General features: G+C 41.4%; 73 protein-coding genes (1 of these 73 cut by a window edge). 57 read left to right on the top strand and 16 right to left on the bottom strand.

The features are described 5' to 3' along the window. Window positions 1-3: 3 nt before the first annotated feature. Window positions 4-2,772: a hybrid sensor histidine kinase/response regulator transcription factor gene (locus BLS35_RS15155; protein ID WP_254778897.1), complete on the bottom strand. Its 2,769-nt coding sequence runs from the start codon at window positions 2,770-2,772 to the stop codon at window positions 4-6. A gap of 320 nt (window positions 2,773-3,092) precedes the next feature. On the opposite strand from BLS35_RS15155, the gene BLS35_RS15160 reads away from it, so the two are divergent. From BLS35_RS15160 to BLS35_RS15295, 28 genes are all read left to right on the top strand, one after another. Next, window positions 3,093-4,427, top strand: a complete 1,335-nt coding sequence (locus BLS35_RS15160) for a sugar porter family MFS transporter (RefSeq protein WP_090782496.1) — start codon at window positions 3,093-3,095, stop codon at window positions 4,425-4,427. 10 nt (window positions 4,428-4,437) lie between these two features. Continuing rightward, on the top strand, window positions 4,438-5,358 hold the full coding sequence (locus tag BLS35_RS15165; RefSeq protein WP_090782498.1) for a carbohydrate kinase family protein: 921 nt from the start codon (window positions 4,438-4,440) through the stop codon (window positions 5,356-5,358). A gap of 40 nt (window positions 5,359-5,398) precedes the next feature. Beyond that, the gene (locus BLS35_RS15170) at window positions 5,399-8,476 is read left to right on the top strand and encodes a SusC/RagA family TonB-linked outer membrane protein (protein ID WP_165973316.1); all 3,078 of its coding nucleotides are present in this window, start codon (window positions 5,399-5,401) and stop codon (window positions 8,474-8,476) included. A gap of 13 nt (window positions 8,477-8,489) precedes the next feature. Then, entirely contained in the window at window positions 8,490-10,190 is a 1,701-nt protein-coding gene (locus tag BLS35_RS15175) for a RagB/SusD family nutrient uptake outer membrane protein (protein WP_090782660.1), read from the top strand. 23 nt (window positions 10,191-10,213) lie between these two features. Beyond that, window positions 10,214-11,596, top strand: a complete 1,383-nt coding sequence (locus BLS35_RS15180; RefSeq protein WP_090782502.1) for a DUF4960 domain-containing protein — start codon at window positions 10,214-10,216, stop codon at window positions 11,594-11,596. A gap of 31 nt (window positions 11,597-11,627) precedes the next feature. Next, window positions 11,628-13,187, top strand: a complete 1,560-nt coding sequence (locus tag BLS35_RS15185) for a glycoside hydrolase family 32 protein (RefSeq protein ID WP_090782504.1) — start codon at window positions 11,628-11,630, stop codon at window positions 13,185-13,187. 29 nt (window positions 13,188-13,216) lie between these two features. Continuing rightward, the gene (locus tag BLS35_RS15190) at window positions 13,217-14,743 is read left to right on the top strand and encodes a glycoside hydrolase family 32 protein (RefSeq protein ID WP_254778899.1); all 1,527 of its coding nucleotides are present in this window, start codon (window positions 13,217-13,219) and stop codon (window positions 14,741-14,743) included. A 145-nt stretch (window positions 14,744-14,888) separates the two neighbouring features. Further along, entirely contained in the window at window positions 14,889-16,319 is a 1,431-nt protein-coding gene (locus BLS35_RS15195) for a prealbumin-like fold domain-containing protein (protein WP_090782508.1), read from the top strand. Window positions 16,320-16,390: 71 nt separating this feature from the next. Beyond that, window positions 16,391-16,735 carry a hypothetical protein gene (locus BLS35_RS15200; protein WP_090782510.1) on the top strand — a complete coding sequence of 115 codons (345 nt, stop codon included), beginning with the start codon at window positions 16,391-16,393 and terminating at the stop codon, window positions 16,733-16,735. Between the two features lie 233 nt (window positions 16,736-16,968). Further along, complete coding sequence (locus BLS35_RS15205) at window positions 16,969-17,568, top strand: RNA polymerase sigma factor (protein ID WP_254778901.1); 600 nt, start codon at window positions 16,969-16,971, stop codon at window positions 17,566-17,568. A 95-nt stretch (window positions 17,569-17,663) separates the two neighbouring features. Then, complete coding sequence (locus BLS35_RS15210) at window positions 17,664-18,845, top strand: FecR family protein (RefSeq protein WP_090782512.1); 1,182 nt, start codon at window positions 17,664-17,666, stop codon at window positions 18,843-18,845. A gap of 9 nt (window positions 18,846-18,854) precedes the next feature. Next, entirely contained in the window at window positions 18,855-19,376 is a 522-nt protein-coding gene (locus tag BLS35_RS15215) for a protein-disulfide reductase DsbD domain-containing protein (protein WP_090782514.1), read from the top strand. 118 nt (window positions 19,377-19,494) lie between these two features. Continuing rightward, window positions 19,495-23,121 (top strand): SusC/RagA family TonB-linked outer membrane protein, encoded by a 3,627-nt coding sequence (locus tag BLS35_RS15220; protein ID WP_090782516.1) that lies wholly within the window; start codon window positions 19,495-19,497, stop codon window positions 23,119-23,121. A gap of 21 nt (window positions 23,122-23,142) precedes the next feature. Next, window positions 23,143-24,630 carry a RagB/SusD family nutrient uptake outer membrane protein gene (locus BLS35_RS15225; protein WP_090782518.1) on the top strand — a complete coding sequence of 496 codons (1,488 nt, stop codon included), beginning with the start codon at window positions 23,143-23,145 and terminating at the stop codon, window positions 24,628-24,630. 65 nt (window positions 24,631-24,695) lie between these two features. Continuing rightward, window positions 24,696-25,781, top strand: coding sequence for a TlpA disulfide reductase family protein (locus tag BLS35_RS15230; protein ID WP_090782520.1), 1,086 nt, complete (start codon window positions 24,696-24,698; stop codon window positions 25,779-25,781). 25 nt (window positions 25,782-25,806) lie between these two features. Beyond that, a complete protein-coding gene (locus tag BLS35_RS15235; RefSeq protein ID WP_090782522.1) occupies window positions 25,807-27,105 on the top strand; it encodes a TlpA disulfide reductase family protein in 1,299 nt (432 codons plus the stop codon). Between the two features lie 26 nt (window positions 27,106-27,131). Beyond that, window positions 27,132-28,535 (top strand): TlpA disulfide reductase family protein, encoded by a 1,404-nt coding sequence (locus BLS35_RS15240; protein WP_090782524.1) that lies wholly within the window; start codon window positions 27,132-27,134, stop codon window positions 28,533-28,535. A gap of 10 nt (window positions 28,536-28,545) precedes the next feature. Further along, window positions 28,546-28,995 carry a protein-disulfide reductase DsbD domain-containing protein gene (locus BLS35_RS15245; protein WP_175459605.1) on the top strand — a complete coding sequence of 150 codons (450 nt, stop codon included), beginning with the start codon at window positions 28,546-28,548 and terminating at the stop codon, window positions 28,993-28,995. A gap of 47 nt (window positions 28,996-29,042) precedes the next feature. After that, the gene (locus BLS35_RS15250) at window positions 29,043-29,585 is read left to right on the top strand and encodes a TlpA family protein disulfide reductase (RefSeq protein WP_090782528.1); all 543 of its coding nucleotides are present in this window, start codon (window positions 29,043-29,045) and stop codon (window positions 29,583-29,585) included. A gap of 23 nt (window positions 29,586-29,608) precedes the next feature. Next, window positions 29,609-30,307: a DUF4369 domain-containing protein gene (locus BLS35_RS15255; RefSeq protein WP_090782529.1), complete on the top strand. Its 699-nt coding sequence runs from the start codon at window positions 29,609-29,611 to the stop codon at window positions 30,305-30,307. 29 nt (window positions 30,308-30,336) lie between these two features. Beyond that, window positions 30,337-32,019, top strand: a complete 1,683-nt coding sequence (locus tag BLS35_RS15260) for a trypsin-like peptidase domain-containing protein (RefSeq protein WP_090782531.1) — start codon at window positions 30,337-30,339, stop codon at window positions 32,017-32,019. 158 nt (window positions 32,020-32,177) lie between these two features. Beyond that, complete coding sequence (locus BLS35_RS15265) at window positions 32,178-32,777, top strand: RNA polymerase sigma-70 factor (protein ID WP_090782533.1); 600 nt, start codon at window positions 32,178-32,180, stop codon at window positions 32,775-32,777. 64 nt (window positions 32,778-32,841) lie between these two features. Further along, window positions 32,842-34,020 (top strand): FecR family protein, encoded by a 1,179-nt coding sequence (locus BLS35_RS15270; protein ID WP_165973315.1) that lies wholly within the window; start codon window positions 32,842-32,844, stop codon window positions 34,018-34,020. Window positions 34,021-34,333: 313 nt separating this feature from the next. Next, a complete protein-coding gene (locus BLS35_RS15275) occupies window positions 34,334-37,735 on the top strand; it encodes a TonB-dependent receptor (RefSeq protein WP_165973314.1) in 3,402 nt (1,133 codons plus the stop codon). A gap of 19 nt (window positions 37,736-37,754) precedes the next feature. Continuing rightward, window positions 37,755-39,131, top strand: coding sequence for a RagB/SusD family nutrient uptake outer membrane protein (locus BLS35_RS15280; protein WP_165973313.1), 1,377 nt, complete (start codon window positions 37,755-37,757; stop codon window positions 39,129-39,131). 54 nt (window positions 39,132-39,185) lie between these two features. Further along, window positions 39,186-40,379 (top strand): thioredoxin family protein, encoded by a 1,194-nt coding sequence (locus tag BLS35_RS15285; RefSeq protein ID WP_090782541.1) that lies wholly within the window; start codon window positions 39,186-39,188, stop codon window positions 40,377-40,379. Between the two features lie 128 nt (window positions 40,380-40,507). After that, a complete protein-coding gene (locus BLS35_RS15290) occupies window positions 40,508-43,237 on the top strand; it encodes a sensor histidine kinase (protein ID WP_165973312.1) in 2,730 nt (909 codons plus the stop codon). Then, window positions 43,237-43,998, top strand: a complete 762-nt coding sequence (locus BLS35_RS15295; protein ID WP_090782545.1) for a LytR/AlgR family response regulator transcription factor — start codon at window positions 43,237-43,239, stop codon at window positions 43,996-43,998. The genes BLS35_RS15290 and BLS35_RS15295 overlap by 1 nt, the downstream gene beginning before the upstream one ends. Before the next feature lie 29 nt (window positions 43,999-44,027). Here BLS35_RS15295 and BLS35_RS15300 read toward each other — a convergent pair whose 3' ends face one another. After that, window positions 44,028-45,836 (bottom strand): sensor histidine kinase, encoded by a 1,809-nt coding sequence (locus BLS35_RS15300; RefSeq protein ID WP_090782547.1) that lies wholly within the window; start codon window positions 45,834-45,836, stop codon window positions 44,028-44,030. Window positions 45,837-46,134: 298 nt separating this feature from the next. Between BLS35_RS15300 and BLS35_RS28385 the strand changes: the two genes are divergently transcribed. Beyond that, window positions 46,135-46,377, top strand: a complete 243-nt coding sequence (locus BLS35_RS28385) for a SusD/RagB family nutrient-binding outer membrane lipoprotein (RefSeq protein WP_090782549.1) — start codon at window positions 46,135-46,137, stop codon at window positions 46,375-46,377. 100 nt (window positions 46,378-46,477) lie between these two features. Here BLS35_RS28385 and BLS35_RS15310 read toward each other — a convergent pair whose 3' ends face one another. Continuing rightward, window positions 46,478-47,494, bottom strand: coding sequence for a winged helix-turn-helix domain-containing protein (locus BLS35_RS15310; RefSeq protein ID WP_207909115.1), 1,017 nt, complete (start codon window positions 47,492-47,494; stop codon window positions 46,478-46,480). A gap of 332 nt (window positions 47,495-47,826) precedes the next feature. Here BLS35_RS15310 and BLS35_RS15315 point away from each other — a divergent pair, with 332 nt between their 5' ends. The 24 genes from BLS35_RS15315 (at window position 47,827) to BLS35_RS15430 (ending at window position 92,536) form a co-directional block, all read left to right on the top strand. Beyond that, on the top strand, window positions 47,827-51,003 hold the full coding sequence (locus BLS35_RS15315; RefSeq protein ID WP_090782551.1) for a SusC/RagA family TonB-linked outer membrane protein: 3,177 nt from the start codon (window positions 47,827-47,829) through the stop codon (window positions 51,001-51,003). An 18-nt stretch (window positions 51,004-51,021) separates the two neighbouring features. Next, complete coding sequence (locus BLS35_RS15320; RefSeq protein WP_254778903.1) at window positions 51,022-52,596, top strand: RagB/SusD family nutrient uptake outer membrane protein; 1,575 nt, start codon at window positions 51,022-51,024, stop codon at window positions 52,594-52,596. A gap of 17 nt (window positions 52,597-52,613) precedes the next feature. Continuing rightward, complete coding sequence (locus tag BLS35_RS15325; protein WP_254778905.1) at window positions 52,614-53,510, top strand: DUF5017 domain-containing protein; 897 nt, start codon at window positions 52,614-52,616, stop codon at window positions 53,508-53,510. Next, on the top strand, window positions 53,507-56,095 hold the full coding sequence (locus BLS35_RS15330; RefSeq protein ID WP_090782556.1) for a prenyltransferase/squalene oxidase repeat-containing protein: 2,589 nt from the start codon (window positions 53,507-53,509) through the stop codon (window positions 56,093-56,095). Before BLS35_RS15325 ends, BLS35_RS15330 begins: the two co-directional genes overlap by 4 nt. A gap of 8 nt (window positions 56,096-56,103) precedes the next feature. Next, window positions 56,104-59,514 carry a hypothetical protein gene (locus BLS35_RS15335; RefSeq protein WP_090782558.1) on the top strand — a complete coding sequence of 1,137 codons (3,411 nt, stop codon included), beginning with the start codon at window positions 56,104-56,106 and terminating at the stop codon, window positions 59,512-59,514. Continuing rightward, window positions 59,501-60,916: an SGNH/GDSL hydrolase family protein gene (locus tag BLS35_RS15340; protein ID WP_254778907.1), complete on the top strand. Its 1,416-nt coding sequence runs from the start codon at window positions 59,501-59,503 to the stop codon at window positions 60,914-60,916. The genes BLS35_RS15335 and BLS35_RS15340 overlap by 14 nt, the downstream gene beginning before the upstream one ends. Further along, window positions 60,913-62,817, top strand: a complete 1,905-nt coding sequence (locus tag BLS35_RS15345; RefSeq protein ID WP_090782560.1) for a glycoside hydrolase family 97 protein — start codon at window positions 60,913-60,915, stop codon at window positions 62,815-62,817. Before BLS35_RS15340 ends, BLS35_RS15345 begins: the two co-directional genes overlap by 4 nt. A gap of 6 nt (window positions 62,818-62,823) precedes the next feature. Next, the gene (locus tag BLS35_RS15350; RefSeq protein ID WP_254778909.1) at window positions 62,824-65,670 is read left to right on the top strand and encodes a hypothetical protein; all 2,847 of its coding nucleotides are present in this window, start codon (window positions 62,824-62,826) and stop codon (window positions 65,668-65,670) included. Between the two features lie 48 nt (window positions 65,671-65,718). Continuing rightward, window positions 65,719-66,348 (top strand): LysE family translocator, encoded by a 630-nt coding sequence (locus BLS35_RS15355; protein WP_090782562.1) that lies wholly within the window; start codon window positions 65,719-65,721, stop codon window positions 66,346-66,348. Between the two features lie 155 nt (window positions 66,349-66,503). Beyond that, window positions 66,504-67,553 (top strand): aldo/keto reductase, encoded by a 1,050-nt coding sequence (locus tag BLS35_RS15360; protein WP_090782564.1) that lies wholly within the window; start codon window positions 66,504-66,506, stop codon window positions 67,551-67,553. A 157-nt stretch (window positions 67,554-67,710) separates the two neighbouring features. Beyond that, window positions 67,711-68,301, top strand: a complete 591-nt coding sequence (locus tag BLS35_RS15365) for an RNA polymerase sigma factor (RefSeq protein ID WP_090782567.1) — start codon at window positions 67,711-67,713, stop codon at window positions 68,299-68,301. A 91-nt stretch (window positions 68,302-68,392) separates the two neighbouring features. Then, the gene (locus BLS35_RS15370; RefSeq protein WP_090782569.1) at window positions 68,393-69,427 is read left to right on the top strand and encodes a FecR family protein; all 1,035 of its coding nucleotides are present in this window, start codon (window positions 68,393-68,395) and stop codon (window positions 69,425-69,427) included. 55 nt (window positions 69,428-69,482) lie between these two features. Then, the gene (locus tag BLS35_RS15375) at window positions 69,483-73,049 is read left to right on the top strand and encodes a SusC/RagA family TonB-linked outer membrane protein (protein WP_090782571.1); all 3,567 of its coding nucleotides are present in this window, start codon (window positions 69,483-69,485) and stop codon (window positions 73,047-73,049) included. A 26-nt stretch (window positions 73,050-73,075) separates the two neighbouring features. Beyond that, window positions 73,076-74,425: a RagB/SusD family nutrient uptake outer membrane protein gene (locus BLS35_RS15380; protein WP_090782573.1), complete on the top strand. Its 1,350-nt coding sequence runs from the start codon at window positions 73,076-73,078 to the stop codon at window positions 74,423-74,425. After that, window positions 74,426-76,306 (top strand): TlpA family protein disulfide reductase, encoded by a 1,881-nt coding sequence (locus BLS35_RS15385; RefSeq protein ID WP_090782575.1) that lies wholly within the window; start codon window positions 74,426-74,428, stop codon window positions 76,304-76,306. Window positions 76,307-76,310: 4 nt separating this feature from the next. Next, window positions 76,311-77,933, top strand: a complete 1,623-nt coding sequence (locus BLS35_RS15390; RefSeq protein ID WP_090782578.1) for a S41 family peptidase — start codon at window positions 76,311-76,313, stop codon at window positions 77,931-77,933. A 24-nt stretch (window positions 77,934-77,957) separates the two neighbouring features. Next, a complete protein-coding gene (locus BLS35_RS15395; RefSeq protein WP_165973311.1) occupies window positions 77,958-79,103 on the top strand; it encodes a TlpA disulfide reductase family protein in 1,146 nt (381 codons plus the stop codon). A 263-nt stretch (window positions 79,104-79,366) separates the two neighbouring features. Then, window positions 79,367-79,927 carry an RNA polymerase sigma-70 factor gene (locus tag BLS35_RS15400; RefSeq protein WP_090782582.1) on the top strand — a complete coding sequence of 187 codons (561 nt, stop codon included), beginning with the start codon at window positions 79,367-79,369 and terminating at the stop codon, window positions 79,925-79,927. A gap of 68 nt (window positions 79,928-79,995) precedes the next feature. Next, window positions 79,996-81,189, top strand: coding sequence for a FecR family protein (locus BLS35_RS15405; RefSeq protein WP_090782584.1), 1,194 nt, complete (start codon window positions 79,996-79,998; stop codon window positions 81,187-81,189). 218 nt (window positions 81,190-81,407) lie between these two features. Further along, complete coding sequence (locus BLS35_RS15410) at window positions 81,408-84,782, top strand: TonB-dependent receptor (protein WP_165973310.1); 3,375 nt, start codon at window positions 81,408-81,410, stop codon at window positions 84,780-84,782. A 12-nt stretch (window positions 84,783-84,794) separates the two neighbouring features. Next, complete coding sequence (locus BLS35_RS15415) at window positions 84,795-86,357, top strand: RagB/SusD family nutrient uptake outer membrane protein (protein ID WP_090782588.1); 1,563 nt, start codon at window positions 84,795-84,797, stop codon at window positions 86,355-86,357. Then, window positions 86,338-87,420, top strand: a complete 1,083-nt coding sequence (locus BLS35_RS15420; protein WP_090782590.1) for a DUF6528 family protein — start codon at window positions 86,338-86,340, stop codon at window positions 87,418-87,420. The genes BLS35_RS15415 and BLS35_RS15420 overlap by 20 nt, the downstream gene beginning before the upstream one ends. 54 nt (window positions 87,421-87,474) lie before the next feature. Further along, the gene (locus BLS35_RS15425) at window positions 87,475-89,361 is read left to right on the top strand and encodes a beta-N-acetylhexosaminidase (protein ID WP_090782592.1); all 1,887 of its coding nucleotides are present in this window, start codon (window positions 87,475-87,477) and stop codon (window positions 89,359-89,361) included. 13 nt (window positions 89,362-89,374) lie between these two features. Beyond that, window positions 89,375-92,536, top strand: coding sequence for a glycosyl hydrolase (locus BLS35_RS15430; protein WP_090782594.1), 3,162 nt, complete (start codon window positions 89,375-89,377; stop codon window positions 92,534-92,536). A 49-nt stretch (window positions 92,537-92,585) separates the two neighbouring features. Here BLS35_RS15430 and BLS35_RS15435 read toward each other — a convergent pair whose 3' ends face one another. From BLS35_RS15435 to BLS35_RS15465, 7 genes are all read right to left on the bottom strand, one after another. Next, complete coding sequence (locus BLS35_RS15435; RefSeq protein ID WP_090782596.1) at window positions 92,586-94,214, bottom strand: sodium/sugar symporter; 1,629 nt, start codon at window positions 94,212-94,214, stop codon at window positions 92,586-92,588. Window positions 94,215-94,237: 23 nt separating this feature from the next. Further along, a complete protein-coding gene (locus BLS35_RS15440; RefSeq protein ID WP_090782598.1) occupies window positions 94,238-96,445 on the bottom strand; it encodes an alpha-N-acetylglucosaminidase in 2,208 nt (735 codons plus the stop codon). A gap of 10 nt (window positions 96,446-96,455) precedes the next feature. Next, window positions 96,456-97,655, bottom strand: coding sequence for an acyltransferase family protein (locus BLS35_RS15445; protein ID WP_090782600.1), 1,200 nt, complete (start codon window positions 97,653-97,655; stop codon window positions 96,456-96,458). Then, a complete protein-coding gene (locus BLS35_RS15450) occupies window positions 97,656-98,645 on the bottom strand; it encodes a purple acid phosphatase family protein (RefSeq protein ID WP_090782602.1) in 990 nt (329 codons plus the stop codon). 102 nt (window positions 98,646-98,747) lie between these two features. Then, window positions 98,748-100,424 carry a RagB/SusD family nutrient uptake outer membrane protein gene (locus BLS35_RS15455; protein ID WP_090782603.1) on the bottom strand — a complete coding sequence of 559 codons (1,677 nt, stop codon included), beginning with the start codon at window positions 100,422-100,424 and terminating at the stop codon, window positions 98,748-98,750. A gap of 17 nt (window positions 100,425-100,441) precedes the next feature. Continuing rightward, the gene (locus tag BLS35_RS15460) at window positions 100,442-103,480 is read right to left on the bottom strand and encodes a SusC/RagA family TonB-linked outer membrane protein (RefSeq protein ID WP_090782604.1); all 3,039 of its coding nucleotides are present in this window, start codon (window positions 103,478-103,480) and stop codon (window positions 100,442-100,444) included. A 91-nt stretch (window positions 103,481-103,571) separates the two neighbouring features. Continuing rightward, window positions 103,572-104,462, bottom strand: a complete 891-nt coding sequence (locus BLS35_RS15465) for an inositol oxygenase family protein (protein ID WP_090782670.1) — start codon at window positions 104,460-104,462, stop codon at window positions 103,572-103,574. 150 nt (window positions 104,463-104,612) lie between these two features. Here BLS35_RS15465 and BLS35_RS15470 point away from each other — a divergent pair, with 150 nt between their 5' ends. The 3 genes from BLS35_RS15470 to BLS35_RS15480 all read left to right on the top strand — a co-directional run bounded on the left by BLS35_RS15470 (window position 104,613) and on the right by BLS35_RS15480 (window position 109,591). Further along, window positions 104,613-105,629, top strand: a complete 1,017-nt coding sequence (locus BLS35_RS15470; protein ID WP_090782606.1) for a LacI family DNA-binding transcriptional regulator — start codon at window positions 104,613-104,615, stop codon at window positions 105,627-105,629. A 118-nt stretch (window positions 105,630-105,747) separates the two neighbouring features. Continuing rightward, the gene (locus BLS35_RS15475; protein ID WP_090782608.1) at window positions 105,748-108,066 is read left to right on the top strand and encodes a GH92 family glycosyl hydrolase; all 2,319 of its coding nucleotides are present in this window, start codon (window positions 105,748-105,750) and stop codon (window positions 108,064-108,066) included. Window positions 108,067-108,112: 46 nt separating this feature from the next. Continuing rightward, window positions 108,113-109,591, top strand: a complete 1,479-nt coding sequence (locus BLS35_RS15480) for a glycoside hydrolase family 28 protein (protein WP_090782610.1) — start codon at window positions 108,113-108,115, stop codon at window positions 109,589-109,591. A gap of 25 nt (window positions 109,592-109,616) precedes the next feature. Here the strand turns inward: BLS35_RS15480 and BLS35_RS15485 are convergent, their stop codons facing one another. Then, window positions 109,617-110,033, bottom strand: coding sequence for a hypothetical protein (locus BLS35_RS15485; protein ID WP_090782612.1), 417 nt, complete (start codon window positions 110,031-110,033; stop codon window positions 109,617-109,619). Between the two features lie 138 nt (window positions 110,034-110,171). Here BLS35_RS15485 and BLS35_RS15490 point away from each other — a divergent pair, with 138 nt between their 5' ends. Continuing rightward, window positions 110,172-110,468 (top strand): hypothetical protein, encoded by a 297-nt coding sequence (locus BLS35_RS15490; RefSeq protein ID WP_132225998.1) that lies wholly within the window; start codon window positions 110,172-110,174, stop codon window positions 110,466-110,468. Window positions 110,469-110,533: 65 nt separating this feature from the next. On the opposite strand, the gene BLS35_RS15495 is transcribed toward BLS35_RS15490, so the two are convergent. From BLS35_RS15495 to BLS35_RS15515, 5 genes are all read right to left on the bottom strand, one after another. Further along, entirely contained in the window at window positions 110,534-110,662 is a 129-nt protein-coding gene (locus tag BLS35_RS15495) for a Dyp-type peroxidase domain-containing protein (RefSeq protein WP_132225997.1), read from the bottom strand. Window positions 110,663-110,734: 72 nt separating this feature from the next. Further along, window positions 110,735-111,448, bottom strand: a complete 714-nt coding sequence (locus BLS35_RS15500; protein ID WP_090782616.1) for a hypothetical protein — start codon at window positions 111,446-111,448, stop codon at window positions 110,735-110,737. A 99-nt stretch (window positions 111,449-111,547) separates the two neighbouring features. Then, window positions 111,548-113,491 (bottom strand): DUF2207 domain-containing protein, encoded by a 1,944-nt coding sequence (locus BLS35_RS15505; protein WP_090782618.1) that lies wholly within the window; start codon window positions 113,489-113,491, stop codon window positions 111,548-111,550. Between the two features lie 10 nt (window positions 113,492-113,501). Next, window positions 113,502-113,981 (bottom strand): LemA family protein, encoded by a 480-nt coding sequence (locus tag BLS35_RS15510; protein ID WP_254778911.1) that lies wholly within the window; start codon window positions 113,979-113,981, stop codon window positions 113,502-113,504. Window positions 113,982-114,083: 102 nt separating this feature from the next. Beyond that, a protein-coding gene (locus tag BLS35_RS15515) for an arabinose isomerase (RefSeq protein ID WP_090782623.1) crosses the window boundary here: on the bottom strand, window positions 114,084-115,343 show its 3' portion. Its footprint extends 219 nt past the window's final position; the window shows 1,260 of its 1,479 coding nt (coding positions 220-1,479); the start codon falls outside the window, past its right edge; its stop codon occupies window positions 114,084-114,086.

Below are 115,343 nucleotides of genomic sequence, written 5' to 3' on the forward strand. Positions count from 1 at the left end.
TTTTTATACTGATTTATTTTTTTTGAATTCGGTAGGGCTGAGGCCATATTTGCCTTTAAATACAGTGGAAAAGTAGTTGGGTGTTGAAAAGCCAACCATATAGGTGATCTCAGAAATGGAATAGCTTTCGTTGATCAAGAGGTAACTTGCTTTTTTTAGCCTTCTGCTAAGGATATAATCGGTGATGCTGCACCCGAGTAATGCTTTAACTTTACGGTATAGCTGTACACGGGAGATGCCTATTGATTTGGCAATGTCATCCACGTTGAAATTTTCATTTCCCAAATTTTCCTCTACAATTCCGGCAAAATCATTTAAAAACTTTTTGTCAAGGTTTCTTGATACTTGGGGCTTTCCGGCTGAGCTGATATCACTCGTATAGTGTGCTTTTAGCATTTCTCTGATTTTTAGTAAATTATTTACGTTTGCGATCAGGTAGTCATAATTAAAGGGTTTCACGATGTAAGTGTCTGCCATACTTTCCAGTCCGGAAATTTGCTGCTCGGTACTGCCTTGAGCGGTGAGTAAAATAACCGGAATGTGCGAAGTCCGTAAATCGGATTTCAGTTTTATAGTCAGTTCCCGGCCTGAGATGCCAGGTAAGACAATATCTGATATGATCAGATCGGGAACTTCTCTGAAGGCAGCAATGAGGCCTTGTTCTGCGTCGCTGGCTGTAAATACTTCATAGTGGCTACTCAGTTTTTGGCTAAGGTAATTCAACAAATCTGGGTTGTCCTCAACAACGAGTATGGATTGCTCTCTCAAGGAATTCGATAGGTTTTGTTGCTGTTCAGTGGGCTCATCCAGATCTGTTGTATAGATCCGTGCCTGTTCATACAATTCAGATTTATCTAATTGTTGCTGTTGCCGTTCCGTTTCACTGAAGTGGGTATTCCCGGTAGGCAAACTTACCACAAAGCTGGTACTTTTGTTTTTGATACTTTCTACCTTAATATCTCCATGGTGTAGCCGCATCAGTTCTTTAGATAGGGATAGTCCAAGTCCCGAACCTTTGGTTGAGGAGCCTTCTGCCTGATAAAAATGTTCAAATACATGGAGTGCGTCATCCGAACTCATTCCTATACCATTGTCTTGCACAGATACGTAAATGAAATCGGATTCCTCCCATATATCTACGGTTATCGCGCCCTGATCCCGACTAAACTTTAAGGCATTGGATAGCAAATTAAAAATTACCTTATCTAACATATTGGCGTCAAACCAAGCTGTTATCTCCGTTTTTTTTGCAATCAGTCTGAGGTCTATATTTCTTTTCTGCGCATTGTGCTGAAAGCTCTCCGTAATCTCCTTGATAAACTCCACCAGGTTGTTTGGGGACGCCTTGATTTTCATTTGCTCGTATTCAATTTTACGGTACTCAATGAGTTGATTGATGAGCCGTAGTAATCGGTATACATTTTTGTGTATCAGCTTCAAGTTATGCCCTGCAATGGATTTGATCTTATCCAGGTTCAACAGATCCTCCAATGGGGAGAGAATCAGTGTCAGTGGTGTACGAAACTCATGGGACATATTGGTGAAAAAGTCCAGCTTAGCCTCTGTTGCCAATTTTGCTTTTTCGGACATTTCAATCAGTTGGTTTCGCTGCCTGAGTATTTCCTGATGATTGGCTTCGAGATTTTTATTGATCTTTCTGTTCTCTAGCAATGCATAAAAGGCTAGTCCCCCTAATACGATAGCCAGCACAAGGGTAATTATGGTGACATTTAACACCAATTGTTGATCTTTGAAAAGTACTTTTTGCTCGTCCAGTAAAGTTTGCTGGCGTTCAATGTCTTTTTGCTGACTACGAATTTTATTCCATTGCAGTTTCATTAATTCCACATTGGAGGGGTCAATCACAAGGGAGGTCAAGGTATTTTCTTTCAAGAAAGGCTCTTTATTCAATATCTTAAAAGCGGTGTTAATGGCCTCTTTACCGCCTGTTGGATATAAGATGCTGGCATCAATAACTCCACTACTCACCATTTCCAGTCCGGCTCCTTTGCCGGGCAGGGCATCTACGCCAATAATTTTAATGTCGGGATTGAGGTTGAGCTTTTTTACAATCTCCCGGGCACCGGATGCCATCACATCATTGTGTGCAAAGATAACCGCTGCCGAATGCAGTTCCGGTTGTATTTTTATTAACTCTGCTGCTGCGTTGGGTTGTAGCCAGTCGCCATATATTTCTTTACTGATCTTTAATTCTTTAAAAGGCTTTAGTCCATCTGCAAAGCCTCTTTGTCTTTCAATGGTAGGCGAGGAGCCCGGAAGACCCATCACTTCGATCACATTTCCCTTTTCTTTCCATGCGGCACCGATGTATGCTGCGGCCATTTTACCAATCTGGTAATTGTCTGCCCCGACATAGGCGGTGTATAAACTGGATGCCGTTTTCCGGTCAATTACGATCACAGGAATTCCCTTTTTATAGGCTTCTTCTACTACCTGGGTTAAGGGTTGGGCCTCATTGGGAGAAATGATCAGCAGGTCAAGATGTTGTTCCAGCATCTTTTTAACCTGGCTCACCTGTTTTTGGCTATTGCCATCGGCATCGGCATAAATGAAGTTTGCATCGGGATGCAGTGACAGCTCCATGCGCATTTCTTCCAGCATACCCTTACGCCATAAATCAGATCCTATACACTGGGAAAATCCAATCGTAAACTCCTGATGTTTCTTTTTTTCAGTACAGCCAGTCGATAGCATGGCCAGTAGTAGGAAAAATACCAGGTAGCGAAGAAAGAGAAGTCTGGGCTTAATCACGAATATGATAGTATTTATATTGGCTTGATGCAGCACCTATTGCCGCTTGGAAAGTAAATGTAAAGAAAAATGTACGCTAAGTCAAAACTGCACCATAGGTGTAGGGTTAAGGTGTATACTAAGGAGGTATCAAAACTGTAAGTCTGGTGTTCAAATATTGAAGTTTTCTGGTTTTTAATGTTGTTTGTTTTATTTAATGTACTGATTTTTAGTTAATTAAATAATGTTTTAAAATTGTACGCTTTTGAAACGATATTGATTATCAGTAACTGACAATTCGGCTAATTTGCGTTTCGTTAACCATAATATAACATAAACGTATGAGCAAACATTCCGTCCTGGCCTGGTCCACGGTCGTAGCCCTTGGCGGCTTTTTATTCGGATTCGACACCGCAGTAATTTCCGGAGCTGAAAAATCAATCCAACAATACTGGAATCTTTCTGTATTTGAGCATGGGCTAACCATATCTATTGCCTTAATAGGAACTGTTATCGGATCGCTGATCGGATCGCAGCCTTCAGATCGCTTCGGACGTAAAAATACGCTGTACTTTGTAGCTATCGCTTACTTGTTATCTTCCTTAGGAACCGCACTTGCTGACAATTGGTATGTGTTTTTGATGTTTCGTTTGTTAGGTGGATTGGGAGTTGGCATATCGTCTGTAGTTGCGCCGATTTATATTTCAGAAGTATCTCCAGCCAACAGACGTGGTCGTTTGGTTGGTTTGTTCCAGTTCAATGTGGTATTGGGCATCCTGATTTCTTACCTTTCCAATTACCTGATCAGTCAGGGTGGCGAGGCGTCCTGGCGTTGGATGCTGGGGGTACAGGCTTTTCCGTCCCTGATATTTTTAATCTTGATTTATTTCATTCCTGAAAGTCCACGCTGGCTTATTCTTAAACAAGCTGCATATGATAAGGCCTTGGAAATCCTCCGGATCATTAATCCTCTGAATTGCGAAGAGGAATTAGCTGCTATCAAAAACTCGGCATTAAAAATGGATGAGCATAAAGAAAAAAGTGAAAGTCTGTTTTCGGCACAATATAAAAAACCAGTCATGCTGGCCATGCTGTTTGCCTTTTTTAACCAGGTATCCGGGATCAATGCCATCATTTATTATGCGCCGCGTATTTTTGAGATGGCGGGTTTAGGGGCACATTCCTCTCTTTTGTCTACAGTGGGTATTGGTTTGATCAATTTCATCTTTACGTTGATTGCTATTAATTTCATTGATAAGATTGGACGACGGGTGTTGATGCTGGTCGGTTCATTTGGTTTAATCGCAGCGTTGTTTTTGGTAGCTTATACGTTTTATAGCGAAAATTATAGCGGTTTTGCCATTCCTGCCTACATGATGATGTTTATCGCATTCTTTGCCTTTTCGCAAGGCGCGGTCATCTGGGTATTCATCTCAGAAATATTTCCCAATTCAGTTCGGGCTAAAGGTCAAACCCTGGGTAGCTCTACACATTGGGTGATGGCGGCTATTATTGCTTTTTGCTTTCCCTATCTGGCAGAAACCTTTGGAGGTGCCGTTACTTTTTCTTTTTTTGGAAGTATGATGGTCTTGCAGCTGCTATTTGTATGGCGTTTTATGCCCGAAACAAAAGGTCAGTCCCTGGAACAAATTGGAACTCATTTAACCATGCATTAACAGTAAGAATATGAAGAGTCAATCGAATAAATCAGTCGTGTGTTTCGGTGAAGTACTTTGGGATTTACTCCCTGGCGGTAAGAAACCCGGAGGCGCGCCTATGAATGTAGCATACCATTTGCATAAACTTGGTCTAAAAAGCCACATGATCAGTAGTGTAGGTCAAGATGAAGCTGGGTTGGAATTGTTAGATTTTCTGAAATCCATAGAACTGCCCTTGACTTATATCCAACAAGATGCTTTGCATCAAACCAGTGCCGTTCAGGCTACTGTGGGTGACAACCACGAGGTCAGTTATGATATTCTTTTTCCGGTAGCCTGGGATTTCATTCGCTGGGAACCGGCGCATGAGCAATTGATCAGCAATGCTGATGCCTTCATTTTTGGAAGTCTAGGTTCAAGAAATGAGACTTCAAGAGAGGCTTTGTTAAAAATGCTCGATTATGCAAAGTATAGGGTGTTTGATGTGAATATTCGCGAGCCGCATTATACGCAGGATTTTGTAATCCAATTGTTGGATAAATGCGACCTGGTTAAATTGAACCTTGCGGAGCTGGAAATGATTGCGGGCTGGTTCAATCCGGCCTGCATCAATGAGCTGGAAAGGATTGAACTCCTTTTTGAGCGGTTTAATTTCCAGGAAGTCATCATTACCAAGGGAGGAAAGGGTGCTACTTATTATACAGAAACTATACGTTATGATTACCCGGCTTATCCGGTTGATGTACAGGATACAGTCGGTAGCGGTGATTCTTTTTTAGCGGCTTTTTTGGCCATGAAGTTAAGTGATGAGCCTTTAGAAGAGGTGTTGAATTATGCAGTAGCGATGGGGGCATTTGTGACAGCTCAGTCTGGAGCTTGTCCTGAATATTCTAAGTTTGATTTCGACAGATTTATCTGGAAAAGAAGTCTGACTAATCTTCATTTTTAATTAGTAACAAACCAATATAAACCAATATAAACTTAAGCGTATGAGCAAATATGTTCTACTAATTCTTGCTATGTCCTGTTGTTTTCAGTTCAGCAGGGCGCAGCAAAAAAGCACCGTCAGCGGTAAAGTTACCGATGGAAAGGGCGAAACCTTAATTGGTGTGAATGTACTCCTTAAAGGAACACGAATAGGAACTGCGACAGATGCAAATGGGAAGTATAGCCTTGATGTGTCTGGAAACGAGCCAGTTTTAGTGATTTCTTATATGGGCTTTCTAACCCGGGAAGTGCCAGTTGCTAACCGTAAAAACTTGGATGTAATTTTGGAAACTGATGCCAAAGCACTGACTGAGGTTGTGGTAACAGGTTATCAAAGTGAACGCAAAAAAGATTTGACCGGTTCGGTTGCGGTGGTCGACGTGGATGAAATGAAAAAGCAGTCCGTAGCCAATCCCATCAAAGCCTTGCAGGGACAAGTGGCGGGTATGTACATTACAGGGAATGGTGCGCCAAGTGCCCCGGCCACTGTCCGCATTCGTGGAATTGGAACGTTAAATAACAACGATCCATTGTACATCATTGATGGTGTACCCACCAAAGCTGGAATGCATGAATTGAATTCGGCCGATATCGAATCCATCCAGGTGCTTAAAGATGCTTCTTCAGCTAGTATTTATGGCTCCAGAGCAGCAAATGGGGTAATCATCGTGACCACGAAGCATGGTAAAACCGGGGGTACACAAGCCAGTCTGAATGCTTATACCTCCTTGTCGACCTATGTAAATAAACTCAAAATGCTGGATGCAGAAGGTTATGGCCGTGTACTTTGGCAGGCCAGTGTAAACAGTGGCTTTGATCCAAACAGCAATGGAATACAGTATCAGTACGACTGGAAGGTTGATCCCTCAACCAATTTGCCCGTATTAAATAAAGTGATGGTACCTGAATATTTAAATGTGTCGCAGACTTTGAAATCGGCCAATACAGACTGGTTTGGCGAAATTTCCCAATTGGGAGTCATTCAAAACTATGATGCGCAATTGTCAAATGGTACAGAAAACGGTAGTTATTTATTGTCATTGGGGTATTTTGATAATAAAGGCATTGTGAAGACTACCGATTTCAACAGGATCTCTGCCCGCATGAATTCCGATTATAAATTGTGGAATGGCGCAGTCACAATCGGACAAAACCTGAGCCTGACCAAGACCAAAGAAGTGGCCGCAGATATCATCAACTCTGCGCTGCAGGCATTACCTATTATTCCGGTGCATACGGTAGACGGCAAAGGTTGGGGCGGACCTGTAGCTGGCATGAACGACCGCCAAAACCCGGTAAGGGTATTGGAAGACAATAAACAAAACGGTTACGATTACATGCGGTTATTTGGTAATTTCTTTGCAGATGTGAAGCTGATGCCAGGACTGGTATTTCGTTCCAACTTTGGTATAGACTATGGAAATTACAGTTCAAGAAACTGGCAAAAGAAATACCAGAGTGGTTACCTCGTCAATGATGTGAACAAAGTCATCAATAACCAGACCCACAATACTAAAACTACCTGGACAAACACATTGAACTATAAGCTTGAGCAAGATAAACACCGTTTGGATGTCATTGCTGGTACCGAGTATTACCGAGAAAAAAACACTTCTTTCATGGCCTCCAGAGAAGGTTTTGTTTTGGAAGATCCAGATTATATGTACCTGGATGCAGGAACTGGTGCCAAAGACAATAGTGGCAGCGGAGCAGAAAGTGTGTTGTTCTCCTATCTGGCTAAAGCCAATTATTCCTATATGGACCGGTATCTATTGAGCGCCACCATACGTTATGACGGCTCTTCCCGCTTTGGTAAAAATAACCGCTTCGGAACTTTTCCGGCATTTTCAGCAGGCTGGCGCTTGAGTGAAGAGTCTTTTATTAAAAACAATACGACTATTTTCGACGACTTAAAACTGCGTTTTGGCTGGGGTAAAACCGGTAATCAGGAAATCAACAACAATGCGATTTACAACATTTACCTGACCAACTATAATACGACAGCATACGACATCAATGGCAATAAAAGTGGGGTATTGCCATCCGGCTTTTACCTTTCGCAAAATGCCAACCCGGACCTGAAATGGGAAGCTACTCAAATGACAGATATGGGACTTGATTTCTCTATGTTCAATCAAAAGATTTATGGAAGTATCGGTTATTACATCAAAAAAACTTCAGATATTTTGTTGCTTCCGCCCTATATAGGGGTATTGGGAGAAGGGGGGAATACCTGGGTTAACGGCGCATCTATGCAGAATAAAGGTTTTGAACTGAGCCTGGGACACCGAAGTCAGATTGGCCGCGATTTAAAGCTAGACCTTAGCGGCAATTTTGATGTGGTTAGAAATCAAGTTACCCACTTGCCTGCTGAAGTGATCAATGCCTATGGTGGAGATGGCAGGGGGCAGAATATCCTGGGCAGGGCTTACGGTTCCCACTTTGGTTACATTGCTGATGGGCTTTTCAAAACACAGGCCGACCTGGATGCGCATGCAGCACAACCAGGTAAAGGTTTGGGCAGGATTCGTTACCGCGATTTGAATGGAGACGGTGTTATTAATGATTACGACCGCAGCTGGATTGGGGTGCCCTTACCCAAATTCACTTATGGCTTCAATGTGGCCATCAATTATAAAAACTTTGACCTTTCGTTTTTGCTGCAGGGTATCGGATCTATTGATGTAAAGAATGATGCCAAATACTTCACTGATTTCTGGAGTGCGGTAGAATCTTCTTCTAACAAAGGTGCCCGTTTATTAAATGCATGGACACCAACCAATTCCAATTCGCAGATTCCTGCTGCGGCCTTAACGGATGACAATTTTGAAGCTCGTTTCTCTACTTATTTTATTGAAAACGGTTCTTACCTGAAATTGAGAAATGCCCAGATTGGTTACACTTTCAACACCAGGCATATCAGTAAGTTGAAGATGAAATCGCTCAGATTGTATGTTGGAGGGGACAATCTATTGATATTACTAAAATCAAAATCATTTTCGGGTCTTGATCCAGAGAATCCAGGCTTTGGATACCCCAATCCAATGGTGATTACCGGTGGTATCAATATTAAACTTTAAAATCAGAATCATTATGAAAAGATATTTATATATAACTCTGTTGGCTGTTCTGGGACTTAGCTCCTGTAAAAAAGCGCTTGATGTGGGGCCTAAGGGTTCGTTAAATGAAGATCAGGTAGCTACGCCCGAACAAGCTGAAGGATTTGTGACTGCTGCTTATTCTCAACTGGGTAATGATGAGATCAACCGAGCTTTCAGCATGTATCAATATGGCAATATACGTGCCGATGATGCTTATAAAGGTGGAGGCGGGATCAGTGACGGCGATGTTTTTCATGCCATGGAAACCTTTGTAACTTCACGTCCAGATCAATGGAACTATGATGTGATGTGGTACAATATCTACGTGGGCATTAGAAGAGCCAATGAGGGGCTTCGCGTGATCAGTAAGTTTACTGCTGATGAATACCCCCTGGTAAAAGAACGCAGTGCAGAATTGCGCTTTCTGCGCGGTTATTGGTATCTCATGTTGGAAAATTTGTTTAAGAACATTCCCTACATTGACGAGAAACTGCCTTCGCAGGATTATAAAAATGTAAAAAACAACGAGTTTACCCGCGATCAGATTTTAGAGAAGATTGCTGCTGATTTCCAGTTTGCCGCAGAAAACCTGCCCGCTAAACAAACGCAGGTTGGTCGGGCCAATAAGTACGCTGGTTATGCTTTTCTGGCCAAAACCAGATTGTTTCAGGCCTATCAACAAAATGAAACACACGCTGTAATCAATATTGATCCTGCTAAATTACAACAAGTGGTACAGGCAGCAGATATGGTAGCTGCTTCCAGTTATCAGCTCCAGCCAGATTTTGCCAATAATTTTTTATCTGGTAGTTTCGAGAACGGTGTAGAAGCCATTATGTCGGTTCAGTTTTCAACAGATGATGGTGCGGGACGAGGTAGGGTGAATTTTGGCGACATGTTAACTGTGCCACAAGGCATCGGCTGCTGCGATTTTCAAAAACCTTCCCAAACACTGATGAATGCTTTTAAAACGGATGCCGCCGGTTTACCACTGCTGGATACTTATAACCAGCAAAATGTCGATTTCTCAGTAAATACTGTAGACCCAAGGGTGGACCATACCATTTCCAGACCAGGAGCGCCATGGAAATATGATCCAAACCGTTTGGTAACCACTGCCTGGAGTAGAAATATACCAATCTATGGTACCTACAATTCTATGAAAGAGAACGTTTCCCCGGACTGCGACTGCTTTATTAATATTGCTCCATTTTTCGGGAATACCAAGGCCAGAATTATGATCAGATATGCCGACGTCCTGTTGTTTAAAGCAGAAGCATTGATCGAGCTGGGCCGTCAAAATGAGGCCTTACCTTTGATCAATGAAATACGCGATCGGGCTGCTAAAAGTACGGCCCGTTTGGTGATGGCCAATGGGCAACCTACTTCCAGATACGCTGTCAAACCTTATATGCCTGGTGTAAACATCATCTGGAACCAGGAAAATGCACGTAAAGCTTTGCGTTTTGAAAGACGCCTGGAAATGGCATTGGAGGGTGAGCGTTTTTTCGATCTGATGCGCTGGGGCATTGCCGATCAGGAAATGAATGCATTTTTCAATGCAGAAAAGTCCACCAGAAGTATTTATCAGAATGCCCGGTTTACCAAGGGAAGGGACGAGTATCTACCTATTCCGCAAAATCAGATCTTCTGGAGCGAGAACCGCTATGTGCAAAACCCAGGCTATAATTAATCCGACAGCTAAATCAGAAAAAAATGACCAGCAATTTCAAACCAATAACCATTCTTTGCCTGTTGATCGCAGCAGCATTGCTCTGGGGCAGTTGTAAAAAAGATAAAAATACAGGCTTCAATGTTGATGCCCGGGTTCAGTTTACCGCATTTAACATCAATAATGTTGCCGCCGAGATCAACCAGCAAACCGGGCAGATTCTGGTAAACCTGCCTTTTGGAACTGATCTTACAGGCCTGACACCCGTATTTAATTTACCAGAACAGGCCAGTGTAACACCTGTAGCCGGGCAAAAGCTAAACATGACCGGCGCTGTAACTTACCGTATTACCAATGGTAACCTGTATAAGGATTATACGGTACTGGCTAAAATTGTTCCACCATTGGTTTCATTTAGTATCAATGGCGTGGCGGGAACAATAGATCAGGAAAGTAAAAGCATTTCGCTGATACTTCCGGATGGTACAGATCTCAGCAACCTTAAACCTGTAATTGAATTGCAAGGTGGTGTTCAGCTTGCCCCGGTAGCAAGCCTTGCTCAGGATTTTTCCAAACCGGTAGCCTATACTGTAACTAAAGGTGATTTAAGTGTGGTTTATCAAGTTAACGTGATCAGTAATTCCATTAGCGAATATGCTTTCCTTGGGTTGGCTACATCCAGGGCAGCGATCAGCAATCCCGATGAGAAAGCGGCGGCCGATTGGTTCTTTACGAATTATCCAACAGCTGATTATGTGTCTTTTCAAAGTATTGAAGGCGGTAGGCGTTTGTCTAACTACCGTGTAATTTGGTGGCATTTTGATTCGGCGCAAGATTTACCAGCTGCTGCATTAAGTACAAGCGTTGTCACTGCGCTTAAAGCTTATCGTGCGGGTGGTGGTGCTTTATTGTTAACGACCTATGCCGCACGTTATGTGGAAGCCCTCGGGATAGTTCCGGCAGGAAAAGGCCCTAATAATGTATTTGGTGATTTTGGCGATACCGCTGGCTTTGTTGAGGCCAACAGCAATTGGGGGATTTCATTCCGTACGCAGGAGCAACATCCCATTTTTCAAGGTCTGGAAACGTACGAAGCCGGAAAAGCCTGGCTATTGCAAAAAGGGACGTTTAGGAAAAACCATACCGCATGGTGGTATGTCAATGAATGGGGCGGTTATGGTGATGGGGCAGGCTGGCGTGCACAAACAGGGGGTGTCAACCTGGCTTCAGAGAATTGGGATGATGCCCTGAACGGAAGGGTAGGTATTGCAGAATGGCCATCTACCACTGGAGGCAATGTGGTTATTGTAGCCTTTGGCGCTTACGATTGGTATTCTGAGCCGCTTGGTGGTGGCAGTACAACCAACCTTTACCTGGGTAACATTAAAAAGATCACTAAAAATGCCATTGACTATTTAAAAAAATAAGCGGCCTTTAACGACATCAAAGATTTGAAATATGATTTTTAGAAAAATTATTTTAACAGGCACGCTTGCGGTAGCATTGCTGGCTTGTAGTAAAGAAAAAGGAATTGGACAGGCAGAACCTTTTAAAGAAGAAGCATTTCATATATTCCCTAAGCCGGTTATTAGTCCGGCTGCTTCAAATGGCCAGCAAACAGGTTGGGTGGGAGATGTAATGCCTTATTTTATCAATGGGCAGTTTGAAATCTTTTTTCTGCATGATGCGCCCGATCAGGTTAAACAAAGCAGCGCGGGACAGCATCCCATTCATAAATTCAGTTCTAAAAACCTGCTGGATTTTAGTTACGATGGTGAGGTGATCTCCTATGGAAATAAAAATACGCAGGATCATCTGATTGGAACCGGATCCATGGTTAAAGCCGGTGACCTGAACTATTTTTACTATACCGGCCACAACAATAATAGCAGTTGGTTGCAGAACAATAATCCCGGATGGGCGGATGTTAATTCCCGTGAAGCGATATTGTACGCAACCAGTAAGGATATGGGCAGCTGGACAAAAAAGAATGGTTTTGCGTTGAAAGCACCTGATGGATACTCCCGGAACGATTTCAGGGATCCTTATGTTTTTTACAATTCCGAATTTTCGCAATATTGGATGCTGGTGAGTACGCAAAGTGCAGGCAAAGGCGTTATCCTGGTGTATACCAGCTCAGATCCGGCAACGGACCAATGGACTTTAAAAGGGCCTTTGAATGTCGAGGGCGATTACCTGATGCTGGAATGTGCCGATATCTTTAAATTGGAGGATAAGTATTATATGTTGTTTGCTGAGGATTGGAGCAATACCCCAGGAACGCATTACCGTGTAGCCAATTCAACGGCGGGCCCATGGTTAAAGTCTGCAGATGGCAATGATATGTTTGATGGGTACCAGTTTTATGCAGGCCGTTCGGCATCAAATGGTACACAACGATTTGCCTTTGGCTGGGCACATCGTAGGAATCCTGAAAATGATGGCGGCAGTAAAACCTGGGGTGGGAATCTGATCAGTCATCAGATTTTTAAGTCTGGTGCAGACAAATTAGGTGTTAAAAGTCCGGATGCAGTCGGTGCTTATTTTACCAAATCAACTGATCCGATAGTCAGCAATACATCCGGTACAGTAAGTCAGGCTGCAGGTGTATATGTACTGACCGGCAGTTCAGCTAAAGCGCAATATACATTTGGCAGCATCAATGGTACAACCCAGATTAAAGGTAGCCTGAGTTTAGTCAATCTGACGGGTACCGCAGGTTTTGGTTTCAATACTCAGAAAGATAGCAACAGCAGCTACTTCATTAAATTTGAACCCGCAGCCAAACGAATTGCGGCCTACAATAATGGCGTTGAAATTACCCGTGTTCCTTTCAATTGGGAAGCAGGGAAGCAATATGCTTTTAATTTGGTAATTGATGGTTCTGTGGCTGTGCTTTACCTGAATGATCAGGTGGCTTTGAGTAACAGGGTCTATAGCATGCAGTCAAAACCCTGGAGCTTATTTGCCGAAAATAATACCATAACCATCAGTAGTTTAAAAGTCGTAACCCATTAATTTATATTTACTTGTAATACAATCATAATATGATGAAACTAACTAGAATATTTTATACGGTAGGTGTATTGATCTGTTCAACTCTGTTCCAGGCCAATCTATCGAAAGCTCAGCATAATGTGGTAGAAATTTACCGCCCCCAATTTCACTTTTCGCCCAAAAAGGGCTGGATGAACGATCCCAATGGTATGGTCTATTTCAATGGTCAATACCACCTATTTTATCAGCATAGTCCAAACACGACCATATGGGGGCCTATGCATTGGGGGCATGCCATTAGCAAAGACCTGATGCACTGGGAGGAGCAAGCCATTGCACTGTATCCGGATAGCCTGGGAACCATATTTTCAGGAAGCGCCGTGGTGGACCGCGACAATACTGCTGGTTTTGGTAAAAATGCCCTGGTAGCGATATTTACCCATCATAACCACAAAATAGAAGAAGCTAAAACAGGTCTGCACCAATATCAGAGTCTGGCTTACAGTTTAGATGAGGGGAAAACCTGGACTAAGTATAAAGGTAATCCGGTATTGCCGAATCCGGGTATCTGGGATTTCAGGGATCCGAAAGTGATGTGGCACGAGGCCACGAAACAATGGGTCATGACTTTGGCTACCAAACAATCCATCACCTTTTATGGATCTAAAGATTTAAAGTCCTGGAATCGTTTGAGCGAATTTGGCGAAGGCGTTGGTGCACATGGTGGTGTTTGGGAATGCCCAGATCTGTTTAAGCTAAGCGTAAATGGAATCACCAAATGGGTTTTGCTGGTGAGCATCAATCCGGGTTCACCGAGTGGTGGATCTGGGACGCAGTATTTTATCGGGCAGTTTGACGGTCAATCTTTTGTCGCCGATCATACCGATACGCGCTGGGTAGATTATGGAGCTGATGATTATGCGGGAATTACCTGGTCAAACACTGGCGACCGGAAGATTTTTCTAGGCTGGATGAACAATTGGAACTATGCCAATCTGGTGCCTACACAAACCTGGCGGGGTGCCATGACCATTCCAAGAGAATTGACACTTAAGCCGGTCGGGAAAGCGTTTTATCTGAGTTCAGCGCCCGTAAAGGAATTTGCTGCGATTACAAGCAAAGCTGGTGTATTGGGCAATGTAAAAGTAAAGGGCAAGTATAATTTAGCAGGTAAAATTGCGGCCTTTAAAGGAAAGTACAAACTGGATTTAACGACCACCAGCGATGCCGATTTTGCCTTGCAGTTCGGTAATGCTAAAGGTGATGAATTGATCGTTGGTTATGATCAGGCCAGTCGTTCGTTTTATGTTGACCGTACCAAATCCGGACTGGTTAATTTTGAAAAAAGCTTTCCACGTAGGACAATCGCGCCACGCATTTCAAAAAATGGAAACATTGCTTTAACCGTGATTTTAGATGTTGCTTCAGTTGAGGTATTTGCAGATGGTGGTTTAAGTGTTTTAACCGATACTTTTTTCAGTAATGGGGTTTTAGACCAACTTCAAATTCAGACCTCTGGGGCGGTAACATTCCAAAAAATACAAATTGCTAATATCCAATCTACTATACGCCGATGAGTATTTGGGATCGAGCCTCGTCAAAATACTGACTTCAATTACAAGTAAACTGGTACAGGATTCCAAAAAACTTGCTAGAGAAATAGAAGGGGGGTAACATTTTTATTGGAATGTTGATATACTATTAAACTAAGCAACATTCAACATGAAAAAGTTATTCACACTCTTCTTTTCCACTATCTGTTTTTGCGCTACCGCACAAACACCTGGTCAGCCGATTAAAGGTGTAATAGTAAAAGGTGGTAAAAATCCAGGCGGGAATACACAATTGTCTGTAAGTGGAGGAATAAATAACCCGGGCAGTTCAATCAAAACAAAAACAAACCTTGTTAAAGGCTATACTTTAGGTGCAAATGTATATGTACCCTTGTTTGCCAAAGAAGGAAATGGAAATTTGGCTGGCCATACAGAGCACTTCTTTACTATTGGTCTTAATGCCGGGGGCGAGTACTTTGCTAGTGCTGGAGATTATAAGCTGGCTGCGCTTCCGTCTTACAATATTTCGGGACAGTCTGTTGGACCTGATATAAGGGTAAACAATGATGGAAATAAACAAAATGGCTTTAAAGCTGAGGCTGGTGTACAGGCTAATTTTTCGTTTGGGAAGGTTACCTTGTCACCTGTTTTAAACGCAGCTTATATGAGTTTAAAGCAAAATGCGATTAGTGTAGTGCAAGATGGTACGGTGAACGGTGTAAGCTATAGTAAAGAAATCTATGCGCAACAAGCTGCTAAAACTACAGGGATTGCTTTTATTCCTAAACTGCGTATCGCTTTCTTTCCGGGAAAAATTGGTCTTTATGTAGAAGGTAATTACACCAGTGGCCCGGAAATTATAAGTCAGACTGAGTTATTTAAGCCTCAGGGCAAAGCCAACGATATGGGGTTTTATAGCCAGGATCAAATGGCTATGGGTAGCAGTAAGGCTATCAGTCAAAGTGTTAAGTATAATGCTTTTGGTTTAAATTTTGGTATCAGTGTTCCACTGGGAAAAAGTGTGAGCAACAGGCGTTTAAAAGGTAAAGTGATCAAAACAGGTGATAACGGTGTAAATCTGGTGAATCCTTTATTCCAGCAGGATGGTAATGCTTCAGAAAATCCAATGCAAAATTCATCCGCTTTTGCAAAACCGGGTAATCCTATTGGTGGTATCATCGTAAAAGGGGGTAAAAATCCTGGTCCGCGGGATATGATTGCCGTTACCAACGAAAATGGGGAAGTAACGCTCACCCTGACAGCAATAGGAGAATATACATTGCAATTAACCACGCCCGAGACCCCTGGAAAAAGCATCAGTGAGAAAGGCCTAAGCGGTACGCCATCTGAGAACCATAAAAGAAAGGGAAGGACTTACACTGGAGGACGTAAAAATGAAATTTCAGACGAAAATAGGATGGCCCGTCCTGGTCAGCCGATTAAAGGTGTAATCGTAAAAGGCGGAAAAAATCCTGGGGGAAATTCAATAAATTTGATCACAAATGAAAATGGTGAATTGACTTTTACTGTGCAGGAACCAGGTGAATATAAATTACAGATAGCTACTCTTCAGGCCACAGGAAAAAGCATCAGTGAGTAGCGTAAATAATGAAAAATAAATAATGGCGAAGCATGTACAACATGAGGGGTTTTTAGAAAAATACCCAGTTTTTGGAATTTATTCCAGCTTTGGTGGGGGGCGCTACGAAAGACAATGAAGTCCATGTTTCAGATGTTGAATTTCAGCCGATTGCAGCTGAAGATGTTGCTTCATTTGTTACTGAACTGGCACTTTCTTCGCCGGCTAATGGTATTGTGGAGATCGCCGGACCTGAGCGTCATTCACTGAGTGAATTTTTTGCGGTATATCTAAGGGAAAAGGATGGCAGTAAGCAGGTGATCACCAATAAAAAGAGTGAATACTTTGGTGGACCTGTTCCGCATGATGGTCTGGTACCTCAGGGTGAAGCAAAGCTAGGGGGTACTGATTTGAAGCAATGGCTATCTGCACAGTAAATCAGCAATAAATTTTTTTGAGCTCAGATCGAAAGCGGGCGCCACGGAAAAAGGGAATTTCAGAAATGAGATTCCCTCTTTTTTACATGAATATTGCTGATGTTTAGTTTCTTGTTTTTTTCTGATTTAGCTGATTTTTGGAGTTGATCCTTATAAATCATTATATTCTTGAGATAAACGAATTTCAACATCCAGATTTTTTAATGATATTGCCTGCGGGAATAAAACCGCCAATGGCATTTAAGCAGGAACAAACAGAACAGTATTGGATGGAAGCATTTCAGAATGGCGACGAGAAAGCGCTTGCCCATTTCTTTAAGCTTCATAGCAAGTCTCTTGCTTATTTTACCAACCGGATGGTGAGTGATCAGGCGGAGGCTGATGATATTGTGTCTGCATGTTTTCTTAAACTCTGGCAGAAGCATGAAAACTTCAAAACCGCGGAGAATATCAAAGCTTTTCTCTATATCAGTTGCCGCAATGCCTGTCTGGATTACCTGGCTAGCCTTAAAGTCAGAACAGTTGCTCAGGAAAAGTACATCACTCATTTTGAAACGGGCGAAGATACCATTCTATATGATGTAATACAGACGGAGGTGTTAGACCTGGTCAATAAAGAGATTGAAGAACTGCCGGATAAAATGAAGGTAATTTTTAAAATGCTCTACATTGATGGGAAAAGCACATCTGAAATTGCTGAGGAGCTTGGTCTTTCTATACAGACCGTTCGCAACCAGAAAACAAAAGCTATAGCTGTTATTAAAAACTCGTTGCTAAAAAAAGGGGTTTCCAGTGTACTCCAGCTCGCCTTTTTATTATTTATCGACAAATAGAAAAAAAACTAAATTTTATATGGTTGTTTTAAGCAATCATCCCGTTTCTATATTATCAAACATTAAAAAGTGTTTGATTGAATAAAATAGCCTATATGTTAGAACAGGAGTTTCATATTTCTAAACTGATCACTGCTGAGCTTGAAGGAGCGCTCGACCCGGAGCGGGGTAGGGAACTTCAAGCCTGGAAAGATGCTTCTCCGGATCATCTTGATTTTTATAACCGTTTGGTTGCTCAGGACAATTTTCTGCAGGAATTTAAAAATTTTAACGAGACTGACACCAGTAACATATGGCAGCTGACGGCAGCAGGATTAGCAAGCGGTATGGCTCAGGAAAGCAGAAAAGCTTCTGGCAAAAGTATCAAACTTTGGCCACGCATCGCCGGAGTAGCTGCGGCAGTTGCTGTGCTGGCTATTTGCGTTTATTTCTTTGTTGCTCCTGATCGTTCTAAAAATCAGATTGAATATGCAAAGGACCATGTGGATATTCAACCAGGAAGAAAAGGTGCGACAATAACGCTTGGGAATGGCAAAGTCATCAGGTTGAGTGAGCTTCAAAGTGGTGTGTCGGTAGGAGCGGATCGTCTGGCTTATGCAGATGGAACTTCAGTCGACAAAGGCGCAGACGTGGAACTCAAAAATCAAACATTAACGGCGTCCACCGCAAATGGGCAGACGTACACGTTTACTTTGTCTGACGGTACGAAGGTTTGGCTGAATGCCGGTTCTAAGATTTCCTTCGCCCAGCAGTTCATTAATACAACCCGTGACGTACTAGTTGAGGGAGAGGCTTACTTTGAAGTGGCTAAGGACAAACATCACCCCTTCATCGTTCGCACCAAAGGTCAGCAGATAGAAGTATTGGGTACACATTTTAATGTGAACAGTTACCACGATGAACCGGGTACAGCTACAACTTTGCTGGAAGGTTCAGTAAAGATTAGCGCCGGAAATGTACAAAAAATCATCAAACCAGGCGAACAGGCGATAAACCGTTCCGGTATGATTGCGGTCCGGGAGATTGATGTTGAAAATTATGTGGACTGGAAAAATGGGGACTTCAACCTCAACCATATCGAATTTAAAACCGCGATGCGGAAAATTGCCAGGTGGTATGATATGGAAATCATTTATGACGCGTCTGTACCAGACAATATGGAATCTGGAGGATGGATATCAAGGGATAAGCCTTTGTCAACCGTCTTGAAGTCGATTGAATCATCCGGATTGGTAAAATTCAAGGTAACGGGTAAGAAAATTTATGTAATGCAATAATTGAAAGATATGAAGCGAATTATTTTATTGATCATACTGGTTCAGACTACGGTTGCCTCTTTTGCGCAGAACAATCATCCAGTTTCCTGGAAGTTAAGCAGCGAACTAATTGCACCTTTAACTTATCAGATCAAACTGCATGCTGTTGTTAAGGCGCCTTATCACATTTACCCTCAGGGGGCAGCAGGTGGTATGGGAATGCCTACTGAATTTTTATTTGTTCAGGATGACAACGTGGAATTTGTTGGGGAGATGACAGAAAAAGGAGAAGAGCAAAAAGAGGGGGAAAGTTTAGCCTATTACGCAAAAGGGGTGACATTTACACAGACCCTAAAACTCAAATCTGAAAGGAAGACCACCGTAGCCTTTACCGTAAAATACATGGCATGTACCAATCAGATGTGCCTGCCACCAATAGCAAAGGACTTTACATTGGACCTGGCTGATAAGACCAAAACTATCAATGAAATCGATACAATTAAACCGAATAATTCACCTAAACCAACCGATATGCAGAAAACCTTACCTTAAAGAAAAATAACCAGTCCCAACGCTTTGGAACTGGTATAGCCTGGAATCAACTAAATGTCAACTACAGCAACCTGTTCCGTCGAAAGTAAAGGATTGCTGGATCAACCAAACTAAACAAATGTATAAAAATTATAACAGATACCGGGGGACAGGTCCGTCTTCCTTGTTTAAACTCATGCTGATTATGCGATTAACCACCGTAATATTAATAGCATCCATCTTGCAGGTCAGTGCCTCGACATTCGGCCAGCAGATCACGATTAACCGTAAAAATGCTTCGTTAGAATCCCTTTTAAAAGAAATCAGGACGCAAAGTAGTTATGATTTTTTTTATGATGGAAAAATCATACCAAAAAATAAGCTGGTTGATGTAAGTGTAACGAACGCTGACATTCATGAAGTGCTGAAAAAGGTCCTTGCCGGATCATCGCTGAGCTACACGATTGAAGGTAAGATTGTCACGATTAAAAAACAAAGCGAACCTACGCTGATGGATAAGATCAAATCTGCATTTGAACGGATAGATGTCAGGGGAAAGGTCATTGATGAGCGTGGAAAGCCGCTTCCTGGCGCTTCAGTGTTTGTCGACGATTCCAATAACAGGACAACCACCAATGAAAGGGGTGAGTTTTATCTTCAAAACGTGAATGACAATGCTAAAATACTAATTGCTTACGTTGGATATCAGCCGATAGAGCGTGCGGCCCGCAGGGACCTTGGTATCATACAAATGCAGATTTCAACTGACAAGCTGGAGGAGGTAGAGATAACTTTCAATACAGGATACCAGCAGATCTCCAGGGAACGTGCTGCCGGATCTTTTGCAAAACCAGATTTGAAAGTAATGATGAACAGAACGAGTACCCCAAACGTTCTTCAACGGCTTGAGGGATTAGTTCCAGGGTTGGTATTCAATCCGCAGGCATTTAATACCACAAGCCCTGAACGACTAGAGGGCGGTAGAGCAGGTTTATTGGTTCGCGGGCAAAGCTCTATTCCTATCCTTACCCCGTGTACTGATCCTCTTACCTCAACTGCACCTTTAATTGTCATTGATGGGATCGAATTTAACGGGGATATTTCTCAGTTGAATATGCAGGATATAGAGGATATTACTGTTCTTAAAGATGCTACCTCTGCCTCCATCTGGGGGGCTAAAGCTGCGAACGGTGTTATCGTAATTATCAGCAAAAAGGGCAAAGCCAGCGATAAATTGAAGATTGATTATGATGGATATTACGCGTTCCAGGGGCGCCCGGACCTTGATTATGTGCCGAGATTAAATTCTCAACAGTTTATTGCACTCAACAGGGAATTGTTTCCACAATATTTAGCATATAATGATAATTATAATGCGATAACGCAAAACTATGGTACCCTGCCGCATCTGCAAATTCAATATGATCGTGCGAGAAATAAGATTAGCCAGGTTCAAGCAGACTTTAAGTTAGATAGTTTATCGAATCTTTCTAATACAAAACAGATAGCTGATCTTTTTGTTAGGGATGCAGCTACCTTAAACCAAACAGTTTCTATTTCGGGCGGCGGAAAGGCTCATACCTTTTACGGCTCATTAAATCATATAGGTACCCAAAATAATACACCAGGGACAGAGAACAATCAATATAAAATCAACCTGAATAACAATTTTGTGTTGGGTAAGAGGTTAACAGTTTCAGTGAACGCGGATCTGACTAATGTCGTAAGAAGAGAACAAAACACCTATGACGCGGATCGTGACATCGTTCCTTATCAAATGTTTAAAGATACTAATGGCAATCCCTTAAACATCAATTATTTAGGTGGTATACCTGCTCCGAACGGTACATTAGTGCTTTCTGATTCGCTTAGAACTATTTACCAGGAAAAAAGCAGGATTGATTTAACCTATAATCCTGTTCTGGAAAGAGAACGCGCATACAGTACGTCTAATGAGTTGTATGCCAGGTTAGTGGGCGGAGTTAAATTAAATATATTAAAAGGTCTTGATTTTCAGGGTACTTACGGTTACAATCTCGGTAATATGAGTTCCAGACAAATTCGGGATCAGAACCACTATGGAATGAGAACTCAGGTAATGCAATTTACAAGAGCGGCAAATCCAACGGTTATTCCTGTGTATAATATTCCTGCTATTGGCGGCAGGCTAAACGTAAATTCAAGTTCATCAAAGGAATGGACACTACGAAATCAGTTAATCTATAGCCTCGACTGGAATAAGCACCAATTATCCGTAATGGCTGGCCAGCAGGCAACAAGTAGCACACCGGTAACCACTAGCGGTACGTATTATGGATGGGATGATCAACTTCAAACTTCCAGACCAGTAGACTTGGCCAGATTGGCTGCGGGAATTTCTGGGGCAGTGTCGGGTTTAGCTATACTTTCCGGCAATAACGTTGGTGGTTCTGAAGGCCGTATCGCCAGAACTACTTCTTATTATGCTAACCTGGGTTATACGTTTGATAGGAAATACACCTTAAATGCTACATGGAGGATCGATGAAAGTAATTTATTTGGACGGGATAAATCCGCACAAAATAGACCTGTATACAGCATCGGAGGTAAATGGGCACTTGGCGGTGAAGAATTTATGCAACAGCTAAATTGGTTAAGCAGATTAGATGTTCGTTTAACCTATGGCATCACCGGTAATGCACCATTTGCTGGAACTGCAGCTTCATATGATATTTTGGCGGCAGAAAATAATCCTAACTACGTTACCGGAGCAGGATTTATATTGCAATCCCCTGCAAACACCAAGCTATCATGGGAAAGTACACGGGTATACAACGGAGGTATAGATTTTGAAATACTTAGCGGTAGACTAAGTGGATCCATCGACGGCTATATTAGAAAAACTGAAGATTTAATAGGTGCACTCTCTACTTCACCATTTACTGGTTACGATAATGTTGTTGGTAATTATGGAAATTTAGATAATAAAGGGATTGATATTGGCTTAACGTCTACTAATATCGTCGCCAGAAATTTTACCTGGAGCAGTGGTTTCACATTTAGCTACAACAAAAACAAACTGACCTTGCTACGGGAAAATCCACCTACTACAGGCGATGGATTAGTTGGGGTTGACAGACTCGTAGGATATCCATTGTATACCAGTTTTGTATATAATTACGGAGGTTTAAATTCGGTTGGAGACCCACAAGTAAGGCGCGCAGATGGAAGTGTTTCTGCAGAGCTCAATGTTGCTATGCCAGAAGATATTCTGTATAAGGGAACTACACAGCTTGTCTGGTCTGGCGGATTACAGAATAGCTTTCAGTACAAATCTTTCGGATTAAGCGCCAGTATTATTTACAATGGGGGTCATGTAATGAGAAGTAACCTTAATCCAACCACCAATGAACAAATTATCGGACAGAATAGTCTGCAATTAGGGTTTCTAGATCGTTGGAAAACGACAGGTGACGAAAATGTAACTGACATTCCGAGATATGTTCCTTCAGGAGAACTTGCTGGAGCCCGTGATTTGAGTTATTATATCAACTCTCAACGATTTATGATGAATGGTGCTTACGCTAAGTTAAGGGATATTACACTCTCGTATAGTCTTCCAGCGCTTGTGGTAAGCAAAATAAATGCACAGTCCATTTCTTTTAGATTTCAAGTAAATAATCTGTTGTTATGGACCGCAAACGATCAGGGTATGGATCCTGAATTTATAGGATCTACCCGTAATGCACAAGGAACAGTTAGTCTGGGTGCCCATATTACCTTTTAATTATTAATAAAACTGACGGATATGAAAATATTTAAAAAATATATTTTAGGATCAGTACTCTTGGTAGCACTGTTGTCACATATTTCCTGTAAAAAGGAATTTTTGGAAGTCGTACCTAAAGGCCAGACAATTGCGATTACTACTGCAGACTATGAAAAAATATTGAATGCCAATTATCTTGCAACCTCTTTTAACGCAAGTGTGTATAGAGGGGATGAAATGTCAGCATTACAGCCTTATTTTAACGCGATGAACAGCTTGATTCAGAGAAGAATGCAGCGCCTGTTTCGGTATGAAGACCGTGTTTATGATACAGACCAATTACCGGATGAGATTACGGATGAAAGAAGTTATATGCGTAAGCTTTACCTTTTTAATAAGGTAATCAATGAAGTAATGGAATCCGAGGGAGGAACACAAGTGGAAAAACTCGCACTATTAGCTGAAGCAAAAGCGGGCAGGGCAATCTGTAATTTTATGTTTCTATCTGATTTTACTAAGCCTTATAATGCGGCTACTGCTGGTACGGATTTAGGGATACCAAATCTTACTATAGCAGATGTAACACAAAGGGATTTTAAACGTGAAACTTTACAACAGGGTTATGATTTGGTGATTAAGGATTTAACGGATGCCTTGCCTGATCTGGGAATTATTACACATCGTCGCAAAATCTCTAAACTGGTAGCTGAATTTTATCTAGCAAGGGTATATATGAGTATGAATAACTATCCGGCAGCGAAATCCCACATAGACGCGGCCTTTCTGGAACGTCCCAAGGCCGTTATACCAGTGGAGTTATACGATTATTCAGTTGTGCTTGATCCCGATAACCAGGATGCTCCGGGGTCGTGGTTTCCTGATGGGGGCTTTGGCCTCGATAATGAGCCCCTTGCTGCCGACAATACTGAAGTTATTTACAATATTACCGCGGGCTGGTTCCAGTTCCAGGCTGTGGATGTATTTGTTTTCAGTCCTGAAACGGCCAAGTTATATGATCCTACGGACAGAAGGTTGAGTTTATATACACCTTTCGAAATTTTTTCAAGTACAATTCACCCTAATGGAATGAGACGGAGAACATCGGGTTTTTTTACAGGAATTGATGTAGGACCGTCATTGCCAGATATGTATTTGATGCGCGCTGAATGTAAAGCCCGTGCTAATGATTTATCAGGAGCGGTAGCAGATGTACAGCTCTTGCGTGAAAAAAGAATTTCGGGTGCAGCAGCGCAGGTTCCGTCGAACATTGCTTCTAATCAACAGGCTTTGGTTCGTTTTATTTTAGATGAGCGCATTCGTGAATTTGCTATCACAGGTCTACGTTGGTTAGATATGCGTCGCCTTTCTCAAGATCCAATTTATAAAGATCATGTGGATTATACACACGAAATATATGATTCGGAAGGAAAGGAAGTATCTACCTACCAATTGAAACCAGAAAGGTTTGCCTTGAAATTTGGTGAACGTATGCTTAACGAGAGCAATGGCTTAGAAGAGAATCCATAAATAAAAATAATCCACAATAAGCGAATTGCTGCTCCGGCCGCAATTCGCTTAAATAGCTGATAGTTATGAATAAATTAATTGCAATAGCAGTTGCTGTGGTACTTCCTACGTTAGTAAATGCGCAAGCGAAGTACAGCATCACCGGGAGAATTCCGAAAACAAATACAGCGACAGCTGCTGTAATGTCCTATCCACCGGATGATAAAGGTGGGGAATATAAAGCCGATACTGCAAAGATCGTTAATGGGAAATTTGAGTTTAAAGGAACAATAAGGAGACCTCAGATGGCTGAATTGAATCTGATTGTTCCCCGTCCGGCAGCTGAGACGGGCCGCAGAAATCAATCAAACGAGAACCAGGGAATGAAAAATGTGGCCTTGTTTTATTTAGATGGAAAGATTGACATCACATTTGATACCGCAGGCATCGCTGCTTACGCTGGTGGCGGTAAAGAGCAGAAGGCATGGGAATTTTATAGCAATGAGGCTGCAAACCGGAGTAAAGCACAAAAAGAACCTGCTGCGGGAATGGAGTTTTTCGAAGTATTGGTCTCGGATATGGTAAAACGCTATCCGGATAGTTATGTGAGCGTTGATTTGATGGATCTGTTTACGCAGAGCTCCATACAACCAAAATTGGTTGAACCGATGTACAATGCATTGAGCAAAAGAATGCAGCAGTCAGAAAAAGTTTTAGCCTGGAAACCAAAATTAGATCAGGCAAAGCTTGCCGTTTCCGGTAATGTAACTGCTCCTGATTTTACATTGAATGACACCGAAGGGAAGCCCATATCGCTGGCCTCTTACAGAGGCGGATATGTACTGGTAGATTTCTGGGCAAGCTGGTGCGTGCCTTGCCGTGCGGAAAACCCGAATGTACTGGCCGCCTACGAAAAGTTTAAGGATAAAAATTTCAAGATTCTTGGAATCTCCTTAGATGAAAAAAAAGACCTCTGGCTGAAAGCAATTGCTGAGGATAAACTTCCATGGAAGCAGGTCTGTGACTTTAAAGCGTCCAGGAGCGAAGTCACAAAAGCTTACAACATTTCATCGATCCCAGCCAACGTACTGGTTGATCCCAATGGAAAGATTGTTGGTAAAGACTTGAGAGGGAAAGACCTTCATGATCGACTTGCTGAATTGATTAAATAAAAGAAGAAAATCAAACTATATACGCATGAAAAAACTGATTTTACTGCTGTTGATTTCCAGTTCTGCCTGGGCGCAGAAAGCGGCGCCGGGAAAATTCAACTTCAATGATTTTAACCTCATTGTTAAAGTTGAAGATAAAGAAAAGTATTTTAATGACATGCTTGAGGAAAAGCCTGAGGATCAATTAAAAACTGGTCAATACGACCAGTTTCGCGTTCCCCTGGCCGTCGCGTGGCTGGCGAAAGGCAATCTGGAACGATACAAGTATTACACTAAGAACGAACCCAAGTTCAGCTTTCCAAACCTCCTTGATCTAACCTATGCACTGGAATATCTTGTAGAGGATAATAAGCATCTGAAGATCGTTGAACAGGTTTCAGGGGAAGCTTTGGATATGCTGGCAAAAGGTAAAGCTGAGGATATAGAAAATGATCGGATGCAGGTACTGCTTGAGGTCAACGCTATGGCCAATGCCAAGTTAGGAAACATTGCTGTCGCGAAGAAAAATATAGCGCAGTCTTCAAAGGTCAAAGGGATGAGAGAAGGTAAATATTTCAAAGACTCAAAATCAAACTACCTGAACCGGTACGGAATTGTTTTGGCTGCTGCTGGTGAATACCAGAAGGCACTTGATACACTTACAAAAGCGGTGAGAGATGCGGATTCCAATCCCAGACTAATCGCTACGCTTAGAGCGGTTTATAAAGAAGTTCATGGAAGTGATAAAGATGCTGACAAATTTATCGCAGGCCTGCAGGAAGAAGCTTATAAAAAATACTACAAGGAAGTAGAAAAATCTTTTATTTCCGATGTTTCTGCACCGATTAGTGGAGAAGTTGACGGACCGGCAGGTAAGTTAAAAGTCCTGAATGGTGAGCAACGTGCTAAGAACGTTTCACTGCCCGATTTAAATGGCAAAATGGTAAACTTCGCTGATTATAATGGAAAGATCCTGGTCGTTGATTTTTGGTCAACTGGCTGCACGCCTTGCGTTGCGGCATTCGCCGGATTTGAGAAAGTGGTAACAGAATATAAAAATGAACCTTTCCAGCTTTTTGTAATTAACCTGTTCGAAGCGCAAAAAACGGTTAAAAGTTTCATTGCTAAAAAGGGGATTACCCTGGATGTGTTAAGTGATGAGCCAAATAAAGCTTACGATATTCAGGCAACGCCAACTAAAATTGTATTTGACCCGATGGGCAATATAAGATTTTATGCTATTGGTTACGCCGGTTCTACCGATAGGGAATACTATAAATTAAAAGCTATGGTGGAAATTATCAAAGACCGCGCATCAGGCAAGGCATTTACAAAATCAAAATAGTAAAAGACACATTTAAGTTTAAACAAATGAAACATATATTTCTAACGATCTTCATGCTGAGCACGCTAAGCATGATGGCACAAGAGCCAGAAGGAAACCCCAAACTGGAAGCGTTACGTAACGAAAAGAATCAAACTGTACTTCAACAGAAGATTAAAGGAATGGAGAATGGCAGTGCGGAGGATCTGGATTTACTTATTCAGTATTATAGTAAGGATGCTACTAAAAAAGATGCGGCGACCAAAAGTTTACTTAAAAAGTTTCCTGAGAGTAATCAGGCGAGAATGCAAAGAATGGTTTCATTTCTGAAACTGAAAGGAACTGAAAATATGGAAGCGCATCTCCAGTCGATGATTAAAGCTTATCCCAAAGTAAATTTGGACATGGAAAAAAGTATGCTTTCCAGCCTGTATGCTGAAGAACCGAATTCTGCTAAAGTGCTTCAATATGTGAACGCTATGGAGGATCCTGTATTCAGGTTGAGAGCGCTGGTAATGGCTATCGAATTGATGGCAGCGATTGATAATACACCAGCTTTGGAACTTGCCACCAAAGAGTTAGCGAATGCAAAAAAAATGAAAGGTCAGACCGCTTTAAGTAAGTCTTTGAAAGCAGATCCTAAAGCCGCCTATAACGACTTTATCAATATTTACGGCAAGATGCTTTTCAAAGCGGGCAAGAATGACGAGGCCTATAAATACACTACTGAAGCTTTCAACAGCATTCAAAACCGAGATGCTGAGCTGATCGAAAACTATGCCTTTTTGTCCAGCCTGAATGGTAAATATGAGGAAGCATTACCTGTTCTAGCCAACGCGGTAAAAGAAGGGAAGCATGAGCATAAATATATTGAACAGGTGAGAAAAGGATATGCAAAATTAAATCCGGGTAAGGATGTTGATACCTACATCGTCAGCTTGCAAAATGCGTTTGTGGAGAAGATCAAAACGCGAGTCTCAAAATTGATAGTTAACGAAGCTGCACCAGATTTCTCAGTAACGGATGTGAATGGAAAAAAAGTCTCTCTGGCAGATTTTAAAGGTAAAACGATTGTACTGGATTTTTGGGCTACCTGGTGTGGTCCTTGTGTGGCTTCATTCCCCGCGATGCAAATGGCAGCAAACCGATATGCGAAAGATCCGAATGTAAAATTTCTTTTTATTCACACCTGGGACAATGTGCCTGACCCCTTGACCGATGCTAAAAACTTTTTAAGCAAGCGCGACTATAAATTTGATTTATACATGGATCTGGTAAATCAGTCGACCAAAAGAAGTCCGGCTGCGGACTCATTTAAAGTAAAGGGAATTCCCGCAAAATTTATTATCGATGGGCATGGCAGAATTCGCTTTAACATCGAGGGGTTTGAAGGAAAAGCTGAAGCTGCTGCGGAAGAACTTTCTCAAATGATAGAACTGGCAAGAAGCTAATTAGATGGTGATGAAACGGATTTTAATATTTCTTGCCATTATTTTGCTGTCAGCCATGAGCGGCTACAGTCAGATCCTTAAACCGATTACCTGGAGTTATGCAGCGAAAAAAACAAGTGCCACAGAAGCGACCATATACATGAAAGCAAGTCTGGAAAAGGGCTGGCACCTCTATTCTCAAAAGGTAGGGGAAGGTGGTCCCGTGGCCACATCTTTTTTCTTTCCGGCATCGAAGCGCTATGATCTGCTGGGCAGAACCATAGAGCCACAACCGATAAAGAAGTTTGAACCTGTATTCATGATGGAAGTCAGTTACTTCGAATCTACTGCCGTTTTTCAACAGAAGCTGAAACTAAAAGGTAAACAGGCCACCGTAAAAGGATCAGTCAGATTCATGGTTTGTAATGACAAACAATGTCTTCCCCCTTCAGAAGTATTCTTCAGTATACCTGTTAAATGAGCTTCAATTTTTGAGCATTAATTCAATAACACTAAATATTTAAGCGAATGAATATAAAAGTAATGGTAACCCTGGCCGCGATGCTGGCAACAGGATACGCATATGGACAAACCAAACAAAAGCCGACTGCAAAAAAACGACCCGCCACAGCTAAAGTTCCACAGGACAATGGAAAATTGGTAGCTGGTATGAAAGCTCCTGTCCTGAAAGTAGAGGAATGGCTTTCTGAGGTGCCCGACATGAAAGGTAAATTCGTTGCTCTTGATTTTTGGGGTCCTTCCTGTAAGCCTTGTATCGCAGGTTTCCCACACATTAACGAGCTGCATCATAAGTACAAAGATCAGGTTGTTTTTATTGCGGCAACTACAGATGAGGACCCAGGGGAAGTCTATTCCTTCGAAGCAGGTGCTCCTGTGGAGTTCTACAGCATGATGCAAAAAGCGAAAGCCTGGAATGAAGACTACAAGGTTGTAGGTATTCCGCACATGGTCTTGGTTGATCCGGCCGGAATTGTTCGCTACAGCGGAAATGGCTTTGAACTGAGTGAGGCCATGCTTCAGGGCATCATCAAAAAATACGGAAGCAAATAAGATTCAATTTAATTTCAAAAACAATGAAATACTTTTTTTTAGCATTCACTATGTCGGTAGCCCTGGCTGGTCATGCTCAGAACTTAAAATTTGAAGGCGAGCTATCTGGATTAACGGCAGATACTAAGGTGATCCTGTCAGATATGATGAAAAAAAAATTCCACGATACAGCTACAGTGCAGAGCAATGCCTTTTCGTTTGACTGCAAATTGCCTGGTGCAGGCTTGTACGTATTGAGGGTAGGTTTGATCGGGAAAAAGCCTGAAAATCGGATCCTGTATCTGGATGCAGGGAATGTAACCCTGAAAGGAGAACGTGGTAAGCTGAAAAATGCTGCGCTATCCGGCGATGAACCCTATATGAAGGATTGGCTTAAGTTTGATGATATTCAGCGGAACGATCCCATTTTGGCTCGTCAAAAACGTGAGAATGACACGGTGATCATGCTGGCGATGAAAACTGGTTCTTATGATGGATTATTTAGTGATACCGCGTTTGTTAAACGCTCAGGTGCCACATATCCCTTAGTAAGTGCTAAAAAGATCGAGCTGGCGAAAACCTGGCTTGCGGAAAACCCTAATTCTGATATCAATGCTTATGTCATTTATAAGTTCCTGCGCATGGAGTTATCAGATGAGGAAATGAAACGTGCAATGGAGAAACTCAGTCCGGCCTCCCGTAATTCATTAATTGGCAAAAAGCTGATCAGCGGCGGCCGGTAACACTTGCAGAAATAGAAGACATAAATCAGATGAAAAAAATATTAGTTGTATTATGCTTTAAACTGGGTATACTCAGTCTGTTTTGTCTTTTCTGTACCAGTGGTTATAGTCAAAGTAATCCTGAAGTTAAACATATAGAAACGCTGATTGCCAATTGTGTGGAAAAAGCGATGGCAACCAGCGTCTATATGATCGAATATGATACCCTTAAAAATGCGGTTCAGGATGGTATAGCGGAAGAAAGTGGTTTTACCGGGGTGCTGGTATCTGAAGCCGGACATATCTTAACGGCTTCTCATGCTGCTATGCCCAACCAGGTTTACCAGATTAGATTTCCAGACGGGAGCAGGCACATTGCGGTGGGGCTGGGGCGCATCGGTATCCAGGATAAGGGCATGGATTTCGATATGGCAATGGTAAAAATCATTAAACCGGGAAAATGGCCATTCGCATTGATGGCACCAGCAAAGGAGCTTAGGATAAACCAACCCGTAATCAGCATTTCTTATCCCGGGGCATTTTTCAAGCAAATGCCCAATGTACGATATGGGAGAATATCAGACATAGACTTAAGCGACGGCTTTATAGAATCTTCAGCTAAGATGGAGCCAGGTGATTCTGGTGGACCTTTATTTGATGAGCTTGGCCGTGTGGTGGGTGTACATAGCTGGATCAAGGAGAAAGAAGAACAGAATTATGATGTTCCGGCTGATCATTTTCTAAAGTACTGGACAGCGCTAAATACCCCGAAAGATTATAAGGAGTTTCCTGCAGTGGATGATTTGCCGGCTCCAGCGTCTTCCATATCTATGGAAACTGTCCCAGCGCTGGAAGAGGTTGCCGGAATTTCAGCTGAACATCACAAGAGTGTGGTAGCACTGACCAGTGCACTGGGAACACAGCAGTTATATATTCTGGGTACTGTGATTGATTTTAGTGGTGCAAACTATATCATCAGTAAAAGTTCCATGGTTGGAAACAATCCGATAGTTAAAATGGGCAATAGTATCGTTCCTGTTCAAATTTTGAAGAGAGACCAGGACAAGGACCTGGTTTTGTTAAAAGCAGCTGAAAAATTGGACGGTGGCATCAGGCTAAAATCTGACACTACAAATCCAGAGCTCAAGGAAACGAACCTCGGTAAGATACTGATTTCTGCATTAGCGAAAGAGTCAATTAAAGTTGGGGTTTTGAGTGCTACTTATGTCGATATGCCTTTGAACACGAGTAGGGGATATCTGGGTGCAGGAGCTGCTTATGAGGATGGTAAAATAACACTAGTCAGAATTGGCAAGAATAGCTCCGTGGCCTCGTTGCTGAAGACAAAAGATCAGGTGATTAAAATTAACGGAGTTCTAGTGAATACAGCTGCAGATTACGACAATGAATTTGCTAAGTATATGGCGGGTGATTCGATTTCTCTGGATGTGATCAGGGAGGGTGGCCCAATGCAGTTTAACATATGCCTGGAAGGACAACCGACTGTTCGACATGTATCTTTCGAATTCCCTGGTGGACGGAGTGCCCGATCTGATGGCTTCAAAAATGTTCTGATACATGATGCTGCAATCAAGGCAGACGAATGCGGAAGTCCGGTTTTTGACAGTGCAGGTAAGTTTTATGGAATTAACATTGCCAGACGGAGCCGCACTTCAAGTATCGTTATGCCCGTAGAGGCTCTTGTAGCATTCATAAAGAACAACACTAACTAATACGAAAATAAAAAAAATAATACTAACGATTTTGAGTGGAGAGAAGCCTTTGAGAAATCAAAGGCTTTTTACATTTAAATCCCATCCAAGCAAACTAGGCGAAATCAGAATTATTTCATAATATTGGAAGCAGAAGATTTACGGCGTAAAATTTTTAGATGAAGCTGAAAAATGATGAACAGGATTGGATTGACGCATTTAAAAGAGGCGATGATCAGGCTTTATCATATTTTTTTAACCTGCACCATAAATCGCTCCGATATTTTGCTAGCCGCCTGATTCAGGACGAAGAAGAAGCAGAAGATATCGTTTCTGCCTGTTTCGTGAAGCTGTGGAATGGGGACCATTCCCAGGTAACTTCTCTTCAAAATATAAAGGCATTCCTCTATATCAGTTGTCGCAACGCCTGTTTGGACTACCTGAAAAAGATAAAAACCAAAACCGCTGCACAGGAACTCTATTACAAACAATCAGAACAAAGTGAAGAAAGTGTTTTGAGTAAGATCATTGAATCTGAAGTGGTAGAAATGCTGGCCGGAGAAATTGAATTGCTACCTGATAAATGCAGGGAAGTATTTAAACTCATCTACTTTGAACATAAAAAACCAGATGAAATTGCAGCTGAGCTTGGTATTTCCCCTAAAACAGTAAGCGCGCACAAAACAAAAGCAATTGAATTGTTAAAAGCTTCTATACTTAAAAAAGGGCTTAGCAATGCATTATTTACAGCATTTCTGTTGTTTTTGGACCTTCACTAATACATTTCTAAAAAATATTTTCATTCGGACTAAGAAAAGGGCATACCTATATCGTATCTATAGTATGCTTGAAAAAGAATTCCATATCTCAAATCTGATCAGGGGACATTTTAATGGCTCCTTAACCGTAGCTCAGGAAAAGGAACTGCAGGATTGGTTGTCGGCTTCAACGGAAAATGTTGAACTGTTTGCTGAACTGAATAATGAAAATATAGTTAAGGGAAAAATCAGTCAATACAATCGTGTAAATACGACTACAATGTGGCAGAAAACGCTGGCGGGTCTGCAAATGGATACTGTGGTACCTAAACAAGCTGAAATTATTCGCTGGCCACGGTTCCTCATAGCAGCTTCGGTAGCGGTAATTATTGGGCTTGGAATATATTTTTATACTTCTTCCTCTCATCTTGGAGATGAAAGAGAACTCTCGAAGTATGCACAAGACATCAAACCGGGCAAAAATACAGCAACTTTAAAACTGAGTAGCGGTAAGGTGATACAGCTTAGTGAGGCTAAGGAAGGGGTGGTAATTGGAGCCGATTTGAGATACAACGACAATACAGCTGTTATTTCGGATAAAGATAATAGCACCAAAGGCGAGTCTGTTATTAGTACCCCTCGTGGTGGTACTTACCAGGTCACCCTATATGATGGCACCAAAGTTTGGTTAAATTCTGCATCAAGCTTAACTTATACACCTGCCCTAAATGATCGCGGCGAACGCAAGGTCAAGTTAGATGGAGAAGGTTATTTTGAAGTCGCCAAAGATAAAAACCATCCTTTTATTGTAGAAAGCAAAGGCCAGCAGGTGAAGGTTCTGGGTACGCATTTTAACATTAACAGTTACCTGGATGAAGATAATGTGAAAACAACTTTGCTGGAAGGTTCGGTAAGCGTAGCAATTCTTGGTGAGGACAACGGTGTAACATTACGTCCCAACCAGCAAGCAAGCCTTAACAAGCGCTCTGGTTTTCAAGTAAAAGAAGTCAATGCGGAAAATGTAATCGCCTGGAAAAATGGCCTGTTTATGTTTAATGATGAGCCTTTGGCAGAAGTCATGCAAAAGATCAGCAGATGGTACGGTGTAGAGGTTCATATTACTGATCCGGAACTGTCGAAACAAACTGTTTATGGAACCATTAGTCGGTATAGCAATATATCTAAAGTGTTAGATATGCTTGAAAAGACAGGAGAAATGGAGTTTGACATCACAGGCAATGTAATTCATGTAAAACGAAAATAAAGGTACGGGAACTAACCAACCCAAAAATATCGCCGTATTGTTCAATTTAATCAACTTAACTAAAAAAGAAAAAATGAAGAGCCGGAAAAGACAGACTTAAGTTAACGACCAGGTTAAAGGATAAAAGAAAAGGAGTGCTTGCAACACTCCCTTCCAATGTCTTTTGAAACCTTCCCAAGATTCTGATTTGCATCAGGATGGGAGAACGATTGAAGCAACAATTATTCACGATTAACAAGACAAGTAAATGTATAAAATTTATACCAAAATTTTATGTGGCATACCCTGCTGCGTATTAAAACTGCTATTCGTTATGAAATTAGCTATGATATTATTGGTTGTTACCATGCTTCAGGTAAGCGCAGCCTCTTACGGGCAACGGATCACCTTTGAGCAAAAGAATGTAACGCTGGATAAAGTATTTAATGAAATTAGGAAACAGACGGGCTATAGCGTTCTTTTTTCGACGGTAGAGCTCAAAGGCTCTATGAAAGTGAATGTCGATTTCAAGAATGTTCCACTTGAAGAAGTATTAGATAAACTCATACTCAAAAGAGATTTAACCTATACCATCGAAGAGAAGGTAATCATTGTAAAAAAGAAAGAGAAATCTTTGCTTGATAAAGTTGTGGAGCTGATCCAGGCGATCAAGATTACTGGAAGGGTAACAGATACTGAAGGCAAGCCTTTAGCGAAGGTGAGTGTGATGGTCAAAGGAGCAAGTGGCGGATTTGGGCGGGGGCTTCAAACTGATGCCGATGGGAAATACACCATTAATGCCAATCCAGGCGACATCCTTACATTTTCTTTTGTAGGCTTTAAGAAAAAGGAGCTAAAAGTCGGAAGAACTGGATCATTGGATGTAGTTATGGAAGAAGAAACTGCCCTTCTCGATCAACTGGTGGTATTGGGTTATGGGACTATAGAAAAAAGAAGTCTTACTGGTGCCGTAGGCAGTTACAGCCCTAATGCTATAGGTGCATTGCCCAATAGTATCGACAATGCCCTGGTAGGCCGGATTGCTGGTGTGCAAGTGATGCCTTCAGGTGTACCGGGCTCAGCCCCAGCAATCACCATTAGAGGGATTACCAGTATCAATGGTAAAGGCAATTCGCCCTTGATTGTGATTGATGGAGTGCCCATTTATGGATTAGACAAGGACAACAATACCACCAATTATAGTGGACGTACTTATGGTAGGTCTGTTAGTGGCATTGTAACCGGTGCACTTTCACAAAATGACCGCGAAACTTTTGAGCATAACCCGCTAGAGTTGATTAACCCTGATGATGTGGAATCTATTGAAGTTTTAAAAGATGCTTACGCTACTGCCATTTACGGTTCGCGCGGAGCTTCGGGTGTAATTTTAATTACGACCAAAAAAGGTAAGTTAAATACACCTAAGGTTGATGTGCAACTTTCCACTAGTTTTAATCACCCTTTTGGGGAGCACAAATTGATGGATGGCGATCAGTATGCCGATTTTTATACGGCTTATTACGCAGCTCGTGCCTTGAACGGGGTGTTTCCTAAAGGGGTAAATACAGATTGGAGAAAGGAAATAGAGCGGACAGGGCATTCAAATAATGCATCCTTTAATGCTTCAAATGGTACGGAAAAAGGTAACTATTTCATCAGTGGATCCTATACGAAAGATCAGCCCTTTATTGTAGGTAACGATTATGACCGTTTTCAGGGGCGGATCAACCTGAACCAACATTTAAGCAAAGTAATCAATGTTGGAACCAATATGAGTTTGTCCAGTACGCAAAATAGCGCTTTAAATTCCAATTTGTTATATGGTGATGCGGCCATTGCAGCGCCTAATAAGCCTATTTATGATCAATTTGGTAATTATATATGGGGCAACTGGAACAATCCGCTTGTTAACAATAATGGCCGTGATCTTAACCCGGTAGGTTATGCTGCTACTACAATCAATAAACTCAATAGTAATGGGGTAGTGGGTAACTTATTTGCTGAACTTACGGTATTTTCTTGGGCCAAATTAAAGTCAGAATTGGGGGTGGATTGGGAAACCTCAAGGGCTTATAGTCGTTTTACCAATAAACCCAGAACATTGGGGGGGCTGGCCTCTGAAACCAATTCCTGGAGGCGTAAGTGGGTAATCAATAATACCTTTAATTTCAATAAACAGCTAGGTGATCATACCCTGAATGGGGTAGTTGGACAAAGCTTCGAATCTTCAGTAGAAAACTCGACTAATAATTTTGCTAGTAATTTTCCTAATAATCAGGTATTGAGTTTAAATTCGGCAGGGACCCGTACATTTGGCTCCGCACTTGAACAGCAGTGGGCACTGGTGTCTTATTTCGGCAGGCTAAATTATCTTTATAAAAACAAGTACTTTTTAGGGGCAACCTATCGTCTGGATGGTTCTTCAAAGTTTAGCTCAAATCAGCGCTATGTTGGTTTTCCATCGTTTTCGGCGGGATGGGATCTTAGCAGAGAAAATTTCATGAAGCAATTTACTTTTATAGACCAGTTTAAGCTGCGGGGGAGTTTAGGTCTTTCCGGTTCTGACGGAGGTACAGGCTATTATGGTAATCAGGGGATTTATGCTAACTACACGGGGAACGCAAACTATGGCAATGAAGTAGCCATTGTTCCGACAACACCCAACAATTCTGATTTAAAATGGGAAATACGAACCAAATACAATATAGGTGCCGATATTTCATTGTTCAAATCGGCATTAAATATTACGTTCGATTATTATCAGGAAAAAACGAAAAATGCTATCCTTACCTTTCCTGTACCCACTTATTTAGGTTTTTCCAATCAGAAACAAAATATTGGAGAGCTATCTAACAAAGGAGTAGAGTTAAGTATTGGTTCAACCAATATTGATAAGAACGGATTCAGGTGGAGTAGTAATTTTAATATTGCTCACAATGTAAATAAGGTTGAGAAGTTATATATAAAGAACGGACTTACTGATCCTATTGCACTGGCGGTTAGCCTTGAAAGGTCTACCGGGCGTTTCCTGATAGAAGGAGAACCGGCTACGAGTTTTTACTTATACGAATGGGCAGGTGTAAATCCTGACAATGGAAATCCACTATGGGTGGATAAGGATGGCAATAAGACGGAAACCAATATACAGTTGGCCGCAAATGCGAATAGCAATCGGAAGATGATGGGGGATGCTATGCCTAAGTTTTTTGGAGGTATGGATAATACTTTTAGTTATAAAGGACTTGAGTTCAATGCATTTTTCTCTTATGCCTATGGCAATAAAATGATGAATGGGGCTAAAGCTTATTTGTACGCTTATACCAGCAATGAAGCAAATAACCTTTCGCCAGATCTGTTAAATTATTGGAAAACACCAGGGCAACAAACAGATATCCCAGCGTTATTAAATAAATCAAATTCTAGCGGAACTACCCCCTCAGGAACCGACTTTACACTGGGCAGAAATACTTCCCGTTTTCTGGAAGATGCTTCCTATATCAAATTAAGAACAGTTTCACTGGCTTATAAGTTTAGTCCTGCAATGCTGAAAAAACTGCGTATTCTTTCCTCTCTTAGGGTATATGTACAGGCTGATAATGTGCTTGTGATTACTAAGTATTCAGGAATTGATCCCGAAGTAAGTGCCTTTGGTTCATCTGCATTACAAATAGGAAGTGATGAGTTTACCATGCCGGCGCCGCGAACTTTTCGCATTGGTGTTAAGATGGGTTTTTAACGATAAATTAAATAAGAAGATGAAACGTAAATATAATTTTTATAGCCTGTTTGCACTTATTCTGTTAATGATGAGTGCCTGCAACAAACAACTGGATCTGGTTCCGGAAAATAATCTGGTAGAAGAACAGGTGCTGGCCGATAAAGCAACAGCAGAGCGCTTATTAGCGGGCGGTTTTATTAATCAATATTCAACTGAACGCACGATTTTGCCTATGGCAGATCAAAGTACGGGTATAGCCTATCTGGTAACAAATAATTTTTATACTGGTGTGCTTGATCCCTATCAAAGCAATATAGCTGGCTTTTGGTCAACCCATTACAAGGCAATTAATATCGCCAATGTGATCATCAACAACTTGCCCCGGGAGGCTAAATTCGACATCAGTATTCAAAAACAATATATAGCCGAAGCTAAATTTTTACGGGCATATAGCTATTTCCGTTTGGCACTTTTATTTGGTTACAAGGTGTTGGGGGACAATTCGGACGCTAACCCTTGTGTGCCTTTGCAGTTAAACCCTTTTGCTAGCGCCAGTGTGATTATTCCACGCGCTACAAACAAGCAGGTATTGGATCGGGTAGTCCAGGACCTGGAAGAGGCTATTCCTGATTTACCATCTGCATATCCTGATGCTGCAAATATGGATATGAAATTGCGTTCTCGTGCCGTGAAAGCAGTAGGGATGGCATTTCTTTCAAGGGTATATCTGTATTTGAATAATTTCGACAAGGCAATTGACAATGCGAATTTGGTATTGGCTAATAACAATTATGTGCTTGCGGCAAGTCCTGCTAATGTATTTCCAGACAATAAATTAGTGATTGCTGGGGCTGCAAATATTTCTTTTAATAAGGAAGTAGTTTATGGTTATCCTGTCAGCTTTGGTATAAGTACGACCAACTTAGCTTATGTGGTTGATCCTAGTTTTATCCAAACCTATACCCCTAATGATATACGAGGATCCATGGTTATTAAAAATGCTCAAAATCAAAATACTACCAGTAAATATAGTAGCCCTGCTTTTTATGATAATATAATGGTCATTAGGCTGTCGGAAGTGATGTTAAATAAAGCCGAAGCTTTGGCTAGACGTGACGGGCTTAATCAAACTTCGATTGATATTTTAAATGCGATTTATCAGCGGGCATTTGTAGTGGGCCAAAAACCGGCATTTTATACAATGGCTTCTTTTGCAGATAAAAATGCATTGGTGTCCCGGATTTTACTGGAAAGACGTTGGGAATTGGCCTATGAAGGACATGATCGTTTTGATAAAATACGTGCTGGCCTACCAATTAACCCTGTTCTCCCGCTAAATCGATACGCTTTACCAATCCCACAAGCCGACGTTGACATCACGAGTGGAGTACTCGCTCAAAATTTGGGTTACTAAGCCATATAAATAAAAATTCAATAGACAATTTAACAATAAGTAATTTCTAAGAAAATGAAGAAGATAATTATAGCAATGATTACATTATGTGCTTTTAACATGGGGGTAAAAGCACAGCAAGAGGGTAAATCAATCATGTTTGTTCAAGGGACATTAAGTGATGTTTTAAGCCAGGCTAAAAAAGCTAATAAACTGGTTTTTATAGATTGTTACACCTCCTGGTGTGGCCCCTGCAAAATGATGGAAAAACATGTGTTTACCAATGACACTGTAGGTAGTTTTTTTAACCAGACTTTTATCAATTATAAGATGGATATGGAAAAAGGAGAGGGACCTGATGTAGGTAAATTATACAGGGTGATTTCTTATCCCACTTACCTGTTTTTGGATGGGGATGGCAAGGTGGTTCATCGTTCTGGTGGTAGGATGCCGACTGCTGAATTTATTGGTGTTGCAAAAAAGGCGGCTAATCCAGCGGAAACTTCATTGGCAATTGAACAACGTTACGCGGCAGGGGAAAGAAGTCCCGAATTTTTGTTAAAGTATATTGCTGTTTTGAAAAAATCTATTCCTCGTAAAGCAGAAACGCTCTATAATGAACAATTAGCTACAGTGAGCGATGAGGTTCTAAAAACTGACTTGGGCTGGGATATCATTAAACTATATCCATTGAATGAAGGGGATCGGTTGTACCAGTTTTTAATAGCTAATAAAGCACATTTTGTTTCGAAATACGGAAAGGAAGAAATAAGGGAAATTGAAAAGCAAGTAGAGCTTAAAGCTTTATATAAAACTTTAGCTAAAATGGAAAAGGAAGAACTCTTTAAACGTTTAGCTGCCTATCGTCAGGGTGCTGATGCGACAATGCTTGGTACAGCAGGGAAAATAGAGTTGCTGTATTATTTTAATATTAAGGATTATCCTACTTTTCTAAAACTGGCTAAACAATACAGCGCATCTATATTGAAAGTAGATGATGATGCACTTAGTTTTATCGCTCGTAAATCTTGGTCGAGTACAGATGATAAAGCCGTACTTGAGCAGGGATTGGCCATGGCTAAACAAGCTGTGATGATAAACGATAAATCATACCCCAATCAACGGACGCTTGCGGATGTGTACTACAAAATAGGACTTAAAGAGGAAGCAATGAAAGCAGCTCAGAGTGCTTTGAAGATTGCGAATGAGGAAAACCCGAAAGCAGCAAAGCTAACAGAAGAACTAATTGAGAAGATAAAAGCAATGTAAATATTGTTTCACTGTAATCAACAAGATGAAATGGTATTATTGCAGAATAATAAGTCATATATGTCATCTGCTCAATGAGGCCAAACGAAATGGAAAGCTTTAAGTTCTTTTGTTTAAATCTTAGAAATATGAAACAAAAAAAACTTTTAAGCCTTGGAGTAACTTTTTTGCTCGCGCTTTCACAACTCTTCGCTCAAAAACAGAGCGCTACATTAACGCTGAAATCAGGAGATTGGTTTGAAACAGGGATTCAAATTACTAGTGTAGCTCATACCTTCGACTATAACTTTAATGTTAGGTATGAGCTCTCCAATAAAATGCCAAATGGAAATTTGGTTTTTAAAGTATCTTTTGAACGAATGCAATTAAAATATGCTGATGCAAAAAATATTTGGTTTGGTTATGATTCATACTATCCTCCTTATCTAGAGAACCGTAAAAAAAAACTAACTAAACAGATTTATGAAATAACAGCGGACAGCCATGGGAAAATATCAAAACTGAAGTCATTGTCGACCGCTCAGAAAATTAACTTCTCATTAATAAGTGTTAAAACAAGATCTTCTGGTCCAAAAGCAGAATTCACACCTGATAGTCTTTTCCCAACTGCACATTTAAAGCAAATTTCTGAGACAATAATAAGTTCCCTGCTCGTTGGTAAGGATCTGGCTAAAACATTAGCCTTGTCGAACTCCACTGGTGGGGATAAAATTACTAGTGCAGTTTTAAAATTAGCCTCTTTCAAATTGCCAAAAAATGCATTGATCAAAGGAAATATTGCTAACCTACCTAAGATCGATAGTCTTTACGAGATTAATCATGAACTTTTTAGGTTTAACAAAGATGGTTCTTTTAGTGCTAATGTGTTAGTCGGTTTAAATTCAAGAAGTAGATGGATTTTTGGTCAATTTGATGAATACAAAACCTTCAGTATCCTTTTGGAACCCTTAGACACGCTTATCGTTAAAGCAGATGCGCTAAATTTTGACAACAGCCTTTCTTTTGCAGGAAATGCAGCAGCGAAAGCCTCACTAAGTAAAGATTTGGTATCTGTTTTTAACCACCAATGGGTTAATGAAAGTAATTACCGTTCTAAATCACTAAAAGAATTTTTGTCTTTTCAGAAACAGGGGCAAAATGAATTTGACGGTATCTTAAATAAGTATGCTGATCGGGTATCATCAGAGATTTTAAACTATTGCAGAACTGATTTTAAATATGTGCAGGCTGGAACGAAATTGATGTACCTTTCTCACTATCGTAATGATATAAAACCGAATACATCTTTTGATGAGTTCCCTAAAGGCTTCTTTCTAAGTATTGATACACTACCTGTTGCAATGAGTGGTCTGGAAGGTGGTCTTTATTATGGTGCTTACCTAAGGTGGTTACTTTCCTATAAGCAAACAAAATTAGGTATGATAAATGCCAACCAGTACGGCTTCTTTGCTGATTATGCAACCGCTATGGCATCTTTCGATGGATATCCCTTATATTTTTCCATTTATGAATCTTTAAGAAAAGAGCTCCATAAAAGCGAAGTGGAAAGTACAGAAAGGCTGAAGAATTATTATGAAGACTTCATCAATAATTGTGGCGATACTACATTTACAAATCGGGTAAAAGAGGAATGGACCCAAGCAAGGCTTTGGTTCCCCGGGAATCCAAGCCCGGTTAAGAAACTTTTGTTACAAGATGGAAGCACCCTTGATCTTGCCAAATTCAAAGGAAAGCCTTTGGTATTAATTGTGAATTATAATAATCCCGATGTTTTAAAAAGCTACATTGATCTTATAAAAAAGCAAAATCGTAGTCAGGCTCATTTTGTTATCGCACAGAGCCTGGCCTCAGCGGAGAAAAGTACCATTGATCAGCAACTGAGGGATCTGCCTAACGTCACCTACGTGGAGTTAGCTAAAGACTTAAGCAAACAAAATAACATTAATCTTTATTATCAGCAGACCAAGGTATTTACATTTACTCCAGATTTTAAAGTCATATCCAGTTACTTGATTGATGAATACCCCAATATAGAAAAGGTAATTAAGGAGCCGATTGTAGATCATCAGGCAATACAGGAGCTGATAAAAAATGCAATAGATTCGGGTGTGATGACCAAGGAGCAAAAGGCATCATTGCTGAAAACAATAGGGTGGAGCATTTGCTCCGCCCTGCTTACTGCAGTTGTCATATTTTCTGTGTATAGAGCAAGAATTGCCGGCTTAAAGAAGAAAACACTATTAAAGAACAAAATCAAGGATTTGGAGATCAAAGCTATACGTTCACAGATGAACCCGCATTTTATGTTCAATGCTTTGAATTCTATACAATCTCTGATCAATAATAATCAGTATAAAGAAGCAAATGTTTATCTGGAGAAGTTCTCATTGTTGATGCGAAGGGTTCTGAATAATTCGGAGAAAACCTTCGTGACACTTTCAGATGAGCTAGATGCCATCACACTCTATTGTGAGCTGGAGCAGCTGCGCTTTAACTTTAAATTTGAAATTGAAGTTTCTCCCCAAGTGAACACCCAATTGATGGAAATTCCAGGTATGATCATCCAGCCGCTTGTAGAAAATTCAATCCTACATGGTTTGGCTCAAAAGGGAGACACAGGACGGCTTGTTATACATATTAGTTGTGATCAGAGATACCTTAAGATTGTAATTAAAGACAATGGTACTGGCTTAAAAGAAAATATAGTTAACGGGAATAAGAGCTTTGGATTAAAGCTGGTAAGAGAACGACTAATCTTGCTAAATGCTGGTACAAGTGTGGGGGAATTACATTTAAGTAGTAATTTAGGCGAAAATGAAAACGGCGTTACTGCTGTATTAACTATACCAATAGATTAATGGGGGTCTTAAAAGCGATATTAATTGACGATGAATTGAAAAGCAGGAGTAATTTGCGTCAGTTGTTGTTGGAATATTGCCCAAATGTAGCAATCGTTGCCGAAGCAGGCTCTGCTCTTGAAGCACTTAAATTAATTAGGGAATTAAACCCCGATTTACTTTTTCTGGACATAGAAATGGGAGAAGTTTCGGGGTTCGACTTGTTAAAATTATTAACTGGTCAGCAGAATTTTGAAGTTATTTTTGTTACCGCTTTTGACAAATATGGGATACAGGCAGTTAAAGCATGTGCTATAGATTACCTGCTTAAGCCGATTAATATTTTGGAATTGAGCAATGCAGTCGAAAAAGCAACAATCCAAATTAATCCTAAAAAAGAAAATGAAAGGTTAAAGGAATTGGTTGCCAATATAGATAGAGGAGATGATGAGCAAAAGATCGCTATCCCTTTATCGGATAAAATAGAGTTCTTGGCGATCAACAAAATCATAAGGTTCGAGGCTGAGGGTAATTACACGCATATTTATTTAGATAATAAGAAACAATTTCTGGTCTGTAAAACATTAAAGGAATATCAGGAATTGCTCGAAAATCATAATTTCATTAGGACACACCAGTCTCATCTGATTAACTTCCGAAAAATCTCTGCTTATGTAAAAACCGATGGAGGATACATTGCCATGGAAGATGGCAGTCAGGTTCCCATCTCAAGACAAAAAAGAGATGAAGTTTTATTCAGAATCATGAGAGGAAAATTTTAAACTTAATCCAACGAATAGGGAAGATAGATTTACTTTACAATTATTGGGATAGATACAATTATTTCAGTGCCTTCGGCGTTTGAATTTATTTTAATGTCACCATTTAGATATTGAACACGGCGGCGAATGGACTGCAAGCCTATTGTTGACCTTCCAATTTCAGCTTTCTTTTCATCTAAGCCTATTCCATCATCATTGATGGTTAATAATAAGTTATCATCCTCTTCATAAATCAAAATACCTACATTTTTAGCTCTGGCATGTTTGATAATATTGGTGATGGCCTCTTGAATTATGCGGAGTAATGCTATTCGTGTGTCCATATCAATACCCGATAATGCGCTATTGTCTATGTGAATATTCTTGTTGTATCTGCTATTAGGCAGAGAATTATCTGTCAGTAATATAATTTGCTTTTCAAAAGACTGTTCTTGTTGTTCATCAGCGGCACTGAACCATTCATGACTTTTGTTTCGAGCTACTTTATAAGCCTTTTCCGTTTCCTTTTGGAGCATATCCAATTTTCTTTTCAGGTCAATATCACTGGTATCCATCTTTAGTGTTTCTAATTGATATCTGATAGCGGCAATGGACGATGAAAGGCCGTCATGAAGGTCTTGTCCAAGCCGTTGTTGCTCCTCCTTTACCGCCTGGTGTTTAGCCTCTTCCATAGTCATGATTTGCATATTTGCCATATCATTGAGGGCTTCTATCCGTGCTTTCGCTTTTCGGTCCCGACGGAGCATCATTAGATAGATGCCCAGTACAATCATAACTGAGGAAAATGAAATGACCAGCAACCATATGGTTCGTTGCGCATTTTTTTCGCTTAGTAACTTATTGTAGTCCTGCACAGCATTATAGGCAACATAATCATTGATAAATTTTTTTGATTTTTCCCATTCCGCTGTGATCGACTTGTCGAGCTCGAAATAAACTTTGATGATTTCATCTTTATCCCCGAGTTGTCTTGCCGTTTCTAATGCATTGTGTAAAATGTAAATTTCTATGGAGCTGTCTCCATTTTTTTGTGCCACCTCATAAGCCTGGTAATAATATTCAAGCTGTTTTTTAGGATTTTTATCATGAAATTCTGTCATTAAGAAGAGTGCGTTGATCACTAGGTCTATGTTGCCAATACGCCTTGCATCAAGTAACGACTGTTTTGCAAGTGTTAAAGCTTCTTGTAACTGGCCTTTTGAAACCAACAAACGTGCCTGCCATAATCGATTGTAAATCAGTATATTTTCATCTTTATAGCGGCTTGCAATTTCTTCGGATTTGCTCAGGTAGTAATGAACACTATCCTGCGGAAGATTCGAATTTCGGAGACCATAGTTTGCATATACCCTGGACATAATACTATCTTTTTTCAACTTTTTCCCGATTTCGAAAGTCTTTTGCAAAATTGAAATAATCTTTGCCCTATCGGACACACCCTTGTTCATAACACTGGTCATATCCAGGTATACCGTAATGATTTTTTCGGTATCGTTAAGTTGCTGATACTGGGATAATATCTTTCCAAGCAGTTCCAATGATTCCGCATATAACCCTCTTTTATAAAAAGCGAAGGCAATTGAATGGCTTGCCTCTATTTGCCCCCTCTGGTAACGTATATTGGCAGCCATACCTTTGGCCTTAACCCCATAATAAAAACAGCTGTCTGCATTTCTGGTTCGGTAAAGTGTCCCGAGTCTGTTTAAGCTGTTGATCAGGGCAACACTGTCTTTGATTAAAGATAATCCTTGTAATTCCTGCTCGATTTGCTGGATTTGGCCTTGGGCGGAGTTGCTACAAACATAAATAAATAAAATCAGGAGCAAAGATCGTTTCATAAGTTTTGTCTAATGTAGCAAAAGTATAGACTTAGAATCATCATTATGGCATTTTAGACAAGTGTTATGCTATCAGCGTTACTTTTAAGCAAAAGAATAGCTAAATATTTTTAGATGCGCCTGACTATAAAAATATTGGATGAGCTGTTAATACATCTAGATATGGTGAATAGTTAGGGAAATATGCAGTTAAAATAAATTTCTTCTACTACTTTTGGGGCAGTTAATAAACCTATGCGTATGATGCCGTACAAAAAGTTTCAGGAAATACAATTCAGACTGTTAAAGGTAAAAGTATCTGGCCAATTTCTTACAAGGTAGTAGATATCAATCCTGGTTTGAAAACCGCAGAACGGGTTACCCGGTATTTATCTTAAATACTTCAACAAACCTGAATTCCTCATCCTCCAATTTTCCTTTGCGCTGGCTTTATCCATCAAATGAACTGGACTATAACGCTGAAAATGTGACAAAAGCTATTAAAAGCCAATATGGGGGGAGTGACGATACCAATCAAGTTATGTGGATTTTAAAAAATTAAGACTCAGTTGAGGCAATAGATTTTGAGCGGATAGGAGGTGCTAAAATTGGAAAATTTGTAATTAACCATAGTTTGCCAGGCCTGTTTGTTGTTGTAACGATTAAAGTGATTGTCTTTTGATAACTTTTGTAGGATTCCTCGTAATCACGATTTTTTCATCCAGAATGGCCTCTGCCACTGTTTTTCCCATTGCCTCAAAATCAGTTGAAATGACGGTAATTCCGTTTTCAAGGACTTCTTTCACAAGTGTATCATTATAAGAGATTAGGCCTATGTCCTTACCTAATTTAAGTTTCTTTTTACGCGCAAGCTTAATTAGCATCACATCATCAGTATCATATCTGCTAAAGGTTACGTACGCATTACCTTTTTGGAAAGTCTTTTCATCAATGTCAGATTGGATCAGGTAGGGGTACTCAACTTCAGTACAATAATGTAAGAAACCTTCAATTACAAGCTTGGCATGTATAGCTTCGGGATGAGCCACCAGTATCAGGCGATCGTATTTTTTCAATTCATCCTTTAGCTGATGAAGGCTATTATAGATGTCATAACCATAATCCTGGTATATACAGCTGTAGTTGCCTGATAGGCCCTGCTCGTTTAAATCGATGATTATTCGTTTTTTATCCGGAATTAAGTCCAGGATTGGAACAACATCTTCTTTTAAAAAAGTGGCAATAACATAATGTGTATATGCCCCAAGGTTTTCTTTGATCAATTTTTCGAATACCTGATAATTGTGATGGTGAAAATAAATGTCTATATCCGCTCGATTTGCCAGTTGATTAAAAAGGGTTCTGTAAAACTGTTCACGCAGAATATTCATTTTATCGAGGAGCAAAAAAACACGGGAGGAGCGATCAAGAGTAGTTCTGCGTACATAATACCCTTTTCTATATACGGATTCTACAATGCCTTTTTCAACAAGTTCATTCAGGCCTTTGAGTAGAGTTTCTTTACTCATTTTTAATTGTAGTTGGAGTTGCTTGAGAGAGGGCAGTTGATCTCCAATGTGAAGCTGATCTATTTCTATCAATGACATAATGTGATCGGCAAGTTGCTTGTATTTCATTTTGCCTTGAATGCCATTCTGTGGGGTATTTTCTGATGTCATAGATATTTGGTTTAAACAAATGTAATTAATAGACCATACAAACCAAACCAGTCTATCTAACAATTTATTCAATAACCACCCCCATTCCGTATCAGATGTTTTTTGTTTTTTTATTTGTTTAATCGAAATAAATTATATTATATTTGTTTAGTAAACCAGTCCAGACCAGACTAACTATATTACACATGTAAGGATGCTATTTGCTTTAATTGCTGTTGATGAGAGGTGCGTAATCCGGATGGGCTTTAAAATGCTTTAACGAGTCATTTAAAAATGTATGACAGATATGTAGATGTCTGTCGTAACAATACAACCAAATATAAATAATGAATATGAAACCAAACTTACTCTTAACGATGTTATTGGTCCTGGGTATTCAGCTGGCTGGGCTGGCCCAGGCGGTAAAAACCATTACCGGAACAGTAATAGATGAAAACGGAGCACCTCTACCTGGCGTAGTAGTGACCATCCGGGGGAAAACAGCTTCCGGTGTAACGAATGGCCAGGGCCACTTTAGCCTTTCCAATGCAAAAGAAAGCGACATCCTTGTACTCTCGATGGTTGGCTATACAAGCAAAACAATTGTTGTAACCAGCTTGAACCAGTACAAAGTGCAGCTGGAGCCTAGCAACACGGCCTTAGATGACGTAGTAGTTGTTGGTTATGGTCAGGTAAAACGAAAGGATCTTACGGGGTCGGTCGGTTCTGTAGTCATGAAAGATATGGAAAAGGCACCGGTGGTTTCCTTTGAAGATGCTTTGGCGGGAAGGGTTGCAGGTGTGCAGGTTGGTTCTAGTGATGGACAGCCAGGTAGTGTTAGTAACATCACCATTCGAGGAGGGAATTCCATTACCCAATCAAATTCACCACTTTATGTGATTGATGGCTTTCCTTTGGAAAGTCCAGATAACAATACCATTAATCCAGATGATATCGAATCAATAGATATATTGAAAGACGCATCTTCTACAGCGATTTATGGCGCTAGAGGTGCCAATGGGGTGATCATGATCAAAACGAAGGAGGGTAAGGTAGGCGCGCCGGTGGTTACCTATAACAATTGGTTGGGCTATCAGTATCCGGCAAAGCAGATAGAGGTGATGAGCCCTTATGAGTTTGTGAAATACCAGCTGGAGTTGAATAAGACTTCCGCTAACGCCTTGTATCTTAACGGCAGAACTTTGGATTCGTATCGGGATGTGCAGGGGATAAACTGGCAGGACCATGTATTGCAGAATGCATTTATGCAAAACCATAGCTTCTCGATGAGGGGCGGGACTGCAGCTACAAAGTATTCGGTAAGCAGCTCCTATTTAAATCAGGATGGAATTGTTATTAATGGTGGATACAAAAGATATCAGGGACGGTTTCAGATAGATCAGCGTGTAGGACAAAATATAAGAATTGGTATTAATACCAATTATACATATGGAATCAAAAAAGGTCAGATTGCCAATTTAACCAGTGATAACCTAAACAGCAGTTCGGCTGGAAATGCCAGCTCATATTTGATGTACAGCACCTGGGGATATAGGCCTATTACAGGCAAAGGAGATGATGAAAATTTCTTTGATCAGCCTTTTGATGACGATGTGGCAGGGAATACAGATTTAAGGATAAATCCTGTGGTAAACTCCAACAACTTGTATCAGTATGCTTTTAACAAATCGCTTAGTACCAATGCTTTTGTAGAGTATTCTTTCCTGAAGTATTTTAAGTTCAAGCTGAGTGGCGGGATGACGGATACCCGTCTGACTTTTGAGCGCTTTAACAACTCTAATACGGCAGCTGGAAATCCGCGGACCGTTTATGGGCAAAACTACGGCATTAATGGTTACCTCGAAAATCAAAATATCCGCAGTTTGTTGAACGAGAACGTGCTCACATTTAACAGAACATTTAACAAGAAGCACCGTTTAGATGCAGTGGCGGGTTTTACCATGCAGAGAAATAGCAATGAGGGGGATGGATTTGTGTCTATTTTATTGCCAAATGAGGGATTGGGCATCAGGGGACTTGACCAGGGGACTGTCCTGGCAAAAACAACCTCAGGTAGTTACTCAACGATTGTATCCTTACTGGGACGTGTTAACTATACTTTTAACTCTCGATATATGTTCACCGCTTCTTTCCGCAGTGATGGATCTTCAAAGTTTGCGCTGGATAACAGAATTGGTTATTTCCCTTCCGGTGCTTTTGCCTGGAATATTGGGGAAGAAAAATTCCTGAAATCTGTTAAAGCTATTTCATCCGCAAAACTAAGGGCCTCTTATGGAATTACAGGAAATAATCGGGTATCAGATTTTGCTTACCTGCCAGTGTTAGACCTGGAAGTTGGGGCCAATACTGGCAATACTAAGAGTGGTTATTATTTTAACGGACAATACATTAAAGGGACAGTTCCTGTTGGGCTGGGAAATGAGAAACTCCAATGGGAGCCAACCGGAAACCTTGATCTTGGACTAGACTTAGGTTTCTTTAATCAACGCATCAGTTTAACTACCGACTATTATTATAAAAGAACCTCAGACTTATTGCTGAATGCTTCATTGCCCACTTCAACTGGGTACCTTACCGCATTTAAAAATATAGGTGTTGTAGTAAATAGGGGCTTGGAGTTTACTTTGAATACCATAAACGTGAGTACAAAGAAGTTTAACTGGACATCCAATTTCAACATCGCCTTTAACAATAACAAGATCGAAGAGTTGAATGGTGATCAGCCTAGCTTGATTACACGTGTTTCGAACTGGAATGCCAATTTTAATAACTCGTTACCTTATATTGCCTTACCAGGACGCCCTGTGGCCTTGTTCTACGGCTATGTTTTCGACGGAGTGTATCCTTTAAGCGATTTCAATATACTGTCTAACGGCAGCTATGAGCTGAAATCTGATGTACCCAACAATGGAGGCGCTCGCTCGCTCATCAAGCCGGGCTTCATCAAATACAAAGACATTAACGGAGATGGGGTAGTAGATGCAAATGACCAGACGATTGTTGGTAATCCTAATCCCAAACACATTGGGGGCTTTTCCAATAATTTCCGGTATGGACAGTTCGACCTCAATGTTTTCTTACAATGGTCTTACGGAAATGACATTTTAAATGCAAACCGGATCGTATTTGAAGGTGCGGAAGCCAGACAAAGTTTAAACATGTTTAAAACCTATGAGAACAGGTGGTCTATGGAAAATCAGAATAGCGATTTGCCTGTCGCCGGTGGTTATGGTCCTAATGTATTCTCTGACAGGAATATTGAAGATGGTTCCTTCCTTCGCTTAAAGACAGTCTCATTGGGCTATAATCTTTCTTCTGCAGTAACGAAAAAGCTGAAAATACAATCAGCCCGATTTAATGTTTCGGCACAAAATCTGGTAACCTGGACCAACTATTCTGGTCTGGACCCTGAAGTTTCGGTGCGAAATTCTGCACTTACACCGGGTTTCGACTGGAGCCCTTATCCAAGGGCGCGCGTCATCACCTTTGGTATGAACCTAACTTTTTAACGATAAATGTTTTTTAAAATGAAAACAACTTTATTATATATCGCGATGATGCTGGCACTGGTTGTTAGCTCATGTTCAAAGATCCTGGATACAACTCCACAGGATTTTGTATCGCCAGTAAATTATTACAATACAGAAAGTGAACTGCAATCTGCATTGGCCGGAGTATACGACCGTTTGGGTGATAACAGGGTTTATTCACAAGGGATGTCTTGCTATATGGTTTTTAGTGACGAGTTTTTCATGAAAAACCAAACGGCAGGAATCAATGCCAATATTGTAGATGCATCGACCCTGGAAGTAAACAGGCACTGGGAATCACTTTACACGGGCATTGAGCGAGCGAACATGTTGCTCGAAAATATAGATAAGGCTGCCGCTAAGGTGTCTGTGGAAAAACGCAACGAAATAAGAGGGCAGGCGCTATTTTTAAGAGCTTACTATTACTTTCTGCTAACAGATGAGTTTGGAGGGGTCCCCTTAAAGCTCCAATCTAGCAAATCGCCCGAAGAAGCGCCTCTCCCTGGTACTCCGATAAAAGACATTTACGAGTATATTGTGACTGATATGAAAAAGGCAGAAGATATGGTGAGGCCCGTTTCTGATTATGGCTATAATACACGTATTACAAAAACTACAGTACAAGGTATACTGGCGAGGGTTTATCTGACCATGGCAGGCGCTCCACTAAAGGATGTCGCAAAATATGCTGATGCCAGAATTTACGCAGAAAAAGTAATGAAGTCAGAACTGCACAGCCTGAATCCCGACTTCAAACAGATCTATATCAATCATGTTCAGGAGATCTTCGAGACAAGGGAAAGCATGTGGGAAGTAGAATTTAAAGGAACAAACCAGGGCGAAATACAGGAGGGGGGCATGATTGGCAGTTATAATGGCATTACCTCTGGAAATATTGAAATGGGATATGGTTATGATTACGTTCATGCTACTGCGAAGCTTTACAATGCTTATGCTACTGGCGACCTGAGAAAGGACTGGACAGTTGCTCCTTACCGATATGTGACAAGCGGACAAACGGCTATAAAGACCAATTGGGCCGCAGATCAGATATACGACCGCAGCAACGGGAAATGGAGACGCGAGTATGAACTTCTTTTACCAAGAAATCAAAACTATACCGGTACAAACTGGCCGCTGTTAAGATATGCCGATGTATTGCTGATGTTTGCAGAAGCTGATAATTATACCAATAATGGCCCCTCTGCAGATGCCTATAAAGCAATTAATATGGTGAGGCGTAGAGGCTATGGAAAAGATGTGCTTGTACCTGATGTACAGGCAGACGCCGCTGCTAATTTGTCGCAGCAGGACTTCCTGGACCTGATCAGGAATGAACGGTTACGTGAGCTTGCTTTCGAGGGCCTTCGGAAACACGATCTTGTACGATGGGATATTTATCCATCCGTTATGCAGGCACAGGCAAGGGAATACCAAGCCAACATGCCGACCGCTTTAAAAGATGCGGCTATTGCACAGGCACAACGGGTAACTGATCGTGCTGTTTTATTCCCAATCCCTAACAGTGAACTGGCCGTTAACCCTAATATCAAACAAAATACAGGATGGTAACTACAAAATTGTATAAGATGAAAAAGCTATTAATTGCATCTGTTGTATTATTTTCCCTGGCTTCCTGCCAGAAGACCTACGAGCTGGCTACCCCGGATGATTTTTCTGTTGAATTAGAAAAAAGCAGTTATAAAGTTGGAGAGCCTGTTAGGTTTATTATTAATGGTAAGCCCGAGAATATTGTATTCTGGTCGGGGGAAGCTGGACGCAAATATGAGTTCAGAAAAAGAACGGTTGTGGAAGGAAATGCTATTTCCCTCAATTTTAAAACTTTTGCCCAGTTCTTAATGCCTGTTGATCAATCGGTGATCAAACTGTATGTATCCACCAATTTCAGCGGAATATATGATGCTACAAATGTAAGGGCTGCTACCTGGGAAGATATTACAGATAAAGCTGTTTTATCTTCTGGTGTGGATCAGACACCCTCAGGAAATATCAGCCTGAATACTTTTGCAGAGCGTAATAAAAACATGGCCCTGGCTTTGGTCTATAAGACCACTGTGATAAAGCCGGAAACACAGCAAAACCGTTGGGTAGTCCGTTCTTTCGATCTTAAGAGCACCAATCAGCAGGGAGAAGAAACGGTACTGGCCACTATGGCCACTGCGGGCTGGACTGCTTTTAATTTTAGTGGTCCTGCAACCAATTGGAGCATTACCTCAGCACAGTTGCTTACGGTAAGGAACAGTACTGATCTGGATGATGACTGGGTAATAACCAAACAATTTAATCCTAATAGTATTTTACCTGATCTAGGGGAACCCATCAAGAATATTTCCCAGAATCTAAAAGATTATACCAGGGTTTATACCAAAGCAGGTGTATATAAAGTTTCATTTGTAGCAACCAATGCCAATTTAGAACAATCAATTACTGTTGTAAAAGAAATAGAATTAACCATTACCCAATGAGATTTAACCGTGTAATCCTATTGCTGCTTGCTTTTGCAAGTAGCAGTTATGCCCAGCTAGCTCCCAAAGCCCGATTGACAAATGATGTGCTTCGCCTGAATTGGGAAGATACCGGTAAGGGATATAAAATAAAACAGCTGTTGGTAAAAGGACAAAACGGATGGCATTCCCTGTCTGCCACATTGGGGCAATATACCCTGCTTTACAGTGCGGATCAACCTAAGATGGATTCGGAAGTTAAGGACAAAAATGGGAAAGAAATCCAGTTTCCTGAGCCAGAATACCGCTATATCATCCCTACCTGGAAGGCGAATACTTCTGCGGTTTCGTTAAATAAGGAAGGGCGTGCCATTTCATTTTATCCGCAGCAGTATAAACAGGTTGGCAATACACTCGTTTTTAAGCAAAAAACAGATGTCTCTACTGTAGAAGCCATCTGGAAATTAGATCCTGTTTATAAAAATGATCTACAGGTTTCCATCCGCTTAACAGCAGATAAGGATGGATATTATTCCATAGCAAGTCCGGCATTAAACGCAAACGACAAAAAAAGCTTTGAATGGGGCTGCATTCCTGGAGTGTTTCAGGGCAGTACCATCAACAGTGATTTTATAGATGCCTATGCATATGGGCACGGAATTCCGGATAGACCGGTTGTGGTGAGAGAAAGAACAGCGGCTGCATTGACTGCCATGCTGACAAATAAAGATGGAATTACACTCGCAGTTACGGCTGAGCCGGGAACAGCCAGAGACCCATGGGAATCTGATAAATCTACCCAGTCGAACTGGCTGTTGGGCTTGTCATTAATCAACAGGCAGGAGCAATTGAGCCCGACCTTATATCACCCGGTACTGGGACAGGACAAGTCATATTTAAAAAAGGGAGAAAGCATCTCCTTTGATTTCAGGTACAGCATTAATACTTCTAACTGGTATCAGACCTATCAGCATGTCGTGAATGATGTTTACCGCTTTGATGAGCTGTTGCATCTAAAGCAGACCAAGCTTTCCTTATCTGATCGCATGGAACAGCTTTTAGACTATGTGAAAAAGGACAGTACTTCCCGTTGGCGGACTTTCGATTATAAAGGTCGAACCATTGGCGCCCAGGAATATTTGGGTGGGGTGCATGGCTCGGAAAAAGATGCCGTAAAAAATGCCGATTACGGGGCCATGTGGATGTTGGCGAATATAACGCAGGACCCGATCCTTGTTCAGAAACGTCTTAAAGATGCATTGAACTTTAAATTGGCGCAGCAAAATACGGATGGTGGGTTCTTTCATGGAGCAGCAGCAGGTCAATATTACCTCTACAAATCAAAACGGTTTACTGAAGAGTGGGGGCCTTATACGGAGCCGATCGCAACCACTTATTATATTTTGCTGGATATGGGGAATGTGGCTTTGTTTGAGCCAGATAATCAGCAGCTTAAATCGGGTATACGTATGGCGGCCGACTGGCTTTTGACCAAAATGAAACCAGAAGGTTATTGGGAAGTAGCTTATCATAACGATACGCAAAAGCCGATGTTTGAAGACCTGAAAGATTACAGGCCTACTTTTTACGGACTGTTGGTTGCATACCAGACGCTTCGGGATCAAAAATATCTGGATGCGGCTATAAAGGCTGCCGACTGGTACATTAAAAATGCTGTAGATAAAGGATATTTTTTAGGTGTTTGTGGAGATGCCAGGTTTGCACCTGATTTTGCAACGGGACAAAGTGCCCAGGCTTTGCTCGATCTATATGAAATTACAAAGGATGTAAGATTTAAACAGGCTGCTATTAAAACTGCACAATTCTATACAACCTCCATTTATTCTCACCCGATTCCGACTAAAGAAAGCAAAAAAGTAGGGGATAGACAATTGGAAGATTGGCAAATAAGCCAGGTGGGGCTAAGTTTTGAACATGGAGGCATTTTAGGTTCCGCAAACAACAGCGGTCCCATTATGCTCGCGAGCCATGCTGGTATGTTTGTAAGGTTATTTCAACTGACCAAAGATTCTCTATACCTCAAAATGGCAAGAACTGCAGCTTTAAGTAAAGATGCTTTTGTAGACCCGGCCACGGGAGTAGCCTCCTATTATTGGAGTGCAATGAATAAGGGGGCGGGGCCTTTTCCGCACCACGCCTGGTGGCAGGTGGGTTGGATCACCGACTACCTGATGGCAGAGCTTTCCTTACGTTCGCAGGGCCGGATTGATTTTCCTTCAGGCTTTCTTACCCCTAAGGTTGGTCCGCACAAAACCTTTGGCTTCAGGCAGGGAAAAATATTTGATAAGCAGGGCGACCTGACATTGATGGAAAAATTGGTTTCATTGAACAATCCAAATATGGACTATGTATGCGCCCTCAATAAGCAGGAGAAAGTGTTTTACTTGTTTGTCTTGAACAACGATGACGAAATACAGGAAAGCAGCCTCAAGCTAGATATGTCCCATTTTATTCCAGGACAGAGTCTGGATATGAAAACTGTCCAATGCTTTTCTGCATCAGGTTCAAAGATTCCTTTTTCTGTGGGAGATCCTATAAAAATAGCACCTTATGGCCTCCAGGTTTATGCATTTACATACAAATAAATTAAAATATGTACCAGAAAACCAGCCTATGTTTATTGTTAACAGCATTCTTGTTTTTAACAACGGGAAGGGCAATTGCCCAGCAAGAAAAAAGCCTACTGCTAGGAACTGATTTTCAGTTTAAAGGCAAATGGTTTAATGAAGTAAATAAAGACGGGATCAGTGGTAACATTTTAAGGTTTTTAGAAGGAGAACAGGACAGTACATCTGATGCATTAACCGTGATGAATATCGGAAAAGCAGGTCGCTATGCCATCTGGATAAGGACCCCCGATTTTGATACACGCCCCCGTACGCGCTTGTTCCAGCTTTCGGTTGGAAATGCCAGGTTAAAAAAAGCAGGTGGACATGGAAAACCAGGTTATGCCTGGGAGCGTCTCGGAAGTGCTGACCTGAAGGGGACTGATGTGCTGTTGCGCCTCCATAATTTTAATTTTGGCCGTTGCGATGCTATTCTTTTTGTGCAGGACAGCACCATCAATCCAAATGATATAGATAAGAAAACGCTTTTATCCTGGAAAAAGCTTCCTGTTATGCAGGAAGCGCTTACGGAGGAAAAAAAGAACACAAGTCCCTCACTTCAACTGAGCAAGACCGATAAGGTCATTGCAGGAATTGAAAACGAGGCTGTACGTGTGCAGTTTGTAAGAACGGGAGCTGACCATAAGGCTATCGCTTGTAAAACAGAAATAAAAAAAGATGGGGCCTGGCAACAGGTCAGTACTGCAAACCTGGAAGACCATAGGATTTTCTTAATCAGTACTGATGCTACCGCCATCCAGTTTAATAAGTATTATCCGGGCTGGGAAAACCAAAAACCAACAGCATATTTTGTTTTTAATGGTCATAAATATGCAGTTCACAAGCCGGGAGCTGATCTCAATCCTTTTGAGGCCGGTAACCTCAGTGAAGCCATTCCTATTGCTGCAGAAGCTGTAGATAAGCAAACCATAAAAGTTCAATATGTGACCAGGAATGGTTCGACCATAACTGGTTTGTGGACCTTACATCCAGGGCAGCAACATATCGATTTGCGGTTAATCTGCAAAACTGCCCAGCCGGGGTATTACAGTATGGGGATCGAAGCCTTTCAGCCTGTTTCTGATCAGGACCTGGAAAGCGTGATGATGGCACCCATGTTTCAGTATAAGCGGCTTTCGGATGGCCCGCAAATGATGATTACTTCTATGATGCAGCAACCCTTGGCTATTGTTTCTTCGAAAACAGGGCAAGGTATTGTTTCAAGTTATGTAGCAACAAGCCCTGAATTGTTTAAAAAGGACTGGGGTTCGGTAGACTATGCGCCTGCGGGTTTTACATTGAAGAACCACAATAACCAGATACAGCCGGTTATGTTTTCTCCTGTTCTGGGAATGAATGATTCTAAATACCGCGCAGGGGAGTTGATTGACAGGCGATTTATTATTGGTGTAAAGTCGGGCAATTGGGATTCGGCCATGGATTATGTATCGAATGAAGTGTTTGAGGTAAAAGATTACCGGAAACAAGAAAAAGCTTCGCTTACCGATGCGGTCTTCAACATGATTGAGCTGCTGAAAAACGACAATGCTGGGGGATGGTCGCCCGAGCTAAAAGGGTTTTATGATATTGAAGGCGACCCTAAAACAGCACCTACAGTTGTAAATGCCACACCATTGGCCAACATCGCGCTCTCTGTACTGCAGAATGATGAAGAGTTTTACATCAGCCGATCGCTGCCAACCATAGAGTTTACGCTTTCCAGAAGCGGGTACCGATGGGCAACCGACATTGTTCCGACAGCGTATAATGCTACACGAAAAACACTGGAATTTAACCCGCTTACCTCCCAGTTCACCACATCTTATTATGTAGGATTGGATCGCTTATTGGGTGGATTGAATCCCTGGCTGAAAAATATAGCACTACCGGGAGATAGCCTGAGGGTAGCAAAAGGCTACTCAACAGATTTCCATTCATGGAACCAGGCGCTTTGGGCATACCAACTAACCGGGCAGGCAAAATGGCTGCAACAGGCAAAAAAAGATGCCGATCTTTTTATTCAGCAAAAAATATATAACAATACCAGTAAAGTACTGAGTCATGTACCTTTTTACAATGCCAGTTTTTATGCCCCCTGGTGGGACCTGCTGGATCTCTATGAAACGACAAAAGATAAAAAATACCTGAAAGCCGCGGAATACGGTGCGCATTTCACCATTGCGGGAATACGTAGCTATCCGAAAGTGGGAGATAGCCTGCAAACGATTCATAAGAATAATCGCTATGATGGCGTTACACATATCTGGTGGAAAGGCAACCAGCCTTATCGTTTAGGCTTTCCCCGGAAAAATGGTGATGTACAGGAAAAGAAAGTGCCCGAATGGCTGGTGTCTCCAGTAGGCCTGGGCCTGGAGCAGCCGAGTACCTATTTTACCCGGGTAAAAGATCTGACAGTCCGTCCGGTATTTATGAGCAGTTGGGCGCCCCATTTGTTGCGTTTGTTCCAATACGAGAACAAACCTATTTACGAAACCTATGCCCGCAATGCAGTAATCGGTCGTTATACAAACTATCCAGGGTATTACGGTACGGGGTTTACGGATATCCCCATGTCGGTTGATTTCCCTTATAAAGGACCAGATGTGAGTTCCATTTATTATCATCATATCCCACCACATATCGCTTTTAGCCTCGATTACCTGATCTCAGAAAGCATACAGCGCTCGAATGGAAATGTAGTGTTTCCTTATAGCAAGCAGGAAGGATTTGTCTGGTTTAACAATCGGGTATATGGAGGCGGAAAAGGAAAGATATTTGGAGATCAGGAAGCAACACTGTGGATGCATAAAGGCTTAGTAAATATTCAGAATCCAGGAATCAATTATGTTACCGCAGTTTCGGATAAGAACTTCTGGATCCTGCTTTCCTCGGAAGCGGAGTCAGCGCAAAAAGTATCTGTACAATGGTCTGATGCTACAGCTGCGCTAAAGGATGGGAAAGCCCTGGTTTATGCGCAAACCGATCAGTCAGTTTCTCAGGATTTTAAAGCGGCTAAGCTTGATGTTGTTGTCCCTGCAAAAGGATTTAAGGCAATTTCTATTCCCTTAAAGGCGAACCGGGTAGCAAAGAAATATCAGCCGATAAAAGATGGAATGAAGGTGATTGACCTGGGCGCTCCCTGGGGACGTGTATTTTTGTTCCGTATTCGTTCTCCTTTTGGTTGGGATACCTGCTATGGATTTGCAGAAACGGCTCCTTTAAATGGATATTCTGTAACCGTTAATTGCAACAATCAGCAGCAGGAAATAAAGCAGTACCCTTACGAATGGAGCTTTAATAAACTGGCGATGGGCGAAAGCGCAAAACTGGAACTCATTTTTAAGAGTAATGATGGGAAAACAAAGTCGAAAAAAATTGTACTCAATGGTAATGAATAAAAAAGGTATAAAAACTGCATTGTTTGCTTGTTTATTGATGTCTGCTACTGCATTTTCTCAAAACAGGACTGATAGTGATAAGATTGCGGCCTCCCAGGCAGGGGCTTCAGCCCTTTATTTTGATGTTTCCGCAGCTAATATCCCCGTAATTGAAGTCGGTAATTTCAATAATGAGCAGGAATGCAATGTCAGGGGAGGCCTCCCGGCTTTCTTTGAAAAAGTAAAAGCGGGTAAAAAGGTGGTGGTCGCCTTTATCGGAGGGAGCATCACCCAGGCGAATTTTGGTTATCGCCTTCAAACGGCTCGGTATCTGGAGCAGACTTATCCTCAGGTTAGCTTTCAATGGATCAATGCAGGTGTATCTGGCACGGGAACAGAGCTGGGTGCATTCAGGATCAATGAACAGGTACTCAACCATCAACCGGATCTTATTTTTATAGAATTCGCCGTTAACGGCGCTTATGCCGCCGGGATGGAAGGAATGATCCGTCAAACGATCAAGAAGAACCCCAATACAGCTATTTGTTTGCTGTATACGATTTTAACTGGACAAACTACCTTTTATCAAAAAAATGACTTGCCCCCAAATATCAAAGGGTTGGAGCAGATTGCAGCATACTACGACCTGCCTTCTGTGAATTTAGGCATGGAGCCATCAAGCCTGGAAGCAGAAGGAAAGTTGATCTGGAAGGGAAACCCGGCTGATCAACAGAAGATTTTGTTTTCTGAGGATGGAATCCATCCGACTACAGCAGGAGGAAATCTCTACGCAGCAGCCATTGCTCGTGCCTTCAAAAAAATTGACGCAGCAAAGCCTTTAAAAAAGAAGGAGCTGCCAAAGCCATTAATTACTGCTGCATGGGATGAGGCAACGATGATAGATCCATCAACTTTGCCGGTTCCTGATAAGGGCTGGCAGGTGATAGCAACAGATACCGACCCAAACCTTAAAAAATTTAGTCCCTGGTTTTCTAATGTACTTTCTGCAAATAAGCCCGGGGCCACATTTAGTTTCCGTTTTAAGGGAGATATGATGGGCGTATTTGATATTGGTGGACCAGAGGTTGGACAACTGGAGTGGATTGTAGATGGAAAACTGATAAAACTTAGCAGAGAAAAGGAGGGGAATTTTATTTATTACCAGGCGAAAGATACAACTGCTGCTGATGTATTGAATAGATTCAACAACTATTGCTATAACCGTTACCGTGGACAGTTTGATGTAATTAAAGTGCCTTATGGGGAGCATTTGGTAAAGGTAACCTTGTCTGGACAGAAGGCTGATAAACTCATGATACTGCCAGAAGACAAGCGAGCGGATATAGTTCAACATCCTGAAAAATATGATCAGACAGTTATTTACTTAGGTCGGATTTTATTAAGAGGAACATTATTGAAATGAAACAGGTACTTAAGAAAATAAGTGGGTGCTTTTTAACGACGTTTAGTCTTGTGTTGGGGCTAACGGCTTGTTTTATAAATGCTGGCCAATGCGCTGAAAAGCCCTTGGTGCTTAAAAGCCCCTCTTCTTCTTTAACCGTACGTATTTTTAGGGAGGGGGATAAGGGGTTTTATTATACCCTTTCTTTGAACAACCGGATCTTAATACAGCCTTCCAATATAGGTTTAAGCATTGCTGGAAAACCCTTGTTAGATCCTGCAGCTAAATTAAAACTGATCAGCAGCAATAACGTAACGGAATCCTTTTCTTTGCTCCGTCACAACTTTCAGGTCAGGAATGCTTCCTACAAAAAATACCAGATTGGTATTGGCAAAAGCCTGATCGAGTTTGCTGTATTTGATGATGGTTGTGCCATCCGTTATCAGTTGCCTCCTAAGCAGGCATACATTACCGCAGAGCAAACTAGTTTTGTTTTAGATGGAAATGCGCGTGCATGGTTCTTTGAACGTACGAATAACTGGAAGCTTAAGTCTTACGCTGGCTTGTGGACTGAAACCCGGGTTGACAGTCTTGATCAGATCAGCCCAACTGGCCCCGTACAGGGAAAGCCGATTGTGGCCCAATTGGCAGATAAAAGCTACCTGTTTATTACCGAAGCCGCATTACAGGGTTACAGCGGCATGCGGTTGAAGGCAAATAAAAATAGCCTAAATGTAGATTTTACCGAGGGTGAAAAAGGTTTTGATGTACAGTTTGACCAGCTCTCTTATACACCCTGGCGCGTTATTGGCTTGGCGAAGAACCTCAATGAGCTCGTTAACCAGTCTATCGTTGAAGCACTAAATGCGGCGCCTGATCGTGCTTTATTTAAGAATACAGATTACATAAAGCCTGGGAAAAGTGCCTGGAGCTGGATCACAAGGGATGAGAATTACCTGGACCCAGTTGCAGAAAAAAAGATCATCGATGCCGCCGCCCAGCTAAATTACACTTATACCTTAATTGATGATGGCTGGGAGGAGAAATGGAAACAAAAATGGGAGGTACTGAAAGATCTGGTGGCGTATGGACAGAAAAAAAAGATCGGGGTCTGGGTATGGAAGGATTCTAAATTTTTGAGGGATGCAGCTTATCGGGACGCTTTTCTGGATACATTGAGCCGTTTTGGGGTTGCAGGAATTAAAATAGACTTCATGAACAGTGAAGCAAAGGACCTGATAGATTTTGAGCTCGACTTTTTAAAAGCTGCGGCAAAAAAAAGACTGATGGTTAACTTTCATGGCTGCCAGACCTCTACCGGGGAATACCGTACCTATCCAAATGAAATGACCAGGGAAGGTGTGCGGGGAATGGAACTGAATATCATGAATGAGCCGATTCCTGCATGGCACAATGCGGCATTGCCCTTTACAAGGTTTATGATGGGACCCGCAGATTATACGCCAGGGCTTTTTTCCAAACGGGCATCGACAACCCTTACTCATCAACTGGCCTTGCTTTATTTATTTGATTCAGCTTTTCAATGCATTGCCGAAAATCCTTTGACGCTTTTAAATGATACGTTGTATCGCCCTATACTTCCACTGATAAAGGATTTACCAACAACCTGGGACAACACACTGGTCCTGAATGGAAGCGAAATAGGCCGTTGTGCTATTTTAGCCAAAAGGAAAGGGAATGACTGGTATCTGGCGGCAATTAACGGACTTGCTTCAGAAAATATCATCATGCTGGACTTGTCCTTTATTAAAGATCTTTCAGCTTATAGCGCAACTGTGATATGTGATGCTAAGGGGGCATTTTCCGCCTCGGCAGCAGTCCCTGAACAGTTAAATAAAAAGAAAATATCCATTCCTCCTATGGGAGGTTTTGTAGTCCATTTGAAACCGAGAGCTAAATAGTATTTTATGAAAATAGTACAGCGTAAGATAAAAGAGTATATTCAATTCATTTGCTTTTTTGTTGCCTTTGGTTTGTGTATGAAATCGAATGCGCAAATTGTAACAGATAGTAAGGGCGTTAAAATTATCTCCAAGGACAAAACTTATCTGTTTAAGCCAGATTTTGTGGTGATCTGTAACGAAAAGGATCCTGAACTTGCGTTGAAACCTTCAGGATTAAAAAAAGTATCTTACAATATTCCCACCTGGAAAACTGATGACAGTAGTCTGGCTGATTATCATCAGCAAATTGTTAACGCCAGTGTTGCCGGAGATGGATTTGATGACAAGATATTAAGAAGTGCGAAACAAGATAGAACAGCCAATATCTATCACGCAGGAGTAAGCTATTTTCTTAGCGCCACCAAAACAGTTAGTGCTGGAGATTCCATTTACTTTATCTTTCCGGAGCAAGCTTTGTTTACGCTAAAAGCCTGGCTGGTTAAAAGCAGTTTGCCTTATCCCAAAATAGAGTTTCTGTTTACACCGAAAAAAAATGGCTTTTATAGTGTGGGCTATATCGGGGCACCTTCTTTTAAAAGCGATCATGTTGATGAAGTATGGCAACCGCTGATCTGGACGGAAAAACGGGTTCCTTTGCAGCCTTACCTTACGCCATCGTTTATGGCGACAATACCCACTACCTTGGTGAATGATGGATATAATTCAATAGGCGTATTGGCTGATTCCAGGTATTTGCCTTTTCAACCTTTGCCACTATTAACCAACAGTCAGTTCGGGATCGCGCTTTTAAATAACAAATCAGCATTGCAACCCCAGATTTTCGCCCCTATGCCGGGTGGCTTCAATTCCCAGATGAAGGCAGGACATTCTTTTGAGTTCTCGATGAACCTTATTGTTGAACCCTTGAGCATTACTAAAACATATGAACAAATAGCGACAACTGTATTTGGATTTAAGGATTATCGCAGCAACGCTACCGTTTCTATGAATACAACTCTGGATAACCTGATTGATTATTCCAAGACCCGTTATGCCTGGTTTATTGATAGCTTAAAAGGCTTTGCTTATGCTACGGATGTGCCTGGTGCAGTAAAAAATGTTTCGAGTCTGAACCCACTTGAATTGGCTATTGTTAGGGATGATAAAGAAATGTTTGATAAAAGGGCCTACCCTTTAATGGAATTTATGTTATCGCGCGAAAAGTTCCTTTTTGCGATTGACAGTAATCAGAAAATTCAATCCCCTTCCAGGAAATTGAGAGGCCCCATTGCTCCATTATCAGAATTACAGGTATTGTCGGATGTTTTTGGCAAGAATAACTCCTTTTATGCCACGATGGCAAAAAAGGAGTTTGGAACCGCGCGTGTCAGAAATCTTGATGAAGAGCAGAAAGGCCGCAACTGGGTCAACGCCATGTTTATGTTTAAGCTGACATCCGATTCCGCTTATTTACGTTTAAGCAAGACCCTGGCAGATAAATATTTGAAAGAAAGAGTAGATACACGCTTAAAGCAGTTTGGTGATCCCTTGTTTAGTTCCAACTTCTTCTGGCCAACCTTTACCAATAACTGGTCCGCTCTTTTAGAGTTATATGAACTTACTGCTGATCGTCGGTATCTGGAAGCAGCACAGGATGGAGCCAGACATTATACTTTGTTTACCTGGATGGCGCCAGCTATACCAAATGATCTGGTTACTGTAAATAAAGGTGGAAAAGCGCCTATGTATTGGTACCTCAAATCAAAAGGACATCATCAAATGTATTATCCCGAAGAAAAAGTTCCTGCATGGAGACTTTCTGAAATGGGACTTACACCTGAATCATCAGGAACTTCGACCGGACACCGGGCTATTTTTATGTCTACCTATGCACCCTGGTTGTTAAGGATAGGCTATCAAACAAAGGACCCATTTTTAATGAAAGTTGCTAAAGCTTCGATTGTTGGCCGTTCTGAAAGTTTTCCGGGATATCATATCAATACGGAAAGAACTACAGCCTATGAAAAGGCCGATTTTCCGCTCCATGAGCATAAGGATCAGAGCGTAAACTCCTTTCATTACAACCATATCCTGCCAATGGCTTCTATGTTTGTTGATTATCTGGTTTCAGATGCTTATGTAAAAAGTGGGGGCAAGATTGACTTTCCAAGTGATTATATCGAAGGATATGCCTATTTGCAGAATAAGTTCTACGGGGCTAAGAAAGGTCGGTTCTTTCAGTTCAATAATGTGCAACTCTGGATGCCTTCCCGCTTGCTGAACACAGCTAATGTTGCTTTAAACTATGTCAGTGCAAAAAAAGGAGATACACTTTTACTTGCCTTTATGAACCAATCCGGAGCGGATATCAGCACTCGTGTTTCTGTCGATGCTTCCCGGGTAGATTTTTCAGGTAGTACGGGAGTTCAGACTTTATATCCATCAGCGAAAGTTTTGAATTTAAAAGACGGTACTTTTCAGATCAGTGTTCCAGCTGGTGGCATTACTGCCCTGGCTGTCCCGGGCGTAAAAATCAGTAGTGGTTTTCAGGATCAGATCCTGAATGTGAAAAAAGATCAAAGAAGTGATTATATCAGTATCCCGGAAGGAGATACAAAGGCATTATTGTTTAAGCTTGGTGCTTATGCGCAAAAGCTTTATGTATTTCTTCAGGAAGATGATACAAAATGGAAGAAGGCCAGGTTGGTCTACAAGATCAAGGGAAACAAGGAAAAGACTATTGATAAAAATGAATATCCATTTGAATTTACAGTGCCGGTTGATCTAGATAAAGCAGTTCGTTTTCACCTGGAATTAACGGATAAGAATGGGAAATTGACCAGATCTAAAGAAACGGAATTGGGCAAATAATAATATATTTCGGATATTACGATTGTAAACTCCTAAATATCAAATATCATGTATGGCATAGAGAACATTTCTGCCTTTATTTTTGCAGCTACTATTGTTGTAATCAGTCCTGGTGTTGACACCATCATGGTGCTAACAAGAAGTATTTCCAATGGAAAAATCGCTGGATTTTATTCTGTAATTGGTGTATGCATGGGCTTGATGGTTCATACCTGTGCAGCTACTTTTGGTTTATCAATTATCCTGGCAAAGTCGGCGTTTATCTATAGCCTGGTCAAGTATATTGGTGCTGCTTATCTCATTTATCTAGGCTATAAATCCTTCACTGCTAAAACCTCGCAAGACGACTTGCCGTTTTCTGCAAAGCCTATAGGAAACCGCATGATGTTTTATACTGCATTTATTAGCGACGTGCTAAACCCTAAAATTGCCATTTTCTTTTTAGCATTTTTACCCCAATTCATAAACGTAGCTGCTGTAAATAGTCCAATGCCATATTTTTTATTAGGCACAATAATTTTATCCATCACCTTTATATGGTGTTCTTTACTCGTTATATTGGGAAGCAAGGCGACTAGCTTTTTTAACAGAAGTAAGAAGGCCGAAAGCCTTATGAATAAACTATCAGGGATCGTCTTTATATTACTGGGATTAAAAGTCGCACTAACGAAAAGATAATGTACAAAATGGGCACAATCAAAATCGTGCCCATTTATATTTACATAATCTTTTAGGTCAATTTAGGAAAATGGTCTGAAAACAAAACAATTTTTGAAACAGAAAGGTATTGAATACAGATCAGGGATAAAATTGATAATCTTAAATAAAAAGAAATGGAATACAGACAATTAGGCGCATCTGGATTACAGGTGCCAGTGCTTAGTTTTGGGACTGCTACTTTTGGTGGTGGTAATGAGTTTTTCAAAGCATGGGGGAGCACACAGACTGAAGAAGCCAAAAGGCTTATTGATATTTGCCTTGATGCTGGTGTAAACCTTTTTGATACTGCAGATATTTATTCGGATGGTATGGCTGAAGAAGTATTGGGTAGGGCAATCGCCGGTAAACAAAGAGATAAACTCTTGCTTTCCACAAAAGCAACTTTCACCTTTGGGGACGGTCCTAACAACCAGGGCTCATCCCGTTTTCATATTTTAAAACAGATAGAAGGTAGCCTCAAACGTCTCGGAACGGACTATATAGATATTTATCATATGCACGGCTTTGATGGCAATACGCCAGTCGAAGAAACCCTGCGCAGCCTTGATGACCTGATACAAAGTGGGAAAGTACGCTATATTGCCGCATCTAATTTTTCTGGATGGCATTTGATGAAATCACTAGGGGTGTCAGAAAAATATGGATGGAACCGTTACATTGCACATCAGGTGTATTATTCCCTGGCTAACAGGGAGTATGAATGGGAACTTATGCCATTAGGACTCGATCAGAAAGTAGGTGCGATTATCTGGTCGCCACTTTCCGCTGGAAGACTGGGTGGAAAATACGGCCGAGATAAACCCGTTCCAGCAGAAAGTCGTGTAGCTCAAGGCGGTAGTCCGGTACCAGAAATGGTGGTAAAAGAGGACGTATTTTACAATACAATAGATGCTCTGGGCGAAGTGGCGGAAGAAACCGGCAAAAGTATGGCGCAAGTGGCCCTGAACTGGTTACTTCAAAGGCCGACGGTTTCAAGTATCATTATCGGAGCCAGAAACGAAGAACAACTGAAGCAAAACCTAGGCGCAGTGGGTTGGAATCTTAGCACAGAGCAGGTCAAAAGATTAGACGAAGCAAGTACTGTTCCACCAATTTATCCTTATTGGCACCAGTGGCAAAACAAAACCCTGAATCCAACCCCAGACTTTTATAGAGAAAGATGATGAGTAGTTAAACTACTCATACATATACTCCGTAAGCGTTTTTCGGATTTGTGGAATGGATATCTATAATTATTTGATGATTTTTATTTGTTCCTCCAAACATTTTTTCATCTTTGAATATTCTTCCTTAAATCTTTTGTAAATAGCAAATTATAATATGACCAGTGAACAAAAGGCCTGGGATGAGTTTAGGTATGGGGATGAGGATGCGTTAAAGGTCATATTCAATGCCTATTATAATCTTCTCTTTAACTACGGACATAAGTTTACACCGGATGACCACATTATAGAAGATGTGATTCAGGATCTGTTTGTCAAACTTTGGGTAGATAGGGAAAATATCAATCCGACAAATTCTGTAAAGAACTATATCTACAAAGCTTTTAGACGGCGTTTAATTAGAAAATTGGATTATTCGCCAAGGATTATGGCTTTTCCTGCTACGGAAGAACGAATCGGATTTAACATTGAGCTTGGTCATGATCACCGTATGATCAGTGCAGAACGAACAAAAAAGATCCAGCACAATCTCGCTATCGCACTTGATAAAATGACTCCCCGCCAGCGGGAGGTTATTCACTTGCGCTATTTTGAAGAAATGGACTTCAACGAAATTGCCGATGTGATGCAACTTTCGACAAAAGCCACTTATAAACTGCTCTACAGAGCAATCGATGCCCTAAAGCAACATCTTCCAAGGTTTGATTACCTGGTGATACTTTATCTGCTGGATCTCTCCAGGAAGTAACCCGTTTACGATCATAATTTACCGCCCTCAAAAAAAATAAAATTGATTGGGGTAAAATGTGAATCTCGTGTGTATATAACATTAACAAATCATGAACAACTTGAAAGCAACTGATTACAGCAGCTATGGTACGCTGGATTTTTTTGACGATGAAAACTTTATCCGTTACGTTTTGCATCCCGAAGAAGCCAGTAAAACGCATTGGCAGAACGTATTGTCGGAGTATCCGGATAAGGCCCAGGCGATGGAAGAAGCGGAAGGGTGGATACTGATGCTGCGTGCTCAGAAAGTGTATACGCCTAAAAATAGTGCCGAACCCACTTGGGAGCAGATTAGTAAACGGATTGCAAGACATGAACATATCGCACATACCTATAAACTTCCGCTTAAACGTGTCGGTAGATGGGCTTCTGCAATAGCTGCGATGATGGTAATTTACTTTACTGTTGGAGAACTGATGCAACAAGGCAAGCAGGTTATCCAATCCGGTTATGGGCAATTGCGCAGTATCACACTTCCCGATGCGTCAGTTGCAACACTGAACGGCAACAGTCGGATTCATTATATCCGTGACTGGCGTTCTGATAGACCACGGGAGATATGGCTGGAGGGCGAGGCTTCATTTGCAGTAAAACATGTAGCCCTTAAAAACAGATTTCAGGAAGCAGATTCATTTAAGGTACATGTTAATGGCATTGAGTTGACTGTACTTGGTACGAAGTTTAACATTAAAGACAGGCGCGGGCAGACGGAAATTGCATTGCTGGAAGGAAGCCTGAGAATTGAGAAAAAAGGTTTGTCTCCTTTTTCCAGGATCATGAAGCCGGGAGATGTTTTTGTCTACGATGGCACACAGATCCAAAAGGAAGCGCAGAAAATTGCGGCTGCAAGCCAGTCATGGACAAAGAAAGAACTCAATGTGGAGGGATATACATTAAAAGATATTGCTGAGATACTGGAGGATACTTACGGTTACAAGGTAACACTCCATGTGGATGATCTGACTGGAAAGCGACTTTCCGGTACCGTGCCTTCTGGAAGTGCAGAAGATATTCTGTTTGTCGTAGAAAAAGTATTCAACGTAAAAATTATAAAAGATAAGAACCAATTGCTGATTACCCATTGATATAGATGACCTAACGCTCAGTAATTTTTTTAACAACCAACAAAACCCAAACTAAATGAAAAGAAAACTACTAATGATTCTGGGACTGTTCCTCACAGTAACCTTTGCGCAGCCTGCATGGGCACAGGAGCAGATCACACTGCAAAAGGCGCTGGCTGAAATCCAGAAAACTTACGGCACCAAATTTTCTTACCAGGCAGGTCTGGTCAATAACGTAAAGGTAGGGCTCAACCTGCCCCTCACCAAGTCTGAACCCGTAGAGAATGTATTGAAAAAGATATTGTATCCCAATAAAATGCTTTTCCTGTATGTGCAGGAAAACTATTACACCATCATTAGGGATACGCGCGAAGACGAAAAGCAGCTTGAAGCAGCCCGGCAAAATACACCCGAGCCCAATTACAGAACCGTTACAGGGAAAGTCACTGACGAAAAAGGCAATCCACTGGTTGGTGTTACCGTATTTCCGGAGGGAACGAATGTGAGGCAAGGTGTAATTAGTAGCAGTGATGGCAGTTATACCCTGCGTTTGCTGGGGACTGCAGATGCCATTGTATTTACTTACGTAGGTATGCAACCAAAAAAGTTAGCCTTGGGTAAAAGCAATGTAGTAAATGCTACGCTTTATAATGAGCAGAATGTGCTGAATGAAGTTCAGGTGGTCTCTACCGGATATGCCAAAATATCGAAAGAGCGTGCAACGGGCTCTTTTGACTTGATTACAAAAGAAGACATTAAGGAAGTACCTTCAGTAAATCTATTGGAAAAGCTGGAAGGGGAAACTCCCGGTTTGCAGGTGAATCTTCGAAACAATACCATTTCCATCCGTGGAAGAAATAGCTTCGGTAGTGGATATAATCCAAGTCCCCTTATTGTGATCGACGGATTTCCGGTAATGGATAACGAAGATGGACGCGCTGTTTTATCTAAGACCGCTTCTGGTAACGGTACCAGCGGGAGTGCCATTTTAAGCAGGTTTAATCCTGATGATATTGAAAGCATAACCGTGCTAAAAGATGCTGCCGCCGCTTCTATATGGGGTGCGCAAGCTGCGAACGGGGTTATTGTAATTGAAACAAAGAAAGGAAGAAACACACCTCCAATGATCAATTTCGGTACCAACCTGAGCATTTCTGCACCCTCAGATCTAAACAACATTAAGACAATGAACAGCGCACAGTACATTGACCTGGAGCGTGAACTCAAGGATCTGGGCTTCATCACCGATCCGGCCGTAAAACCGAGTTGGGCAGCTTTCAACACTAACCGCCCTCAGAGTGAGGCCTTGGAATGGATGTTTAAAGTGGATCGTGGTACAGCTACAATAGCAGAACGCGACGCTGCACTGGCAGCCTTGGGTCAGATTGATAACAGAAGCCAGATCAAGGACCTTCTTTTGCAGAATGCCGTTTCACAACAGTATAACCTATCTTTATCCGGAGGTGCAAATAAAAGTACTTATTATCTGTCTACCAACTATACCAAAGATATTCCCGTGTTTCGTGGTAACAAGGCGGAGAGTTTCTTTGTCAATTCTAATCTGAATAGTAAATTGTTCAATGACCGGGTAAACCTGAGTTTTGGCCTGAATTATAACTATTCGAACAGCGTTAACAACCCTGCGGCACTGGATGCCATGGGCACAGGACAAAGGGGCTTGCGGCCCTATGAGCTGTTGCAGGATGCCAATGGAAACAACATTTCCAGGGCTATCCGTTACAGAGAAGAGGTAGTACAGGATTTCATGAACAAAGGCTACCTATCATGGCGCTATTCACCGCTTGATGAACTGGACCAAACAGACTACAATACACAGTCTAACCGTCTGCGCTTCAACATGGGGGTAGATACTAAAATTATCGAGGGCGTTAATTTCGTAGTTTCCGGAATGTTGCAGCGTAATATTGAAGAAACCAACAATGTGGATAGGGTAGGCAGCTATAGTGTGAGGGATATGCTGAACTATGCCACAACGGTAAATACCGCCGGAAAATTGGTGACTGGTATACCTTATGGAGGTATCCTGGGACTTAGCAATTATAATGGATGGGAATACTCCCTGAGGTCTCAGGTAAACGTTGACCGCAATGTAGGCGGGCTGTTAAATATTGCATTCCTTGCTGGTGCGGAGATTCGCCAGAACAGGTACCAGTCTTCTACTCAGCAACGCTACGGTTTCAACGAAGATATTTATCAGGATAAAACTGTGAACCCTACAGTACCTTATAATAATGTTGATGGCTGGCAATCAACGATATCCTATAATAATACATTAAGGAAAAATATCAATCGCGCAATGTCTTATTATTCTAATATTGGCTTATCTTTTCTAAGTGGAAAATATGTAGCCTCCGGAAGTATACGTTTTGACGATTTCACTATAACAGGTGCTTCACGTAACCAGCGTGCCCAACCACTTTGGTCTGCAGGTTTAAAATGGAATGCTAAATTGGAACCACTGGTGAAAGACATCAACTGGCTGAACGCACTTAACTTCAGGCTTACCTATGGGGTAAGTGGAACGCTACCCACAGGATCGGGAAATGTGGTTACACTCAACACGAGTGTAGACAATCTGACAAACGAAACTACAGCGCAGATTGCAAGTCCTGCAAACAACCAGATCTCCTGGGAAAAAGTGAAATCATTCAACTTCGGAGTAGATTTTGCCATACTGAATAACCGTTTGGCATTTAATATAGATGCTTATGATAAAAGGACCGCTGATATTTTATACACATTTCCTTATAATTCAACCTATGGATGGAACAGTTTAATGTTCAACAGCGCGAGCATGAAAAGCCATGGTTTTGAGCTGGGAATGCGCGCAAATGTAATCAGGCATAAAGATTATTCATGGAGTTCGGTCTTTAATTTTTCTTACAATACAAACGAAGTTACAGACAGCAGGCTTAAGAAAAATACTACCAGCAATATCATCGGTTCATCATTGCCTACGGTAGGTCTGCCAGTAGATTATATATATGCATACAGATGGGCCGGACTGGATGATAAAGGCCAGTCGCAGGTATACAATAAAAACGGGGATATTCTCAATTCAAGCGTAGGTAACAATCAGCTGACTGCGGATGACCTGGTATACATGGGAAGAGCTACGGCACCTTACTTTGGTGGTTTTAATAATGATTTCAGGTACAAACAATTCACTATGGGAGTTAGAATTTCTTACTCCATGGGCAATGTGATCAGAAAACCGTCGGTAGAGAGCTATCCGGATTACTCTCCTTACCAGGGCGCCATCGGGATGCATTCTGACCTTGCCCAGCGTTGGAAGCAAGCTGGTGATGAGAATTTTACCAACGTACCCGGCCTGAAAAACATTACTTTTAATAGTTTAAACAGGTATAAAAATGCTGATATATTAATGATCAGTGGTAGTTATGTGCGCCTGCAGCAAATCTCACTGGGCTATATAGCAACCAATGAACTATTGAAACGCACGCCGTTTAAGTCGGCTTCCATTAACGCCAGCGTGAGAAACCTTGGACTGCTTTGGGTAAAAAATAAATACGGGATAGACCCTCAATATATGGCCAGCAGCAGTTACAATAACCTGGCTCCAGCTAAAACATTTTTTATCAGTATTAACACATCGTTCTAACCAGACGTATTTAAAGATATTTTAAAATGAAAAAATTAACCTATAAAATTTGCTTTGGCCTGTTCGTTCTGGCTTTCAGCTCTTCCTGCAGAAAATACGTAGAGGTAGATCAGTTTGGTACGCGTACTTTGAAATATACAGAAGACTTTCAGTACCTGGTTAATAACCGGTCGAACTTTGAAGGTACCTATATTCTTCCTTTGGTAACTAATGACGACATGGGCACTACAGATGTAAATCATCAGAATTCTATGGCGGCAGAAATAAAAGCTGCTTATGTATGGGGAGCAACCTTTTATGGTGATACACAGTCTGATATAGGGTGGAATAACCTTTACAAAAGCATTTACACCTGTAATGAGATCCTTTTTAGCGTAATGGAAAGCCAGAATGGTACCGATGCGCAGAAAAAAGAAATTTATGCAGAAGCGCTGGTGCAAAGAGCCTATGCTTACCTGATGCTGGCCAATCAATATGGCGAAATTTATGATCCGGGCAAAGCACAAAACCAGATCGGTATCCCATTACTAACTACTCCGGATTTGTATCAGAAACTGGACCGCAGTAATCTGAAGAAGGTTTATGATCAGGTGATTTCAGATTTGGAGCAAGCGATTCCTTTTTTACCAAATACTGGAACCAATAACGGGCATGCGGCCAAGGTTTCTGCTTATGCGTTGTTGTCCAGAACCTACCTGTATATGAGAAACTTTGCACTTGCGGGAGAATATGCGGATAAATCACTGGCGATAAACAGCGCATTAAAAACGTTGGAAACTTATATTGGTAAGACAGCAACTTTTCCGAGAAGACATGAGGATCCAGAGGTTCTTTTGTCAAGGCTTTCTGCTGGAAGGTTCATCTCACAGCTAAACCCTGAGTTGATCGACTTGTTTACTACCGGAGATGTACGGTTGGAACTGTTCACCGGTACGACTGCTGGAGTGCCCGGCAGGGCATACATCCGCCCGCAGTTTAACGAATTTGCCAGCCACACGGGACTGTCAGTGCCAGAAATGATATTGATCAGGGCAGAGGTACACGCACGTGCGGGAGAGGTGTCTAAAACATTGGAATTGCTGAATAAACTTAGAAAAACAAGAATCAAAGCAGCCAACTACCAGGATCTGGCCATTTCCAATCCTGCTGATCTGCTTCCTGCTGTCATCAATGAGCGAAGAAGGGAGTTTATGGGAACCGGTTTACGTTGGTTCGATCAACGCAGGTTGAACTTAGATCCTGAATTTGCAAAGCCTTATGTGCGGACGTTCCTCGGACAGCAATATACTTTAAGTCCAGGCAGTAACAGGTATATCTACCCTGTGGCACCTGCTGTACTAGACCTTAATCCAGAAATACAACAAAGCCCAAGATAAATGAGAAAAATATGCTTAATCATCTTTTTTGCCCTTCTGTCCATATTTACCTATGGACAGGATGGTAAAAAACGACTTAACCTCAACCCTGCATTGCCCATAGCTGGAAAGCAGATTTCCCTTCAATACAACGCTAAGGGAACTGACCTCGAATTTAGTGATGAAGTATCAGGAATGGCTACGCTTTTCCACAAGGCTGCTGCCGAATGGGAAGTGCAGCCAGTCAAACTGAAGAAAGTTAATGGAAACTGGACGGCTAACCTTACACCGCCGGCAGACGTATCCTTTATAGCTTTTAGGTTTTTTCAAGGAAGTGCTGAACGTCCTGAAGCAGCTGATAATAATGAAGGCAAAGGATTTTACAGCCAGGTATTGGGTGCTAAAAATAGACCTGTTCCAGGTAATTACCTGGGAGAAGCATTACTGTTTATCGGATCTCAGGAATTAAAACCATTCGCTACCGTTGAAAAAGATGGGGCAAGGGTGGCTGCATTGCTCAAAAAAGAAGCACAGATATCAGGTGCTGTCCTTAACGAAGACCAGTTGTCTGAAATTCAACGTTATTATCAGTTTACTATTAAAGATAGTCAGCAAGCTGAGGCTTTGAAATCAGAAATCCTTAACCGTTTCCCCAAAGGAAACACCGCCAGGTTCATCAGTTTTCAAAAGGCGCAGCAGGAAAAAGATCCGGCAAAATTTGCTTCTGCGATGGAGCAGTTTCTGGTTTCATTTCCAATAGCGGAATGGCGTAAAAATAAAGGTTCCCAGGCTTATATTTATTATACTGTTTATCGGGCACTGGGCACTGCTTATTTTGAGAGAAAGGCTTACGATAAGTTTTTGGCTTTGTTCAACGATTTTGATTTTAAAACGGCCAATGAAGTTTACCGATGGAACCTAACCAGGACCGAGATGATGGGGTCTGAAGAAGAAAAGAAGGCCCTTTTGCCTTTAAGCCGGAAGATCATGCCATATTTATTGAAATTGAAAAATGATGGTTCTTACAGAGAAGATTTTGGTGGTAATGATTCACTGGAAAATAACAATGTTGACCAGCAACTGAGCGACCGGATCTTTACCCACGTTTCTTTATGTAAAGCTGGTGGGGCTTACCAGGAGGCCGTAGATTATATACAGCAGTTATCTAAACAAAAGAAGTATGCGAATGCAGAACTGAATGAGTTGCATTTATATATGCTGCAGAAACTTGGAGCGGTTAAAGACATACAGCCATTACTGGAGGCAAGCGTTAAAAATAGTGCGGTAACGCCATTGATGTTCGATAAGATGAAGGAAATTTACCTTTCCGCACACAAGGGTGATTCAGCAGGTTACGAAAAATATTTGGCCTCATTGAAATCTTCGGATGCCTTAAGTGCCTTGCGCCACCATGTAATGGAAAATATGGTCAGACATCCGTTGATCCCTTTTTCTTTGGAAAATGCAGAGGGAAAAATGGTTAATTCTGCAGATTGGAAAGACAAGATTGTGGTGATTGACTTTTGGGCCACCTGGTGCAGACCCTGTATCATGGCTTTTCCGGGGATGCAACTATTGATAGACAAGTATGCGAATGATCCTTCGGTAGGAGTTTACATGATCGGTACAATGCAGTTTGGCGACTATAAGAAAAAATCAGTTGACTATGTAAAGAGCAAAGGTTTCCGTTTCAATTTGTTGCATGATGCCATTGGAGAAAAAGGTGAGCAGAATAAAGTGTTTAAAAGCCTGATTCCCTTGTTCCAGTCTTCGGGTATCCCTCGTAAGATTATTGTGAAAAATGGTGAGGTAAGGTATAGCTCTGAAGGGTATTCAGGTAGTCCAAGTCAGCTTATGGATGAGTTGTCGATGGCCATTGAGATCATAAGGTCAGAAAATTAAGCAGATGAAAAAGAGTTATAAATTGTTATTAGCCGCAATGTCGCCAATATGGATATTGTCGGCACAGGCGCAGATGAACCCAAAGGTGAAGCTGCAGGAAGCATTGAAATTGATCCAGGATAATTACGTGGACCCTGTGCAGGATGAGAAAATTGTGGATGTGGCCATCAAAGCAATGATCAGCGATCTGGATCCGCATTCCAGCTATGTGAGCAGGGAAGAGGCAGAAGCAATGAATAGCGCGATGCGCGGTAGTTTTGCAGGAATTGGGATCAGCTTTGCAATGATCAATGACAGTACTTTCGTGACTTCGGTAAATCCAGATGGGCCCGCTGTACGGGCAGGATTACGCCAAGGCGACCGTATCACGGGTATTGATGGTCAGTCTATAGTAGGAAAAGGCTTAAAGAATCAGGAAGTGATGAAGATGCTTCGTGGGGAGAAGGGTAAAGAAGTGAGCCTGCAGCTGATGCGTGGCGAAATGACCGAGCCCATTTTGCTCAAAGTAATGCGCGAGCAGATAGCAGATCTGTCCATCCGCGCTAGTTACATGGCCAGCAAAGAAATTGGCTACATCTCGCTGGGCATCTTCAGTGAATCCACACGTAGGGAAATCGATGCTGCTCTCAAAGCGTTAAAAGCGCAAGGCATGAAAAAACTGATCCTGGACCTACAGGGTAACGGTGGCGGATATGTACAGGCGGCTATAGGGGTAGCAGACGAGTTTTTACCTAAGGAAAGTACTGTGTTTTATTCGGTAGGACACGATGGAGGTAAGGATTATTATGGTACGGGTGGTTTTGGACAGTTCATGACAGGCGATTTGGTGGTGCTGATTGACGAATCTACAGCTTCATCGAGTGAGATTGTAACTGGCGCATTGCAGGACTGGGATCGCGCAGTTGTTATCGGCCGCCGCAGTTTTGGCAAAGGATTGATGCAAAAGCCGGTAACAATGACTGACGGCTCGGTATTACACTTGACAGGCGCAAGGTATTATACCCCTTCAGGAAGATCAATTCAGAAGCCCTATACAAAGGGGAAGGCTGATTATTTTGAGGACTTTAACCGTAGAATGGCTTCTGGTGAATTGAAAGAACCGGGACATTTTAACTTTCCGGATTCGCTGAAGTTTAGTACGCTGAACAATAAAAAAACGGTTTATGGTGGCGGTGGTATCATGCCAGACCGCTTTATTCCAATCGACACCAATTTATACAGTAATTGGATGGCCCGAATCATGAACAGTGGGCTGACTACTAAAGCGGGATTCGATTTTGTGCAGCAGCATAGAACTGCTTTGTTACAGAAATACCCAGATTTTCAGGCTTTTAATACGGATTTTAAAGTGGATGACTTGATGCTGGACAGGATCATGGAACAGGCCAATGCACGTTATAAGGGGATGCCGGAAAAATCTGATGTAGCAGCTCGGAATAGCCTGTCAGTAGAATTGAAGTCGGACATCGCTACCCTGCTGTATACAGGACGGGACTATCAGTTGCGTGTGCGTAACGAAGCCAACGAGAGTTTTCTGGCTGCCGTTGAAGTATTGAACGACCAGTCTTTATATAACCGCATGCTGAAGGGCAATGGCAAAGCCAAGAGCCTGAACAAAAAGAAATAACACAGTAAAATAAGAATGAAAAAAATGAGAAAGACAATTTTATGTTTATTGGCGGGAATGGCACCTTTGTGTCTTGCTGCACAGACCGGATATACCATTAAAGGACAGATAGGTAAGTTGAACAAGCCCGCAAAAGCTTTTTTATTGGTTAGATATACAGATCGGGTTGATCTTGATTCTACACAGATTGTAAACGGGAAATTTGAGTTTAAAGGGAAGATGGATTCGCCAATGGAGGCTCATTTACGTGTGAGACACGATGCTACACCGGATCATCCTTCAAAGATGTCGACTTATGATGTAAAACCTTTACTATTGTCCAATGAGGCAATTAGCGTTACAGCTAAAGATTCGATCTCAAAGGCGGTGATTACTGGTTCAGCTCTGAATGCTGAAAATGATAAGGTAACGGCATATCTTAAGCCTATCTATGGGAAATATGAAGCATTGAACAATGAGTATAGAGAACAGCCGGAAGCAAAAAAGCAGGATCAGGCCTATATTCAAAGCTTAGAGGTACGTGCAAAAGCGATTGAAAAGGAAATACTGGATGCTAAACTATCTTATATTGAGAAGAATCCGAATCAACATATGGCCTTGATGGCTTTTAGTTCTTTACTGGGCCCCGAGTTTGATGTATTGGCCATGGAAAAGATTTTTCTTAGCCTTAATGAGAATATAAGAACTTCTTACCTGGGAAAACAGGTAGGTGCCAAGATTGCTACTGCGAAAAAAACATTGGAAGGTGTAGAAGCTGCTGATTTTGCCCAGCCGGATGTGGATGGGAAAATGGTGAAACTATCAGATTACCGTGGTAAATATGTGTTGATTGATTTTTGGGCTTCCTGGTGCGCACCTTGCAGAAGGGAAAACCCTAACTTGGTGAAGGCATACGATCAATATAAATCAAAGGGTTTTGAGATCCTTGGGGTGTCGATGGACAAAGCAAGTGACAAAGCAAAATGGTTGAAGGCAATCGAAGATGATAAATTGACCTGGAAACAGGTGGCTGATCTGAAAGGATGGGACAATGAGGCCGGAATGCTGTATGAAGTAAAAGCAATACCAATGAATTTTCTGATTAATCCGGAAGGTAAGATCATTGCGAAATACCTTCGCGGAGAGGAACTTTCAAAGAAACTCGAAGAGATTTTTAAAGGGAAGCCTTAGTCTCAGATTTGCTGTTTTCTTCAAAACATAAATATTTTTTTATTTAGTTTGACGGGGAGCATACTACCGGAGTAAAATTTTCTAAAGATTTTTCTCCGGTTTTTTTATGCCTTAATCTCTTGTTAATGAGGTTAAAAAAACACTTTTCTGGATAGACCGGACTTACAATTTCCCTTAATATAAAGTTAATATATAACGGCTTGCTTAATTGCGGAATTTTTCTGCAACTTTATCTTTATAGTATTAAGCGAGATATAAGACCCATGGCTACCTACGGCAAATTTACTGAAGAGGAATTGACTGCCTTGCTTAAAGAGGGAGACCATGCTGCATTTACCGAGATTTATCATCGGTATTGGAAAAAACTGTTTTACATTGCCGGAAAAAAGCTGGGCAATCTGGAAGAAGCAGAGGAAGTGGTACAGAATATTTTTATGTCGCTCTGGAACAGAAGAGCGGTAATCATCATCACTACTACTTTGGGTGCCTATCTAACTACCTCTGTAAAATACTGGATCATTAAAATACTGGATAAGCAGTATCATCAACAGAAATATACGCAAAGTATTGCCAGTAATGTGTTGGACGATTCGACCCAGCAATGGCTGGAGTTCCTGGACCTGAAAGAAATTCTGGACAGGTACATCTCTGAACTGCCCGAAAAGTGCCAGCTCGTGTTTAGCATGAGCAGAAACCTAAACATGTCCCAGAAACAAATTGCCGAAGAACTCAATATTTCTGAAAAGACAGTTGAAGCGCATATGGGAAAGGCGATAAAAACTTTACGAACAAGGTTTAATCAGTTCTTTTTGACCTTATTATAATTTTTTTTTGAATGTAACTAAGGGATTTTCATTTTAGGATGGATACTATAAATACAGGCCCCTAAGAAATGGAACATTCGGAAGAACTACAAAGATATAGATACCTAGCCTCGAAATGGCTGGACCATACCATTACCGAAGACGAGCTCAAAGAGTTTAATAATTGGTATACTGCAAATCTTGATGCACCATTAAACATTCCGGGTTCTTTTGCCGCAACTGAATCGGTGCTGGAAGCAAGGATACTCAAAAAATTAAACGATAAATTTGGAGTAGTAGCGGAAAGCAATAGACACAAGTTACATGGCGGGGCAAAAATCAGCTGGCTAGTGCGTATTGCAGTAGCTGCTTCCATCCTGATTGCCATGGCTGCGGGATTATGGTTTTATCAGAATCGAACAATAGAGGCCCAGTTACAGATTGTAACCCAAACAGACATTCCTCCTGGTAAAAATACGGCTATGTTAACCTTCTCAAATGGAACAGTCGTACAACTCAGCGACGCCAGGAAAGCAGTCTTCATCAACCAGGAAAAATTAAAATACAATGATGGCACTGTAGTGGGGATGGGGACCGAAGCCAAGGGCATTGCAGCCAGTGAACTGATCACAGCAGCTACTCCAAAAGGGGGGACTTACCAGGTAATTTTATCTGACGGAACCCATGTCTGGTTAAATGCTGATAGCAAATTGTCATTCCCCTCACAGTTTACCGGAAATAGCCGCACAGTGACCCTCAGCGGAGAAGCGTATTTCGAAGTCGCTAAAAATAAGGCAAAGCCATTTGTTGTGAATTATGGTAAATCAGCGGTAGAGGTTTTGGGCACCCATTTCAACATTATGGCCTATAAAGACGAAGCAGCTAGTAAAGTTACTTTACTTGAAGGGGCGGTTAAAGTAAACAGTGGAGCAGAAAAAGTTGTGCTGAAGCCGGGGCAACAAGCCGAAATTTTGGAAGAGAAGGGGGCAGCAATTGCACTAAATAATGATATAGATACGGAGCAGGTCATAGCCTGGAAGAACGGATATTTTATGTTTGCCAATGAACCTGTTGAGAGCATCATGCGTAAAATATCCCGCTGGTACGATGTAACGGTTGTTTATGAGGATAACCAGCAGGATAAGGCCTTATGGGGTACCGTGTCACGTTTCAAAAATGTATCAGAGGTTTTAAGACGCCTGGAACTCACCGGAGTGGTACGCTTTAAAATGGAGAATCTGAATGGTAAAGGAAAAGAAAGGAGGATAATTGTTATGAAATAGCGATACACCATTTCAGCATAATTATCTAAAAAACCAGGAGCGATTGCAGCGCCCCCGGTTTACCCGCATAAATGCGGTTTAGGTGATCATTGCCTTTAGAGACATTATAATAAGATCGAACAAATTATTAAACCAACCTAATATTCAAAGATATGGAAATTTATCCTTATGAACTCTGTAATATAAAATGTTACAGGGGTTATAAACTAATCTTGATCATGAAACTAATAGTTTTTTTTCTCCTCACTAGTTTGCTGCAGGTAAGCGCCAGTGGCTTTGCCCAGCGGGTAACATTGTCAGAAAAAAATGCGAAGCTTGAGCAGGTTTTCAGTAAAATACGAAAGCAAACCGGTTTTGATTTTTTATGTGATGCAGATATTATCAAGCAAACCAAACGGATTACCTTAGATGTTAAAAACAGTCCACTGACAGCTGTGCTGGAGAAGTGCTTTGAAGGACAAAAGGTGTCTTTCAGTTTTATAGATAACATGATTGTAGTCAGGAAAATCACAGGCGCCCAACTCGCTGAATTAAAAATTGTGACTATAAAAGGGATCGTAACGGATACCAAAGGACAGCCATTGCCCGGGGTGTCGGTTAAGCTGAAAGGTGCTTCTTCCGGAGCTGCAAGCACGAACCGGGAAGGGCAGTATACCATAACTATACCGGAGTTATCCGGCACGCTAGTTTTTTCTTTTATGGGTTTTACCACAAGGGAGGTTCCAGTTGAAGGAAGGACCAATATAGATGTACAACTAACAGAGTCGAACACCGCATTGAACGAGGTGGTAGTAGTGGCTTATGGAACACAGACGGCCAGGAACCTGGTGGGATCTGTTGCAAGTCTGTCAGCCTCAGATATCAAAGACCAGCCAACCGGGACATTTGCCGAACGGCTCAGTGGAAAGCTGCCTGGCGCCCAGGTAGCACAAACAACGGGTCGCCCCGGGCAGGGTATGGACCTGCGTGTACGTGGCGCAGCGTCATTAGGTACCAATGTAAGGCCTTTAATTGTAGTAGATGGGCAGCCCATGCCGGCAAATCCCGATAACATCAATAACATCAACGCTGATGAGATAGAGTCGTTTACGATTCTGAAGGATGCCTCATCAACTGCTTTATATGGCTCAAGGGCGGCAAATGGTGTAATCATCATTACTACAAAAAGAGGAAAAGCTGGCGCTACGCAAATCAATTTTAATTCTTATTATGGGGTTGCTTCCCTCATGAAAGAACTCATCCCTCCTGTAATGAATGCGAACCAGCTGGCCACCTACATGAAGGGCTTTTATGAGGACAAGATCAAATATGAAGGTTTTACCGGTGCCGTACCTGCAGTATATCAAAACCCTGAACAATATGGCGTAGGCACAGACTGGTTTGATGTATTGACCAGGAATGCCCCGGTCCAAAACTATAGCCTTTCCATCAATACGGGTAATGAAAAATCGTCTTTTAGTTTGATAGGCGGCTATTTCAATCAGCAGGGCATACTTAAAAATACAGGTTACAAGCGGTTTTCTTTAAGGGCCAATGGAGATATCAATTTAAACAAAAGCATCAAAATCGGTTTTGGTGTAGCACCATCTATCCAGCTGGAACACAACATCAGGCAGGGAACCGGATTTAATGTTGACGGCCAGCGGAATATATTTGCGGCCGCTTCGATGATGCCTACTATGGGGTCGCCCTATAATCCAGATGGCTCACTGGCATTGGGTATCTCAGGTTTTACCAATCAGTTTGTTTGGGCAAATCCACTCCGGCAGTTGCTGGAAGTAAAGGATGATGCCAACAGGATCCGTGTACTGGCTAATGTATTTACAGAAATAAAACTTACTAATGATTTTACTTTTAGGGCATCAGGAAGCGCCGATATTGGAAATATGGCCCGCAACAGGTTTATCCCATCTACCTCTATAGGTGGTTTTAATGCTTTGCCTATTGAAAACCCTCCGCCAGGTAACAATACGGCACTGGGGGAGACATTGAGCAATAGCGACTATACCTGGCTTAATGAAAACACGCTTACTTATCAAAAGCGTTTTGGACAACATTCATTGCAATTACTGGGTGGTCTTAGTCTTCAACGCTCAACCGGTTTGGCAAGCGACATGGTAGGCCGTGACTTTCCGGACGATAAGATCCCCTACTTAAGTGCAGCCACACGTTTTACGACCAACACTTCAAGCTTTAACGCCTGGTCTCTGATGTCTGTATTGAGCCGGTTAAACTACAGTTATAAAGATCGTTATATCTTACAGGCCACCTTAAGAAGAGACGGGTCCTCCCGTTTCGGCGACAATTACAAATGGGGTACTTTTCCGTCGGTTGGTGCCGCCTGGATTGTGAGTGACGAAAATTTCCTGAAGAATGTACCAAAAATAAGTTTTCTGAAATTAAGGGCTAGTTATGGATTAACCGGAATGAATGAAATCGGTAATTATACTACTGCAGCCAGTATAGGTAACGCCAATTATGTTTTTTCAGGTGGCCTGGCCCCGGGAAAAGTACAAAACAGCCTGGGCAATCAGGATCTAGCCTGGGAACGTAATAAGCAGTTTGATGCAGGGCTTGACCTGGGACTGTTCGATGACCGCATCAGTTTCACTTACGACTACTACAATAAGCTGACATCGGGTTTATTGTTTTCTGTTCCTGTGCCACAATCTTCTGGTTTTGCCACAGTGCAGGATAATCTGGGCGATATTAGCCAGTGGGGGCATGAATTCGTGTTGAGCACTAAAAACATGACCGGTAGTTTTAAATGGAACACAAGTGTCAATATTTCCCTTAACAGGAACACGGTTAAACGGATTGGATTGAACAATATTTCGTTTGCAGATTCGCCTACAACTACGCTCAACGAATTTACGGATTATCGGACGCTGGTTGGTAAGCCTGTTGGTCAGTTCTATGGTTATATATTTGACGGGATCTTTAGGAACCAGGCCGAAGCTGATGCGGGCCCTAAATATTATGGTACGGGTACAACAACGCTTTCCCGCGCCGGAACAGTCAGATTTAAGGATTTAAACGGCGATGGAAAGATTACTTATCCGGAAGATCAGACAGTGATTGGTGATCCCAACCCGAAATTTATTTTTGGCTTGAGCAATAACTTTCAATACAGAAACTTTGATTTGAGCATAGCTATCTCGGGTACCTATGGAAACAAATTGAAAAACGGTATGCAGGAAAGTACTTACAACCTGGATGGGGTATTTAACGGGCCTCCGGAACTGCTCGACCGCTGGCGGTCGGAAGAAAATCCTGGAAATGGCAGGGTTGCACGAACTTTAGCGGGTACCACAGGAGCTTACCGTACAGACAATACCTTGTTTATTTACGATGCCTCGCACCTCACCATCAATAACGTTGCACTTGGTTATAGCTTTAAAAAGTGGAGGACACCATACATCAAAAACCTGAGGATATATACCTCTGTGCAGAATGCCTACATTTTTACCAGTTACCCTGGCAACCCGGAGGTAAGTGCCGGAGGTCTTGCATTTGTAACCCAGCAGGGGCAGGACCTGGGGGCCTATCCACTTCAACGGACCTTTACGTTTGGTTTAAACCTGGACCTTTAAAAACCGATTAAAATGAAAAAGATTACTTACTTCATCATAATAGTGTTGAGTTTTATGGAACTATCGTGTAAAAAGTTCCTTGACGAAACCAACCCCAACAACATCACATTGGGTAACTATTTTAAAAGCGAAAATGACTTTACTCTGGCTGTCAATGGCGCTTACAATCAACTGCGTGGGCTTTACAACAGCAAAAGTGCCTGGACTATGGGCGAAATGCGATCTGATAACACACATTACGATTATAAGTCATCAGATCAGGCCGTTGCTACCGTTAACCGTTGTGCTGTTGCTGATTTTCTGGACGATAAATTTAACAACCAGACCCCGCCCAAATGGAATGCAGGTTTCAATACGATTTCGGCAGCAAATGTAATTATAGACCATATTGATGACATTACTTTGCCCGAGGCCAGCCGCAATGCTATCCTTGGCCAGGCTAAATTTATCCGTGCCTTAGCCTATTTTGATCTGGTGCGATACTATGGCGCATTGCCTATTTACTCGCGTGCACCCCTTACACGAGCAGAAACCTATGTTCCCCGTTCCTCAGTTCAGGAAGTGTATAACCTGATTATTGCTGATGCCACCGATGCTGCGACGATGTTGGTAGGCCCGACTTTTCCTCAAACAGGTCGTGCAACAAAAGGTGCGGCTTTGACATTGCTTGGTGATGTTTACATCAACTTAAAAAAGTATGACCTGGCAGAGCTGGCCTTAAAACAGGTAACGACAATGGGTTATAGCCTGTTCTCGAATTATAGCGATGCCTTTCAGCTAGCCAATAAAAATGGAAAAGAATCTGTTTTTGAGATACAGTTCAATACAGCTCTGGCAGTGCCGCAGGCTAACGTAGATGCTTCCATTTATAATTTTTTACCGCGGATGGTTAACTCTACAGTGGTGACAGGGGTAAATTACAACAACGTCACTACGGTTGGAGGCTACAATACACCTACCCAGGATCTGATCAGTTCTTATGAGTCTGGCGACCTGCGGTTGGACGCCAGCATAGCTATTGCAGAGGGTACTTTCAATGCAACGGATGATTTTACGGCAACCGGGGTAAAATCAGTAGTGGGGTATACCGCACCGGTAGGCAGAGTGGGCCGTCCCTTTCCGAAGAAATTTCTGCATGCCCATACCATTGGCGGGCAAACGAATGACAACTGGCCCGTTTACCGTTACGCTGAAACTTTACTGTTGCTAGCCGAAAGCCTGATCGAGCAAAATAAAGGCGGCGAAGCCTTACCTTATCTGAATGCTGTAAGAAACCGGGCTTTCGGTAATGCTACGGCTAATATTACAAGCACAGACCAGACCGTATTGAGGGCAGTTATCCTGAAAGAAAGAAGGGTAGAGCTGGCCTTCGAAAATAAACGCTGGCTGGATTTGGTGCGAACAGGAAATGCCATTACAGTAATGAATGCTTTTGGTGTTAAGCAAAAGTTGCTATACAGTTACCTGCAGTCCGGAAGTTACAATGTCGTTCAAGAACGTCTGCTCTTTCCGATACCTAATGCAGAAATATTGCTAAATGATAAACTAACGCAAAATGAAGGATACGGACAATAACTATGTTAGTATGAAAAGAAACCTGATCTTATGTGCCATTTTTACCGCAGGACTAATCTGGTCCTGCGGTAAAAATAATACTACAGAACCACCAGTTGTTACGCCTCCTTTTGTGAGCAAGCCGCCTGAGGCTTTTGCAGGATTTCTGACGGTACTGACCAATGATGCCAGTAGAAAAATTGAGATCTATGACCCTACAGTGGAAAACTGGAATTCAGCCGAAGCAAAGAAATGGTCCTGGACCCCTACGGTTTCACTTGGTTTTGTGACTGCCGATGTCAATACTTTTGGCGGAGGTACGGATTTTAAACTCAGAAAAGTACCGGTATGGAACAATGCCGAATATGCAGCCATTACAGATAACAGTTTTGCCGCTATTGTTGAATACCCTTCCGGTCAGCGGAAATGGTCAAAGCGCCTTAGCGGGAACCTTCATTCGGCAGAATTGCTTCCAAATGGCAATATCGCCATTGCAGCATCCGATGGAGGCTGGGTAAGGCTTTATGCCTCCTCACAAGGTCCTGATCAGGAATATTATGCTGAGTATCCCTTGATTTCTGCACATGCGGTTTTGTGGGATCCCACTACGAATGTACTTTGGGTTACAGGTCAGCATGCCACAACCAAAGCACATATCCTCACTGCTCTTGCCATTAGCGGTACAGATGCCATGCCTGAACTTACGGAAATTGCTTCCTGGAGAACAACGATTCCATCATCCTGGGGGCACGAAATATCTCCATATTTTGGCGATAACAATCTGCTTTGGGTAACCAGCAATGGTGGAGAATATGTGTACAACAAAAGCACAAAGACCTTTTCGGTTGCACCAACAGCAGGCCTCACTTTTGTAAAAGGGATGGCTAACCAGCTTAGTGGACAAATTGTGTTGACCCGACCGGACTACAATAAAAATCCGCGACCCATTATGAATTGCGGTTTGAATGACTGGAGTACGAGTACGGTGGATTTTTATTCTTCCAAAGGGCAGTTAGATGGGACAAGGGTGGTAAATGGAGCCTGTTTTTATAAAGTTAAGCTGCTGAACAGCAATTATCAGTAACCGATCTTTATTAGGGGCTATCCATTCATAGTAAATTATTAATCTTTAAATTATATGAGATCAACTATAAAGAGGGTATGTATATCTATGTCCCTTCTGCTCGTATTTGCCCTTGCAAAAGCGCAGGATAGTGACATCAGAACCACTATTATCCCGGCACCGGCAAAGATTGAAAAACATGAGGGGCAATTTGTATTTAATGACCAGACGATCATCACAACAGATGATATGGTTGCACAACCCATTGTCCGGATTTTTAAAGCATATCTTTCTGCTCGGAGCAAATCTGGCAGGGTACAAAGTAAGCGGAACAGCATACGGTTTACCAGCAAAGGGGCTGATGATTTGCCTGATGAAGGCTACAAGCTAAACATTACATCGGAAGCTATAGTGATAACGGGAAAAAAGGCGGGACTGTTTTATGGGATGCAATCACTGATCCAGTTGCTTCCCATTGAAGCTGCCGAAATCCTAAGATTGCCCTGCATGAACATTACAGACTACCCAAGGTTTGCTTATCGAGGCTTGATGCTTGATGTATCGCGTCATTTTTTTTCCGTGGCTCAGATTAAAGAGCTGCTCGATATGATGTCGCAATATAAGTTAAATCGTTTTCATTGGCATTTAACCGACGACCAGGGCTGGAGAATAGAGATTAAAAGCCTTCCAAAGCTTACGCAGGTGGGGGCTTTTAGGGTGCCACGTAATGGCGACTTTGGTGCTATGGAGGCCCCCCGGCCAGGGGAAAAGGCAACCGATGGAGGTTTTTATACCCAGGATGAGGTACGGGAGATCATCAGGTATGCAGCAGAAAGAAACATCCAGGTGATGCCCGAAATAGACGTTCCGGGCCATTCTATGGCTGCAATTGCAGCCTATCCACATCTTTCCTGCACACAGGACACCAGCATCAAGGTAAGCCCGGGTAGCAGTTTTGCCAAATGGTTCCCTGATAAGAAATTTGAAATGTATATAGACAATACACTTAACCCCACAAGTGAAGAAACTTATGTGTTTTTGGATAAGGTTTTTACAGAAGTAGCAGCCCTGTTCCCTTATGAATACATACATATAGGCGGCGATGAGTGCTATAAGGGTTTTTGGGAGAGAGATGCAGGTGTACAGGCCTTCATGAAAAAAATGAATATCGGCAGTACCCATGAACTGCAGGACTATTTTACCAGCAGATTGAACAAGATCATCCGTTCAAAAAACAGAAAACTAATTGGCTGGGATGAGATCTTGGATGGAGGGCTGAATGACCAGGTTGCCATAATGAACCGTTTTGGAGAGAAAGGGGCAATAACCCAGTTAAAGAGAAAGCTGAACATTGTTCTGGCACCGGGAAATAATGGTTTGTATTTTGATTATGCGCAGAGTCGTTCGGATATGGAACCCATCAACCACGGCGGTTTTTCACCGGTTTGGAAAGCCTATGGCTACAATCCTGAATATGAAGGACTGAACGAAGAAGATAAAAAGCACATCATGGGCGTTTCCGGTTGTATATGGACTGAAAATATCCCTTCTATTTCCAAACTGCAATACATGATATTTCCAAGAATGTTTGCGCTGGCAGAGACCGCATGGAGCCAGGAATACAATAAAGATTATAAAGGTTTTGCTGAAGTTACCTTGCCGAAGCATCTTGAAAAACTGGATAAAGCGGGCTACAATTACCGGGTGCCCACACCTTTTGTCTATACCGACACTACCCTTACCGGAAAGCATTTTCACTTTGACTTGAAGGTGCCAATGGCCGGGGCGAAAATATATTACACCTTGAACAACCGCTTGCCCGGCGATGCAGATCATGAATATCAGGGACCAGTAACCTTTGATATTCCGGAGGGAAAGAAAAGGATATTGAAAATAATTGTGATTTCGCCCTCAGGCAGAAGGAGCGTAGTCACCAACATTACATTGGATAATAGCAATTAAAGAAAACACACAAATGAAATTAAAACAACTATTAACCCTTATTCTGGCTGTGGGCCTGTTTCTTCTACTCGGCTTTCAGCTAAGAGATGAACAGACCAACCCCAGCAGTTTTGAAGTCTTGAAAAAGACCTTTAAAAACCCTGTTGAAGCATATGGTACAACGCCTTTTTGGGTTTGGAATGCTAAGGTAAGCAGGAAGCTTATAGATTCGATGATGCTCGACTATAAGAAAAACGACTTTGGCGGAGTAATCGTTCATCCAAGACCCGGGCTGATCACCGAATATTTGTCAGAAGAATGGTTTAGCCTATTTGATTACACCATGCAATTGGGTAAAAAGCTGGGACTGAAGGTATGGATCTATGACGAGAACTCGTATCCTACTGGTTTTGGCGGCGGCTTGGTCCCAGATCAGATGCCGGAATCGTACAACCAGGGACAGATGCTTTATATGAGCGAGGTTGACCAGCTTCCGGATAGCCACACAGATATTTTCATTGCGTTGAAAGCAGTAAACGGAGCATATGTCGATGTAAGTTCAAGCCTGTCGGCAGAGAAAGGCAAAAAGGGGAAGTACCGGATTTTCAAAAAAGTGAATTACGAAAAGTCAAACCGGGGTACAGTAGCAGGTCCTATTGGTTCCTCTTATGTAGATCTGATGGCCAAAGGTGTAACCCAAAAGTTTATGGATGTTACCTTCAAAGGATATGAAAAAGTTGCAGGTCATGAGTTTGGCAAAACTGTTCCGGGTATTTTTTCTGATGAGCCGACCATTATTAATGAGGGGAAGGATTGTGTACGTTGGACGCCGGATCTGTTTGCCCATTTCAAAGAGAAATGGGGTTACGACCTGAGCCTCCACCTGCCATCGCTGTTTGAGGAAACAGGGGACTGGAGAAAAGTTAGACATAACTATTATCAGACGCTGTTACAGTTGTTTATAGATCGCTGGTCTAAACCGATGTTTAATTATACACAGCGGCACAACCTGATCTGGACAGGACATTACTGGGAACATGGCTGGCCCAGTCCATATCATGGTCCCGACAATATGGCCATGTACGCCTGGCACCAGATGCCGGGAATAGATATGTTGTTTAACCAGTATAATGAAGAAAAGCCGGTTCAGTTTGGTAACATCAGGGCTGTTAAAGAGTTAGGGAGTGTTGCCAGTCAGTTGGGTAAGCAGCGTACACTCTCTGAAACATATGGTGGTGGAGGTTGGGAACTTACATTTAAAGACATGAAGCGCCTGGCCGACTGGGAGTTTGTATTGGGGGTGAATTTTATGAATCAGCACCTTTCGTTCATGACCATTACCGGGGCCAGAAAATACGATTATCCGCCAAGTTTTTCTTATCATGAACCCTGGTGGCCATTTTATAAAACGCTGAACCAGTATTTTGCTCGGTTGTCGCTATGCCTGGCCAGTGGTCAGCAAAAAAATGAAGTACTGGTTATGGAACCTACAACTTCTGCCTGGATGTATTATTTCAGGGGCAAGGAAAACAAGCGCTTCTTTGAAATCGGGAAAAGTTTTAACGATTTTGTGACCACCCTGCAAAAGGAACATATAGAGTACGACCTTGGTTGCGAAAATATAATCAAAGATCAGGGGAAAGTTGAAAATGGAAAGTTCATTATCGGACAGCGTGCCTACAATACTGTAATTATCCCCCCGGGTATGGACAATATTGATGCCCCTACGTTTAACCTGTTAAAAGCATACGTTAGCCAGGGTGGTAAAGTAATTCTGTTTGAAAAACCTGCCTTTGTGGATGGGAATTCCGGTGTTGCGGATGAGTTTTTTGCGACTGATAAAGCAAATGTGCTGCGGGTTAGGGATGCAGCGCAAAAGCAGATCATCAGGGAACATCTGTTGCCTGCAGATTTCAAAATATCTGCTACCAGCAGCCAGGGGATAGGCGGTAACCTTTACTATCAGCGCAGGCAGTTATCTGATGGACAGCTCGTCTTTCTTTCCAATGCAAGTATGGATGAGATATCTAAAGGTAAGGTAGTGCTTAAGGGTAAAGATGCACTGGTTATGGACCTGTTTAGCGGAGAAATACGGGATTATCCTGACAAAGAGGATAAAGGTAAGCTGGAGTTCGACTTTGATATCCCGCCAGCAGGCAGTCTGATGGTCTTTGTGTCAGATAAGAAACAGGCAGGTTTTAAGGTAATTGATCCGGTACTTCCTAAAACTCTTGTAAAAACAAACCCCGCCAAAGTTATCCGTCCTGCTGAGAATTCGCTGATGATAGACTTTTGCGATCTGGAATTAAAACGGCCCGATACCGCATACCGGGATCTGCATGTTGGCGTAGCTTCTAATACCGCCTTTAAGCATTTCGGGTTTAAAGATGGTGTGGGTAACCCCTGGAATAATCGTACGCAGTTTAAAAATAAGATAGTTGACCGAGACACTTTTTCTGTAGGAACCGGATATACGGCAACTTATCATTTTGAATTGGCAGGAAATGTTAACCTGAAGCACTGCCGTGCCGTAGTAGAACAACCTGGTCTTTGGCAGAGTGTATCGGTAAACGGAGTAAAGATAAATGCCTTGAAAGGTGAATGGTGGCTCGACCGCTCTTTTGGTGTTTTTGAAATCGGTAAATACCTCAAACCAGGTAAAAACAGTCTGGCCTTATCGGTTTCGCCTATGCGTGTATATGCAGAGATAGAACCGGTATATATTCTGGGTGATTTTAACCTTGTTCCGGCTGCCAAGGGCTGGAAACTGGTGCCCCCGCAAGCACTTGGATTCGGTCCATGGAATAAACAGGGGCTACCGTTATATGGGCAAGGCATTAAATACGTAAAGAAATTCCAGGTTCAAAAAGCAGGAATGGAGTATATTCTCAGACTGAAAAAGTGGAACGGTACAGTTGCTGCAGTAAAAGTTAATGGTGTGCTGGCTGGAATTATCAGCTCAGAACCCAATGAGCTAAAGATAAGCCCCTATCTTAAAAAGGGTGACAACCGTATTGAGGTAGAAGTGATCGGAAGCCTGAAAAATTTACTGGGACCGCACCACAATATGCCTTTGCCGGGACTGGTAGATCCGGGTAAATGGTACAATGTTAAAGTCTATCCTTCAGGAAATGATTATCAGACCTATAGTTACGGCCTGGAAGAGGATTTTGAGTTGTTGAGGCAGGTTAAATAGTTTACAAAAAGCCTTAGAGAGAGAAAAATCTAAGGCTTTTTGGCGTTTTTTACCAGAAAATAGTGTAAAGTGCGGTCAGGATTCCCATGATCAGAAGAGAACCCAATGCAAAGCTGGTACTGATTTTAAACATCGAGGTATCCACTTCAATAGAATGGGGATCAGCTTCATCTTTGGGCTTCATCAGACTAATGACGATCATTACAAGTACAATAACCACAAAATCAATCGCCATTCTGTCTAAAAATGGATAATCCGGAAAAGCGCCATTTGTCCAGACCGGAAGGAACTTAAGTACTGTTGAAAGCGGAATGGTTAACAATGCACCCGTCATGGCTGCAGTTGTTGTGGTGCGTTTCCAGTAAAATCCAAGCAAGAAAATAGCCAATACACCCGGGGAAATGAAACCTACATACTCCTGGATGAACTGATAAGCCTGATCTAGTGATTTTAAGGATGGGGTTACTATGGCTGCTATAGTCATAGAAATGGCCACTGCCCAACGTCCAACAAGAACCATCTTTCTATCGGAAGCTTCCTTGTTAAAATACTTTTTATAAATATCAAGTGAAAAAATAGTAGATATACTATTGGCTTTACCTGCAAGTGAAGCTACAATAGCTGCTGTAAGCGCGGCAAAAGCAATTCCCTTTAATCCCGGCGGCAATAAATTCATTAGGGTAGGATAAGCATGATCGGGTTTGAGGACACCAGCCTCTGACATTTCTGCCTGAAATAAGCCTTTGTTATGTAGTACATACATCACAATCCCCGGAAGCACAGCGATGACCGGTACTAATAGTTTTAAAAATGCAGCAAATAAAATTCCTTTTCGCGCAGTATTCAGATCAGCACCCAATGCACGCTGGACAATATATTGGTTACAACCCCAATAGGCCAGGTTGTTGATCAACATCCCACCGATCAATACAGAAAGTCCAGGAAGTTCTTTGTAATATTTATCAGAAGAATCAAATATCATGTGGAAATGATCCGGAGCCTCATTCCGTAAAATAGAAAGTCCTTTGAAAATATCATTGCCAAATCCATATTCATTAGAAAGGAGAGATAAAGCCAGGTAAGTGGTAATTAAACCACCAATAATCAACACCAACACCTGTATCACATCGGTATAGCCGATTACCTTCATGCCGCCTAAAGTGACGATCATAGAGAACACACTCAGCCCTACAATACACCATTCAAAACTGATATTGGATATAGATGAAATGGCCAGCGCCCCCAGGTATATGATAGAGGTTAGGTTGACAAATACATACACCAGTAACCAGAATACCGCCATAATGGTACTTACCTTGTCGTTGTATCGCTTTGATAAAAACTGCGGCATGGTAAAAATCTTATTCTTTAAATAGACCGGTATAATGAAAATGGCTACAATGATGAGTGTTGCTGCTGCCATCCACTCATAGGAAGCAATGGCCAGACCTAAGGCAAAGCCTGAACCCGACATACCTATAAAATGTTCTGCCGAAATGTTAGAGGCAATTAATGACGCTCCGATTGCCCACCAGGTTAGTGAACCCTCAGCCAAAAAGAAATCTTTTGAGCTGATATTTTTTGTTTTCTTTTTATGATAGATATAGTAGCCATAGGAAGATATGGCAATAAAATAAATAAAAAAGACTATGTAATCTGCGGTTTGTAAGTGGTTCATTATTTGGTTCGGTTTAAATTTGATTAATGCACGTTGGCTATAATCTTACGGTATTTTGTATGTATTTCGAGCGCTGTTTTTATAGGATCTCCGATTGTTTTGACAGGATAGTCTTTTCTTGAATTTACCCATTTCCATTCCCATTGCATAATTTCTTTTTCAAATGCAATGAAATCAATATGCTGATTAGCTTGTAAGGCAGTCTGCGCTTTTAGAAAAAACTGTTGCCACCTGGGTTTATAGAAGTCGCTCAGCAATCCACTCCATTGTCTGCAGGCATACTCATGAAGTGGGTTGCTCGCATTACCCCATAAAGTAATCAGGTCTTTCGCGTTCATTTCATACAGTGATTTTTCGGACTCATTGTTACCCCATTTTCTGGCATCTTCTACCCATGGGCCCAACAGGAAGTCTTTTCTTGTAGCCAAGAGCTTATCCATATCATCAATGATCTGGATAAATTTTGCGCTTTCTGTTTTGAATAGTGGAAGATTACCCGCTTTATAAGCATTCACAAAGTTTCTTTGCACAGGCAACGCATAGTTGGCCATCACCTGTCTGGTTAAATCAACCAAATCGTATTGGAAGCCATCACTTGTTTTACACAATGGGATTGCTTTTATGAGTTCATCCCAGGCCGGCAGTAAGTCTTTAGCATCATAGTTTAAAGATGTTTTTGTCCACCTCGTCATAGAATCCAGTGTTGGCCGGGCTTGAATGATTGATTCTGCGCCGTCACGTATGTATTTGTTGGCAGGCACATTGTAAACGGTGTTTCTCAGGATATTCCATGCTTTTAAGGCATGAGGATCTTTTTTTCCATAGCGATTGGTCACAAATTTGGGTAGCCAGGTTGTTAAATCGATCACTTCGCTGCGCCATATATTGGCTGTCATTAGCTCATATAGTACCGGGTTTTGCTCAATGCCTTCCATCGTTAGCCCGATTCCTCGCATGTTGCCTCTCTTTGGATCATGGAGCGCCTCAGCCGGTGCTTTCGCGATCACATCCATTCTGCCAAATAAGTTGGTGTTTCCGCCAAAATTATGTAGCATGTTCCAGATCCATGGCTTACCATAAAAGGCTTCTGTACGTTTCCATACCGGTTCAATTTCTGTAGCCAGGTCAAGCAAAATCATTTTGTCATTGGGTACGGCCTTAAGTAGTGCTTCAGTCTGAGCATCTCTCCAGAATTTTCTGTCACTATAAAAAAGCCAGCCTTGCATTACCCATATTGCATCTGGATCAGCCAGTTTCATCCCATCGTATACTTTCTTGCTCAATCTACCCAGAAATTCAGGATCATCCGATGGCGGTTCATTTTCATTAAAGGTATCTGCAGAGTAAAGATGGTCAGTTCCCAGCAATTCGGTTTGTTTTTCCAGAAACCGTTTACCGATGCTTGCAAACATTGGGTCTTCGGCGTCTAATATGTAAGTATCGGCAAAACCATTGGTCCAATTGGTAGCTTTAAGCTTTGCTTTGGGGAACTTATTCTTGAATGCGGCGGGTACATGACCTGTGAAAGCAGGTAGTACAGGTTTCATACCCAATGCACGCTGACGTGCGAGGATCTGCTTTTGCAGTTTAAAATGGCTTTCCATCCAGGAAAGTGGGAGAGGTCCACCCCATCCATCTATATTGCCCATCCAAAACCAGCCAAAGTACGCAGGTCCGGTAAAAAAATCTTTCAGATCAGCGTCACTAAAGCCCATCTCTTTATACAAAAGATACCAGGTATATTCTTCTCCAGTGATGGCCAAAGGCATGTTAATGCCGTGTAAGGCCATCCAATCAATTTCCTTTTCCCATCGTTTCCAGTCCCACCAACTCATGCTATAATTGAAGGTGCAATAATTCAGGTAATACCTGTACTCGTAAGGCGTGTTTTTCCTGATTTTTTTTTGAAGCAGTGGAAGCTTTGTGGGTAAGTTCAGGTTGCTGCCATTCCAGGTGATCTGACAATGGCCATATTCAGTTAGATAATGATATAAGGCAGAAGCAATAGCAACTCCACTACTACCTCTCAAAATGATCTTTGTACCCTTACTTTCAATTTCGAAAACATCAGTGCCGTTTTCAGCAGGAATATTTTCTGTAACAAATGATTTGTAATGACTGGGCAATGTTCTGACGATCAGCTCATTCGAGGCCTTCAAATCTGTCTGTGCATTTACCTTAGCTGCCGTTAAGGTAATGATGGCAGCTATTAAATATATTGTCGACTTCATTCTAAATTGTTTAAATCTTTAAAAACCATTTTTTCTCGTAAAGTACTTGCAGCAGCTTAAGCTGTATAATCAGTACGCCGATCCATAATAAAACTGGCTGCCAATCCGGAATTACCATATTGATGATGCCCCCGAACAAAAAATGGGAACTAGACTCGAAATTTACGAGACCATGGGCTGCCATGTAAATGAGTATAGAATTGGTGCCAATCCAAACAAAGGGTAGGGACCAGCGTTTGTAGCCAGACACATCAATGATGTAATAGAATAATGCAAATAGTAAAACACTCCATCCGCCGGCAAATAAGACAAAAGAACTTGTCCACATGCTCTTGTTGATGGGAAAAAATGTGCCCCAGGCGATTCCGGTAAGTAACAATAGTACGCCTGCAATCGATAGTGCCAAGGTCTTTTTCAAGGGGCCGAATGAGGCGGATTCCCATTTTAAAAACTGACCGCTGAATACACCAAGCAACGCAGATGCAATAGCCGGTAGGGTAGACAACAGGCCTTCGGGATCATAAATGGTCCGGTGTAATTTTCCAGGTAAAAATTGTCGGTCGATATAAGCAGAAAGATTTCCTTCAGGAGATAAAACTCCTGCCCCATAGCCCGGCACGGGAATGAGCAGCATAATTGCACAATAACCCAAAAGGATGCCGGCAAACCATAATAGTTGCTTCGGTAGCGAACAGTTGAGGTAGATGAGGGCTGCAAAAAATGTAGCTAGCGCAATTCTACCGAGTACACTGGCAAATCTGGTGTTTTCATATCCTTGCCACTGAAGTAATCCGTTTACGACCATACCAAGTAAAATCAGCAGGAGCGTCCTTTTGACTAAAGCCAGATATAGCTTCTTTTTTGTCTTAGCCTTATCGGCCGGATTGGTGTCGTTAAAGTACTTATGATAAGAAAAAGGCATAGATACCCCGGAGATGAAAATAAATAGCGGGAAGATCATATCGTAGAATGTAAATCCATTCCAGGGGCTATGGTGCAACTGGTTACTGATAATGATCATGAAGCGTTCCAGGTAAGAAAGGCTGTTATTCGGGGATATTGTCCAGTCCTGTGCATTGCGAGTAAGTCCATGTTTGTTCATTACTACATTGGCTAAACTGTGAAAAATTCCTTCTCCACTGATGATCCAGAACATGTCAAAGCCTCGTAAAGCATCGAGAGATAGCAAACGCTTACTTATCGCTGTCATTTATTTTTTAATTAATGTTGAGTAAATGATTTCCCCCTCGTCATTGATGGTCTGCATTTGTAGCTCATTTTTACAGATAGAGATCGCCATAAAACCATATGTCGAGGCAGCCATTTCCATATCATCTATCAGCCTGACCGGTGTTTTTTCCGATGCTGCACCGGAGATAAAATAGTGTGTTTTTCCGGAAGGTTTAATGTATTGAAGGCTATGTTCATGTCCTGAAAGATAAACATCAACGCCATATTTATCAAGAATTGGTTTCAATGAATTACGAATGGCTTTTGTATCATAAGTATTTGTCCGACTGCCACCTGTAAACATAGGGTGATGTCCCACAACTATTTTCCATTTGATGTCAGGAGAGGTATCGCTCAATACTTTATTGAGCCATTTTTTTTGTAGCGTAGTATCTTGCCCCTGCACGTTTGGTCCGTATTCAGAATTTTTGTAGAATTCTGGTATGAGCGGATTGGTATCCATGAAAACAATCAGTACCTTTTGTGACTGATCTCCGTTTATAGGAAATTTCTTTGCATAATAACGTGCTGGCATTTTCCATCTTCGGCTAATTTTAGAATAAGCCACCTGTGCATCTGGGTTTGATTTATAATCGTGGTTTCCTAAAACGGGGTACCAATCCCATTGTAATGAAAAAGCTGTATAAATATCTTCAAAAGAATATTTAAAGAGCGGGTCATGTTCGCTGATTACACCGCTCGGGTAAAAGTTATCCCCTGTAGAGATGATGAACTGAGCTTTTAGATCAGCTGCGGTAATTCCCATTTGCGCTGCTACCTGTTTCTGGTGATCTGCTCCATTGCGCCCCCAATCTCCCATAGCGATAAAATTGAGACTGGAATCTTTTTTGATCAGCACTTTTGTACTGTTGCTGGTCTTTGTAGGATCTTTTAGCAGCATTTGCCCATTAACAGCAGTATGTAGCAAACTGCATTGAAAAGCAAGCAGTAAAAGTGTCTTTATCCTCATAGAAAAGAAGATTTGGTTTATAGATAGTTGGGGGATTAGTAAAATTCCCCGGAAGTGTATGTTTTCCGGGGAATTACTATTTATAGTGTAATTATTTGAAGGCTATTGAGGGTATCCGTCGTTCTGTGTCAGTTTATTATTGGTAGCTATTGCAGTGCTAGGTATTGGGAAAATACGACGGTAGGTATCTGTGTTGGTTTTAGACAAGCCATAGCTAGCTTCAAATTTACCAAATCGGATCATATCGTTGCGGTGCCATGTTTCCCATGCAAATTCTTTAGAACGTTCGTTATATAAGACATCTAAAGTGAGTGCAGTTAAAGCCGATGAGGTAGTACGGTTTGAACGTACTGAATTTACCAATCCTAGTGCCGTAGCACCTAATGTTGCTGTTCCGCCCCTGAATATTGCTTCGGCTTTCATCAGTATAATATCGGAGTAACGAAATAACGGCATATCATTGTTCTGGTTACGGTTAGTTGGATTTGTATAATCTGCTAAAAATTTTATGTTACGATAGCCAGTATTCCAGGCAATTTCATCTTTGCCCAAATCATAGGATCCAGGAGCTAGCCGCGAACTGGTAAGCGGCGTTAAATTTAATGGATAAACATATGCGGCAGCCGGACTTCCCCCAGTATAGAATTGGTTGTAGCCTAAATTGGTCGTACTAACCAGGATAGGGCTACCGTCCTGCCAGTATTGTGGGCCGGTTAACCATTGTTTGTTCCGTATGTCGTTAGGGTCATTAAAATTTGCATAAAATTCAGATGTAGTCATTCTTGGACCGCTTGGCTTATTATTAGTTAATCCACCGCCGGTGCTTTGGTTCATTACCGGATTGGTGAAGGTTCCTGGTGTAGATCCCGAATAAGAATACCTTATACCCAGATTGCGGTTCAAATCGTACCTTGCTAAAAACATGTTTCCATTAGATGTTGAGGCGTCAAAAGGGATAGCAAAAATGAATTCTTTCTGACTGGGTCCGTTGTTTGGATAAAACATTTGTAGATAAGTAGACATGGGTTCAATGCCGTACAAGCCAGAGCCAATAATTTGATCACAGGCCGCAATACAGTCATCATAGCGTGGAGTACCTGTATATACTGATGCATTTAAATACATTTTTGCCAGTATAGAATAAGCCAGATACTTGGTTGGTAAACCGTAAGTAGCCATACCTGCTGTTGATTTCAAATATGGAATTGCTGCTTTAAGTTCACTTTCAACATAATTGAATACTGCTGCCCGTGGTGATTTTGGTTTTAATTCCGTACTACCGTAAAGCGTATCTAGTGGAACGTTGCCATAAGTGTCCAGCATCATAAAATAAGCCAATGCACGCATCGTTTTTAATTCCGCCATAGTGGTGTTTTTCGTGTCCCCTGCAGGAGCCGATTTGCCGATAATGGATATTGTTTGATTGGCTGTGCCAATGATATTCGTTAAATATGTCCAGCCGCCACCTATAGAGGCATTGTCTTTTGTCCAGGTATGGCGATGTAGTTCGAGGTATCTATTGCCATCAATCCAATCGGAGGCGAACATAGGTAACACCGCTTCGTCTGATGTACAACTTTGCAAAAACCAGTAACCAGTAGCGAAATCACTTCTCAAACTGATGTATACCGGTCCTGATGCAGAAGTAAGCTGAGCAGCAGTTTGCGGGTAAGTCTCTGGGGTTAGTTCTGACGTAATTGGTACTTCGAGTTTTTGGCAGGAAGTGAATACTAAAGCACCAGTAAGTGCAAATAATATTCCAGTTAATATCTTTTTCATCTCTTTAAATTTCTTCTTTAAAATAATACGTTAATACCTAATAAAAAGGTGCGTGTTTTAGGGTAGAAGTTGTTATAATCTATACCTGGCGCAACACCGCCCTGGTTGATCTCTGGATCAATTCCTTTATACCCTGTAATGGTAAACAGGTTATTTGTAGAAGCATAAACCCTGATATTGCTGACATTTTTTAAAGGGCTTTTAAAGTTATAACCCAGCGTGGCATTGTCTAAACGAACGTAAGATCCATTTTCAATATATCTATCTGAATAAAATGAGTTTCTCGTGTCAGAAATTTTATCGTTGGCTGCGCTATTTAGTATATTGTTAACAGCTGCACCGGCTGTGTAAGACAGGTCAGCTCTGGTCGCATTAAATATTTTATTTCCAAAGGTGCCACGTATAAAGATGTTTAGATCTAAATCTTTGTATTTGAAAGTGTTACTCCATCCTAGTAATACTTTAGGTTGTGCGTTTCCCAGGTAAAAATAATCGGTACCAATGCTTGGGGTCGTCGTGGTAGAACCATCGTGTTTATAAAACAAGGATTTGCCATCAGGATCTTTGCCCGCATATTTTAGGGAGAAAAACTGACCTAATGGATAACCTACTTTTAGTAGCTGTAAAGTTGAATTGGTTTGTCCCGGCCCTTCCGGATCAGAGTACCGTATTGAGTCACCACTAGAATATGGTCCTTTAAGACTGGTTATTTTATTTTTGTTGTAAGCCATATTCATCGTACTTGACCAGGAGAAACTTTTTGTAACTACTGGTGAAGCACTCAGACTAAGTTCAATACCTTTATTGTTAATGCTTCCACCGTTGGCCCATATAGCACCCCCGGGAACAAGTGACGAAGAAACATTGTATTTAAAAAGCATATCTGTTGTGTTTTTATCATACACGTCAATACTACCTGTAATTTTGTTGTTCAGTAATCCAAAATCGACTCCTATGTTCTTGGTTGCTGTTCTTTCCCATTTCAAATCGGGATTTGAACCCTGTACTGGAGCATAGGCTGCTGCCTGAACGCCATTGTTGTAATAGGTGCCGCTAATGCCGTAAACCAGTTTTCCGGTATAAGCGCCAATACCGGAAGAATTACCTGTAACACCATAGCTGACACGAATTTTTAAGTCGCTTATAGTTGTTTGATTTTTCATAAACTCTTCTTCGCTCACTCGCCATGCTAAACCAGCTGAAGGGAAATAACCCCATTGATTATTCTCGCCGAATACAGAACTCCCGTCGCGTCTGATAGAGCCCTGAAACATGTATTTATCCTTATAACTATAATTAACCCGGAAAAAGTCAGAAATCATCAATACTCTACCATAGGTAAGATCGTTGCCAAGATTGATTCGGTAGGATGAGATGGCATAGGGATTTCCCAGTGTAAGGTTAGAAAAACCAATATTGTCGGTAGGGAAATTTGTACTTGATGTTTGAAATCCATCTCCATATACATTATCCTGGTAAGTATAGCCCAATACAGCATTGATAGCGTGATCGCCAATTTTTTTATTCCAGGTCAGGAATGTTTCCAGTGTTTTTGTCGCATTTTCGAAGTTGCTTCTTAAAGCTGAACCATTGGAACCGAACAAACTTCCAATAAGTGTATGCGATATCCCAATGCCCGGATCTGGATTGTTGTAAAAATTAGATGTTGGATATTTGCCGAAATAACTGCTGTAAAACTCACCATGTGATGATGTTGTTTTTTGATAGGAAAGGTTTATGTTATAAGTCAGATCAAAAGGCAATTTAACTTCGGTATTAAAACTACCCAGTAGGACGTTATATTTGGTTTCATCTTGTGCATTTCCGGTAATCGCTACAGGGTTAAAATAACCTGTATTGTTCAAGTTTTCAAAATAAGAGCCGTCGGCGGCATAAACTGGTGATATAGGTAGGCGCTTTGCTGCTTGTAGTAAAACTATATTTTGCAAAGGCACGTTAATAGATTTACTACCTGAATTTGATAAGTTCAAACTGAACTTAACTTTATCATTAAAGGTATACTGGTCAATGTTCAAACGACCAATAATACGATTAAGGGAGCTTTCTGCTAAAATACCATCTTTATTAAAATAGTTTAGACTGGCACTATAGCTCGTTTTGTCTGAACCACCGCTAAGAGACAAATTATGGTTTTGTGAATAAGCCGTCGAACGCTGAATGGTTTTCATCCAATCGGTATTGGTGCCAAGATCGTCATTAGGTGAGAATGCAGCACCGTTAGCGGCGATAAAAGCCCGTAATTGATCAGCATTCATTAGGTCTAATGTGTTACTTACTTTTTCTGCGCCCGCATAGCCACTGTAAGCAACCTGTGGCTGACCACTTTTACCACGTTTAGTGGTTACCATAATTACACCACTGGCCGCACGGTTACCGTAAATAGCAGTAGCAGCTGCATCTTTTAGGACATCAATTGATGCAATATCAGCAGGTGCTATTGCCGCGATATCGGCACCAGGTACGCCGTCTATAACATAGTAAGGGGCTCCAGGACTATTTACCGTGGATGCACCACGTAATATGACTGCAGCTGGTTTGTTTGGGTCACCGCTAGCACTAATATTCATCCCTGCAACCTTACCTTGTAGCAATTGCCCAACGTCTGCTATTGCACCTTTGTTAAGTTCTTCAGGTTTTACTGAAGTAATTGCGCTGGACAGCGTTTTTCTGGTACTTTTACCATAACCTACCACCACTACGTCAGACAGATTTGTGCTGGTCTGGGTAAGTTTTACGGTGTAGGATGCAGCATCTCCAACTGTGATTTCCTTTGTTTCGAATCCGATAGATTTAACTGCAAGTACATCACCTTTTTTTGCAGTAATGCTGAAGGCTCCATCGGATCCTGACGCCGTTGATTTGCTTGTTCCTTTTACGGATATCGAAGCACCCGGTAGCGGAAGGCTTTGGTCATCGACTACCTTACCTGTGATTTTTCGTTCATTTTGTGCCAGCGCTACATTGAAGGACTGGCAAATTAACAACAGTAGCATGCACAGGCAGCTACGTTGAAAAAGTGCATAATTAAATCTCATGGCGTAGTAAATTTAGTTTCATATTTGGTTAGTTTTTATTGGGTTTGACTGTTTTTTTTGATGCTTTACTGCATGGGTAAAGGAATGGACCTTAGAATTTTAGTGTGACCGGTAGGTATTTGGCGACAAGTTCCTGGTAGTAAGGCTTCAATTCTTCCCAGCTTTTTTGGTTCGGATTTTTTGAATACAGATCATAAGGATTAAAAAGGTTAACCCATTTGAACATTTCATGATCTTTTTCATTCATTAAGTGAGTATAGGCATTTTCCCGGTGCTGCGAATAAAAAGAATGATAACGCAGCATATATAAGCCTGGTTCAGGAATATAGTCTTTCATCATGTGGTACACATATTCATCATGTCCCCAGGACATGTGTATATTGTCTAATCCGCAGTTCTCACTATAAACGCCTAATTTATCCTGGTAAAGTTTATTCTGAAAATCCGGGTTGTCTTTAAAAAACTCAGGATAAACAATCTTATCAGAATAGGCGCAACCCACAGGGAAGGTATCGCCGACAACTGCCCATTGTGGTTCACCGAACAAACACAATACTTTACCCATATCATGAATCAAACCCACTAATACCATCCAATCCGGATGCCCGTCGTTCCTGATCGCCTCAGAAGTCTGCAGGAGGTGTTGCATCTGATCCAGATCTGTATCGGGATCGGAGTCATCAACCAGTTCATTTAAGAAATCGAACGCCTGCCAGATGGGCATTTCTTTTTTGTCAAACTTAAGATAGTCCGCTTTTTTCTGCATTACGAAATCATAGGTCTGGTACTTATGGTTTAGCCTGTAAAATTCTTTTACCCCATCTTTTGCCGTTTCCTCATAATTTCGGAATTCTTCTTCTTTTTTATCCTGATTGATAGTCGAAGGATCAGGATAGCGCTCCAGAACATCGTTTTCCCATTCATCCAGATTGTGTAATGGACTGTTGTTCTCTTCTGCAGGATTTATTTGGTTAGCATTCATTTGATTTTCAATTAATATTAATTGTCCTGTCAACATTTATTATGATTAAAGTTGTAGTTTTGATTTGTTAGATTTTCATATTTAACACGATTTATTTACTTAATCGGTTAAGTAAATAGTTTAAGCCGGAACAAAATTATATCTTGTAGAATGGGCGTTGTTACAATTAAAATGCTAGCTAAAGAGCTAAACCTATCTACTGCTGCTGTTTCAAAGGCATTGCGAGATAGTCATGAAATTAGCACTGCTACTAAACAAAGAGTACTTGATCTGGCTGCGTCATTACATTATGTTCCCCATCCCTACGCCGGAAGTTTAAGAGAAAAAAGAAGCAGGACAATTGCTGTCGTGATTCCCGAAGTGGCAGATAGCTTTTTTTCGCTTGCTTTGAATGGTATTGAAGCTGTAGCGATAGAAAAAGGGTACCACGCACTCATTTATCTTACGCATGAGAACCAGGAACGTGAAATAGAGATTTTAAAAGATCTGGAATCTGGAAGGGTGGATGGTGTGATCATGTCAGTCGCAATGAAAACGAATACTTTTGATCACATCAAATTACTACATAAAGTGGTGCCTCTGGTATTTTTCGATCGGGTATGCGAAGAAATTGATACGGCTAAAATTACGACCAATGATTATGAATGTGGTTACCTGGCTACCAAACACCTGATTGAAGCTGGTTGTAAAAAGATAGTGCTTTTATCTGTTTCAGAATCACTCTCTATCAGTTCCAAAAGGATGCAGGGCTATAAACAGGCATTAGTGGACTATCAGATGGATGAAACTTTATGCCGGGTTATTGATTACAATGAGGATCTGACTAGAAACTACGACTTGCTTATTGAGTTGTTGAAAAGTAAGGACAGACCTGATGGGATTGTGGCCACTGTTAGTAAAATGACGACAGAGATCTATCTGGCCTGTATGGAACTGGGGATTAAAATTCCAAATGATATTAAAGTGGTCTGTTTTTCCAATGATTCTAATGCTCCGATATTCAATCCTTCGCTAACTACAATTACACAGCCCGCGTTTGAGATGGGGAAACTTGCCGCCACTATTTTGTTTAAGGCATTGAAAAGAAATACACAGGTTTTAAGCGACGAGAGTGCTGTAATTCCTTCGGATCTTTTAATTAGAGCATCCACAACTGGATCATTATAGTCCAAGGATCTAATTACGTAATCGATTAAGTAAATAAATGTGGACGATATTGCCTGATTAAAAGGTAAAATGCAGATTTTGGGTAACGATAAACTGAATTAAGATTCAATTATTGATTATGGCCAAATATTTACTCGGGTGTCTTTTATGCATTTGTTCGCTAGAAATAGCTGCGCAACAACAAACTTATAACGTGCTTAATTATCAAACTACTGATTTGGTAAAGTATGTGCAGCCTTTATCAGGGACAGCAGCCAGTACCACAATTTCTGCGTTAAAGCATGGGGAAGATGGATCTGAGAAATTTGCAAATACCATTCCTGCAGTAGGTTTACCCTTTGGTATGACGCAGTGGACACCGCAGACCAGGACAACAGAAGTGAAGTGCCTTCCACCTTATTTTTACAGTGATAGCCTATTAAGTGGGTTTAGGGCAACACATTGGATCAGTGGTTCTTGTACACAAGATTATGGAAGCTTTACTTTCATGCCCATTACTGGTAAACTGCAAACAAAAGCTTCGGATTACGCTACCCGTTTTTCCCATAAAGATGAAATTAGCACGCCAGCCTATTATAGTCTGAAATTGCCGGAATATAACCTAAAGACAGAAATGACGGCTACTTTACGTAGTGCAATGCTGCGTGTTACTGCGACAAAAACGGATAGTTTGTATTTGCTGATTACTTCAAACAGTGATGAAAAACAAGGCTTTATAAAAGTTGATAGGAAGCGGGGCGAAGTTTACGGATTTAATCCCGTGCATCGAATTTACCAGGGACGGGGGAAGCCTGCAGGTTTTAGTGGCTATTTTGTGCTGAGGCTGGAAAAAATTGCTGCCCAAACGGGGACTTTTAGTAACGGGAATTTATTGCCTTCCGATAGCGTCATCAATCAGAAAGATATCGGCGCTTATCTTGGCTTTGAGCTGCAAAAAGGGGAACAATTATGTATTAAAGTCGGCACCTCTTTTAGCAGCATTGAAGGAGCCAGGAAAAATCTGGATGCAGAAATTCAGGGATGGGACTTTAATGCGCTTGCAGAAAAAAATAGACAGGTATGGGAAAAGGCTTTAGGACAGACCAGCATACAGACTTCAAACGAAAAGGATAAAAGAATTTTTTATACGGCACTTTATCACGTAATGCAGCATCCAAGGCTATACAATGATATCGACGGTACCTATCCTCGCTTTGCTGGTAATTATCAATTGAATAAATTGAGCAAGGGAAACTATTACGATGATTTCTCTATGTGGGACATATATAGAGCACATTTGCCGTTAATGGAGATCCTGCAACCCGGATTGGTAAATGATTGGGCACAGTCTATGGTATTAAAGGGTACACAAGGAGGATGGTTACCTATTTTTCCATGCTGGAACAATTATACCTCCGCAATGGTAGGTGATCATGGAACTGCCTTCATTGCATCGGCATATAACAAGGGTATAAGGGATTATGATGTGGAGGAGGCGTACAGGCTGATGCGTCAGAATGCCTTTAAGGTTGCCGGTGATGTCGATTATAAAAATGGGATGGGACGTAGGGCGCTCAGTTCCTACCTGAAGTATGGCTATATCCCTATGCAGGATAGTGTACAGGAGGCATTTCATAAAAAAGAACAGGTTAGTCGTACTTTGGAATATGCCTATGATGATTATGCGTTAGCTGAAGTTGCTAAAGGATTGGGCAAAACCGGTGATTATCATACGCTGATAAAAAGGGCTAAGAATTATAAAAACGTTTTCGATCCTGCTGTAAAGATGATGAGGGGGCGAAATACTGATGGAACCTGGTATCAACCATTTAAACCAGATTCAAGAGAACCTTATATTACTGAGGGAACACCCAGACAATACACTTTTTATGTGCCCCAGGATGTACCCGGACTGGCTAGTTTAATGGGAGGAAGACCCCAACTCGAAAAAGCACTAGATTCTTTGTTTGCTAAAAAGGAATACTGGCATGGCAATGAACCCGGACATCAGATTCCATTTATGTACAATTATACTTCTTCACCTTGGAAAACTTCAAAACATGTCCACCAGATTTTAAGTGAAGAATATAGTGATGGTCCTGGTGGTTTAAGTGGCAATGATGATGCGGGACAAATGTCGGCCTGGTATGTTTTTGCTGCAATGGGTTTTTATCCCTTAAATCCTGTTTCTGATCAATATCTTTTATCAGTTCCGTTATTTAGTAATGTTAAGATCAAGTTGGCAAATAATCGATTTTTTGAAATCGTTAGACATCAGAAAAATCCACAAGCTACTTTTATCAAAAGTTTAATGCTAAATGGTAAACCTTATTCAAAAACATTTATCAGGTATGCCGATATCACAAAAGGAGGGAAGTTGGAATTCTTTATGGACGAGCAGCCCTCCGTATGGGGTAGAGCAGTAAAAGATCAGCCGGCAGGCCTCGGTGCCCGATAATTTTAACGTGTTAATCATTGTTTTTTACCAAATAAAATATGAAATTATGAATGTTGCAAAGAGATCTGCACTTATTTTAAATGTTCTTTTGATGTGCTTTGTACCAGTGTTTGCGCTGGCCATCAATCCGGCTGGATTTGGCAAGGATTATAATATTGTTGCTTACGGCGCAATTGGTGATGGACGTAAGGATGATGCCGCCGCAATTCAAAAAGCTATTGATGCCTGTTCTGCTGCGGGAGGGGGGCGTGTAGTTGTGCCTTCGGGGAAAACATATCTTGCCGGACCCTTTAAATTAAAGTCTTTCGTAGAATTTTATGTGGAAACAAACGCTAAGGTGTTGGCTAACCCTGATGAACGGGTATATACAGAAAGTGCATTCCGTGCCAATAAGGCTGAGGGAACAATATGGATTGGCGGGGAAAACCTGGTAAATGTAACCATTTGTGGGAATGGAACTATTGATGGCAATGGAATCTCATTTATGGGGGCGGAGCTGGAAGATTCTTATGTGTTAAAACCATTCCATGTGATAGATCCCAGGCCACATATATTGACTATCGTAGGAGGTAAAAATATCAGAATTCATGACCTTACGATCCGGAACTCCGCTTACTGGACGGTTCATTTGATTGGCTGCGATGATGTGGTGATTGATAACATTACACTTTTGAATAGCTTAAAGGTGAGGAATAGTGACGGGATCGATCTTGACCATAGTAAAAATGTCCGCATCAGTAATTGCTATATCGAGTCCGGTGATGATTGTATTTGTTTAAAAAACAGGCGTGAATACGAAGAATTCGGGGCCTGTGAAAACATTACAGTGACCAATTGTACCATGAGTTCGCGTTCATGTGCGATAAAGATAGGCTCTGAAAATATGGATAGCATCAATAATGTTATTATCAATAATTGTATCATATCAAAAAGCAACAGAGGTATTGGTATTCAGAATAGGGATGAAGGAACGGTTTCCAATGTGATATTCTCTAATATCATTATTGGTGCTCAACTGTTCTCTGACGTGTGGTGGGGCAAAGCAGAACCTATTTACGTTACGGCGTATCCACGAGCCAAGGGCAATAATAAAGATGCTGGCTGGCGCTTTCCAAAGGGACAAACAGAGGGAAAAGTAGGGGCGGTGACAAATATCTATTTCAGCAACATCAAATCGATCAGTGAGAATGGGATTTATGTTGGGGCAGAGTCGGCCGATAAAGTTTCAGGAATTGTTTTTGATAACATTGACATGCTTTTGCATAAAACCACCTCATTACCGGGCGGGGTTTACGACCGCCGTCCGAGTAATGTTGAAGGCTTATTAAAAGCACCTACTTCTGCGTTTTTCCTGGATAAAGTAAGCAATATTACTATCCGGAACAGTGCCGTAACCTGGGGTAAAAATCTGCCTGATTATTTTGCACACGTATTGGAAAGTAATGGGGTTACTGGTTTAAAAATGATTAACCTGGAAGGAGATTCTGCATTCCCTGGTAAAATACAGGCCATCAATGAACAATAGCTTTATAGACTGAACAGATATAGCACTACGGTCGATTACGATAGTAGTTCAGGAGGGCACTACCATCTCCGTGTTCATCCAATGTAAAGTTGGTTGTCTCTAAGATTTTAGCCTCTTTGCCCAAGATCGAAATGGTGTAACTCGCTCCGGGTATTCCCTCGCTGACACTCGCCGAAAAGCCGACACCCACAATGTTTTTATGTAATTTTACAGTCTTTTGCCAAGGCGGTGTCACTTGTTCTTCATAGGTAAGATCATCAGGAATTTCTGTCAAATTAGGATCGGTCATGGTCGGCGTATACTGAACCTCCACTTGGAGAGTACCGGGGCCAGTAAGTTTATAGGTATATTCATAGCTGGGTTCTTCATTGTTGTCTTTGGAACAGCTACCCAGCATGGTCGCTGTAACAAGAAAAAATAGGGTTAAGATTTTTAGTTTCATACTTAATATTTGTGGGATTTTTCGCGAAATCCCAGACAAATACTATACCATTACAAGAGGCGAGGGGTTTTTATCTTGTTTAAGATTCTTAACTTTAATCCAATCAAAAGCGAAGGTTTCATTAAATACCTGCTAACCATGATAAATAAGATTGATGAAATGTTAACCGAATATGACCTAACTAAAGAAGGCAGTATTTTACCTATGTTAGACGATTTTGATGAAGAAGAGATAAGGGAGTATTGTTGGAAGGTATTGCATACTTACCCTGATCTAAAAAAAGAAGACTGGATTATTGGAATTGAAGGAGGGGATTTTATTTACAGTTTTGAAAGGAACTATATTTTTATCACGGACGATATTTGGAGCTTTAATTTGTTTGCCAAACAACCGGTTTTGATATTACTGGCAGAAAAGATAAAAGCATTAAAGTAAACAAGCCGTTAATCAATAGTAATAAAAAGAGGGAGTTTTTGGCAATGAGATTCCTTATTATTTTATTATCCTGCAAAATCTTTTAGCATATCTATCGAAGGACAAAAGAATAAAGTTCCTGTTTTAGCGGTACTGAAATCCAAAATCCTGTCGTAATTGCCTTCGGGCTCGCCTTTAAACATTCGAGTAAGCATTTTGGTTAGTATAATAGTCTTGGTAGCGAATCAATACCGTTCGATTCGCTACCAAGACTGTTGATGCAAAGGTTAATTCTTTCCTTTGTTTTTGTCATTATAGTCATTAAATGCATTTACATATGCCTCAGCTAGCTGTGGTTTAAAAGCCGCTTTTTTAGCCATAGCCATCATTTTGGCTGCAAGTCCTTTTTTAACAACGATAGGTTCATTTCCGTAACCTCCGCCTTTATATTTCGCCAATACTTCTGGAGTATCCTCAAAATATGGTTGAAGATCAGTATCGAATGCGTTTTTCGCTTTACCTTCATTGTCTTTTGTGATCAATATCTTAAAGCCAGTGAACAAGGCATTTGTTCTTTTTTTCTTCCATTCAATAAACTCTTCTTCAGTTCCAGCGAATCCTTCAGTATCGGCTTCATAAGAGTAAAAACGGTGAGCTTTGATTCTACCTGTTGCTAATCTTTCCAACATATGGTCATTTGTACCAAGGCTCTTAAGTTGTAAGTTTTCTAGATCTACAAAATGCACTTTGTCAAAAGCCCTGGTCCCAACCTGGTAAAATTTAAGGTCATCGGCTTTATATTTTTTTGCTTTTGTTTTAGGATTAACTGCAAGCTGAGCTGAATCCTTAAGGAAAATAAAGCGTTGATTATGCCACGGAGCATCATCATAAAGTATAATAGAACCGCTTATACGGGTTCCGTCGTTAAGGATGGCGTAACCAGGCTGATAACCATTCTGTGCCTTGCTGGCAGAAAAGGTGAATACTAAAAGTATCACCATTAAATAATTTAAGTGTTTTTTATTCACGTTAATTCGAGTTTAAATATTTTCTTGAAAGATAATCTTTTTACGGTGTTTCCTTTCCTGTATATTTAGTTTTTACCAGCCACCTCCGCCACCGCCACCGCCGCCTCCACCAGAAGAACCGCCTCCGCTACTCCCAGAGCTCCAGCTTGAACTTCCTGATGATCCTGAGGAAGAGCCTGTATCTGGTTTACTATCACTAACCGCGCTGCTAAATGGTACGATAAAACCTTTTGCAATTTTAGGATAATAAAACTTGTCGCCCTCGTACCAATCAGGACTATAATCTGCCTGATTGAGTAGCTCTTCAAATTTGGCTCCCCAGGCATTTTCTACATCAAGCGCAAGTGCATAAGGCAAAAATTTCTCAAACAATTCTGGTGTATGTTCTGGCGGATTCAATAGGTTTAAGCGATGTTCTTCTGCTGTTTCCAGATATATTTTAAATCCTTTAATCTTACTTATAACATCAGTTCCGGATGCTGTAGGGGCCCTGATCAGGTAAACATATACCGCATACATGATGGTACTGGTTACAATGAATACAAGTGAAATTATAGGTAGTTTGCTCAAGTTAGAAAGAAGCATATACAGCGGAACCCCGCCGAACCCAGCTCCCCAAATGATCAGGAAAATTCCAGCAGCCACAGATTCGCCGATTATTTTCAATCCTCCAAAGAAACAAAATCCTCCGATTACAACGAAAGGACTAAGGAAAAGTATCATTAAAGGTGTGCCAGTTTCTACAAAAACCATGAATACAACAAATACAGCCAGCGTAATCAGGGTGGATTTGATTAAATGCTTTTTGTGACTCATGAAAAAACCTTTTAAGTCAAGCTGCGGTTTCAAGCTGTCCTGATGCGCATTTTTTGCCGCATTTATAGTCGAACCATTCGATTTATTGACGTATATTCTATTTCTTTTGTTGAAGAAGCGGATGTAAATGGCATCTTCTTCTTTCGATAGCAGATTTGTTAAATCCGCTGATTTTTCAACGGCATAGTCTTCTTTTTTAAGGCCTGCTCCTTTGGTGATTTTTATGACTTTTTTAACAGCCATATTGATGATGGAGATGGCAAAGGACTTGTCATCTATTTTTTTTATGTAAAAATAGCGGAGTAGGGCTGGCGACCAGTTATTTGGAATATTAAAGCTAGGTATGATGACTGGTTCTTGCGGGTCCCGGCCATAACGCGACCAGCTGATGTAATACCAGGTCCCAAGACCAATCAGCAACAGAAGGGTTAGTGTTATTTTCAGATAGTCCTGATAAAAAAGTTCGAAATTAGATGGTCTGTGTATAATCCCTTTAGTGAAAGCTGAGGCCACCGTAAATCCACTTCCCGGTGGCAGACTTTCGGTAGTTTGAAAGCTAACAGACTGGTCGGGATTGATGTTGATGCTACAGTTTTTACTGGTTGAACCACTAGGACCAGTATAACAGGCTGTGTTGCCAGCTAAGGCCCCGTGAGGAAGTACAATGGTAGCGGAGGCTTTTTCTATTTCAAAATTCCACTCACTGCCAGTGACATTCCAGTAAATTTCATCGTAGCTTTTAAAGAAACCAATCTGTCCTTTTGTTTGGTAATTGATTTCATACGTGTAGACTCCTGGATTAAGAATAATATCTTCGTTTCCCATGTATATACTGCGGATGCTACCATCGTTTTTGGTCTTGTAGTTTTCTTTCTCTCCATTTTTTAAAATGCTCGTGATTTTAAAATCTACAGATTTTCTGTCGCCAAATATATCTTTACGATACACAGGGATGCTCCTAACAATACCGCGTTTAATTTGATCGCCAGATACATAAACCTTAATTTTTTCAGATAGATACATCATACCTGAGGTATCAATTCTGATGTCGGTATGAAAAGAAATAATTCTTTCGGATTGGTTCTCCTGTGGACTTTGTTCTGTAAGTGTTTCCTGTGCAAGCGTTTTTGTGAAGAGAATAGAGCTGAGCAGTACGATTAGGGACAGCCAACGCAGCGCAAATAAATATTTAAGTTTCATTTTTGTTGATTTAAAAGGAAACCTTTACCGGTTCGCGTTCTGTAGAATTGTTTATTTCGAAGAAAATGCCATTTTCAAATCCAAAGATGGATGCAATAAGGTTGGAAGGGAAGGATTGAACCTGAATGTTATTTTCCCTTACGGTCCCGTTGTAATATCTTCTGGAGAGTTCAATTTCAGTTTCTATGGTTTCCAGTTGAGTTTGGAGCTGTTGGAAATTGGTATTTGCTTTCAAATCAGGGTAACTTTCAGCAATGAGCATCAATCTACTGATGTTTTCTGAAAGATGGTTTTCTGTATTGATTTTCTCTTGATTTTGCTGGGACTGAATTGCTTCATTACGCAATCGGACCAGATCTTGCATCAGTTTTTGTTCATGATTTGCATAACCCTTCACCGTTTCAATGAGGTTCGGGATCAATTCATACCGTTTCTTCAAATACACATCGATTCCGCTCCAGGCTTCTTTCATCCTGTTTTTCTTGTTCACAAGTGCATTGTAATAAAATATGCTGCTAACTATTAGCAAGCAAACTAGGGCGATTAAGATGTATAACATAGGTAGGAGAAAGATAGAAAAAAATCCAAATATTTAGCAAACCTTAATTACATCCATATTTAGTAATTGCCCCAACTTATCAATTTTTGAGCTGATATGACCAATACCTACAGCGCAATGGTGTGCAGGGCCATAACTGTTCCAGCGGTTTACAAAATTACGTGCGCCAATTGGAAATTTATAACGACTGTTTGTATTTCCAATCTGTAATATTTCGCCAGGTACAGATTCGGCTTCAGCGACCAAAAGCATTAGCTTCCCAGCTTTTTGTTCAACTACCGACAGCAAGGTTACCGGTCCATTTTTTACTGACATCTCCACAGATACCCCTTTGCCTACTTTGCCATGATAAACCCCTAAAGGCCTTACTTTTGTTTTACCCTCGGCAATGGCAATATGTCCGGGCCCATCATGGCCCATCAATACTACATCATCATTAAAATCCATGGCATAATACTCGGTAAAAGAACCTCCAGCTCCAAAACAATCCATGATTTTCATGGCCTGGGCATTCTTGATTTCGTATTCACCCGCAACAGGTATACCCTGAGCCGTTAATAAAGAGTTGCCTAAAATGATTGAGCTAATGGCTTCCTCATTATCCATATTACCCGTTCCTTTATAGTAATAAGCCATTGAACCCAGTTGATAATGTGCTACTAACTTATCTAACGCAACAGATGTAATCGCGGACTTTTCAAGTTCTTCTGCCGGACAATCAGGTTGTACATCGAAGGTGCTGCTGAACAATTGAAGTCTGTCGTTCATTTCCTGTTTTGTCACCTGCTTACGCAAGGCAGCCAGCTCTTCTACCTCAATGAGCTCAATATGGCCGCCAAAATGGGCATATTGCTGAGTGAGGTCAGAATAAATATCCAGCATGCCACTGTAATAATGTCCCATGCAACCCATGCGGTTATAGAACATGGTATTGGCTACTTTTGCAGCTTCAACCCACTCTGTAATTTCATTCCAGCATTCCGGATCGTTTTTTAGCATTCCTGTAATCTGCTGAAACTTGATGCCGACTCTGTTGAAAACGTTAGCTATTTCGGGTACGGGACAGGCTGAACAATAAGAAAGCCATTCGCCAGTCATTTTGGTTCGATCGGTCATAGCATTAAAAGAGGTGTAATCAATGGCCGCATCTGGGCTTAAATTAAGGATGATTACAGGAACCTTCGCACGCTGTACCACAGGTAAAACCGTGGAGGAAAGTGCGTAGGTAGTAACATATAAAAAGATCAGATCAACATCGGCGGTTTTAAAAAGCTTACCTGCAGCAAAAGCTTT

This window comes from Pedobacter sp. ok626, assembly GCF_900100435.1.
Taxonomy (GTDB): Bacteria; Bacteroidota; Bacteroidia; order Sphingobacteriales; family Sphingobacteriaceae; genus Pedobacter.

What these genes read in the sequence shown, in the direction of transcription:
- BLS35_RS15160 (WP_090782496.1), top strand. Translation starts at nt 3,093, where the DNA reads ATGAGCAAACATTCCGTCCTGGCCTGGTCCACGGTCGTAGCCCTTGGC.
- BLS35_RS15165 (WP_090782498.1), top strand. Translation starts at nt 4,438, where the DNA reads ATGAAGAGTCAATCGAATAAATCAGTCGTGTGTTTCGGTGAAGTACTT.
- BLS35_RS15170 (WP_165973316.1), top strand. Translation starts at nt 5,399, where the DNA reads ATGAGCAAATATGTTCTACTAATTCTTGCTATGTCCTGTTGTTTTCAG.
- BLS35_RS15175 (WP_090782660.1), top strand. Translation starts at nt 8,490, where the DNA reads ATGAAAAGATATTTATATATAACTCTGTTGGCTGTTCTGGGACTTAGC.
- BLS35_RS15180 (WP_090782502.1), top strand. Translation starts at nt 10,214, where the DNA reads ATGACCAGCAATTTCAAACCAATAACCATTCTTTGCCTGTTGATCGCA.
- BLS35_RS15185 (WP_090782504.1), top strand. Translation starts at nt 11,628, where the DNA reads ATGATTTTTAGAAAAATTATTTTAACAGGCACGCTTGCGGTAGCATTG.
- BLS35_RS15190 (WP_254778899.1), top strand. Translation starts at nt 13,217, where the DNA reads ATGATGAAACTAACTAGAATATTTTATACGGTAGGTGTATTGATCTGT.
- BLS35_RS15195 (WP_090782508.1), top strand. Translation starts at nt 14,889, where the DNA reads ATGAAAAAGTTATTCACACTCTTCTTTTCCACTATCTGTTTTTGCGCT.
- BLS35_RS15205 (WP_254778901.1), top strand. Translation starts at nt 16,969, where the DNA reads ATGGCATTTAAGCAGGAACAAACAGAACAGTATTGGATGGAAGCATTT.
- BLS35_RS15210 (WP_090782512.1), top strand. Translation starts at nt 17,664, where the DNA reads ATGTTAGAACAGGAGTTTCATATTTCTAAACTGATCACTGCTGAGCTT.
- BLS35_RS15215 (WP_090782514.1), top strand. Translation starts at nt 18,855, where the DNA reads ATGAAGCGAATTATTTTATTGATCATACTGGTTCAGACTACGGTTGCC.
- BLS35_RS15220 (WP_090782516.1), top strand. Translation starts at nt 19,495, where the DNA reads ATGTATAAAAATTATAACAGATACCGGGGGACAGGTCCGTCTTCCTTG.
- BLS35_RS15225 (WP_090782518.1), top strand. Translation starts at nt 23,143, where the DNA reads ATGAAAATATTTAAAAAATATATTTTAGGATCAGTACTCTTGGTAGCA.
- BLS35_RS15230 (WP_090782520.1), top strand. Translation starts at nt 24,696, where the DNA reads ATGAATAAATTAATTGCAATAGCAGTTGCTGTGGTACTTCCTACGTTA.
- BLS35_RS15235 (WP_090782522.1), top strand. Translation starts at nt 25,807, where the DNA reads ATGAAAAAACTGATTTTACTGCTGTTGATTTCCAGTTCTGCCTGGGCG.
- BLS35_RS15240 (WP_090782524.1), top strand. Translation starts at nt 27,132, where the DNA reads ATGAAACATATATTTCTAACGATCTTCATGCTGAGCACGCTAAGCATG.
- BLS35_RS15245 (WP_175459605.1), top strand. Translation starts at nt 28,546, where the DNA reads ATGAAACGGATTTTAATATTTCTTGCCATTATTTTGCTGTCAGCCATG.
- BLS35_RS15250 (WP_090782528.1), top strand. Translation starts at nt 29,043, where the DNA reads ATGAATATAAAAGTAATGGTAACCCTGGCCGCGATGCTGGCAACAGGA.
- BLS35_RS15255 (WP_090782529.1), top strand. Translation starts at nt 29,609, where the DNA reads ATGAAATACTTTTTTTTAGCATTCACTATGTCGGTAGCCCTGGCTGGT.
- BLS35_RS15260 (WP_090782531.1), top strand. Translation starts at nt 30,337, where the DNA reads ATGAAAAAAATATTAGTTGTATTATGCTTTAAACTGGGTATACTCAGT.
- BLS35_RS15265 (WP_090782533.1), top strand. Translation starts at nt 32,178, where the DNA reads ATGAAGCTGAAAAATGATGAACAGGATTGGATTGACGCATTTAAAAGA.
- BLS35_RS15270 (WP_165973315.1), top strand. Translation starts at nt 32,842, where the DNA reads ATGCTTGAAAAAGAATTCCATATCTCAAATCTGATCAGGGGACATTTT.
- BLS35_RS15275 (WP_165973314.1), top strand. Translation starts at nt 34,334, where the DNA reads ATGAAATTAGCTATGATATTATTGGTTGTTACCATGCTTCAGGTAAGC.
- BLS35_RS15280 (WP_165973313.1), top strand. Translation starts at nt 37,755, where the DNA reads ATGAAACGTAAATATAATTTTTATAGCCTGTTTGCACTTATTCTGTTA.
- BLS35_RS15285 (WP_090782541.1), top strand. Translation starts at nt 39,186, where the DNA reads ATGAAGAAGATAATTATAGCAATGATTACATTATGTGCTTTTAACATG.
- BLS35_RS15290 (WP_165973312.1), top strand. Translation starts at nt 40,508, where the DNA reads ATGAAACAAAAAAAACTTTTAAGCCTTGGAGTAACTTTTTTGCTCGCG.
- BLS35_RS15295 (WP_090782545.1), top strand. Translation starts at nt 43,237, where the DNA reads ATGGGGGTCTTAAAAGCGATATTAATTGACGATGAATTGAAAAGCAGG.
- BLS35_RS15300 (WP_090782547.1), bottom strand. Translation starts at nt 45,836, where the DNA reads ATGAAACGATCTTTGCTCCTGATTTTATTTATTTATGTTTGTAGCAAC.
- BLS35_RS15310 (WP_207909115.1), bottom strand. Translation starts at nt 47,494, where the DNA reads ATGACATCAGAAAATACCCCACAGAATGGCATTCAAGGCAAAATGAAA.
- BLS35_RS15315 (WP_090782551.1), top strand. Translation starts at nt 47,827, where the DNA reads ATGAAACCAAACTTACTCTTAACGATGTTATTGGTCCTGGGTATTCAG.
- BLS35_RS15320 (WP_254778903.1), top strand. Translation starts at nt 51,022, where the DNA reads ATGAAAACAACTTTATTATATATCGCGATGATGCTGGCACTGGTTGTT.
- BLS35_RS15325 (WP_254778905.1), top strand. Translation starts at nt 52,614, where the DNA reads ATGAAAAAGCTATTAATTGCATCTGTTGTATTATTTTCCCTGGCTTCC.
- BLS35_RS15330 (WP_090782556.1), top strand. Translation starts at nt 53,507, where the DNA reads ATGAGATTTAACCGTGTAATCCTATTGCTGCTTGCTTTTGCAAGTAGC.
- BLS35_RS15335 (WP_090782558.1), top strand. Translation starts at nt 56,104, where the DNA reads ATGTACCAGAAAACCAGCCTATGTTTATTGTTAACAGCATTCTTGTTT.
- BLS35_RS15340 (WP_254778907.1), top strand. Translation starts at nt 59,501, where the DNA reads ATGGTAATGAATAAAAAAGGTATAAAAACTGCATTGTTTGCTTGTTTA.
- BLS35_RS15345 (WP_090782560.1), top strand. Translation starts at nt 60,913, where the DNA reads ATGAAACAGGTACTTAAGAAAATAAGTGGGTGCTTTTTAACGACGTTT.
- BLS35_RS15350 (WP_254778909.1), top strand. Translation starts at nt 62,824, where the DNA reads ATGAAAATAGTACAGCGTAAGATAAAAGAGTATATTCAATTCATTTGC.
- BLS35_RS15355 (WP_090782562.1), top strand. Translation starts at nt 65,719, where the DNA reads ATGTATGGCATAGAGAACATTTCTGCCTTTATTTTTGCAGCTACTATT.
- BLS35_RS15360 (WP_090782564.1), top strand. Translation starts at nt 66,504, where the DNA reads ATGGAATACAGACAATTAGGCGCATCTGGATTACAGGTGCCAGTGCTT.
- BLS35_RS15365 (WP_090782567.1), top strand. Translation starts at nt 67,711, where the DNA reads ATGACCAGTGAACAAAAGGCCTGGGATGAGTTTAGGTATGGGGATGAG.
- BLS35_RS15370 (WP_090782569.1), top strand. Translation starts at nt 68,393, where the DNA reads ATGAACAACTTGAAAGCAACTGATTACAGCAGCTATGGTACGCTGGAT.
- BLS35_RS15375 (WP_090782571.1), top strand. Translation starts at nt 69,483, where the DNA reads ATGAAAAGAAAACTACTAATGATTCTGGGACTGTTCCTCACAGTAACC.
- BLS35_RS15380 (WP_090782573.1), top strand. Translation starts at nt 73,076, where the DNA reads ATGAAAAAATTAACCTATAAAATTTGCTTTGGCCTGTTCGTTCTGGCT.
- BLS35_RS15385 (WP_090782575.1), top strand. Translation starts at nt 74,426, where the DNA reads ATGAGAAAAATATGCTTAATCATCTTTTTTGCCCTTCTGTCCATATTT.
- BLS35_RS15390 (WP_090782578.1), top strand. Translation starts at nt 76,311, where the DNA reads ATGAAAAAGAGTTATAAATTGTTATTAGCCGCAATGTCGCCAATATGG.
- BLS35_RS15395 (WP_165973311.1), top strand. Translation starts at nt 77,958, where the DNA reads ATGAGAAAGACAATTTTATGTTTATTGGCGGGAATGGCACCTTTGTGT.
- BLS35_RS15400 (WP_090782582.1), top strand. Translation starts at nt 79,367, where the DNA reads ATGGCTACCTACGGCAAATTTACTGAAGAGGAATTGACTGCCTTGCTT.
- BLS35_RS15405 (WP_090782584.1), top strand. Translation starts at nt 79,996, where the DNA reads ATGGAACATTCGGAAGAACTACAAAGATATAGATACCTAGCCTCGAAA.
- BLS35_RS15410 (WP_165973310.1), top strand. Translation starts at nt 81,408, where the DNA reads ATGAAACTAATAGTTTTTTTTCTCCTCACTAGTTTGCTGCAGGTAAGC.
- BLS35_RS15415 (WP_090782588.1), top strand. Translation starts at nt 84,795, where the DNA reads ATGAAAAAGATTACTTACTTCATCATAATAGTGTTGAGTTTTATGGAA.
- BLS35_RS15420 (WP_090782590.1), top strand. Translation starts at nt 86,338, where the DNA reads ATGAAGGATACGGACAATAACTATGTTAGTATGAAAAGAAACCTGATC.
- BLS35_RS15425 (WP_090782592.1), top strand. Translation starts at nt 87,475, where the DNA reads ATGAGATCAACTATAAAGAGGGTATGTATATCTATGTCCCTTCTGCTC.
- BLS35_RS15430 (WP_090782594.1), top strand. Translation starts at nt 89,375, where the DNA reads ATGAAATTAAAACAACTATTAACCCTTATTCTGGCTGTGGGCCTGTTT.
- BLS35_RS15435 (WP_090782596.1), bottom strand. Translation starts at nt 94,214, where the DNA reads ATGAACCACTTACAAACCGCAGATTACATAGTCTTTTTTATTTATTTT.
- BLS35_RS15440 (WP_090782598.1), bottom strand. Translation starts at nt 96,445, where the DNA reads ATGAAGTCGACAATATATTTAATAGCTGCCATCATTACCTTAACGGCA.
- BLS35_RS15445 (WP_090782600.1), bottom strand. Translation starts at nt 97,655, where the DNA reads ATGACAGCGATAAGTAAGCGTTTGCTATCTCTCGATGCTTTACGAGGC.
- BLS35_RS15450 (WP_090782602.1), bottom strand. Translation starts at nt 98,645, where the DNA reads ATGAGGATAAAGACACTTTTACTGCTTGCTTTTCAATGCAGTTTGCTA.
- BLS35_RS15455 (WP_090782603.1), bottom strand. Translation starts at nt 100,424, where the DNA reads ATGAAAAAGATATTAACTGGAATATTATTTGCACTTACTGGTGCTTTA.
- BLS35_RS15460 (WP_090782604.1), bottom strand. Translation starts at nt 103,480, where the DNA reads ATGAGATTTAATTATGCACTTTTTCAACGTAGCTGCCTGTGCATGCTA.
- BLS35_RS15465 (WP_090782670.1), bottom strand. Translation starts at nt 104,462, where the DNA reads ATGAATGCTAACCAAATAAATCCTGCAGAAGAGAACAACAGTCCATTA.
- BLS35_RS15470 (WP_090782606.1), top strand. Translation starts at nt 104,613, where the DNA reads ATGGGCGTTGTTACAATTAAAATGCTAGCTAAAGAGCTAAACCTATCT.
- BLS35_RS15475 (WP_090782608.1), top strand. Translation starts at nt 105,748, where the DNA reads ATGGCCAAATATTTACTCGGGTGTCTTTTATGCATTTGTTCGCTAGAA.
- BLS35_RS15480 (WP_090782610.1), top strand. Translation starts at nt 108,113, where the DNA reads ATGAATGTTGCAAAGAGATCTGCACTTATTTTAAATGTTCTTTTGATG.
- BLS35_RS15485 (WP_090782612.1), bottom strand. Translation starts at nt 110,033, where the DNA reads ATGAAACTAAAAATCTTAACCCTATTTTTTCTTGTTACAGCGACCATG.
- BLS35_RS15490 (WP_132225998.1), top strand. Translation starts at nt 110,172, where the DNA reads ATGATAAATAAGATTGATGAAATGTTAACCGAATATGACCTAACTAAA.
- BLS35_RS15495 (WP_132225997.1), bottom strand. Translation starts at nt 110,662, where the DNA reads ATGCTTACTCGAATGTTTAAAGGCGAGCCCGAAGGCAATTACGACAGG.
- BLS35_RS15500 (WP_090782616.1), bottom strand. Translation starts at nt 111,448, where the DNA reads ATGGTGATACTTTTAGTATTCACCTTTTCTGCCAGCAAGGCACAGAAT.
- BLS35_RS15505 (WP_090782618.1), bottom strand. Translation starts at nt 113,491, where the DNA reads ATGAAACTTAAATATTTATTTGCGCTGCGTTGGCTGTCCCTAATCGTA.